Origin of the sequence: Zobellia roscoffensis (assembly GCF_015330165.1) — a bacterium.
Lineage (GTDB): Bacteria > Bacteroidota > Bacteroidia > Flavobacteriales > Flavobacteriaceae > Zobellia > Zobellia roscoffensis.
The window spans coordinates 1,557,133-1,672,475 of the sequence record NZ_JADDXT010000002.1 but is presented as its reverse complement, the minus strand read 5'-3'; the positions used below and the strand labels follow the sequence as shown (position 1 = coordinate 1,672,475).

Genomic DNA, 115,343 nt, shown 5'->3' with positions numbered 1-115,343 from the left:
TACGGCAAATACAAAAAGGGTTAACGGAAAGCCCCACACACGAATAGAATAATACGAAACACAATACTGGAGAATCTTTCCCGTGGCATTGAGCAATTGAAAAATGTCCTCAACTATAAAAATTGTAGACAGCAGTACTAGAATACTCAGCCCGATATTCAGGAATATAGCTTGTGCTGGCAAGGTTTTCACTTCCTCTATGCGACCTGCACCCAAATATTGTGAGATTATAGCTGATATAGCGCTGCGCGTCTGACCTAATATCCATATCAACATGGATAGAAAAGAACCGACGATTCCCGCTGCAGCCAGAGATTCCAATCCGTCTACGGTAATATTACCCACAATAGCGGTATCCGTAATGGACAATAACGGTTCCGCAATACCCGCAACTGTTGCTGGTATAGCTAACTTATTAATGGACTTAAAATTGATTTCCGCCTTCAAGAGGGCGAAATTACAACACTAATTCATAACAATGAAAGGGATGTTCACTCTGTTTTGGAAAGAAAATATCTCCCAAACGCTGAAAGCCTCTGGCTTCATAAAACCTTTGGTTGCGTTTGTTTTGACTGAAGGTATCCAAACGAATAGACTCAAACCTGTTTTCTCGGGCATAATTCTCTGCAAAAGCCATCATTTTTTGGGCGTAGCCTTTACCTTGATAATCCGGATGAACCGCCACACGATGTATATAAATGTTCTTACCTGTGGGCGTTAACCATTTTATGGGCACATATTCTTCATCCATTAAAGTAGAGAGTACTATACTGCCAATAATTTGATTATCTTCCTGCAAAATGTATAACTCCCCTCGTTCAATATCAGTTTCAAACGCTTGTTTTGACGGGTAATTTTCATTCCATTGGTAAATACCCTGCTGTATCATTGCCGTAGCACAAACCTTGGTAACCGTGAGTATTTGAGGGATATCAGTTAATTTTGCCGGCCTGATCATTTTGATTAGTTTAATTTAATTGTAAATTTAAAAGATAAATTCAAAGATATATGAAACATATATTAGTACCTATTGGGACATCTCCCGATGCACACCAAACTTTACAATATGCGGTAGATTTCGCCTCTCAGTTTTCTTCCAAAATCTATGTTATGGAAGTTTATAATGTTTCCGCAGGAGCAGGAACTACATTAGCCAATGTACCACAAAAGCTTGCCGAGAGTGGTAAAGAGCGCTTAAAGGAAGTCATAGAAAAGATAGATACTAAATCTATTGATATAAAAATAGCCACTTATAATGGTGCCATTGTAGATGGATTGAAAGATATTGATAAGGAGTTGGGTATTGATCTGATTATTATGGCCCCAAGAAGTAACGATGTTACAGAAGAGGTTTATTTGGGTAATACTTCAGGGAAAATTATCAAACAGACTGATATACCCACTTTAGTTGTACCTAAAGGAAGCATATTTGCACCTCCAAAAGTAATTTTGACCGCTTTTAAATCTGGTATCTTAAAAAGAAACCGCATTCTTAATCCGCTGATACAGATTAAAAACAAGTTTCGTTCCACAGTAAATTTACTAATGGTAAAAACACCCGGTTACACTGATGCCGATTTACGCATTAACACAGCACTAATGGACATTAGTTCTCAAGTCATCATGGCTGAAGCCCCAACCACATATTTAGGTGTTTTAGAACGTTTTCAATCTCAACATCCAGACTTACTGTGTGTTTTCAGACATAAAAGAGGTTTTTTTAAGAAGCTTTGGGAAAAGAACACCATATTAAAATCTGAATTTTCGTCACGTATTCCCGTGCTTGTTTTAAGCGTAAAAAAGGATTAAGTAAGCTACCTCATTTACTTGCCTAACTATTTTGTAACTAGGTTAAAATGTATTTTCTTTGCATCTAGCCAAAATGGGGGATTAGCTCAGCTGGCTAGAGCGCTTGCCTGGCAGGCAAGAGGTCACCGGTTCGACTCCGGTATTCTCCACAAACAATAAAAAGCTTTGAAAGTCATACTTTCAAAGCTTTTTTGTTTTTCACGTAAAACAGGTTTTAATAGAAGTTGGCCGAATCTAAAATGCTTTGGCAACTACAATCCTTCCCGTGTTTTTCTTCTCGCAGTAGTATTTTTTGCGCGGTCAATTTAAGCTAGTCCCATGCAGAAAGGCCAATAATTTCCCCGTTGGGTCCTACGAAAAAAGTGTATTTGTCACGAGCGTAATTTTCATTTTCCAATTCGTAACCTTCTTTTTTTAACTTATCTCCAATTGGGACAATATCGTTTACCTTTAGCATAAAGTGGTTATGGTTAGTATTTCCTATAGGACCTATTGTATCTATAAATTCGGGAGCCGTGAGCGATAAACCAATGGTTAAGTCATCGGCTTTTAATTTCATTACCAACATTCCTTCAAGTCCGGGTCCGTGTAGTACTTCGGCATCCGCCATTTTAAAACCCAATATTTCACGATATAATTTTAAGGTTTTCTCAAGCTCCAAAACGTGAACACTAATGTATTTTAAACCCGTAACCCTTGCCTCTTCCGTACTCACTTTGTCAATTTCACTAGGAGATGAATCAGATGTTTGTGCAAAACTATAATTTGTACCTGCTAATATAAAAGCTACAAGGAAGCAGGTTTTCCAAATTAAACTTGGTAAGCTGTGGTTTTTTTTTGTTCTGTGGCTAGTATTAGCCTTCATAATAACTTTCATAATAAATATCGTTTTGTTAAAACTATGATATTATAAGGTAACACTAAGCTTAAAATGACTTAACAAAAACTGAACATTTAGAATATTAAAAATGAAGGGCCACCAACCTTTCATTGGTCTCTTCAATAAAAACTGAACAATTAAGTTTTGGTCATTCAATCACAACTTTTGGTGGATATTTCTTTGTAAAATTACAATGCTCACATGCTTTGAGTAGTCCAAAAAATCCGGTTTTCCAATCGTAATCTGTCTTCTAAATCGATTAGTAATCTGCAGGACTAACAGCTATAACCAACAATACGTAATATGAAACATTGTAAATTTTATGTACCACTTTTCTTTCTTGTAATTTCCTGTTCTCAGGTAAAAAAAGAAGAGCAAAAAAATCTTAAAGAAACCTATGTATGGGAAGAATTAATAGATAAAGATTTAACTCAGTGGGACACTTATTTAAGTTACCAACATCAACCCGGTTACGATGGTTCCGTACCATTAGATGAAAACGGAGAAGAAATTGCGCCCATTGGTTTAAATAATAGTGAGTATACCGTTTTTTCGACGATACAAGATGGTGAAGAAACAATTATTAAGAATACCGGAGAATATTATGGTTGTCTTATAACCAAAAACGATTATAAAAATTACCACTTTCAGTTAAAGTACAAGTGGGGAGACAAAACGTACGCCTACCGAAAAGAATTGCTAAAAGATTCTGGTATACTATACCACTCTGTGGGGCCAATGGCTGTTGAATACTGGCGTTCATGGATGCTTTCTCAAGAATTTCAGATTATGGAAGGGCATACAGGAGATTTTTGGAGCCAGGCCAACTCTGCAATAGATATCAGGGCATATAAACCAGAGTCTGTTTTGGACCCACTTGCCCATGAGTCTCAGGAGTATTTGCCTATTGGCATGGGTAGTCCTTATAACAATTATTGTTTGCGAAGTGGAAATTATGAAAAGCCCCGTGACGAGTGGAATACGCTTGATTTGATTTGCTATGAAGGCAAAAGCTTGCATATAGTGAACGGAGAGGTGGTGATGATTTTAAAGGATTCAAGATATATAGATGAAAACGGTAAGGAAGTGCCACTTATCCAAGGTAAAATTCAATTGCAGAGTGAAGCTGCAGAGGTGTTTTTTAAGGACATCAAAATAAGACAGATTGATTCGCTTACGCAGCAGCAAAAGTCACTTTTTTAATTGAGGTTAAACTATAAAGGTAGTATCATATGAAAATTAACGTATTTCTAATTTTGAGTATTATACATGCATTCGTTGCGTGTTCGTCAAATTCCGATGACGTTTCGGAAATGGACAAAGATTCAGAAAATCCGGTGCAAGTAGACGATAAGGAGGATGACAAGGAAGATGAGATCGAACCTTTTGAACTTTCTGATTTAGACCCTAATCTACCTTCGTTTGTGTCTGTAGTTGATGAAACCCCGGAAGGAATGGAGTGGGTAAAGTTCGAGGCCATGTCTGATGAGTTTGATGAATGGGATGACGAAAAGTGGTTTAATTCTTTTTGGAATTATGGGAACACCCCTGTTTCTATGCGAAGTGAAAATTCTAGCGTTGTAGATGGCAAATTAAACATACAGGCCACATTGGACGAGGACAGCTCCCAATGGTTTCAAACGGCAAGGGTGCATTCCAAAACGCAAATAAGTTACCCCATGTATACAGAGTGCAGTATGAAAACTTCAAGTATTTCTGCGTTCAATACGTTTTGGCTGAACAATGGCGATATTGATGATAGAGACGAGATAGATATTGTTGAAAATAATGCCAATCCAACTCCGGAGTGTAGTGACCAGTCTACCAAACCAAGTAATTTTCCGTGGACCCCATGGGACTTCCCTACTCAGATGAACTCTCAGTATTTTATAGCCGAAGGTGGAGTAACGGAAAGACATGAAGATAATTTTGATACCAGAATGCTATCGGATGCAAATCCTAACAAAGGAAAGGCATGGGATGAAACCTACCATATTGTTGGCGCTTGGTGGAAAGATGCCAGAACGGTTCAATTTTACTTAAATGGTGAACCAGCTGGTACCGTCACAACTAATCAAGATTTTACAAGAGAGTTAGAGTTAATATTTGATTTATGGACGTCCGAAGAGTGTTATTTAGGAGGTTTACCACAAAAGGAGGAACTAACTGATGATACTAAAAATACAATGCGTGTAGATTGGGTACGTACCTGGAAACTAGAAGCAAAATAACAATGCTTAACCTATTATGGTATAAAATTACAGTTTGTTTAATTTGAGTTTTTTTCAGTTTGTTTAGTATGGGTTAGGGGCATGGTTAACACCAATGCCCCTTATTTTTTATTTATTTTTATAAAAGTTCAATTATTACCATATGCTTGAACCGACTGGGCTATATCCCGCCATATCTTATTATCCTTTTTTCAGTGGCACTGGATTAAAGACCGCCTTGAAAGATATTTATATTGGCTATAATAAGAGAGAAGAAATTAAGCCTTTTAGGGCCTTTCTAAACATCGTATATAATTATTGTACATACCTATGCGCACTAATTTATGAGAAATCAATAGAGTTTTAGCAACTGGAAAATAGCCAAATAATTAGTTGCAATCTATTTTGGGTTAATATTCAAACTAGAATCATAATCATACGCGTCATTATTCATATAGTCTTTTACCTTTTGGTATTCTTTGCGCACTTTATTACCTTTTTCTAACGATAAATCGCACTCAAAACGTACAAAATGATATGCGGGGTACAGTTGGTGGCTAATTCCCCATGTTATGCCTTTTCCAGGGCTTACGTCTACATCGGTAAAATTTCCTGTACGGAAGGCACCGCCACCTTTTGGAATGGTCAGTCCTTGGATTACCGGATGAAAATTTACTCCGTCCTCAGAAAATAGAACGCTGTTCCTTTCCGGTCCTTCCGGCAACGTAGCACATACACCGTTACGATACGGCCATACCATGCTGCCGTGTCCACCCATTAAAACGGGATTGTACTTGGATTTTATGTAAGGGCCTCCTGGTTTATTGGCTATTGCAACACCGGTAGCCAAGGGCATATCGGCATGTTCTTTGTTGAATTTTCCTGGAGATATATTGGGTGTCCATGGTAAACGGCCATGGCTTTTGTAGTACAAAAAGTACTGCCCTCCTTTAACAAAAAAGGTGGGCTCGTGTATTACCTCAGCATCCCAACTTTCTTCAGGACCGGGTTGTAAAATTGGTTCGTCCAATGCTTTCCATGGGCCTTCTGGAGTGTCGGCTACGGACATGCCAATAACGTTTGGAGTAAAATCTCCTGAAGTTGGAAATTGTTTTGACCAACGTGCATCCTCTAGACTCTTTGCTGCTTGATAACCCAAATAGTACTTACCGTCCGCAAACAATATATCCGGATTAAAAACACTACGATGGTCATATCGTCCAGCTGTGCCACGGGAAATTGCCCTTCCCTGTTCTTTCCATTTTAAGCCATCAGAAGAGGTAGCATACCAAATATCGCACAAATCCCAGTGAAAAGCTCTTAGGGAATCGTTGGCTTTATTGGGCCCCACTACTTCAGTATTAATTTGAAGCTTAGAGTACCACATGTAATATTCATTATCTACTTTTATTACACTAGATGGGTAATAGCGTTCAGCCCCGTCATCAAACCCTTCTATTTTTTCAAACTTAAATTGAGTATTAAACTCATTGTACTTTTCATAAGAAACATGGTTGTTACGAAAACGTTTGTAGGAAGCACTTTCATAAGTTTTAGGTGCCTTATTCTGGCATGAAGTTGAACTTATTACTACCAATGCTAAAACAACCTTTGTTACTGTAGTAATGATAGCCTTTGTTGTCATAAAAAAGTGGGTTTTGATAATTTTATATTCATTGGTTTTTTTATTGCAATGTTCTATAGTAGAATGTATTTTATTTCAATTGACTGTTAAATTCATATGAAAACTGAAGTTTATAGAATATTCAAATTATTAAAAAGGACAGCATCTACTTGTAGCGTACTGTCCTAGTCTAAACAAACTCAACTCGACTCAAATTTTATTCCCCTTTGGCCCTATGTTGGGTCTTTCTTTCTGAGGTAAAGCTCATAATGCTCTGGTAATCCCAGCTATTGTACATGTGAGATAGTCCCCAGCGTAATATTTCCGTTGGTTCTTTTTCATTGTCTGCACTTCTGTCTAAGCCTATAGCATGTGCGCTTACTCCGGGTATGACTGATTTTATCTCAAAATTAATACCATCAGGAGCCCATTGGATTGTATTTTTTTCAGGCCCGTCAGTAGTAATTAGTGCAGCAACTCCTCCGTTATATGGCCAAACACAAATTTCATGGCCGCTATTGCTAATAGGGTTATATGGTGTTTTTATGTACGGTCCTTCAGGTTTGTCGGCAATTGCAAGTCCGTGACGTATTTGTCTTCCGCCAAAGGTAATTTTCTCTCCCATTTGCTCCCCTTTATAGTACAAATGAAACTTGCCATTAACAGGAATAATACAAGGATCATGTACCTTGTGGCTGTCAAAGTCGCCTTTTCGCTCAACAGCAAATCTATCTTGTTCTTCACCTTTCCATATTCCGTTATCTGCAGGACTTAGTATAGGCTCTTTACTTTTTGTCCAAGGACCATCTGGTGAATTGGACCAAGCTAGGCCAATTTGGTTTTTTACACGCACGGTGTATGGCGATTTTACGGTTTGATAGCTCAAGTAATACTTGTCTTCATGCTTCATGATTTCAACGGTAAAGACAGATCTGTCATCATATGTACCAGCTTTACCTCTAGGCACCGCTAAACCTTCTTCTTTCCAGGTTTCTCCATCTTCTGAAGTTGCATACCAAATGTCGCAACGGTCCCACGGAAAGACCTTGTCGTTTTCTACATCACCTCCAAAACCTTGTGTTGGTCCGGTACTTTTAGAATACCATACGTAGTATTTGCCATTTTCTTTTATTAATGCACTAGGGTCTCTACGTACTACGCCTTCTTCATAGGCTAGATCTCCTTTTAATGGTTGTAAGTTTGAAAACTGAATAAACCATTCATTACCAAGGTCTGTAGGCCATTTTAAAGCTCTCTTAGAGGCGGCGCTTAAGTGATTTATATCCGTAATACCCAAATGGTCTATTTGTTCTTGAGTTATCCCTAATGAGTCTAATTTCTTCTGGTCATACGTCGTATCCTGAGCATAGCTGTAAAATGAAAACATAGCGAAAAAAAGAAATGGATATAAGATTGTTTTGGTTTTAGAAATCATTGTATTTGTTGTTATTTAATTTATATGAATTTTGTAATTACGTGCAAATTAGAGATGTATAATGACCGTATATTTTTCTTTGAAAAGAACTGCTTATTTATTGATAATAGTGGTTCTCTAATTTTTGGCATTGTTTTGTTTTGTAATACTCCTTTTTATCAAATGTTTTGAAATTAGCTTACGCTTTACCAGTTTGTCTATTAACTTTTTTAGCCTTTTTACAGACTTATTTCATCTCCACTCTTAAATTCAAGTGTTTTGGCTCAACTTTTTTTATTTGTGAGATTCGAACAGAAATTGACGTATCAATAATTTTTCATCGATTATTTTGACAAATATTGGTTAATAGCGGATAAAATCTTCTGTTTTCTAATGAATAAAAACTGAACATTCTTAAAAACCGACCCCATTTTCATGAATTACAACTAATCAAATACTATATTGAGTTTGACTAGCACAGAAGGGCACATGTTCAGTCTGGTTTTTCTAAGTGTTTAGTTGATTTTAAATTAAGGAGTAAGAATTATTTGATATGATAAAGCGTCCGAGATTGCTAAAAATGCTTAGTGTGGTTTTTCTTTTTATCTGTTTGTGTGCAAATGCCCAAGAGCCCTATGGTACAAACAAGTATATAGAGAAGGCAAACCAACTTACGGCAAAAAAATTGGATAGTGCTATTTATTACCTGAAGGCGGGTATTGACTATTATTCAAAACAAAAGGATACTATAAATTTAATTAATAACCTGTGCCAATTATCGGGGGTATATGACAATGTGTTGGATTACGGAAAATCTTATGATGGATATTGGGAAGCATTGATTTTAGCAGATCTATCTGATGACGATATTTCCAAATCTCGTATTTACCAAGAATTAGGTTGGCTATATACCGCTTATAGAAGGGAAGAAGAATCATTGCGTTATTTTAATATGTCCCTAAAACTCAAAAAGAAGCTTTTCAAGGAAAAAAAGATAAGTAGGGATTATTTGGTCAGTAACTACTTTGCCATTGTGAACTGTTATAGGGTAAACCACAATTATGTTATGGCAAAGACTTATCTGGATAGTTGTGAACTTTCCTTGAAAAAGATAGACCCCAATAAAAAATCATATTACGTAGAGACCGAGAAAGGCTATTTTGATGCTGTGGCGGGAAATTATGATAACGCATTGAGTACATTGAATGATACTAAGCTCTTTTTTGAACAGAAAAGTCCTTCATATCTTACTGTTGTCCATTTCTTAATGGGAGAGGTACATAAGCTTAAAGGGAATTTGGAAGAAGCTATAATGCATTACAAAGAATCGCTTAGATTTTCGGAAATGTACAATAAGCATTTAGGCTACAAGCTGTTCAACTATGAGGTTTTGTCTCAGATATATTATAATCAGAACAACTACAAAGAAGCATTTTTTTACAAGAATAAAGCGCAAGAACTAAACGAAAGCATCTTTGGAAGAAAAAGTAAAAATCACAAACATTTATTTGAAATAAAGGATAGATATAGACTTCAAAAAGAAAAAGAAAAAGCTCTGCTTAAAGAGGTCCGCATAGAGAAGCTGGAAGACCAAAAGAGGATAGGTTTTTTACAAAACATCTTAATGGGCGTAGTAGTAGTTTTTATGTTTTTGTACGGTTTTCTATTATTTAGAAACCTCAGAAGAAAACACAAACTGGAAAAACAAAAGACCAATGAGGTTATGATGTTAAAAAATCGGGAACTAACGGCCTCTGCCCTTCAACTCATCGAAAAAGAGGAATTTATTGCCAAATTAAAGCAGAACATCTCTAAAAGTGATGCCATAGATGCAAAAGCAATTCATAATATGCTGAAAGGTTTTCAGAATTCCCCCGGTGGCAATTGGAAAGAATTTGAAGCTAGGTTTACTTCTATAAACCAAAGTTTCTATGAAAAAATAAGATCAAAATATCCAGATTTAGGACAAACGGATTTAAAGCTTTGCGCCCTGGTTAAACTAGGATTTTCCAGTAAGGAAATGTCTTCTTTATTGGGTATTACAATTGAAAGTGTACATACCTCAAGATATAGGTTGCGAAAGAAATTGAAATTGGAAAAAGGAGAAAACCTTATAGATTTTATGTCTACCATTTAAACTCTTCTTGTCTGATCAGTGCAATAAAACCGCCCAAAAAAGAATCACTATAATTTGCAATGAAAAAGGGGCAGCCTTTAAATAGGCTGCCCCTTGTTATATAAAAAATGACGGTTAAGACTTAGGGGTAGTAAATTTATGGTCTAACAGGTACCTCTGCTAAATACATATCATCTATATAAAATTTAATGTCTTGTGGGTGAAATTCATTATACCCTCTAATGAACCAACTTATTTCACCTGTAAAACCTGCATCAAATTCTTGCTTTTGATATACCCATTCTCCAGTAGGCAAATCAGGAGTAAATACGGTAGGTATCAGTTCAAAAGCCCAGTTTGAAGGGTATACCCTAATATCCGAGGATTCAGTTCCTGAAGGAACTCCTGATAGATTACTTTCTACATAGATCCAATAACCAAACTCATATCTTTTACCTTCTTCAAGAGTTATTACAACTGGATTTCCGCCGGTATCCCTATGTTCAACGATCATTCCGCCATTAGGCCTAAAATTAATATCAAGACTTTTTGTTCCTGTACGTGTGTTGGCCACACCAATACTCAAATCATATTCGCCCCAATGTGCTCCCCAACCCAGGTATGCCCAATTTTCTGGTGTTGATGTTTCAAAACCGTAATCATATGCTGTAGATGGATAAAGGTTTTCTAGAGGGTCAAAATCTGTTAACGGAGCATCCATAAAAGCTTCTGATTCAACCTCATCAACAGTTCTTAAGTTTCCAGGAGTATAACTTACAAAAACTTGGTCATCATTATATAGCTGTTCGCCGTCCAATTCAAGAATAACAATAGTTGCTTCATTATTATCTACAGTGGCCGATGTTACAGTAGGGCTAAGTTCAATAGGGTTCATTTCATCTCTATTGTTTTCTATTCTAACGGAAAAATCTGCGGCATTAACCGTAGTGCCATCCATCTCCCTACTAAACTCTAAGGCAATTTTATCATTTCTTTCTGCCACCCGGTCTAAAGTAACTGGAGCGGTAGAAGGAATAACTTTTATTACTTTTTCAAAAGAAAGGGTATCTGCATCCGTTGGCCTAAATCTAGAGGCAATGTATTCAATATCCCAAGACCCTAACCTATTAAACCTCATATCCACTTCAGAATCATCGCTAATATTAATAGCGTTTGGTTTACCTCCCTCAGATTTCCATGATACCCCTTGAGGCTCACCTATTGCGGTGTAAGATAACCGAATGGCGTTACTGGCTTCAAGTTCATTTTCAGCACCGTCTGCTAGGTCAATTTCAGGTCCGGTAGAACCGTCCGGGTTTATTCTAAATGCCTTTAATACAGACTTTATAGAGTCTATAACTGTTACAACAATAGTTGTATCTAGCTCTCTACCATTAATGGGTTCTGTACTGTCATCATTAGGAAAAACGTTACCCTTAAATTTTTGACTCAATACAACATCATAAACACCTGCTTTATTAAAAATACCTTTGATAATGTCCTTAGATGATGTATTGCCCGGTTCTCCAACAACACGCGCATTGTCCGGCAAAGTCCATGTTCTTGACTCCACCCCTCTGGAAATATCACCAAAATCTATATGGCCACCTACAATGACTTTGTTTTCAAAATCTTGTTCGGAGGTTACCACAATACGGTGGTTGACATCATTTATATTTAGTTCTTCTTCCTTTTCGCAGCTTACAACAAGTAAGGCAAAAACCGATAGTATGGTTAAAAATTTATATGGTTTCATATCTAGCAATTTTAGTTATTTATATTAGGGTTGTTTAGCACTTCCCCAGTAGGAATTGGAAAATAATCATGCTGATCTGACTTATAATTTTGAGATGATAATACAAAGTCGGGCCTTACTCTTCCCGATATAAAAAGAGGAGCCTCACCTTGACCGGTAACATCTAAATTATCTTCACGCCAAATTTCATCGGCACGTAACTCATCAAAAACTTCTTTAACAATACCCCAACGCACTAAATCTTTATAACGGTGCCCTTCAAAACATAATTCAATGGTTCTTTCCACACGCTGAATATGGGTCAGTACGGTTTGTACACTTGGAGCAACTAAAGGTTGATCCCCATGCACTTGTTTACTTACGTGTAATTGAGGAAACATGCCGCCATTCATATCCATATACTGTTGTAAGGTGTAAACTCCTGCTCGGCTTCTTACCATGTCTACATATTGCATTGCAGTCATAAAATCTCCAGAATCATTTAGAACTGCTTCGGCATACATAAGTAAAACATCGGCATAGCGTATGTGTCTAAAGTTAATACCGCTTCTACCGCGAGGAGGCTCCTGGTCAAGATGGTACCAGTTTGAGTGTTTTTTTACATAGGCACTTTGCCCACCGCCCCAATTGGCTTTGGCTTCTGCAAAAGGTTCAAGGTACCAGTCTCCTTCACCGTTTCTTGGAGCAATAGTATAGTTCATTCTGCGAGACTCTAGGTTGCCGTCATTAATTGAGTTATCAGGGTCAACCTCATCATTCACTAACATTTCATGAAGATTATAAGAAGCTATTACCGTATTAAAAGCTCCATATTGTAAATGACCTACTTCTGTACTAAGTGTAGTAGATTCTGCTCCTGCTCCACCATTAGTGGTATCATCTTCGGCAAAACCACTATTACCAGGCTTAATGTCAAACGAGTAGTTTACTTCAAAAATAGACTCTTCGTTAAACTCGTTTTCATGTGTGAAATTATCTTCAATATTACGGGTTAATCTATATACACCAGAATCTATTACTTCTTTAAATAATTGAGCTGCTTGGCCCCATTGTTCATCGTATAGATATACTTTACCCAGTAGAGAAGTAGCAGCTCCCCAGGTAGCTTTACCTACTTCAGCACCATCCCAAGTTTCCGGTAAATTGTTCATGGCAAATTCCAAATCCGGAATAATGATGTGATTGTTTATCTCCTCAATACTGGATAAGGGCTTGCTTAATTCATCTATAGATTGCGCTGCCCCATCATGTATCATGCCTCCACCATACGTATGGGCAATTTGAAAATAAAAGAATGCTCTTAAAAATCGTGCCTGACCTTCTATTTGTGCCTTAACTTCATCATCCAGAATATCTTCCTCTACTATTTCTAGTTGTGAAATTATAGAGTTGGCCCTAAAAATACCCACATACAACTCTTCCCATTTGTTTGTTAAATGAACCTGCCCATTACTATAGGTCAAATTCCTAAACGGATAAGGTCTATACCAAGACTCGGTTCCGCCAATATCCCCTAAAACGAATTCTTGTACCAACTCTGCCCCACTTACCGATCGGTATTGAAGCGCTCCATAGGTTGAGGCCAGTGCAGAATTAAAATGTCCCTCGTTCTTCCAAAACTTTTCTTCGGTAAGAGCGTTTGGATTTGATTCGTCCAAAAATGTACTTTCATTGCAACCAGTAACAACCAGTGCTAGAATTGCAATGCTCTTTATAAATATTTTATGTATTGATCTCATAGCTTTTTTTTTAGAAACTTAATTGAACTCCCATCATAAATTGGCGTGCAATAGGATAGTTGCCATTATCTACTCCTCTATTAAACAAGCTGTCACCACCTACTTCTGGGTCATATCCTGTATAATTGGTAAAGGTTAAAGGGTTAACAGAATTTAAGTATAACCTTACTCTGTCTATTCCGTAATCTTTTGTGTTGGGTATAGTATATCCTATAGATATATTTCGTATTCGCAGGTAGGTACCGTCTTCTAAGAACCAATCTGAAAATCCTCTAACATTGGAATGTCCTTCATTTTGTCTAAAAGTTGGAATATCCGATGTGGGATTTTGAGGCGTCCATTGGAAAACTTGATCCTGGTGGCGTCCTCCTACATAGGCCAAGTTTTTATTACCGTTATATACTTCGGCTCCATAAGCAAAGTAACTTTGTATTGAAAGATCCCAGTTGTTATAATCCAAATTAAGATTTAATCCTGCTTCCCACTGCGGAATACCAGAGCCGGAGAATACACGGTCAGAATCATTAATGGCGCCATCCCCGTTAGCATCTTTAAAACGTAAATCTCCTAGTTGGGGCGAGCTAATAGCACTTAAATCTAATTGTTGGTATTCTGTTAATTGTTCTTCCGTTTTAATTACACCTTCGTTTTGCAATAAATAAAAAGAACCAGCAGGATCATTTAAAGCTAAGAACGTTGTATTATCACGATTAATAGTTCCTCCGGACTGCCCTAATCTCTTACCATTTAAATTGGTGATTTTATTATCATTTAGGGTCCATGTTCCAGAAACACCAAAGTTTAATTTTTCACCTATTTTCCCTTTGTAATTTGCGGCAAGTTCTACCCCTTTGTTCACCATGTTACCAGCATTAAGCGCTACGCTACCGTAGGTGCTTTGAGCACGTGGTTGCCACAAACCTGCTGATGGTGAGGTCTGTTCGTTAATTAACATGTCTTGTTTATCGTTCTGGTACACATCGGCAGTTATATTTAACTTGTTGTTAAAAAGACCCATCTCAAAACCAATATTTCTAGAAATGGTAGTTTCCCATGCCACATTAGGGTTGGCATACCTTCGTTGTACTTGGCCATTAACCAAATTTTCTTCTACTCCAAAAGGGTAATTGACCCCTGCTTCAATTACAGGAGTAAAGGCATAATCTGGTATGCCGTTAAAGCCTGTTTGAGCCCAGCTACCTCTTATTTTTAAGTTGTTAATAGCATCAACGTTAAACCATTTTTCATCGGTTACGTTCCACCCTGCAGAAAAACCGTAAAAATTACCATATCTCCTCTCCTCAGAAAACTTAGAAGAGCCGTCATTTCTAAAACTAGCTGTAATTAAATACTTGCCATCATAATTATATTGTAATCTCCCTAATTTACCAGCAAGGGTATAGCCTTCTTTAAATTCATTTGGCGATTTAGGATCTGCGCCTGCATTTAATACTTGTACATCATTTGATGCATCTTCGGCAAATACCGTTCCTACGTTTAGAGTTCTTTTTCGGTATTTTTCATAGGAAGCAACAGCTGTAAGATCTATATTATGTTTCCCAAATGATGTGTTATAATTTAAAATATGCTCAATGGTTTCTCTTATAGTAAACCAGTAGTTATAATCTAATTCTGCGTTCAGCCTAGAGGCAGCAGGGCTTAAATTTCCATTTCTATCCAATGCAATATATTGCGGTTGAAAAAACTTTCTAAAATACCGGCCTTCACTACGACCCATGTTTAACTTATAGGTCAGACCATTCAAGATTTCATATTCCAAATTAAGAGCTATACTATTACTCTTGTTTTCTCTTTCATCAATATTATCCAATTGACGAGAAAGAAAACCATAGAAAATTTCATTTGCAGCAGATATTAAAACTTCGTCATCATCATTTCTATTGATTTGGTCAAATGGTGCACTATGTGGCACATTTTGTATGGCATACCCAAATAAATTCCATGGTTCTTGTTTGCGATTTTCTGTTGTAAAACTAGCAGAAGCAAAAGCTTTGAATTTACCTTTATTAAATTGCCCTGTAATTCTATTTGTTAACCTATCAAAATCAGAACTTATAAGTACCCCTTCTTGTTTGTAGTAGGTAGTATTGAAATTGTAAGTTAAATTTTCTGATCCACCGGATAAGTTAAAAGAAACATTCTGAACTATGGCGTTATCGTTTTGAACTTCATCAACAAAATTCGTATCCCAATCCAGTGCGTTTGGATCTATTAAAAATGTCTGTGGTTCATCTCCTCCAACCTCGGCCGTTGTTTCTCTATTGTATAGAAAATCTGCAGTATTTGACAAAGGGGTTCCAGAAGTAATATTCTGGATACCGGTAAAGGTATTCAGGTCTATTTTCATTTTTCCTTTTTTACCTCTTTTGGTAGTAATTAAAATTACACCACCTGCAGCACGAACACCATATATTGAAGCCGAAGCTCCATCTTTTAAAATGTCAATAGATTCAATTTGTTCTGGTGCTATATTTGGGTTTTCTTCTTGAGGAATATTATCTACCACATAGAGTGGTTCACCCCCGTTTAATGATACCAAACCACGTATTTGTACATTGGCGGCCTCTCCTGGTCGCCCACTAACGGCTTGAATATTTACCCCAGATACCTTTCCTTGAATGGCCGCCCCTATATCCGATACAGGAACTTTTACTAATTCTTCAGATGCCACATTGGCAACTGCCCCTGTAACTTCTTTTTTCTTTTGTGTTCCATACCCCACAACAACAACCTCCTCTAGAAGTTGAGAATCTTCTTCCATAGATAGGCTTATAGTTTTGTTGTTGGCGGAAACCGAACGTTTCTCACTTTTAAAACCTAGGTAGGAGAATACTAATGTTTCACCGGTTTTGGCTGTAATTGAGTATTTACCATCAAAATCGGTTACTGCACCCTTGCTGGTGCCTTCTACAACAATGGAGACTCCTGGCAATGGTGTCTTTTCTTGGTCTGTTACCACACCTGAAATGGTTTCTTGTGCGTACGCCCATCCTATTCCTAACACGAGGTAGAGCAGGAAGGCGCTCATTTTCATAAATCTTGGTTTGTGTCCTTTCATAATAATGAATTAGGTAGTTGGCATTTTAATGACAGTAGTAATATGTCACTGAAATGGATTAAGTATTTAATTATTGAAAAAAATTCAAGGGTAAATTTATCAGATTATGAATTTGGGCGATAAAAAACAGGCTCAATAAAAACTGGACATAAGTCTTCCTTTTTTATGTCTGGATTGTTTTAAACTGAAGTAAGAGCTTGTTAAATGGGTTCTCGAAAGTATTTTGTTGAGGTAAGTAGTTTTATAGATTGATTTGAATTTCAATACTGGAAAAAAAATTCGCCTATAGGGTTTTCCCCTTTAAATAATAGGGATTCAAGGAAGGTGGTGGGTTTTGACCATAAGTTTGATCATATATTGGATTAGGCCATTTGTTCAGGTTTTGTTCAGCTGATTAATTTTTATGTACAGCCCACTTTTTACCCAGTTTATACTTTTCTGACACGTTGGTGTATGTTCAACTTTTATACAAGAAATGATGTTCTAGAATTTAAATTGAGGATATCTGTACTGGCAATTGAGGATAAGTTGAGCTGAAATTCACGGAATTTCTATGCTAAAAAGTCCGGCTCATCATGAAAAGACAGACAGAGATCTGTAATTTGAACTTACAAATAGATTGGTTAAAAACCTTTGTTGTATCGTTTTTGGGCACATGGGATATCGTAATACCGAAGTGTATTGAAAACGAACTTATTATTGCTTTAATACAAGCATATACCTTTCCTTTTAGTATTGTAACTTTCTTGCCCAACAGGCAATAGGTCGCCGGTTGAACTTTGGTATTCTTTACAAGAAAAAAGTTTTGAAAGTGTTACCTCCAAAGCTTTTCTGTTTTCTAGGACTATTTACTTGGCCAACGTAAATTTAAAATGCGTTCCGGAACAATGATCTGGTCTATTTTTTAATTCTATTGTTCCTCCAAGTTTTTCTATAATAGCTTTTATAGTGGCAAGACCTATTCCGGTATCTGTAGGGTTTAGCTTGCGCAAAGTTTCGAACATTATAAATACCTTTTCCCAGAACTGCTCAAGAATTCCCGGACCATTATCTTGGTACTCAAATGAATAAAAACCGTCTGTTTCGGAGAATGAAACATCAATAGAAGTAATTGGTTGTCTTGAAAATTTTATTGAATTGGTAATCAACTCAGAAATTATTTGATCAAAGCTTTTTACGGAATGGTTTACTACGTTATCGCAATTGGTTAGTTTCAATTCTATAACAGATGAAACATTTAACTTTTTCACAATATTATGGATTTCCCCTTCAATATTAAACTCAGAGAATTCAACCTCACTGTTCATTATATTGGTATAGTTAGTAATACCATTAATTAACGCTTCCATATAGCTAACCCTATCTTCAATGGTATCTAACCATTCCGGAACTTCAGTCTCCTTTAACAGATGCAGATAATCCATCTTAATAAAACTCACCAAAGAGCTAATACCTTGTAACGGGGTTTTCATATCATGCGCCAAGCGATACGTAAAATGCTTGAGTTGATTATTTTTTACGTTGAGTTCGTTGTTTATAATTTGCTGTAGATTATTCTGACGCCTAAGCTCTAACTGAGTCATAACCTGATTGGCCAATGACCTTAAACAAGCCTGCTGTTTAGTGGTAAAGTTGGTTCGTGGCAAAGTGTCTATAACACATAAAGTACCTATGGAAAACCCGTCTTTTGTGTTCAACGGTGCACCTGCATAAAATTGCACCTGTGGTCCTCCTGTAACCAATGGATTATCTGCAAAACGCTCATCCTTACTGGAGTCCTCAACAATAAATAATTCTTCTGGAGTATTTATAGCATGAGCACAAAATGCCAAATCGCGAGGAGTCTCGGTAGCATCAATACCATAATGTGATTTAAACCATTGTCTATCCGCATCTACTAGAGATACAAGTGCCATTGGCGTATTACATATGTCTGCGGCAATACGGGTAATGGCATCATACTCTTCTTCTTCCAAAGTATTTAGGATTTCAAAGCTTTCAAGTGCTTTAAGCCTATCGGATTCGTTTAATGGTATTTCAGGTTTTAACATAAGATCCTACGTATTGAGTATTACAAATTAAATGTAGGGGGATACTTTCATTATAAATAAAATTAAACTTACTTATAATAATTTAAAACGCATTTGTAGACTATGTTATTGCTTGACCCATTCACAATTATAATTCAATTGAAATCAACTAGCAAGTCGTAATAAAAATTACCAACTATTCACTTTAAAATGCAAGGAAAAGCTTAGATGAACTCATATATAAATAAAACCTCGGCAATCTATACATACGATCACCGAGGTTTTTTATAAAAACATGTTGATAAATTATACCTATTCTATTTCAATATCAAAACTGGCTTCAACGTCAGTTTCTCCACCGGCATCGTTCAAAGTATCGTCATTTGGTTTTTTAGGTTCGTGACGTAAAGTAAATGTAAGCGTACCTGTACTAGCTTCTCCTGTAGTAACGGTAAATTCAATTCCTAGTGGATTACCGTCCTCATCTAAATCAGCATACTCCGTGGTAAGATCAAGACCTGTTCCTACAGTATAGAAAAACTGGTGCTCATCACCTTCTTCTTCAACCTCTAGCGTAATATTCTCTGCTGGACTTTCCGTTTCGTTCAAAAGAACTATACTACCATCGTACACCGTGTTGGCCGCTAGGCTTCCTGATACCGTATACACCGGTTTATCTGAACCATCACCGTCTAAATCCTGTAATTGCAGTGTGATATCGGCCCCATCACCTTCTGGAGAAAGTGTTACCTTAACCGTAGTAATAAGCTCTTCTTCATTTACTATTGCTGGCGTACTGTCATCATCATCTGAACAAGAAATAAATAAGGATCCTGCTAACAACATTGCGCTTAATAATTTAATCTTTTTCATTTTTTTAGGTTTAAAAATTAGTAATTGAATTTAAGGTTTAATAAATAATTTCTACCTAACTCATCTGCATAGAAGCGCAAACGATTCAGGTAATTTCGATATGAATTATCCAGTAGGTTGGTGACTTTAAACCCTACTGTTAATTGCGATTTTGGGGAAATATTGAAATCCAAACTGGAATTAAAATTTAAAAGGTGATACGCATCTGGCGAGGTACTGACATCAACAATTTCATTTGTTTCCGTTTGCGGTATGTATACTTCAAAATTGTTGTTTGGAAATTCATTCTGGCGAAATACAAATTCACTCTGCAATGCCAATTGAAGGTTATTTACTTTAGGGTTTTGATATACCACACTATTTTTTGTGTTGACGGGCGGCATACTTATTAAAGGTTCTTCCCTACTCCGATCATAGCCTTTAACAAAAGAAAACTGATGATCCAAACGCAAGTTTTCAGTAAACGCGTAGGAGGCATCTAGATCAAACCCTAATAAAAGTGCATCGGTCTGGCGGTATTCCCAAACTTGAAAGTTACCTCGTATAGTCTGTTCTATAGATGTAGGCTCAATAACAATAAAATCATTGATGCTATTAATGAATGGACTGATAGAAAAACTGAAAATTTGATTCTTACGCTCAAATGTCATGGCCACCTTATGAGCCACCTCTGATTTAAAACCCAGATCTCCCATCTCAATTCGCGAAGCCGAGTGGTGCAGGCCCTCACTAAACAATTCCGAAGGGTTGGGTGCCCGTGAAGCCAATGAATAATTAAAGAAAAGCTTGTATTCATCATCAAATGAATACGTTGCCCCCGCGGTTGCAGATGCATTGTAAAAACTTAATTGTGGGTTGGTCAAAATCTGATTGCCCGTTTCCTCTACAATGATATCTGAGTAGAGTTCATCATAATTACGACTTTCCCAAGTTGAAGTCCTATAAAATTTAAATGCGTCCATATATGTGTAATCAAAACGCGCTCCGACTTCCAACAATAACCTTTCGCTCATGTCATAATCCGCAACGGCATATCCGCCCAAATCATATTTGTCATAGTCTGGTATCAACCTTCGTATACCAGTAGTTGGATCAGCAAAATTGGTTTGATACCTTGCCATTAAACCCGTCTTTAAATTGATTTCATCCGTAAGGTCACTATCTAAATCAAGTAAAACGGTATGTGTATCCAGTTCCAAATCTATAGAAGCCTTATCTGCATCATCCCCTACACGTATATCGTATTCCAACCTATTATTTCGTTGAAAATCATACTGTAGGCTTAGTTTTCCAAGACCGTCAAAACGTGAGAACATTTTAAGACGAGCCAAATGATGCGTAACATCTTGTCTGGGTTCTGCAATGTTATAAGTAAAATCTTCGATTACTAAAGGCCTATCGCTATTGATTGCCGCTAATTGGTCTGAAGCACCTCCTAAATGAGAGGCACGGAGTATTCCTATTTCGTTTTTAAAGAAGGAATAATACCCTTCTAATCCATATTTAAAACGGTTTAAACCAAAATGCAAAGACGCACTACGTTCAAAAATACCGGTATTGCTCAACACATAATCCGGAGTCTCAAAATCTCCGTAACGTTTTACCGTTCCTTGAGCGGTGGCATACCATCCATTTTGAAAGCTTTTGGTTAATTGTGATGTCACAGAAGAACCTCTTCCATTAGAAGCTAAATTCCATAATGTTTTACCATACAAGCTGTCCTTTACGGGTACTTTTAAGGCATCGGCAACAATAACTCCACCAACCGCATCACCACCATACTGTAGTGCTCCCGCACCTTTTATCAAAGTTAAGTTCCCAATAGAATTTACATCAATATTTGGTGCGTGTTCCGCTCCCCATTCTTGATCTTCCATTCTAACCCCATTATTAACAATAACTACACGACTACTATGTAAACCGTGAATCATAGGTTTAACCACAGCATTTCCCGTATTCAAGGAAGAAACCCCGCTAAGACTATTTAGGGCATCACCCAAAGAACCGTTACTGAAATCTTCTAATTTTTCTGTTGATATTTTATTCTTAAAAATGGTCTTAGCTTCACGCTGATAAGTTTCTCCTTTAATAGTTACCTCATTAAGTTCTTCTAAATGATGTTCCAACCGAAAAATCTTACTGGTGTTACCGGACACCTTTACGGTATACCCTTGAGTTAGACAGTAAGGATGCGAAACCTGTATGGAATAGGTGCCATCACAAAGCCCAGTAATAGTATAGTTACCATCAACATCTGTCTGTACGGCCTGTTCGGTTCCGGCTACAATTAACAAAGCACCAGATAATACAGAACTATCGTGCAAATCGATTACTGTTCCGGAAAGGGTGTTGTCACAATCTTGGGAAATAGGAGATATACTGCCAAATAGCAGCATAGATATAGCATATAAAAGCATATACATTCTTAAATTAAATAAAACGGAATCCGCGTTTGTTTAACTAAGAAAATATGGGGGTGCTCTTAATTGGGTATTGGTTATTTTAAATGAGTGAAATAGTAAGGAAGAAAATGAACTTTCTAACCGTTGCGGAACAGATGCAACGAAAAAATCCACATAATCAGGTACTTTATAGTCAAATGAGGCCAATTGAAAATGACAAATTTGACAATCGGCAACATCTGCATGAATGTGGGTAGTTTGTTCGTGACAAACCTCGTGTTCATGTGCCTTAAAAACATGAGAAAACTTCACCAACATAGGAAATAGTAGCGCCCCTGCTAGTAAGAATATGACAATGCTCCGTCCTATCTGTATTTCTCTCCTCATTGAAATCGTACGGCTCTTTAGATATAAGAGTCATTCTTAATTGAGGCCCAAAGGTATAAAACTATTTTCATAGTGAAAATTAATGCCAAACAACTAACACCAATAGCCCCATTTACTATACTATGAGTTTATTACATCATCACCTAATAGGCCTTTTCCTCTCCACGAACAGCATTCACCACAGTTAGATATATAATGCTTAAATCTAGACCTAGAGACCAACTTTCCGTATAAAATATATCAAACCGAATGCGATTAACGATATCTGCTTTTTTAATAATTTCTCCTCTATACCCTTTTATTTGAGCCAAACCGGTTATGCCTGGTTTCACAAAATGCCGAACCAAATATTTATCAATTGAGGTTTCATACATTTCTGTATGTGACTCCATATGAGGTCTAGGTCCTACAACACTCATATCACCAAGAAAGACATTTATAAATTGTGGCAGTTCATCAATACTAGTTTTTCGTAAAATTCTACCTATTCGGGTAACACGCATATCGTTCTTAGTGGCCATAACGGTATCTGCGGCCGCATTCTTAGCCATAGATCTAAACTTATAACACCAAAAAGCTTTTCTATTTACGCCATGCCTTTTTTGCTTGAAAAACAAGGGGCCTTTTGATTCAAATTTCATTAAAATGAACAACAATGGAGTCAACCATGACAACACCGTAAGAATGACCAAGGATGAAAACAGAATATCAAAAGTACGTTTAACTATAGGCGCATATTCTACCTCAAGAGGCGATTTTCTCATGGCAAGAACGGGAATCGTATCATACAGTTCAATGAACATGGAGCGGGTAAAAATTTCTTTATTATCCGGAATTATTTTTAGTTTCTTCAAGTTATTATCGGCAAAAGTCACCAAATACTCCAGTTCTTTTTTTGATAATTTAGAAGCGATGCAGTAGATATAATCAACATCATTCTCAAGAATGTATTTAAAACAATCGTTCATTTTACCCAAATAGGTTGGGCTTACAGAAGGCTTATCGTCAAAGAAACCCTTATAGCGATAACCGAGTTCCGGTTGATCAAAAACTTTTCTAATTTTTTTAAGGTTTTTATCTCTCCCTACAACTACCACATTTCTAAAATTTCCCCCATAAAGCCTGTATTTTCTCCTTAGCCAGTAAAATAATGAACGATAAACAGTACAGAAAAAACAAATAACAAGGTAGACCGATGCCCTATATTCAAAACTATAAACCCCATTATCTTTAAAACCGTAGAGAGCAAAATAAGAAAGCCCAAAAAGACCCAACAACTTAAAGTATTTTCCAAGATTGGTTTCAAAACGTTCCCTTCTTTCCGTAGGGTAATAGTTTAAACTAAATGTGATGATGAGCCATACCAAATTATAATATAATACGTTACTCCCTGTCATATATGTTACTGGTGTTAACAGGTAAAGAGCTGTATTAATTATACAAAGATGAACAAGGACCGATATAGGAATAACTAACAAAGACTTTTTCATAAGCATGAATTTTTCTAGTTGAAAAACAAATAGTTTGCACTATTCCCTATAAATACTATTACCCATACATGTAACTCCAAATTGACCGAAACTACAGCGCCAATATTGTTTTGCACATGAATAGACTATTGCAAAAAATCAATATGTAAAAAGTTCTAGTAAGAAATAATTGGGGAATAGAATAAATTATAGAATTGACTTTTTTATTTCAACTCATCATTTAATCCATAACAGAAGTAGGTATACTTATTATTTCTAAAGTAAATGCATCTTTTCTTGAGCTAAAAGAAAATACCGGAGTTATTTTCACCAATAGAGCTCCTATGGTAAGAATAATTCAAAATAAACAACCAATAACGGAGAATAAATAAATAATGAAAACCGTAATTAAAAATGAAATATTAAAAGGGTGTTGAAATCATGAATATCCAAATTAACATTTCATTAACAAATTTACAGGAACGCCCTAATTCATTGAAAACCGAATCCCGTTCATTAGTTTTCCATGCTTTTAGCCGCTTAAATTTTATTCTTCCTTAATTCCTTCCACTGCAAAAGGGTATAAATCAATCCTCCCAGCAGAAACGAATCAATAAAATAAGCATGGGTCAGTTGAAAAATTTCTAAATAGGTAAATACGGTTACTCCCGAGCTAATAACCCAACTGATCAATGCCTTTGGCTCCCATTCTGCAATTTCGCTCAACACATAATGTTGTCTTTTTACCCAATAAAAATGGATGATATAAATAGCAGAAATAGAAGGCGCCAAAACACCCAGAAAACTAAGAAAATCGAACAGATAATTTGAAAAACCGAGCAGCGCAAAAAGAATACCAAAAACACTTGATAACAAGGTCGTTTTCTGAAAAGACCAACCTGTTTTTACCGTAGAGAAAGTGAGTGCCGTAGAATAGAGATTACATGCGTTGCCCACCCATGTAGAAACCAACAATAACACAAATGCAGGTAATACAAGGTCAAATTCCTGCATTACCTTTATAATATCCACTTGTCCCGTTTGTATAGATGGAATGGCACTTAAAATTAATGCCACAGGAAAACCAATAGTAATGCCCAGCACGGCAATCATACTTTGCCTGTCATTGTATATAAACCTAGAAAAATCTGCCATTAATACAGGGAAAAGAATAGAGGAACCAACCAGTATTGACGTAGCTTCGAACAAAGTCATGGTAGGATTTTCCGGTACAAAATCTAACACCTCCTGAAAAGACATGCCTTGATCGAACGAAACATAAATAACATAAATTAAAAACAATGTAAGAACAGGTACAGCCATATTTGCCAATCGTTCCAAACTTCGTATACCGCGAAAAGTGGTTGCGGTGATTAACATCCCCATTACCAAGATTATAATCCACTGTGGCAATACTACAGAAAACGTAGCGAATGCAGTGTCTGCGACCGCTATAGCCAATAACTCCAAGGCTACGGAAAACCAGCCCAAAAGAGTGATACCAAAAATGGTGTTCATAATCTTGGCCCCTTGCCTACCGAAGCTAAAATGAAGTATCATATAGGTAGAAAGACGAGAACGATTACCAATTCTAGTGGTAGCCAGACACATTATCGTTAATACGGCTGTACTTATACCAAAAGCCCATAAAGCACCTTTAAGCCCAATACCCAACGCAACTTCAGACCCCAAATAAAGAATAGGGAGCGTTAACCCTGTGCCGGCAATAAGCAATGCAATAAGCCAACCAGAAGTAAAATCTTTAGATTGTACTTTAGTGTTTGTATATTGATTATTCTCGGCCATCGTTTATGGGGTTATTCCAATTCTTTAAGTAATTTGACCAAGAGTTTCCAGAATTTTTGAGTGGAACTTATCTGTAACCGTTCTTCAGGTGAATGAGCTCCTAAAATATTAGGACCAAAAGAAACCATCTGCATAGCAGGAAAGGTCCCTGATAAAATGCCACATTCCAGACCGGCATGTATTGATTTAACAATTGGCGTCTCACCATTCAACTTTTCATAACACTTCTTAGTAAGACTTAAAAGTTCACTATTGGGTCTAGGTTCCCAACCAGGGTAAGGGCCAACTTCTATGACCTCTGCAAATGAAAAACAATCTTTTATTTTTCCCGCCAATTCATCCCGTTCACTATCTACAGAACTACGGGTGTGACATGCCGCGTGAAAACGACCTTCGCCAATATGGAGTATAGCAATGTTATTAGAAGTCTGCACCAAGTCCGCAATACCTTCGGTCATTGAATACACCCCGTTTGGGGTGAGCAAAATAGCTTTCACTAATTGATTCTGTGTTTGTACATCTAAAACCGCTGTGGTGGTTTCTGTTTTTAAAAATGCTAGCTTTAGATCTGCATCCGTAGCATGATATTTTTTCTTAAGCTTCTCGGCGATAGCTATAAACGCTTGTGAAAACAAATCGCTTTTATCCTTTGCAACTGCCACTATTGCCCAACCATTTCTAGGTATTACATTGGTTAATGTACCCACATTCACGCTATGTAATCTACAACCTGTTTTAGATATCAAATCATCTAAACACTCGGCTAATACAATTATAGCATTTGCTTGGTTCAAATGTATCTCTACACCAGAGTGGCCCCCTGTTAATCCACTGAGCTTAATTTCAAATAAGCTATACTTCTTTGCATTTAAAAGTTCTGTCTTGTATGAACCATCTATCGTCACATCAACGCCACCGGCACATCCAATGGTAATCATATCATCTTCTTCAGAATCCAAATTCAATAGAATACTTCCCTTTAACTGGTCATTAGTCAATGCCATGGCACCGGTCATACCCATTTCTTCATCTATGGTAAACAAAGCCTCAATAGGAGGGTGCTCCAAATCATTAGAGGACAAAACCGCCATAATCGCCGCAACACCAATTCCGTTATCCGCTCCTAATGTGGTTTCTTTTGCCTTTACCCAATCTCCATCAACGAACATTTCTATGCCTTGGGTTGCAAAATCAAAATTTGAGGTCGCCTCCTTTTGATGTACCATATCTAAATGCCCCTGTAAAACAACGGTTCTAGCATCTAGCTTTCGTTTAGTGGCCGGTTTCTTGATGATAACGTTCCCAATTGCATCAACAGAAGTTTCTAAGCTTAACGACTTCCCAAAGGCAACCATAAACTCAATAATCTCTTGTTCTTTTGTAGAAGCTCGTGGTATAGTATTAATGGCTTCAAAATGATGCCAAATAGCATCTGGTTCTAATTTGGTTATTTGCATTATTTCCAGGTTTTTTTTAAGATAAGATATAAGATGAAGGCCACTAAAAAGGAATCAAAAAAAGAAATAGCTGTTAGTGTAATATGATCGTAAGAGCCTAAAAAAGCTACTACGCAGGCCACCAACCAACTAATAATTGCCGGTATACCAAATGCTGGTAATTTATTAAAATCTTTTAGATTATAATCTTGATTTCTAATGAAGAAAAAATCAGCTATAAAAATTGCAGAAATAGGAGGGATTAAAATACTTAATACGTTTAATAGGGATATAAAATGAGTAGCAATACCAATTACAGCTACTAAAGTTGCAACGCAACTACCAATAAGTCCTAAAACAGCATACTTCTGCTTCTTAAAAACAGTAGATAGGGTAAGTTGAGTGGAATATAGATTAGAGGTGTTTGTGGTCCATGTAGAAAAAATTAAAATAACAAATGCAGGTACCGTTAAACTTAGTCCTATCATTATCTTCATAATATCAATCTCACCGGTTGCCAAACTAGGAATTGCCCCTGCCAACAAAATCAAAGGAAAACCAAATGCTAATGCCAAAACAGATATTAAACTATCTTTATCAGTACGGGCAAAGCGAGTAAAATCAGGCATCAAAACCGGTGTTAAAATGGTCATACCTACAATCGCAGAAATGGCCTGAATAACGGACATGCTTCCATTACCCTCAATAGCCAACAGACTCTCAATACTATTCTCATTTGTACATACGTAAAGTACATACACCAGAAAAACAATCATTAAAGGTACTGCAATTGCTGAAAAACGTTCTACAACCGTAAAGCCATAAATAGAAGTTAGTGTCATTAAAATACTTCCTGAAATAATACTGACATATAATGGTACATCAATATCCAAAAGGTGTTTAAAAGCATCGGTAAGTGCTTCCCCAAATATTTCAACCGTTACTGCATACCATCCTAAAAGAGTTATTCCTATTAAAAAATTTATGAGCAAGGTTCCTTTTTTTCCGAAGGAAAAATGCAAAAGCATATAGGTTGACAATCTTGTTCTATTGCCTATAATAGCCGTAATGCCACAAAGCACACTTAAGACAATGTTTACCCCTAGAAAAACCCAAAAGGCATTTGAGAGCCCGATGGATTGTGCTACTTCTGCCCCTAAAAAAAAAGTGGGTAAGGTTACACCTATACCCACAATTATAGAAGCTATATGAATACCATGGACAGTTTTATCTTGAGGTACTTTTGTTTTTGAATAATCATCAACACCTACTTCTGCTGCATTTGACATTACGAGTTGTTTAGTAATTTTTCTGCTAATGGCTTTAATTCAGGATGGCAAACGACACCGTCATCCACGATTTGAATAGCGTCTAAAAAGATACTTACTTTTCCGACAACACCATCAAAATGAGATTTAGCCGGCTGGCCAAGAGGTGGCATATCCATTGGACTCGTATGACCGAAACCAAAATCTACGCCCCCCCAAATACGTTCATCTTCTACAATTTCTCCACATAATTTTCTAATATTTGGACCAAAGCCAAACATATTATGAGAAATCTTATACATATTTGGATCATCGAAAGAAGCTAAATAGGTCTTGTATTTTTCAGCTTCAGACCCACCTTTTACATCAGCAATCCTTCCGTCTTTCATTATAAATTCTAAATGATTGTCTGTGTTATACACATCTGCATGCTGTATCATATCAAAAACAATATTGCCATTCATGCTATCTGTTTTTGGAACAACGTTGACATAACCCGGCGCAGTACCAAATATGGGTTTCGAATAATCCCCACTATCAATATCGAACGAATAATCAGAATCCGTTTCATAAGTAAGTTTTGTGCCATTGGCACTGGTTATGGTAATGACTTTTGCTTTCATAGTCATTACTTTAATTTTATTCAAAAACTCTTCTAAAATATCAATCTCAAAACCTACAAACGTACGTATTAAAGAAGGAATAGAACTTTCGCCAATAATTAAATATCTCAATTTCTTGTTGTTCTCAAATGCTTTTTCCCAAATGGTTGAATAGAGAAAGACTTTAGAATTTAATTCAATCCAAACATCAACATGACTCAAAGCAGCTGTTAAGACTTCTGATGGCCAATCTTTCATACCGGCTTCTCCGTCTTGTTCTGCTTTTGGGGTCCATAAAATTAATGATTTACCTCCTGCAGCTTTCGTCTCCGCCGCCAAAGCATCAGCTAAATCTCTATTTGAACCATTATCTCCCGTTATAGCAACGGTCTCACCGGGTTGCACTTTAAACATCTCCACTATCATTATTTGAGAGAGTTTTGCTGTTTCTGAATTATATGTGTTATTCATAGTTTTGTTTTGTTTATTACCTATCAATCTCTTTTTAAAAGCTAAAAGTAAATGTAGTTCCAACTGTAGCAGGTGTTCCTAACCAACCAAATCCAGATTCAGAATATTCTAAATAATACTTTTTATCTAAAATATTACGTGCCCATAAAGACAACTTAATCTTGTTGATTGATAATGTTGCTTGCGCATCCAACAGTTGATAGGCATCTGATGTGTAATCTGCCGAATTGGAATCTTCCCAATATATTTTTCCGGTTCCGTTGTAGTTCACGCTAAGATCTAGCGTAGTTTTCTCATTGAACGGAATGTTTGACGCCAAGCCTAAATTGAAGTTGTTTTGAGGCACCAAGGAGGTGTTCTTATCATTAAATTGATTCAGGTCTCTTTCAGTTCCGCTTTCGCCTCCAGTAAATCCGCCTTCAGTTATTTTAGATTTCACGAATCCGTAATTGAACAAAATATCTAAATATTTAGACACTCTGGTTTTGGTGTCAAATTCAAATCCAACAATAGTACTCTTATCATAATTAAAATTACCGGGTGTAAAATCATCACCAGTAATAGCAAACTGTTGTCTGTTGGTAAAGTCAGAAAAGAATACTGAGCCATTCAAGATAAAACGATTGTTCCATGAAGACGTTTTAAAACCAACTTCATAATTATCGGAAAATTCTCCTTTAAAATCCCTATTGAATAGTGGGGTTACTTTTGGGTTAAACCCTCCGGCACGATATCCACGCCCATAATTTGCATAAAGCAATACGTTTTCTGTAGATTGATAAGACAGGGAGACTTTAGGTTGAAGTACATTCTCTTTTTTCTCATTGGTTTGGCCGTTTAACAAATCATCCAAATCAAATCTATCGCTATCAAAACGTAGCCCTGCCGAAGCAGTTAATTTATCTGTTAACTTATAATCAAAGAAACCAAAAACTGCCAACGTCTTAAAAGTGGCAACATAATCTGTAACGGCCCATTCATCGCTTAAAAAATAATCACTTTGAAAAAATGGACGCTCTATATTTTGATAAAAACCTCCTAAGCTCCAGTCAAATTTTGTGTCTGTTCCTCTATTTGTTAACCGTAGCTCTTGGTTAAAAGATTTGGTATCATTGGTTTCGCCCTGGTCAAGAAAAAATTCTTGCATAAAATCTAGGTCGCCCACTGTTTTTCTTTTCACGTTATTATAAGATGTAATACTTTGTAGTTTTACATTTTCTAAACTGTATTCCAAATTAAGATTGGTATAGAAATTCTGCATTTCAGAATCTCCAAAAGTATCTTGCGAAATAACGTTATCCCCTTTTTCTGGATTTGGGTTCAAATAATCTAAACCAACAGCAAAGAAATCATTGTCTGCAGAACTAGGGTTTGTAGAATAATATGTAGCTCCACCTTTAGAATCAATATATTGAGCCGTAACACTTGCTTTAAATTGTGATGAAAGTTTAAACATCATTTGCCCTCTAAGGGTAAACTCTTTTCTGAAATCTACTTTTTTATCTAAAAACTCGTTAGTCAACAGGCCGTCAAAATTTTTGTACTGTGTAGAAAGGCGGTAAAAAATCTTATCCTTTTTAACGGCTCCCGATGATACCAAACCTCCAGTTATTGCATTACCGTTACCATAACCTAAGGTTACTTTATTCTGCATGGTATTGGTAGGTTCCTTAGAGTAAATATTAATGGCACCTCCAATAGCGTTCTTTCCATAAAGAGCACCTTGTGGTCCTTTTACAACTTCTATCAAAGCCAAATCAAACAATTCTTGATTTAACAGACTAGGATCTGCTATTGTAACCCCATCTATTACAAATGCAACAGGAGCATCAGAATTTCGAATTTGAGGTATCCCTCTAATTACTAAAGAATTTACCCCGATAGCCTGACTTTCGCTCAACTTAAGGTTAGGCACTAAATTGGCAAAGTTGGCTACATTATTTATACCCGCTTTTTCAATCCCGTCAGAATTAAAGGCTGTAACGGATTCTGGAGTTGTCTGAATTGAAGCTGTACGCTTTCTAGATTTACCCATTACACCAGCAAAGCCCTGCACCACAACATTGTCTAATTGTTGTGCATCTTCTTCCATAACAATATTTATGGTAGCGTTCTCTCCTATCGTTACTTCTTGTTTTTTGAAGCCGATATACGAAATCTCCAATACTGCATTGGTAGTGGTGGTAATCTCATAGTTTCCATTGAAATCTGTTGTTACCCCGTTAGTTGTTCCTTTTTCAACAATGTTTACCCCCGGCAAAGGCTCTCCGTTAAAATTTACGGTGCCGCTTACCGTCTTTTCTTGTGCCAAAATTACGATTGGCATCAACATTAAAATAAATAGTAGTTTTTTCATAAGTGACTGGCTTATATATGCTTTGAATTAGTTTGATAAAAGTAGTTCGCACATATTCTTATCAATTATTTACGATTACTAAAAGTTTATTTAATAATTTTAAAACATAAATCGGAATTCATGAAAAAACAGGAATTTTTTAGTCTGCCCCTCACCGCTGCGTATTTTGAAATTTTGATAGTGCAATTAAAAGAAACCTTCAAAAAAAAGCATGGTATAAAAGAGATACCGAAATCCATGCAATTCTATGGGTATGGAAATTATGATTCCGAGAAGCCAAACCTTAAAGAAGACTTAGAACATATTGGAAGCGATTTTATCAATGGAAAGTATCTTTATGACAAAGTTAGGGACTTTAGAAAGGGAAAACCGGTCATAAAAATCAACCAATATTACAAATCCGTTCTACTTTTATACTTAGGTTATGATTCCGTTGATAGTTTTCTTGATGAAAACCGGCTAGAAGAATCAAAGGAAAAAAAACAGCTTGCCCTATTGTATGATGAACAGGCAAACAAAACTTTTTATTACATAAACTATTACTATGGGGAGGATGATGTTATCCTAAAAGGAGAAACCATTATATCCAACAACTGGAAAAAGATAAAGCATACCTATGTATACCCTCAAGAAGATGGAACGAATAAAGAGCATTACAATTTTGGAAATATAGTCCGGAGAGAAGACACCTTACACATTAATTCCAAAACCTTGTTAGACGGCAAATTGGTGGAGGGAGCCAGTGAAATCTATTACATAGGGCATACCGATCCCTCTAATGTAAGGTATTTAATAGGTACCTACTGTACTTTTGACATCTACACAAATACCGTGGCGGGGCAAACAATTCTTGAAAGATGCGACTCCAAGGAAGATATGGAGGAGCGGTCTAAAAATCCTAATATCCCCCCGTACATTGCCATGGAAATCAGGAGCAAAAGAATTGTAAACAAAAGCATAGTACCCAAGCACTTTCTTGAAATTTCCGAAGCTAGCCCGTATGCATCAATTTACGAAAGCCTTGCGGGCTCCTATATTTTGACTTTCTATTTTCCCAACGGATTTGAAGAAAAACTCTATTTTAAAATTTTACCTACCAACTATAAAATGATTGTTCAAACAGAGAATGTCTATTTTGAAAAGGATAACCTGGATTTACTCAACAAAGGTTCCGTAGTACATTTTAGTTTTAATTTTGCAGGTATAATAGCCTTTGACCATGTAGATGTTTACTTTAAAACGTATTTCTTAAAAGACGACAGCGAAAGACATGATGGTGTTTTTAGCGGGATTGATAATGAAAATAGATTGGTTAGTGGGTCAGTGGCTATCAACTTCAGCAGAGCGGAACACTAAACACTCTTATTCAAAGTCCATAAAAACCCAATTACCTACTCTCCCTTCACAATTAAATAATTGCTGCATAAGATTTTCTTAACGCCTAAAACTTTACAAATAGTGAAATTATAATGAATTTTACATTCTAATATTTACTATTTGTAAACTTATAGTGACTTTCAAGATTCAACATAAAAATATTAAGTTTATTACCTACGGTGCATTTGCATCGTTCGGTACATATTTCTGCATGTATGCTTTTCGAAAGCCATTCACTGTTGCCACCTATGAACATCTGGCGTTTATGGGTGTCGATTATAAAATCATTTTAATCATTACCCAAGTACTTGGGTATATGCTCTCCAAATTCATTGGAATAAAGCTCATATCAGAGCTAAAAGCTAAGAATCGTCTGCGTTATCTTTTAATTATGATCTCAATGGCAGAATTAAGCCTCATCCTTTTTGGTTTTGTGCCTACGCCCTATAATATTATATTCATGTTCTTAAATGGACTTTCATTAGGAATGATATGGGGCATTGTTTTTTCCTATTTAGAAGGAAGAAAGTTTACCGAAATTCTAGGCGTTACCCTCTGTTCTAGTTTCATTGTTTCTAGTGGTGCCGTAAAATCGTCCGGGTTACTGCTAATGCAAGCCACAGGCGTTAACGAAATATGGATGCCAGCACTTACAGGAGCCGTATTTCTTATTCCATTTTTAGGTTTCGCTCTATTATTAGACAAAATTCCGAAACCTACAAAAGAAGACAAGGCACTAAGAAAAGAACGGAAGCCTATGAGCCGTGCAGACCGAAAAAAAGTACTGTCCAACTTCTTCATCCCTATTGTAATTCTAGTCTTTTTTTACATTTGCCTTACTGCGATACGCGACTTTAGGGATAATTTTTCGCGTGAAATTTGGGATGCCGTTGGTTTTGAAGACAATGCTTCCATTTATACTTTGTCTGAGCTGCCTGTAGCCATAATTGTTCTAATATCCATAGGTCTTTTTGCCTTTGTTAAGGATAATTACCGGGCTTTTATAACCTACCATTACTTGTTAATTTTTGGGGCGATCCTTATTGGCGGTAGCACTTTCCTATTTCAAACACAAGTAATGGGGCCGGTACTATGGATGGTTTTAGTGGGTCTGGGACTGTACATCTGCTACGTACCTTTTAACTGTATATTTTTTGATAGGATGATAGCCACTTTCAAAATAGAGGGTAATGCCGGCTACCTCATCTATATTGCAGATGCCTTTGGGTACCTGGGAAGCATGGCCATCCTACTTTATAAAAATTTTGGACATCGCTCCGTCTCATGGCTACAATTCTTTAGCTATGGAACTTATGCCATTGCCTTTGTGGGCTTCGCGGCAACCACTTGCTCATTAATCTATTTCAAGAAAAAATATAAGATGGAACAACTAACGTTAAACAATGAACTGCATATTATATGACCATGGAGAATAAATATGACCTTATCGTAGTTGGTGGAGGCATTTTAGGTACTTTTCATGCTTATCACGCAATGAAAAACGGTCTAAAAGTTGCTTTGCTCGAAAAGGATGGAAAACCCCAAGGGGCTACCGTACGCAATTTTGGACAAGTGGTACCCTCGGGCATGGACTCTAAATGGCAAATATACGGACGGGAAAGTTTAAGAGTATATAAGGATATACAATCTAAATTTGATATTTCTGTACGGCAAGAAGGTAGTATCTATATTGCTTCCAATGAAGAGGAAGTTCAACTCTTGGTAGAATTAAACGCCATCAACCTCAAAAATTCCTACAAGTCTGAGTTAATGACCAAAGAGGAATGTCTTAAAAAGTATCCTGGTCTCCGTGAAGACTATGTAAAAATGGGGCTTTTCTTTCCTGAGGAAGTTATGGTAGAGCCGCGTCTAATGATCGGCAAACTACAAAGCTATCTAAAAGAAATAGGCCTGGATATTTATATGAACAAGACCGTGGTAGAATGCAATTCTCTTACCAATTGGGTACAAGTACACACCACGGATAATATGGCACTATCCGCCTCTAAGGTCATTATCTGTAACGGAAGCGATTTTAAAATGCTGTATCCGAATTTGTTTTCAGAAAGCAACCTCATCGTATCAAAATTACAGATGATGCAAACCAAGGTTCAGCCTAATTACAAACTACCAAGCTCTGTTCTAACAGGCCTATCCATAAGACGCTATGAAGCCTTCTCCGAGTGCCCATCCTATGCTTCGGTTAAAGCAAATGAAAAAAGTGAATCCCCAGAAAAAAAATGGGGTGTACACATTCTGTTCAAACAAGCTATGGATGGTTCGGTTATCATTGGTGATTCCCACGAATATGCCCCTGCTGCAGGTATAGATGATTTAGGTATGGATCTGAATATGGACATTGACAACTTCATTTTAAACGAAGCAAAGAAAATATTTGATTTGCCTACCTACCAAATACAGAACAGATGGTACGGCCTCTATTCGCAATGTGAAAATGCCGACCTATATCAGCATACCATAGATCGGAACATTCACATTGTAACCGGTATAGGTGGCAAAGGAATGACGGGCAGTGCAGGCTTTTCAAAAGAAAACATCAATTCAATATTCAATTTACAAAATGCATAACATAGAATTAGTAGTATTTGACATGGCCGGCACGGTCGTTAATGAAAACAACGTAGTTTACAAAACAGTTCAAAAGGCAATTAATAAAAAGGGATATCATTTTTCCCTAGACTTCGTACTCGTACATGGTGCCGGAAAAGAAAAACATCAAGCCATAAAAGATATTCTAAAGGCTAATAGTGATTCCATGTCCGAACCGTCCGAACCCATTTTTGAAGATTTTAAACGCTTATTAGATGAGTCCTATCACAATTTAAAAGTGACTTCTTTTAAAGGCGTGGAAGAGGTTTTAGCCCAACTGAAATCACAACATATTAAAATTGCTTTAAACACAGGTTACAATAGAGCAATAGCAGAACTTTTACTTCAAAAAATGAATTGGAAAAAGGGCGAGCAATATGATGCTTTGGTTACAGCAGATGACGTATTGGAAGGACGTCCTCACCCTGCCATGATTTCTAAAGCTATGGAAATTCTAGAAGTAAGCGATGCGAGTAAGGTGCTAAAGGCCGGAGATTCTATTATTGATATAGAAGAAGGCAAAAACGCACATTGTGGTGTTACCATTGGTGTAACCACCGGCGCCCACTCAGCAGCACAATTAAAATCCGCTGAACCTACTTATGTATTAAACTCACTTGTAGGACTCACCAATTATATAAAAGGCTGAGTTGCTACCGTAGCGGTATAGGGCTACAACAAACGATCCGTTACCAAACTGGTAACGGATCGTTTTGTTTTATACGCATCATTAAAACTCTATATAAAAAAATAGATAACCAACATCTTAGTTGACGCATCACTTCGGTTAACCGGAACGTGCGGAATACGGCCATCAAAGAAAATAGAGTCCCCTTCTTTCAAAAGCACTTCTTCCTCTCCAATTATATAATAACATTCACCGGTAAGCATATACTTAAACTCGTAAGCATCTGTAGTGACTTTATCACGTTCCGAGTTGGGTTGAACCTCTAATAAAACCGTCTCAAAACCTAAGGAAGAAAGCTGTTTTCCAAAAATGTAAGTATAATTGAAACCAACTGCGGTGTCCTCTTTTTCAATTATAGAATTGTCCTCTTTTCTCGAAACTATATAGCTAGCCCCGTTTACCTGTGGCATACCATTGAAAAACTCGGTCACTTCAATTTCCAATGAACTTATTATTTTCAATAATACGGGTAAAGATGGTATGGTTCTTCCATTTTCAATCCTTGAAATCAGTCCACCGGTTACCTCTGCACCACGCGCAATATCACTTATGGTTTTGTTGCTTTCCTTTCGGATTTCTTTTATCCGTTTTCCAATACCTATCAGGTAATCATCCATAGTTAAAACTTAAAGTACAAACATACTATTTAATTGAAATATGTAACTGAAATCTCACAGGTAACATGACATTTTACACGACCTATATTTCAATTTAGACGTCATAAGTACAAAATCTTTAATTGAGTATTTGTAAATAACATTAAGATAACCTTTTCATAATAAAACTCCTTTAAACCTTGCAATAACTTAATATTTAATGACATTTTGCTTAACCTATTCATTAGATATTTGTTGCCTAATAATTAACCAAAGTTTACAAATACGAAAAAAATGAAAAGAACACTTCTTTTAACCTTATTCGCATTAATGGTCAGTTTGGCCGCCCGTGCACAGACTACTTTTACGGGAACGGTGCTAGACGAAAACCAAGTACCATTACCGGGAGCATCCTTAGTTATTAAAGGAAGTGCAACTGGTGTAGCAACGGATTTTGACGGTAATTTCAGTATAGAACTACCTGAAGGAAATGAAATTTTAGTAGTATCCTACCTAGGATACATCCCTTCTGAATTTGACACCTCGGGAAAAACTACAGCAACCATCGTTTTGCAACCTAACTCAGAGCAATTGGGAGAGGTTGTTGTAACCGCTTTGGGCATTAAAAGAGAAGCTAAAAAATTAGCTTATGCTGTTCAGAAAGTATCAGGAGACGAAATTTCTAAGGCTAAAGAAACTAATGTTGTGAACTCCTTAGCAGGTAAACTTGCAGGGGTACAGGTTACCGGTGGTAATTCCGGTGTAGGTTCATCTTCTCAAATTATAATCCGTGGTGAAAGCTCCTTAAACCCAAGCCCAAATGCCAATTCACCACTTTTTGTAGTTGATGGAATTCCTATCAATAATAGTGTAAGCAGCCGCTCTAGCGAAGGAAACATGGAAGTAGATTACGGAAACGGCGCCCAAGACATTAACCCTGATGACGTTGAGACCATGAACGTTTTAAAAGGCCCAAGCGCAACAGCCCTTTACGGCTCAAGAGGAGCGAACGGAGTTATATTAATTACTACAAAATCAGGGAAAAACAATAAAGGGATAGGCGTTTCATATACGAACAACACTACTTTTGAGTCTATTCTAACATTTCCTGAGTACCAATATGAATACGGTCAAGGTTCAAACGGTCAGTTTGCTTTTGCAGATGGTGGTCAAAACCGCTCCATAACGGGAGGCGTAAACGATCATGTTGACGAAAGTTGGGGTCCTGCTTTAAACGGCCAATTAATTGCACAACACGACAGTCCTACAACAAGCGGTTTGCGTGCTGGTGATGTTCATGTACGACCTAGGAATGCAGACGGTACTTTTGCCGATGAAATTATCGCTACTCCTTTTTTATCAAGACCGGGTAATATCAAAAGTTTTTTTGAAACAGGTCACACCATTAGTAACAATATCGCTCTAACAGGAGGAAACGATAAAGGTAATTTTAGAATATCATTTACCGATTTGGAGAGCGAAGGTATAGTTCCCAATACCGATTACAACAGACGTTCTTATGCATTAAACGGTTCATATCAACTTACAGATTGGCTTAAGGTTTCGGGTTCTATGAATTATATAAACAGTAACTCTGGCAACCGTCCTGTAAACTCTTACGGTACAGAAAATATCATGTATTTATGGATTTGGTTCGGACAGCATTTAGATATGAACTCGCTTCGCGACTACTGGCAACCGGGTCTGGAAGGCGTACAACAGTACAATTACAATTACAACTATCATGACAACCCTTTCTTTAACGTTTATGAAAACACAAATAGTCTTGATAAAGACCGTGTGATTACCAATATGCGCGCAGATATTAAATTGGCAAAGGGTCTCGATTTTATGTTCAGAACCGGTTTTGATTATGCCAATGAACTGAACATGCGCAAAAGAGCTTATTCTACACAGCGGTTTCCAAAAGGCCAGTATAGAGAAGATAACATCTATGCCTTTGAGCAGAACACAGACTTTCTACTTGGCTACAATACTTCACTTAATGAAGATATTGACTTAGGACTTTCGGTTGGCGGTAACAGCCGTATTGTTAAGAATAGATATCAGAGAATAAGTGCCAACTCGCTATCCATACCGGGCATCTATAACTTTGGGAACACTGCGGAACCTTTAACTTCTAGTGATTATGATGACAAAAAGGAAATTAACAGCTTGTACGCCTTCGCTAATTTTGGGTTTAAAGACTATCTATTTTTAGATGTAACCGGAAGAAACGACTGGTCTTCTACACTTCCCCTAGAGAACAGTAGTTATTTTTATCCTTCAGCTGGGCTTAGCCTTATCCTATCGGATATGTTCACCTTTCCTGAAACTATAACTTTTGCAAAATTAAGAGCTGGTTGGGCAAGTGTAGGTAACGATACCGATCCTTACAACTTACTATCTACATATGGCTTTGGAACAACCTTTAATGGTTTTTCAAGAGTAAATTCTCCTTCAGAACTGAAATTACCGGATTTAAAGCCAGAAAGAACCAATTCCTTTGAAGTTGGGGCCGATTTAAGATTCTTCAGCAATCGCTTGGGCTTAGATTTAGCATTATATAGGTCGGAAACAAAAAACCAGATAATTTCACTACCTGTTTCTAATACTTCGGGTTACAATCAAACAGTGATCAACGCTGGTAAAGTTAGAAATGAAGGTCTTGAAATTACTTTAAACGCAACACCCGTAAAATCCGAGAATTTCACTTGGAATACAAACATCAACTTTACCACGAATAGAGGTGAAATCTTAGAGCTTGCAGAGGGACTCGACTTTTATCAGATAAAAGAAAATTATCTTATCGTAGGTGCCGAAGTAGGTGAAAGAATGGGAGACTTATACGGCACAGGTTTCGTAGAAGTAACCGATACCAGCAGTCCTCATTTTGGAAAATGGATTATTAACCAAGATACCGGTCTACCTTCAAGAGACAGTGAACTTAGAAATTTGGGCAACTATAATCCTGATTTTATGGTCGGTCTTCAAAACAGTTTCCGTTATAAAAACCTTAACCTAGGTGTTCTTTTTGATTGGCGGCAAGGTGGTGTTTACCACTCTAGAACAGTATCCATTGGTGGAACTACAGGTCTTTTGGATTTTACCACTGAGGGTCGTGAAACAGGAATTGTGGCAGAAGGTGTTATTAATACGGGAACCGAAGAAAATCCTGTGTATGAAGAAAACACCATCAATGTTCCTGCATCAGGGTACTATTCTACGGTATATAACCGGAGTAACGAAGAAACTACCATGTACGATGCTAGCTATGTTAAGCTGAGAGAAGTGAAATTTGGTTACAACTTCCCTAAAAAGATGTTCGCTCAAACTCCAATTGCTTCCGCAAGCATTTCTCTTGTTGGACGTAACCTAGCCTTGTGGACAGAGAATCCTCATGTAGACCCTGAAACCATTTCTTTCTCAGGCGGAACGGTAGTTCCCGGTGTAGAAGATATGGCCTTACCAAGCACAAGAAGCTATGGTATTAATATAAACATAGAGTTCTAAATAGAATTAATCAATACAATATTTATTCAAGATGAAAACATCAAAAATATTCACCATAATTCTTCTTACGGGCTTAAGCTTAACAGGCTGTACAGCAGATTTTGAAGAAACAAACTCAAACCCCAATGCCCCCGAAATGGTAAGTGCCGATTTACTTACCGCTACGGCTACTTCCGATATTGTCCGTACTTTAACTTCCGAAGGGTATTCAGACGGAAATACCCTTACACAGTTAATGGCAAAGAACAACTTCCCCGGTTTTGGCCAATTTGAATGGGGAGATCAAGGTCTATGGAATTTTTTCTATCAGATTTTGCCCGAAGTAACGGACATTTTAGAAATCTCTAGAGCTGAGGAAACCAAGAACAGTACGTATGAAGGTATAGCCTTAACCTTAAGAGCACTTTGTTACGCCAACTTAACCGATTTGTATGCGAACGTTCCTTACACGGAAGCCATTACCGGAAAAACAGATGCAGTTTTTACTCCAAAATATGATGACCAAGAAACGGTTTACAACGGTGTTCTCCAAGATTTAGTGGATGCCGATGCTGCTTTGGCCTTGGGTGAAGCCATAACAGGTTCAACAGGAGATGTTATTTTTGATGGCGATGCCTCAAAATGGAGAAAACTAGCAAATTCACTTCGCTTACGCTACTTGTTGAGAATCTCAAAACAAAGAGATGTTTCCGCCGAAATGCAAGCCATTGTTAGTGCCGGCAATTATATCATGACCAACGATGATAATGCTACCCTAACTTTCAGCGGCACTTCAAATACCGATTCTTGGCCAGAAAGTACAGGTCGAATCGGTGGTTTTGACGAGAAAAGTTTGTGTACCACCGGACTGGAATACCTTACCCGTTTTAACGACCCTAGATTGGATATTTGGTTTGATCGTAACAGTGATGGAGAATATGTGGGCATACCTATTGGCTTGAATCAGGATAACGCTAGAGCGTATGACGATGCTAATAGTCCTAGCCGTTTAGATGTTGAATTGTTTTACTTTTCCAGAACTGAAGCTGAGGCTTATATTATTAAAAGTTCTGAGGTAAACTTTATATTGGCCGAAGCGGCAGAAAGAGGATTTATTTCCGGTGATGCCGAAACTTTTTACAATGAAGGTATTCGCCAAAGCATGAAGTATTGGGGTGTAACGGACGACACGGTTATTGACGCCTATTTGGCTCAGCCTTCCGTGGCATACGATGGAAGTATAGAATTGTTGATGACCCAAAAAACACTTGCTCTTTGGAATGTAGATTACCAAGGTTGGTTTGATTACAGAAGAACCGGTTTACCTGAACTTGAAGCTGGGCCAGACAATGAAAACCAAGGTCTTTACCCAGTAAGATTCCTATATCCTTCTTCTGAGCAAACATTGAACGAAATAAACTATAAAGCTGCAGTAGAAGCTATTGGTGGTGACAACATTAACGCTAAGGGTTGGTGGGAAACTGGAACCAGGTATTAAGAAAATCCCTTCTAAACAAGAATAACTATTGTCTCGGTTTGTAATCGAGACAATAGTATTTTTAAAACGTAACATAGATGAAACTACTTAAATTACTCATACCAGTATTAGCATTCTGCGGAATATGCTCCACAAGGGTTGTGAGTCAAGAGTTACAGAACTCAGGAATAGAACACGTAGTGGTCATAGGTTTTGATGGGCTAAGCCCAGACGGTTTGCAAAATGCAGCTACACCAACCTTTGACCGACTGATACAAGAAGGTGCTTACTCAATGCATGCCAGGGCCGTTCTCCCTACCAGTTCAAGTACCAATTGGGCCAGTATGATTATGGGTGCTGGACCAGAGCAGCACGGCATCACCTCCAACGCCTGGGAACGTGATAATTTTACGCTTCCCGCGGTTACACAAAGTGAAGAGTTTATATTCCCTACCATTTTTCAATTGACCAATGACCAAATTGCTTCCTCAGAAATAGGAGCTATTTATCATTGGGGCGGTTTTGGAAGATTGTTCGAAAAAAGTGCCGTTGATTATGATGTGAGCCCGGAAACGGAGGACGAAACAGCAGTTTTGGCAAGTGATTATATCAAAGGAAAAAAACCAAAACTCACTTTTATACATTTTGACCATGTAGATCATGCGGGCCACGAGTACGGCCATGGCACCCCACATTATTACGAATCCGTTGAAAAATCGGATAAACTTCTTAAAGAAGTTATGGACGCAATTAAAACAGCCGGTATTGGGGACAAAACCTTGGTTATCGTTAGTGCCGATCATGGTGGTTTAGGAAAAGGGCATGGCGGCGAGTCTCTTCAAGAAATTGAAATTCCCTTTATCGTTTGGGGAAAGGGAGTCAAGAAAAACCATAAAATTACCCACCCTGTCTACCAGTATGATAACGCAGCGACGGTAGCCTTTGCATTGGGAATTAAGACGCCACATGCGTGGATCGGCAAACCTGTTGCATCTGCTTTTGAAGGTTATGAAATAGAGGACCAATACACCGTTCTAGAACAGCTAAAAGAACCCGTTATCTTTCCTAAATCGGAAGGATATAAAAAAGCAGGCGGACTTTTCACAGAATCTACTTCCGTTGAAATCAAAAATATGAACGAAGAGGGAACCATTAGGTATACCTTGGATGGTTCATTGCCTACCAAAGCTTCGGCCATTTACAATAAACCTTTCCGCTTAACGAATAACACCGTAGTTAAAAGTGCCTTATTTACAAATAATAAAATCAGTAGCCCTGTTGCCGAAGGATATTTCAGGATACAACCTAAAAAAGCAGTAAAACCAGTAAACTACGAGATTTTTTATATGGATAATCTCACTTTTATTCCAGCCTTAAGCACTAAAAAACCAGATTTGAAAGGCACTACTTCTGAAATTGCCTCAGATGAAATAAAAGAAAAGATCAAGAGCAACACAACGGTGAGGTTCACTTCTAGAATAGAGATAGAAAAAGAAAAAAATTACAGGTTCTATCTTCGTTCGGATGACGGTAGCAAACTCTTTATTGATGACGAACTCGTAGTTGACAATGATGGTGATCATGGCGTAAAGACCAAAGATGGCACCATCACTTTACAACCAGGCATACACCCCATAAAAGTACTATGGTTCAATGGTGGTGGCGATGGATGGTTAGACGTTTTTGTAGAAGAAGGCGATGCTGCCAAACAGATATTATCTCAACCGTTATTGATGACCGATTAAATGAATTTTTTCAATTTTAGTTTCGTTTTACTCTCTTTTTTGCTGGGCACTACAGTTTGTGCCCAGCAATTTTTTTCCGAACTGCCCCCTTGGCAAGAAGGTATGTTAGACATACACCACATCAACACCGGAAGAGGCAATGCTGCCTATTTTATACTTCCGGACGGAACAACGCTTTTAGTAGACGCTGGTGACATGTCCGAAACGCATGAACGAACCCTTTCCGCTAGAAATGCCAAATTGATGCCTAACAATTCTAAATCGGCGCCTGAATGGATTGTAGATTACATTCATCAATTTACACCCAAAAACAAAACTCCGCAGTTAGATTATGCGCTTCTCACCCATTATCATGACGACCATTTTGGTGAAATGGATGTGAATCGAAAAAAGGCTGAAAACGGAAATTACTACTTAACAGGAATTACAGAAGTAGGCCACCACCTACCAATAAAAACCATGCTTGATCGCGGCGATTCTTATCCTGTTGACCTAAAAAACGTAGAAATTCAATCAAAAATAGATAAGAACGATGCTTATGGAACGATAGCTACGCTTAAAAACTATTGGAACTTTATTAATTTCCAAGCAAAAACTAATGGGCTACAATATGAAGTCTTTGAAGCTGGTCAGCTGAATCAAATAGCCCTTAAAACAAAACAAAAAGATTTTCCTGATTTCAATATTCAGAATATAGCGGTGAACGGTGAGATTTGGACCGGAGAAAAGAACCGTACATTTTCCATTTTTAAAGAAGGTGAATATCCTGGAGAGAACCCATTAAGCACTTGCCTTAAGATTAGCTATGGTAATTTTGATTATTTCACAGGAGGTGATATCAGCGGGATTAACGCTTTTGGAGGCATCAATATTCACTCGGTAGAATCCAACATAGCGCCTATTGTTGGTTCGGTAGATGTCGCAACTTTAAATCATCATGGCAACCGCGATTCACAAAACACATTTTACGTGCGCACCCTACGTCCACGCGTCTGGATTCAGCAAAACTGGTCTAGCGACCACCCGGGCGAAGAGGTCTTAAGACGTATAACTTCAAAAGAACTTTATCCGGGTGAACGAGACATTTTCAGCACTGTTCTTTTACAAGCCAACAAAGATGTGATTGGCGGCAGACTCGACCAGTATAAAAGCCATAACGGACATATTGTTCTACGGGTTGAAAAAGGAGGCGCATCCTATAAAATATTTATCTTGAACGATACTTCCGAAAAGCGTGAAGTACTATCAGAACACGGTCCTTATGAGTCAAAATGAAAAACGGGAAATAAAACAGAATAAAAGAACCGAGGGCGACATCAACTACACGCCAGCAAGACAAGAATGGTTATCCAATGAAGTTGATGAAACCACAAAGGAGCTACTCGAAAAAGACGCTCGGTATTTCTTTCACCAAGCTTTATCGTCACCATGTTTAGATGTTCTAAAAAACTGTGACGGTCCATATATCGAAAACCTATCCGGGAAAAAGTATCTCGATTTTCATGGTAATAATGTGCACCAATTGGGCTTTTCGCATCCAAAATTGGTACAACGCCTAACCAAGCAATTGCAATCTCTGACTTTTTCCACCAGAAGATACACCAATGAAAACGCTATCGATTTTGCAGAAAAACTAGCCTCTCTTTTACCTTCTGACCTGAACCGTACGCTAATGACACCCAACGGTAGTGCCGCAATTGGTATTGCTCTAAAACTGGCCCGTGCGGTTACCGGAAAGTTTAAAGTAGTCTCCTTTTGGGATTCTTTTCACGGGGCTTCTTTAGATGCGATAAGTGTGGGCGGCGAATCGGTTTTTAGAGAACTCATGGGCCCTTTAATGCCAGGTGTAGAACGCATTCCGCCACCGGTGACGTACAGAGGTATTTATGAAAATAATGAATCTAAATGTCTGGAATATCTGGAGTATGTTTTTGCAAAAGAGGGTGATATTGGTGCTTTTTTAGCAGAAACCGTTCGCAACACAGATGTTCAAATTCCATCAAAAGCTTTTTGGAAAGAAGCCAGACGCCTCTGTGATCAATATGGGGTACTATTAATCTTAGATGAAATTCCCATAGCGATGGGCCGAACGGGAAAAATGTTCGCTTTTGAAAATTATGATATTGAACCGGATATTCTCTGTTTGGGTAAAGGACTTGGAGGCGGGATTTTTCCGCAGGCAGCCATTGTTGCTCGGGATGCCTACAATAAATTCAGCGATATTTCTTTAGGTCATTACACCCATGAAAAGAGTCCGCTTGGTGCTGTTGCGGCCTTGACTACCCTAGAAATTATTGAAGAGGAACTCCACTCCGGTACGATTAAAAATCTGGGGGGTATGATGCAGCAAGAAATGAATCGCCTAAAACAAACACATTCTATCATTGGTGATATTCGTGGATTAGGACTTTTGTGGGGCGTTGAACTGGTGACAGACCAAAAAACCAAAAAGAAAGCCATAAACGAGGCCGAAAAAGTAATGTACGAATGCCTTAAAAATGGACTTAGTTTTAAAGTCTCATCAGGGAATGTGCTTCAACTGGCTCCAGCGCTCACAATTTCAACCGAAGAACTTAAAAATGCCATCAATATTCTTGATAATGCACTTTCTACCTTAAACCATCAATCTTACTAAAATGAAAAACAAATTTGTATTACTTATCATCAATCTTCTATTAGGCGCATCGGTTTTTGCCCAAAAAGAAAAACCAGAACTGCTGGTAAATCCGTTTTTGCAGGATGCCATGCCCAACTCCATTAAGGTGGTTTGGCAGACTTCCAGCGGAGAAGAAAGTATCGTAGAATGGGGTACGACCCAAAAACTTGGCAAAAAAGCTAATGGCTCTGCTCATGACATCAACTTTACAGAATCGCGCGTTCATGAAGTTCAAATTAACGGCCTAAAACGCTTCACTACCTATTTTTATCGGGTACGCACAGGAAAGGTTGTTTCGGACATTTTTCAGTTTAAAACACCTCCTTTTGGCAGCGACGACCAATCTTTCAATATGCTTGCCATGAGCGATATGCAAATGGACCATCAAAATCCGGATAAGTTTTCAGAGATTGTAAACGAGGGTATCATTCCTTATCTTAAAACCGAGTATGGTGAAGCACTTCCCGAGAATTTAGCTTTGGTAATGGTGCCTGGGGATTTAGTAGAAAACGGCACCAAATATGACCAATGGAAAAGCGATTTTTTTGACCCAGCTCAAAACTTGTTCGCTGAGGTTCCTGTTTATCCTGTGCTTGGGAACCATGAGATAAACTCATCTTTTTACTTTAAATACTTCAGTCTTCCTAAAAACGGAACTCCCGCTTACGCCGAACATTGGTGGTACAAAGATTACGGTAATACCCGTATCATTGGTTTAAATAGCAACAAAGGTTTTAGGGATATTGATGAACAATACACTTGGCTGGAAGAAGTACTGGCAGAAGCAGCTAAAAATGAAGATATCGACTTTGTTTTTGCACAATTGCACCATCCGCATAAATCAGAATTATGGATACCTGGCGAAGAAGCATCTTCTGGAAAAGTTGTTAAGCTTCTTGAAGATTTTAGCACAAAAACAGGCAAACCTAGCCTACACTTTTTTGGACACACACATGGCTACTCCAGAGGTCAGTCCAAGGACCACAAACACCTTTGGGTAAATGTCGCTTCTGCAGGTGGCGCCATTGATAATTGGGGCGAATTTGAAGGTCGTGATTATGATGAATTTACGGTTACCCAAGATGAATACGGTTTTGTAATGGTAGAGGTAGACGCCAACAAAGACAATCCCAAGTTCACTTTAAAAAGAATCAGTAGAGGCAATGCAAATAAGTTCAGGGCTAACGAAAAGACGGACGAGATTACCATTTATGCCAAAAATCATAAACCTGAAGCCCCAAAAGCCATTTCCCCAAAGGGAGAAAATATCCCTTTTAAAGGAACGACACTTAAAGCGGAAAATTTTAGCAGTACTTTTAACGATGCTTACCACGCTGCTGCTAACTGGCAAATTTCTACAAAACCAGATTTTTCCGAATTAATTTTGGACAGCTGGAAGCAATCTGAAAACTGGTACTATCTTGAAAACAGGCAAAAAGACGACGACCTTACCGATGAACCTTCAAAACGATTAAAACCTGGTACAACCTACTACTGGCGTGTTCGCTATCGGGACCAGCACTTGAATTGGAGCGAATGGTCCAATACACTAAATTTTACAACGGACAAGCCATAAAAAACATTGAAAAATTACTTTTTACAAAGTATAAACAAAACATGATTTTCATAATGATAGCTTGATATTAAGTTAACTCATCTCCGGCCACTTTAACCGAATTTTGCGGTGTGATTATTTGAGTTAATCTAGTTTGAGTTAGTTTAGTAAAACCGATGTAAGTCTCGTACATCGGTTTTTTCTTTTTAAGATTTAGCGCATTCCACTTTTGGATTCTTAAAAAAGTAAAGATTAACTAACAAATTGTTAATCTAATGTTTACGACCGCGTAAACTAAAAAAACAATCTTTACCCAAACTCATTTTCTACCTATGAAAATAGTTCTTTTATACTTATCGACCCTTGTGGCAGACCTTCTAATCTCTCGGCTTAGAAGCTATTTTTCGCCCCTAAAATTCAAGAAAATCAGAAAGCATAGTCGCCCCTCCATACAATGAAAAAAAGACCTATTGACATTGTCGTCATATCAGACATACACCTTGGCACATACGGATGCCACGCTAAGGAGCTGATCAAATATCTAAAATCCATAAACCCAAAACAAGTAGTCCTTAACGGGGATATTGTTGATATATGGCAGTTCAATAAACGGTACTGGCCCAAATCTCACATGAAGGTGGTAAAACTGCTCATGGAGTGGATTACAAAGGGAGTGAAAGTACATTACATTACAGGTAACCATGATGAAATGATGCGCAAGTTCTCCGGGTTTAAATTGGGGTCTTTCAGCATTGTTAATAAATTGGTTCTAACCATACATGGTAAAAAAGCCTGGATTTTTCATGGTGATGTTTTTGATGTTACCATGCAACATTCCAAATGGTTGGCCAAACTAGGGGCTATTGGTTATGATACCCTTATACTTATAAACAGTGCGGTAAACTTTTGCTACAAAAAACTTGGAAGAGGACCGGTTTCCATGTCAAAGAAAATAAAGAACAGTGTAAAATCTGCCGTAAAGTTCATAAACAACTTTGAACAGACCGCTGCGGATATCGCTATTGAAAATGAATTTGATTATGTGATCTGTGGTCATATTCATCAACCAGAGATTAAATCTGTTCAAAACGATAACGGTTCCGTTATGTACCTAAACTCAGGAGATTGGATAGAAAACCTTACATCTTTAGAATATGTAAAAGGGGAGTGGAAACTCTACAGATACGAAGATGACATGTACATTCAGGCCTACAACTCGGACAGTAACGACCATGTTGAAATGCTAGAGAAAAAAGAGCTTTTTCAAAGCTTAATGGCGGAGTTCAATGACATGGTCGCCTCAAAAGTAAGTAAATGACCCACCCAAAAAGAAACAGTAGATGAAAGTTCTCTACGCCATACAAGGTACGGGAAATGGGCATTTAAGTAGAGCTCGAGATATTATTCCCTCCCTACAGAAAAACAATATTGATCTGGATATTCTGGTCAGTGGTACGCAAGCCGATATTAAACTACCCTACCCCATTACCTACCAACTGAGCGGATGGAGTTTTATTTTTGGAAAAAAGGGTGGTGTTGATATGTGGCGCACGTACGAAAAAACCAATTCTGCCAGAATAAAAAAAGAAATAAAGAGTATCCCTATTGAAAAATACGATTTGGTAATTAATGACTTTGAACCTATCTCCGCATGGGCTTGCAAGTCAAAAAAATTGCCCTGTGTGGCACTTAGTCATCAGGCTGCGGTTATATCTCCCAACTCACCCAAACCCAAGAAAAAAGACCCTCTAGGAAAGCTAATATTAGAGAAATACGCGCCGTCTACAACCCAATATGGTTTTCACTTTAAAACCTATGGAGAAAATATGTTCAAACCCATTATCCGTCAAGATATAAGGTCTACAACGAGAACACTAGGGGAACATTACACGGTTTATCTTCCTTCTTACAGTGATGAGAAATTGTTAAAAATGCTCTCGCAAATTAAAGATGTAAAGTGGCAAGTTTTCTCTAAGCACAACCAAAAAGAAATTTTCTCGAACAACATAACCATTAGCCCCATCACTAATGAGGCCTTTGTAAGCAGTATGGCAAGCAGCAAAGGTGTACTTTGCGGCGCAGGGTTTGAAACGCCTGCGGAAGCACTCCACATGCAAAAGAAACTTCTGGTCATACCTATGAAAGGCCAATATGAGCAACAGTGTAATGCAGCCGCTTTAAAAGAAATGGGGGTGCCCGTAATAAAATCCCTAAAAATGAAACATCTTGACAAAATTAAAACTTGGATAGATACGGACACCAAGTTAGACGTGCACTACCCTGACATTACCGATGAGATAATCAAGTCCGTTTTAGAAAAATCGCTATCCTTATATAAAGGCAAATAATTTTAAATGACGCATACGAGTGAGCAATCAAATTTTGACTTGCAACCTGATGATTTTGGACAAGATTTTATTTGGGGTGTATCTACCGCCGCCTACCAGATTGAAGGCGCCCACAATATTCACGGAAAGGGTACGTCTATTTGGGATGATTTTGTATCCAAAAAAGGGAACATTTTTGAGGACCAACACGGGCAAATAGCCTGTGATTTCTACAATAGATATAGGGACGATATTCTTTTAATGAAGTCGATGAATATTAAACATTATCGGTTTTCATTATCATGGTCTAGAATTCTACCTGACGGAACGGGTAGGGTAAATCAAAAAGGCATAGAGTTCTATAATGATGTTATTAATTTTTGCCTTAAGTGCGGCATTACCCCATGGGTAACCCTTTACCACTGGGACCTACCCCAAAATCTAGAGGATATAGGAGGTTGGACCAATAGGAAAATATTAGATTGGTTTGAAGATTACGTGAAAATCTGTGCCAAAAACTTTGGTGACCGCGTGAAGCATTGGATGGTCCTTAACGAACCTATGGTTTTCACCGGCGCAGGATATTTTTTAGGCGTACATGCCCCGGGCAAGAAAGGGCTCAAAAATTTTCTACCTGCTATACACCATGCCGTGCTATGCCAAGCTTTAGGAGGAAGATTGCTTCGTAAAATGGTCTCCGATGCCATAATTGGGACTACTTTCTCTTGTTCGCAAATTACACCTCAATCGGATAGTAAAAGAGATATGAAAGCAGCGGATAAAGCAGATGCTCTTTTAAACCGACTTTTCCTTGAACCCAGCTTGGGTCTAGGTTACCCTGACGAGAGTATAGCCGTTCTTAAAAAGATTAAAAAATACGAACAACCGGAAGATGCCCAAAACAGCATTTTTGAGTTTGATTTTATCGGTATTCAAAACTATACCCGAGAGGTGGTTAGGCATAGCTATACCGTTCCCTATTTAAGAGCAAAGATTGTAAAAGCACCGGAACGCAATGTACAAACTACGCTTATGGATTGGGAAGTTCATCCTCCCAGTATTTATGAAATGCTGAAAAAATTCAACACCTACAGAGGCGTGAAAAAAATATTGATTACCGAAAATGGCGCCGCTTTTGAAGATACCATGGAAGCGGGAGAAGTGAATGATATAGAACGCACTAACTATTTAAAAAGCTATTTAAAACAGGTGCATAAAGCGAGTTCGGAAGACCTAAAAATTTCAGGTTACTTTGTGTGGACATTTACCGATAATTTTGAGTGGGCTGAGGGATATTACCCTAGATTCGGTTTGGTACATATCGATTTTGATACGTTGGAACGTACCATTAAAGCTTCGGGAAAATGGTACAGTACTTTCTTGGGAAGGAAAAAGAGCTAAGAAACGTACGGAAACAAAAAAAACCGATGTCCCCATCGGTTGAATTCTATTCAAGCTAATTCAAATAAGAACGTATGCCGGATAATGCGCTGCAAAGATGCCCCTTATTAGAGCACCTTTAGTAACCATAAGTTTAGGGGTTCATTACGCTTGTGTTAAGGAGTTATAATCTCACTCTTATCCATTTAAATCCAACAAAAAACTAACACTTATAGATGTAATCCCTTATCATCTATAAGTGTTAGTTTCTGAAAATCAAATTACTTCCTACAAATCAAACAAGCTGGGTAACCATAAACTAAGCTGAGGAATATACGTTACTAGGAACAGTGCTATTATCATAGCTATAAAAAGTGGAAATAGTGGTTTTATCACTTTTTCTATGGTGGTGTTTGCTATACCCACCCCAACAAAGAGCACCGAGCCCACAGGAGGCGTACAAAGACCAATACAAAGGTTCAGTACCATAATGATTCCAAAATGCACTGGATCTAATCCTAATTTAGTTACCACAGGTAAAAATATCGGCGTAAATATCAAGACCGCTGGAGTCATATCCATAAAAATACCAACGAACAACAATAACAAGTTAATGATTAGTAGAATTACAATCTTATTATCGCTAATACCTAAAAGTCCTGAACTAATTTCTTGAGGTATGTTCTCATAGGACAATGCCCATGACATACTCATGGAGGCACCTATTAACAACATTACAATTGCAGTAGTAGAAGTAGAGTCCAACAGGATTTTAGGCAGCCTATCAAATGATATTTCCTTATAGAAAAAACCCAATAGCAAGCTATACAGTACGGCAATCGCGGAAGCTTCTGTAGCGGTAAATACGCCTACTACAATACCTCCAATAACCACAACTAGCATAAACAAACTAGGCAATGCATCTACAAACGTTTTAAAAATCTCTTTTAAAGAACTACGTTTTCCCACTTTGTAGCCTTTTTTCTTTGCCCAAAAAGAAGCAACGATCATTAGAAAAAGACCTGTGAGTATCCCAGGAATATATCCTGCCAAGAACAATGCGGCAATAGAAGCACCACCACTTGCCAAGGAATACACAATAAGTACATTACTGGGCGGTATAACCAGACCCGTTGTAGCAGCCGTTATATTCACCGCTGCACCAAATTCACGGGAATACCCTTCCCTTTCCATTTCAGGCCCCAAAATACTGCCCATAGCGGATGCTGCTGCCATAGACGAACCTGCAATAGCCCCCATAAGCATAGCCGAAACAATATTGATCAATGCCAAACCACCAGGTAGTGCCCCCACCATGGTCTTCGCAAAGGCTATCAACCGGTGTGCAATACCACCTTTGTTCATTAATTCTCCCGAGAGTATGAATAAGGGAATAGCTAACAGCGCGAAACTATCAAGTCCGGTTCCTATTCGCTGCGAAACAGTTGTGAATGCCGGTAACACGGGAATACTTACCAACATGGTAAGAACAGATGATATGGCTATACTCCATGCCACGGGAGTTCCTATGCCCAATAGAACAACAAAACTCAGCACCAAGACTAAAATTGGTAAATACTCCATAATATTTAATCGTTAAGAAGGTCAGATATTTTATAATAGATTATAAGAATGCCACTTATTGGAATTACAAGGTACACCACGGATAATGGCACTTGCAAAGCAGGTGAATGCTGGTCTAGCACATGGGTAATATAAACTAGACGAGAACCACCTATGACCAAAGCTCCAAGGCTGAACAAAATCACCAACCAATGCACTACCAATTGTAACTTTTTTTGAGTGCGTTCACTAAATCTTTTGGGTAATACATCTATAGCTACATGAAGGTTTTTTCCGGAGACGTATGCCGCTCCCAGAATACCGATCCAAATCATAAGATATCTTGCCAACTCATCTGTAAAAGAGCTTGGTGAGCCCAATAAAAACCTACTGAACACCTGCCATAGTACGTTTAAGACCATAATCCCCATTATTGTAACGAGAAAATAGGCCAGGACCTTATCAATGTTTTTCCTTAATTCCATATTATTTGGTTGCTTGTATTTCTTGAATCAATTTGTAGATGACCTCGTCTTCCTTATACTTATCAAACGAATCTTTTATTTTGTCAGAAAAGAGGGTTTTATCCGGTCTAATGATTTCCACTCCTGCCTTTTCAACTTCGGCCAGAGCTTCATCTTCGGATTCTGCCCATAATTTACGCTGGTAACCTATGGAGCCATCTACAGCTTTCTTTAACCAACTCTGTTCTTCTTGGGATAAACTTTCCCATAAATGGGTTCCGGCCAATAATACATCTGGCAAAACCGTGTGCTCATCTAGCGTATAGAATTTGCAAACCTCGTAATGTCTGGAAAGATAGAAGCTAGGCGGGTTATTCTCAGCACCATCAACCACACCTTGCTGTAAGGCAGTATACAGTTCCCCCCAAGAAATTGGTGTTGGAGAACCTCCTAAATCCTTAACCATATCCATGGCGGTTACACTTTCCATAACCCGGATTTTCAGTCCTGCTAAATCATCAGGATTGTTAATGGGACGGTCTTTAGTATAGAAACTACGGCTTCCCGCATCATAATACCCTAAACCTTTAAGCCAATATTGCTCACCATCGTTCAACAGTTCTTGCCCAATTGGGCCATCTAAAACATCAAAAGAATGTTGTCTATCCCTGAAGAGAAACGGCAGGCCCAGCACCTTCATTTTCGGTGCAAAGTTTTCAAGGGTTCCTACGGACACTTTGGTCATATCTAAGCTTCCGATTTGGAGCAATTCCAAACACTGACGTTCCGTTCCTAATTGTTGGTTGGGATAGATTTCCAATACCATTTTTCCACCGGAAAGCTCTTTTAGGTCTTCCCCCATTTTCACCATGGCCTTATGAACCGAGTGGTTTACATCTAGCCCATGAGCCAAACGAATAGTACGATTACCGCCTAACTCACCACAGCCGGAGAACAAAAGTATCCCCATGGCGAAAAAAACAAATTTTAGATTCAATTTCATATGATAATCAAATTAGAGGTCAAAGTACTCTTTAGCGTTATTGTAGCAGATATTTTGGACCATTTTACCTATCCATTCCATATCATTAGGCAATTCTCCTTTAGCCATCTCGTTACCGAAAAGATTACATAAAATACGACGGAAATACTCGTGTCTCGGGAAGGACAGAAAACTTCTTGAATCTGTGAGCATTCCCACAAAACAACTTATCAATCCCATATTGGAAAGCGTATTGATCTGATCGATCATACCATCTTTTTGATCTAAGAACCACCAACCGGAACCCCACTGTACTTTTCCCTTTACACTACCGTCATTAAAATTACCCGCCATAGTTGCCATTAAGGCATTGTCACGAGGGTTTAAATTATAAAGTATTGTTTTGGTAAGTTTATCCTTGCTATCCAGTGTATCAAGAAATTTCGATAAACTTTCCGCTTGCGTATAATCGCCTATGGAATCCCAACCCGTATCAGGGCCAAGTTCGGATAACATCCTTGTATTGTTATTTCTAAGGGCTCCCAAATGAAACTGCTGAACCCAACCGAACTCATGATAAGTTTCTGAAAGATACAGCAAAATAGCACTTTGAAACTTTGCAGCTTCCTTTGCACTAACCTGCTCTCCCTCCCTTCTTTTCTTAAAAATTGATTTTACTTCTGTCTCCGTAAAGTCCTCAGCGTAAAGATGAGACAATCCGTGGTCGCACACGAAACAACCATTAGAATTAAAATACTCAATACGTTTCCGTAAAGCATCGCAAAGTCTATCATACGTAGTAATTTCCGTATCCGACACTTTTTCAAGACTGTCTATATAATCATTATAGGTCTCACTACCAATTAGAATAGCTTTGTCCGGTCTAAAAGCCGTACTAACTTTAGTTTTAAAGTCGCTTTTGGCCAGCTGCTGATGGTATTCTAATGTATCTGTTGGGTCTTCTGTTGTGCAGAGTACATCTACATTCATTTTACGAATAAGCCCTCTAGAAGTAAACTCTTGGGATTGTAGCATTTCCGTAGTAGCATCATAAACTGAAGACGCATTTTTACTACTAAGTGTATCCGTAATACCAAAGTATCTAGAAAGCTCCAAATGCGTCCAATGATACAATGGGTTTCGCATGGTGTGAGGCACCGTTTCGCCCCATTTAGCAAATTTCTCCCTATCGGAAGCATTACCGGTAAGGTACTTTTCATTGACCCCGAGAGTTCTCATTGCCCTCCATTTGTAATGATCACCATCTATCCAAGCATTGGTGATATTGCCAAAAACCTTATTCTCCGCTAAGTCTTTTGGTGGCAGGTGATTGTGATAATCAATTATTGGCATTTTAACGGCATAGTCGTGATAGAGCGATTGTGCCTGCTTACTTTCCAGTAAGAAATTGTCGTCTAAAAATTTAGTCACTTTGTATCGTTTTTGAATTGGTCATTTATTTGAAAGGACAACTTTCTCTAATTTTGTTGGATGACCTTAAACCTCTAAAATAGGTTTCTATTCTGGCATAGACAAGAAAAAATACAGAATCAACACTCAGGCATTAGCATCAATGCAAATATTAACAATTTAGCCTGTTAAAATTGCATAAATAGTATCATCAGCATGATTTTATCCACATTTTAAAACGGACCACTTTCTTATTTAAGAAAAGAATAACGCTCTCAACTTTCTTTCCGCTTTAAAGACATTTATTTTTATAAAAAAATGAACATTATGGATTTAAAAAATAAGGTAGTCTATATAACAGGAGGCTCAAAAGGTATAGGGTATGGTGTAGCCGTAACATTATTGGAAGCAGGGGCTAGAGTAGCCGTAAGCGGAAGAACACTCTCTACCGTTGAAGAAGCCGCCAAACAACTAGGTTCGGAGGATCGCGTTCTTGCATTGGCATCGGATGTTTCAAAACATGGTGACGAAAAAGCAGCTGTTCAAAAGATTTTGGATAAATGGGGGCAATTGGATGTGGTTTTAGCGAATGCGGGAGTGGGCTATTTTGCTCCTGTAGACGAGCTAGAAGATGATGCTTGGCACAAGATGATAGATACAAACCTAAATGGTGTGTTTCATACTCTAAAAGCATCGGTAGAAGCACTTAAGAAGTCTAAGGGATACTACATAACCTTAGCTAGTTTGGCGGGCACTAACTTTTTTGCTTCCGGAGCGGGATACAATGCCACTAAATTTGGTGTCGTAGGTTTTACACAGGCGGCCATGCTAGATTTACGCAAGTATGATATAAAAGTATCAACCATTATGCCTGGTTCTGTTGCCACGCATTTTGCCGGTAATGAGCCGGACGAAAAAGATGCTTGGAAAATTCAGCCGGAAGATATTGGCGAACTTGTTTTGGATTTATTAAAAATGAATCCGCGTACATTGCCCAGCAAAATTGAGGTGCGCCCCACAAGACCGGATAAAAAATAAGTTTAAACACGAATTGTATTACACTTCCTTTTCTTCAAAAGGCGTGTTTAAATCACATATTTCGGAAATGAGGGCACTGAGCTCAGTATAGAATAGGGAAAGGGTTTCTTTCCCTATTTTTGTTTCTTTTTTGGCTCCATTGCCCGCTTTGTCCTTTGTAGCGAATTTTAACACTCCAGAACTTAATTTTTTAAAACATATGATACCCGCTTCCATAATATCTTCCGGATGCTCGGAAGCATACATAGTAGCATAGCAAAGGAGCTGGAAAGCTTTGCTGAATTTGTAATCCGAGGTAATGGATACACCGTCTACAATCTCCAACTGGTTTCGCTCTACGCTTCCGGTTTTGTAATCTATTATTCGTAACGTGCCATCTACTTCATCAATTCTATCTAGCTTTCCTTTTAAATTAACAGGAAAATCAACAGACGGGACATTTAAGGACACTTTTAAGTTCGCTTCTAGACCAATTATTCTTATTTGGTGTTTCTTGACATCGACTATTTCTAAGTTGATGAAATTTTCAATATAACGAAGCACAACATTAAAGGCAATCAGGTTTTTCCCCCTAGATATATCACCATCCAAATACGTTTTAGCAAAGTGTTTTTGCACCAGTCCGGCAACCTGAGATTTTGCTTCTACAAGTTTCTCCTCCGTTAAAATATGTCCCACAAAAGGCTCGTATAAATCTTCCAGGGTATCATGCACAATAGTTCCAAAAGTATTGGCCGCTATGGTTTCCTCAACTTCTAGAACTTCATCAATGCCTAATAGGTTTCTTTTGTAAAAATCTATAGGGTTACGCACGTAATTACTGAGGGATGTTGGTGAAAAACCCCGTAATGCATGGGCTTTGATGAGCTCTAATAAACTATCATCTTTTTCTATGGATTCTAAAATATAGCGTTTTGGATCTATAGATGGCGATGCTACACTTTCTGTAATACTAGAATTCCTATTCTCATCCGTTAGCAGCTGGTTTATAAGCCTACTACGTTCCCCTCCTTCCAATACATCCGGTTCTGTATTGTAAAGAATATATACATTTTTAGCGCGCTGCAGCAACCTGTAAAAGTGATAGGTATAGACCGCATCTTTTTCCTTAAAAGTAGGAAGCCCCAATTGTATTTTTAAATCGAACGGAATAAAAGAATTGTTCGATTTTCCAGATGGTAGGATTCCTTCATTTACGGAAGTAATAATAACCGTTTCAAAGTCCAGATTACGACTTTCTAGCATCCCCATAACCTGTAAACCTTCCAAAGGTTCCCCTTGAAAATCTAAGGTTTCCGAAGATAGCAACTCACGATAAAGGCCCAATAACGATTTAAGGTCTGTTATAAAATCATATTTCTCGACTAAATCCAATAACTGGTTGAATAAATTGAAGTACCGATAGAGGTATTCAAAAGACAAAGCATCCTTGGCGTCATCAAGTTTGCTCCTTAAGGCAGTGATAATATGTAAACAGTGCTGTAAAATTTCCTTCGGTGAAGGTGTTTTTTTATGAAATAGCAATGAAGAAGCTAATGCTTCTCCCTTTTCTACCTGTTTGATTTGCTCTGCAGTAATATATACCCAATTCTTATTTTTTATAACCTCATCAATAGCCTCCGTATCTTCACTGTCATTCCCTAAAAGAATATGAATGTACGGGTGTGCTAAAAACGATAGTATATTTTGATGAAACCATCCTTGTTCATTTCTGTTGATATACAAATTCAAGAACTGGTCGAACAAACTGGCCAAGGGAATTTTATTTAAAGGATATCCCATGGTTATGTTAACTCTTTCTATACACTCCGGAATAGAATTTAAAATAGGATTTAATAAAGACTCATCTCCCAAAACAACGGCTGTACGTTTTAAATCGGAAGCCTTCTCTCCATGAATACGCTCTAATAAATGAGCCGTATACTTTGCTTGGGACACGTTTTTGGGTAACCCTACAACGTTTATTTTCTTATCTCCTAAATAATGAGAGCTGACACCTTTAAGCGCATTCTCCCTTAAATAGGACCAAGATTTAAGATGTTGCCTTAGAAAAAAACCTGCGTCATGAATCTTATCCTCTAAGAAATAGGAATCTATATCCCAATAAATATCAGAATCAGCATGATCAAGAATATGTTGTATAATTTTTGTTTCGGCTGTATTCAGTGCATTAAAGCCTATAAAAACAAAGAGTTTATCTGGGTTGTCCTGCAAGTAATTTTCTAGCTGGGTGTGTGCCGTTCTATATACTAGCCCCTGATGTCCAAGACCTACATTTAACAACGCGGAATTAAAATTGTTATATAATGACTCCAGGTTATTCCAAAAACGAAGGTAATCTTCCATCATTTTCGTCTTCTCCTTCTGAAGGGACCAATGGGTCAATTCCTGAATAGCCGCAAGATTAGAAAATAGCTTTTTGGCGTCCACCAAGTACCTATCTATCTCATTAAAATCTTGTAAAAGCGTTTGCGCCCAATTGGAAAAGCTATAAAAGTTGTCTTTCTCTTGAGAAGTCTCTTTTAGATAAGTATTGTAGAGAACAAAGAGTTGCTGCGTATTACTTGCGTACGATAGACCTGAAATCTGTTCAATGAAAGTTTCTATACTATATATCTCAGGAGCAAAAAAAGTATTGTCAGCAGATTTTGCTATAGCATTTTTCAGGAAAGTTCCTGCCCGCTTACTGGGAAGCACAAAAACAATATGCTCATGGGAACTATGTTTTTCCCAAACTTCTTTGACTACTTCTTCTAGAAAACTCTGCATAGTCAAAAATAAAAAAAGCCCTGACAAATGTCAGGGCTTTTAAACTTATTTAGTGGAGAGAATTACTTTACCAAGTTAATCTCAACTCTTCTGTTTTCTTTTCTACCGCTTCTTGTGTTGTTAGATGCGATTGGCTTGTCTTCACCGTAACCGATAGCAGACAATCTGAATTCTTCAATACCTTTTTCTACTAAGAACTCTTTTACAGAAAGTGCTCTTGACTCAGAAAGGCTTTGGTTCAATTTCTGGCTACCAACGCTATCTGTGTGACCTTCTACTGTAAATTTAGCATTAGGATATTCTTTTAAGATAGTGATGATGTCAACCATTACAGAAGTAGACTCAGCTTTGATAGAAGACTTACCTGTATCAAACAAGATAGTTCTAGCGTAGTCGTTCAATTGTTTTTGAACTTCTTCAGTTACTTCAGGACAACCAGCGTTAGCTACAGTACCTGCAACCTCTGGACATTTATCATCTTTGTCCAATACACCGTCACCATCAGTATCAGGCCATGGGCATCCTTTGTTCTCAGCAGGACCTGCTTCATTAGGACACTCATCGTCACCATCAGCAACTCCGTCACCGTCAGCATCAGGACAACCTGCTAGGTTAGCCAATCCAGCTTCGTTAGGACATTTATCATCTTTATCAGCAACTCCGTCACCGTCAGCATCAGGACAACCGTTCATTTCTTTAGAACCAGCTTCGTTAGGACAAGCATCTTTGCTGTCTTCGATTCCGTCACCGTCAGCATCAGGACAACCGTTGAAAGCTTCTAAACCAGCAACTTCTGGACAAGCATCATCTTTGTCATATACACCATCACCGTCAGTATCAGTACCACCAAACTTAACAGAGATACCTGCTAAATGTTGCCAGTGCTTACGACCGTAATCTTCAAAAGCGTGCTTGTAAGTAGTCTGTACAGTAAGACCAATGTTTTCTGTAAACCAGAAGTTTACACCAACACCACCATTTACAGTACCAGCACCAATTTCATCAACCCAAGTGTAACCACCACCTACTTCAACGAAGGGGTCAACTACTTTTTGGTCAAGGAAGTTATATTTAATTGTACCATCTAAAGCGTAGTGCGAAAGATCATCTACACCTATATCTCCTAATTTGCTGATTTTGTTCAAAGATCCTCTAACGCCAACAGAAAGACCGTCACCTACAGATCTAGACACACCAACATAAGAGATAGAAGGAAGAATATTCCAGTGGTCAGATGCGTTGAAAAGCTCATTACCGAAAGAACTAGTCTGAGTCGGGAAATTGTCATCGCTTGTCGGGTACACATCTATGGCATTAACTCCGAATTGCACTTGCCATGGATTATTCTCGTCTTGCGCTTGTACGTTATTGATGCCTACAATAAGGACAACAACAACCAATAATTTGCTAAGATGTTTCATGTTCAAAATTTTAAGTTTAAGTGTTTATTAGCTGCAAATGTAAGTTGTTAAATATTATTAACAAAATCAATTTCTTATTTTTTTTAACGCACTTAATGCCGTAAATAATGCATTTAAACGATTTTTAAGTCCTTTCCAACTTCGATGAAAGCATTGATTGCTCGGTCTAAATGCTTGATTTCATGGGCAGCAGATAACTGAACCCGTATTCTTGCCTTACCTTTTGGTACCACTGGAAAGAAAAATCCTATAACATAAATTCCTTTTTTCAATAATTTACTTGCCATTTCTTGCGCCAATTTAGCGTCATACAGCATTACGGGCACAATAGCCGAGTCTCCATCAATAATATCAAACCCGGCTTTCTTCATTTCGGCTTTAAAATAGGTTGCGTTTTCTTGTACTTTATCACGCAATGATGTATCATTTGCCAACAGCTCAAAAACCTTTATAGACGCCCCTACAATAGCCGGAGCCAAAGAATTGGAAAACAAATAAGGTCTAGAACGTTGACGCAAAATTTCTATGATTTCTTTTTTTCCGGTGGTATAGCCACCCATAGCACCTCCCAGCGCTTTGCCCAAAGTGCCGGTTATAATGTCTATACGGCCCATTACGTCTTTTTCCTCAAGCGTACCTATTCCTGTAGGACCTATAAAACCTGTGGCATGACATTCATCTATCATAACCATAGCATCATATTTATCTGCCAAGTCGCAAATTTTATCTAAAGGTGCCACAAGACCATCCATAGAGAAAACGCCATCGGTAACAATTATCTTAAAACGGGCTTGGTCTTCATTGGCTTGTTTCAATTGCTTTTCTAAGTCGGCCATATCGCTATTTGCATATCTATAGCGCTTCGCCTTACACAATCTAACCCCATCAATAATAGATGCATGATTGAGCGAATCCGATATTATTGCATCCTCCGAAGTTAGCAATGGTTCAAAAACTCCACCATTGGCATCAAAGGCGGCAGCATATAATATGGTATCTTCAGTTCCGTAGAAATTCGCAATTTTCTTTTCGAGTTCCTTGTGAATGTCTTGCGTACCGCAAATAAAACGTACCGATGACATACCAAAACCATGGCTATCTAAAGTATCTTTTGCTGCTTGTATAACTTCTGGGTGTGACGAAAGACCCAAATAGTTATTAGCACAGAAGTTGATTACCTCTTCTCCTGTGGAAATTTTAATTTCTGCCCCTTGCGGTGATGTTATAATTCGTTCACTTTTATAGAGGCCGTCCTCTTTTATGCTTGCAAGTTCTTTTTCTAAGTGCTCTTTTATTTTTCCGTACATATAGTTATATGAATTCTGGTGTTACTTCTTCGTTAATGTAAACAATGATTTTATTCTCTACAACATACCCCATATCTGCTAATGCATCTGCATAGGAATAGAGTTGCTCCTTATATTTAGGGTTGGTCTTGCCTGTTTTATAATCGATAAGGGTTGCATTCTTTTCTTTAAACACTATTCTGTCCGGACGCAATATCTTCCCATCTGCGGTAATAATATCCTTTTCGTTCTTAATGACATCGCTATCCTTATAATAGATTTGGAGTGTAGGGTGATTTACAATCCGCAGCAACTTATCCCTCACCTCATCTATTTCCTGGCTTTCTATCTCCCCTTGCTGTATAGCTTTTTGCAAAGCAGGCTCAATATCTTCTTGTGTTTCTATATAACCTAATATATAATGTATAAGGTTTCCTTTAGAAATTGCTGCTTCACGTTCCGTATCCCACAACATGCCTGATCGGGTTAGGATTTTAAAGCTTGACCTGTCTTTATGCGTAAAACTATAATCTATATCCTGTTGCTCTTTTGTTTGATGAGGGGCAGGTGCTTTTTCCAGTTCTCCAAAACTATAGACCAAATCATCATCGGACCATAGACTCTTTCCTTTTAGGTACTCAATGAACAGGCCCGAATAATAATCGGTTTTATGTTGCCCTCTGGCCAGGTCTTTTTCCGATATAATATAAAGCGCCTTCTCCGCCCTTGTTAAGGCTACATATAATAGGTTAAGCGCATCCAATTCCATTTTATGCTCCTCTTCAGAATAAACTTGAGCCGCTTCCCCCCCATAATTCTCTACTTCCTTTTTTTCTGTAATTAGAATTTCTTCAAATCCGTTAAACGCATCGGCATTTAGAGGAAGCCACATTTTTTTATCCATCCTTTTATAGATATGTTCATTGGCAAAAGGAAAAATGACAATTGAAAATTCAAGGCCTTTAGACTTATGAACGGTCATAATTCGTACGGCATCTATATTATCAGGAGCGGAAATACTCAGTTTGCCCTTTTTCTTATCCCAGAGGTTCAAGAACGCCTGAATTCCCGTACCTTCTTTCTGTTCCGTTTCAAGCACAAAATCCATAAAAAAAGTAACATAGGCATCTGAACCTTCAACCAAATTACATTGACGAATAGCTCTTTCCATACCATCGTAAACGGATAGTTGTTTTAGCTCCTCAACGTCTAGTTGATATTCCTTTAATAAAAGATGTTCTACATTTTTTAAGTTCTCAAATATATATTGATGTCTATTCTCCCCGTCCTTAGAAAGATAAGTTAGCAACTCATAGGCTATCTGTAAATTAGTAGGATTACCAATGTATGCCATAAGATTTGCCAGAAACCGAACCTTATCACTACTGTTCAACAATAAACTTTCAGATGAAATGGTTGGAATTTCCTGTTGTGTAAGAAAATCAGCTAATAAAACTCCCTGCCTATTTCCCCTAACCAAAATACAAATGTCTTCATAGCCGTAATCCTTTTCAATTACAGTTTGTATAGTGTTCAATACTTCCGTACAGTACTGCTCATCCCTACTTTTTTCTTCATCTTTTTCAATAAAGTTGAGCTGTACGGTTCCTCCTTGTTTTGAATTATATCCTTGCCTATTGCCCTCTACAAACATATTATTATACATAGCATTGTTCAAAAAAGGACTAGTAGCAGTAAAGAAGTCATTATTGAACTTAATGACCTCATCATAGCTACGCCAGTTGGTTGGCAAAGATTCAGTTTGAGCAGGAATTGCAAACGGACTCTCAGATTCATTTACCAAATCTAAAAATTGCTCCGCACGACCACCTCGCCAACGATAAATAGCTTGTTTGGCATCGCCCACTAAAAAAAGAGACCCTCTATTACCTTGCAAATCTTCCCCCTCCAAAGCATGCCCAATAAGCGGTATTAAGTTATTCCACTGTAGTGTAGATGTATCCTGAAACTCATCCACAAAATAATGGCGATACTTTTCACCTAAACGCTCATATATAAAAGGTGCTGGCTGGTTTTTTATTTCTTTAGATATGATGGTATTGAACTCTGCAATAGAAAGCTGATCACGTTCATTCTGCAGATTTTTGACCTCCTTTTGTATTGCGTTCAGAACGGTTAGCGGAACTAAATTTGAATATGCATTCTTTAAAAAGGAAAGCTCGTAAAATGCATGTTTTATCTTATTGAAGATTTCAGAAAATTGTGGATGCAACTCGTCTAAAGTTGTCTTTGTAGCATCTGCAGTAGATTTATTATATAAGACGGCTTCGTCAAAGTTCTGTTTCCAAGCCGCATTAAAATCTATTTTTAGATTTTCTGCCGCAATATTTTCCATGAATTTTGGAAAGTACTTTCCTTTAAAATCAGAAAATTCCAATCCATTTTGGTCCATTACTTGCAGTGCCAAACTTGCGAATCCAACAAGGCTTTCCTGAGTAGCCTTTATTCGAGAACGCACGGTTTTCTTTAACTCTACAAAATCCTCTATATTCTTATCCTTTAGATTTTGCAAGTGATCTGCGTGGTTTTCCCTAAAAAGCAGCTTGCCTATATTACCTAGATCATAGGCAATATCCCAGCTTTTATCATCATCAATTTTCTCAAGGGCAAACTCTAACAATACTTGAGTAAGTTGTTTGTCTGTGCCCGCTTTGTGCACCAATTTAGCAACCGCCTCATCTAATAACAAATCAGTATCTAAAACCACTTCAAAATTTTGTGGCAATTTCAGGTCCTTTGCAAAAGTCCTGATAAGTCTATGGGTAAACTTATCAATTGTAGAAATATCAAAAAAAGCATAGTTATGCAGAATCTCCTTTAAAGTCTGTTTAGAGCGCTGACGCAATGTGGTGGCATCTACTCCAAGCTCTTTCTTTAAATCTAAAAAAAGTGGAGGTGCAGTGGCTTCGTCATCAACTTTACCAAACTTAGCAAGGCTTTCTAGGATACGGTGCTTCATTTCGTTTACCGCTTTATTGGTGAACGTAATAGCCAAAATTTTACTGAAACGATTGCTTGATGAAAGAACTATTTTAAGGTATTCTTTCGTTAAAGTGTGTGTCTTTCCAGAGCCCGCAGAAGCGTTATATATTTTAAAAGTGCTGTGTTGCAAGTGCTTTTTTACGCAAAATACTAATTCTAAAAAGGTTCTTAACAAATTATTTAGTGAATTTGTATGTTAAAAACTGTAAATTTGACTTCACTAAGTTTTAATCTAAAAACACACAGAAAATGGCTTTTGAACTACCAAAATTACCATATGCATACGATGCATTGGAACCACATATTGATGCCAGAACAATGGAAATTCACCACACAAAACACCATAATGGTTATACAACCAAATTAAATGGTGCTATTGAAGGTACTTCTTTGGAAGGCAAATCTATTGAAGATATATTAGAGAACTTAGACATGTCTAACGGTGCTGTTAGAAACAATGGAGGCGGTTTTTACAACCACTCTCTTTTTTGGGAAGTTATGTCTCCTAATGGAGGAGGAACCCCATCTGGCGAACTTGCTACTGCAATAGACAGTGCCTTTGGTTCTTTTGAAGCATTTAAAGAGAAATTTAGCGGTGCTGCCGGTACTCGTTTTGGTTCTGGTTGGGCGTGGCTTTGCGTTCACAAAGGAGGCAAAGTAGAAGTTTGTTCTACACCTAACCAAGATAACCCTTTAATGCCAGAAACAGGTTGCGAAGGTTTTCCTATTTTAGGTCTTGATGTTTGGGAACATGCATACTACCTAAACTATCAAAACAAGAGACCTGATTATATTAATGCATTTTTTAATGTAATTAACTGGGATAAAGTATCTGAACTATATGCTGCCAATAAATAAGGCTCTTTATAGTTCTAAATAAATTAAAAAAGCCCGCTCAGAAAATGCTTCTGAGCGGGCTTTTTTTATGTCTTTTTAAAATAGAAAAGGGCGGAGAAATCTCCACCCTTTTCGTCCCAAATCTTACCATAAACTTAACCTACTTATGCTATGGCGACACTAAAATACTGGTATTGTGGGAAATAAAAAAGAAATATTTGGGGTTTTTTTTTAATTGAATTGCTGATAAAAACAGTGAAACATGCCCTAAACCCTCATGTTTACGAGGATTTTGCCAATAAAAAAGGCGGAGCATAGCTCCACCTTTTTTCCCCAAATCTTACCATGAACTTAACCTACTTATGCTATGGTCCTCCAAAAGTAGAGTAACATGGCTCTTTAAAAAAAGGTTTTGGACAAACGAACAAAACTCTAGTTGAAATACAATTTAGACCCGTATAGCGTCTTTCTTAAATTATGAAATGAATATTGAAAATATTTAGAGCTATAGGTCCTGAAGAAACGGATTGGAGGAGAAATTATGACAAATAAAAAGGCGGAGTTAAACTCCGCCTTTTTCCCCAAATCTTACCATGAACTTAACCTACTTATGCTATGGTCCTCCAAATATACAGCGGCTTTAAACCTTACTAAAACATCTTTGCCAAACCGTACAAAAATCGGTTAAAGGGTTCTAGTTTAGAGAATACATATGAAAACAGGGGGAACATCAAAAAATCACAATAGAAAGAAACCTATATTTTATGGAACGTGATAAAAAGGAAAGAATACTTCTAAAAGTATTTAAAAATAAAAAGGTGGAGTAAACTCCACCTTTTTGCCCCAAATCTTACCATGAACTTAACCTACTTATGCTATGGCAAGACCAAATTTAATCTCACCTTCGCCCAAGCGATTAAAAAAACGCTCAATAGCGGATATTATCGATGAAATACCTTTTTTATGCATTTCATCGATAATCTTAATTAATACGCGCGTTCATTCTTGCCTTCATAAAAATTGATAAAGGCCTTATTTACCACTCGGTTACCACCCGGAGTTGGGTAATGTCCTGTAAAATACCAATCTCCTAAATTCTTAGGGCAAGCTTCATGAAGTGCCTCTACGCTTTGGTAAATAATCTCTACCTCTGCCTTAATTTCTTCCGGACTAAGCAATTCGCCTATTTTAGCTGAAATCTCTTCAGGAGTAAAAGGCGCATAGAATTCCCTTACGTAGTTGATTACATCTTTATCCTTATTATTTACCTGCTCTAAACACTTGTCATAAATATCATCGACAACATTCATTGTTAAACGTTCTTCATGCAAAGCCAAGGCTGCTCTAAAAGCAATAAAGTCTTCCAATTTGGCCATATCTATACCATAACAATCAGGGTATCTAATTTGTGGTGCAGATGATACAACTATTATTTTTTTCGGGGATAAACGGTCTAAAATTCGAAGTATACTTTTCTTCAATGTAGTACCCCTAACAATACTGTCATCAATAATAACTAGGTTATCTCCCTTCTTTACAGAACCATAGGAAATATCGTAAACGTGAGCTACCAAATCATCTCGGCTACTATCTTGCGTAATAAAAGTACGTAGCTTGGCATCTTTTATGGCCACTTTCTCAATTCGTGGTCTAACCTCTAAAATTTCATGAAGCTCTTCACTGGTGATTTTTGAACCAATTGAAAGTATTTGCTCTTCTTTTCTTTTGTTCAAATAATTTTGTGCCTCCTTCACCATTCCAAAGAAAGATGTTTCTGCCGTATTTGGGATATAGGAGAAGACGGTGTTCTTTATGTCATGATCTATAGACTTAAGTATCTGCGGAAAAAGAAGTCTACCCAGCATCTTTCGTTCTTGATAAATTTCCTTATCACTTCCCCTAGAAAAATAAATACGTTCAAAAGAGCATGCTTTTCGCTCTACGGGCTCTAAAATTTGATTTATAGAAGACGTTCCATCTTTTTTAATAATGATGGCGCTACCTGGATTTAATTCTTTTACCTCTTCGTAAGGCACATTAAAAACAGTTTGTATAGCTGGTCTTTCAGAAGCTACTACAACGACCTCATCATCTTGATAGTAATACGTAGGTCTAATACCTGCAGGATCCCTAAGAACAAAGGCATCTCCGTGACCTAAAAGACCTGCCATAGCGTAACCGCCATCCCAGTTTTTAGCAGCTCTTCTTAATATTTTATGCACTTTAAGACGATCAGCTATAATAGGCGACGCTTCTTGTTTAGTATACCCTTCTTTCTTAATCTGCTTATACAGTTTAGCAACGGCGTCATCTAAAAAATGACCTATTTTCTCCATTACGGTTACCGTATCCGCCATTTCTTTGGGATGCTGCCCTATTTGAATTAAATTATCGAAAAGCTCATGAACATTAGTCATGTTAAAGTTACCTGCTACAATAATGTTACGGTGCATCCAGTTGTTCTGCCTTAAAAAAGGATGAACACTCTCAATACTATTCTTACCAAAAGTACCGTACCGCACGTGACCTAAAAGTACTTCCCCTATATAAGGAATGTTCTTTTTCTGTGCAGCAACATCATCTACATACTCCGGGTGTTGTTGTAACGTGGTGTTGATGCGATCATTAATCTGAGCAAAAATATCCTGTATAGGCTGTTGGGCAATTGACCGCACCCTACTCATATAACGCTCTCCGGGAGCCACATCTAGTTTAATACTTGCAAAGCCCGCACCGTCTTGACCGCGATTGTGCTGCTTTTCCATCATTAAGTACATTTTGTTTACCCCGTAAAAGGCTGTACCGTACTTCTCTTTGTAATACTCCAACGGTTTCAACAACCGTATTACCGAAATACCACATTCATGTTTGATCGCGTCACTCATTATAAATCTAGGTATTAAAAAAGCCCCTAATATAGGGGCGTGTCATTATTGTAATTCTATGTCAAACTGGGTCAAGGCTTTAAATTGATGCAATCTCTTGGTGACCTCTTCCTTTTTTAAGTTTTGCATACGCTCGGTTCCAAACCGTTCTACACAGAACGATGCTAAATTAGAACCATGTATAACTGCGTTCTTCATGTTGTTGAACGAAAGGTCATTAGTAGCCGCTAAATAACCTGAAAATCCCCCTGCAAATGTATCCCCAGCTCCTGTTGGATCAAAAACCTCTTCTAACGGTAAAGCAGGTGCGAAAAAGATTTTCTCTCCATGAAATAAAAGCGCTCCATGCTCACCTTTCTTTATCACCAAATACTTAGGGCCCATTTCCTGAATAGCTTTCGCCGCCTTTACCAATGAATACTCATTGGTTAACTGTCTAGCTTCTTCATCATTAATAGTAAGAACATCAATATGTTTTATAACCTCCGTTAACTCAGGCAAAGCATTATCCATCCAAAAATTCATAGTATCTAATACTATTAGCTTTGGTCGTTTTTTCATCTGATTAATAACACTCAACTGTGTACTTGGGTGCAGATTACCTAGCATTACCACATCTGCATCTTTAAAACCTTCGGATACTTGAGGATTGAAATCTGCAAGTGTATTGAGTTCTGTTACTAAGGTGTCTCTTGAATTAAGGTCATTATGATACTTTCCTTTCCAATAGAAAGTTTTTCCTCCTTTTACAACCTCCAAAGAACTAAGGTCAATATTCTTATCTTCTAGAATATCTAAATACGCTTGTGGAAGGTCTTCGCCAACAATAGAAACGATTCCTGATTCTACATTATATTGAGAGGCCGCTAAACCAATAAAAGTAGCTGCACCACCCAAAATCTTATCGGTTTTACCGAAAGGAGTTTCAATTTCGTCAAAGGCAACAGTGCCTACGATTAGAAGTTTACCCATGCAATTTTAAGTTTAAGCTGCAAATATACGCTTTTGTAACGCTATTACATGCAAATATACCCCTACAAAAAAGGCCTAGGAATATTACCTTTCTAAAATTTTTAGACTCTTATAAAACAGTTTTCTGAAAAGCAATGTGTTATACCCAAAGGGATATGGGCTGAAAATAATTATAAGAAAACGCGCTGGGCCTGTTTAACATTACTTACGACCAAAATCTGCTGGAATTTCTCCCCACACCTTTGTTTCCCATTTAACAATAGGAGTACTATAAGAATTGTTCTTTAACCAGGCCAAAGCCCTTCTGATCAAATCAAAAACTTCTTTATTCTTAGCGGTCTCCTGAAGTTTAGTATTACAGTTTTTTTTACGAACCCAACTCATTGCTGTACGGGAATCCGTATAGATTACTCTGTCACTTTTATTATTTTTCAAAAAGGCAAGCCCATGTACAATAGCCAAAAACTCACCAATATTATTGGTTCCTTGAGCAAATGGCCCTTGTCTAAAAAGTTTTTTACCTGTTTTTGTATCCACACCTTGGTATTCCATAATTCCAGGATTACCACTAGAAGCGGCATCTACAGAAATAGAATTGTAGTTTGGCGTACCAAACCTTTGTATTTGTTCAGCCGTTAATACCGGCTTTCCTTTTTTCTTTCCTTTAAAATCATCATAATTACCATTAAAGGCCTTTTTAGCCAGATCAAAAGTCTCAAAAGATTTATATTGAGCACCTTTATACCCGGTAATAGCAGCTTTACAAGCTGACCAAGAATCATAAATACCGGGTCTCTTGCCTTTCCAAACCGTATAAAACTTTCCTTTTTTAGCCATTATTCTACCCCTAATAATTGTGCAATTACCTTTGGATAGTATTCGTATTCAAGTGCATGCACCTTATTTGCTATATCATCTGAAGTGTCTTCTGCAGAAATTGCCGTTTTTACCTGCCGAATTACTGCACCTTCGTCATAATTCTCATTAATATAATGAATAGTGATACCCGTTTCGGTCTCATTATTAGCTCTTACGGCCTCGTGAACATTATTACCATACATACCCTTGCCTCCATATTTTGGCAATAATGCTGGGTGAATATTTACAATTTTATCAGGAAAATTCGCAACTAAATTCTCAGGTACTTTCCAAAGAAAACCTGCCAACACTATAAGGTCCGGTTTTAAAGATTTTAGAATATCCAACACGCAATCTGTCTCGTAGAAAGCATTTTTATTAAAGTATAATCCATTAATTTTCAATCTATTACACCTATCCAAAACTTTAGCTTGGGTTTTATTAGATAATACCGCAGAAATATTAACCTGAGGATTTTCTTGAAAGTACTGAACAATATTTTCAACATTAGATCCTGAACCGGAAGCGAATAATACAATGTTTTTCATGTGGCATTTAACGTTACTGACAGCAAAATATTTAGGTCAAAAATACCGCTCTTATCCTGAAATTTTATAAATTACAAGACATTTTAACGACAAATAGTGGATTTAGTCCAAAGTTTTTTATTTTTGCAACCAATTTAATTTTTTAAAAACAATATTATTATGTCAGACATTGCATCAAGAGTAAAAGCTATCATCGTTGATAAATTAGGTGTGGATGAGAACGAAGTAGTAACGGAAGCTAGCTTTACTAACGACCTAGGCGCAGATTCATTGGATACCGTGGAGTTGATCATGGAATTCGAGAAGGAATTTGATATTCAGATTCCAGACGATCAAGCTGAGAACATCGCAACAGTTGGCCAAGCCATTAGCTATATAGAAGAAGCGAAGTAATCTTTATGATTTCTTGAACGAGATTCAAAATTATCCATGTGGTAACCATTATCGCATGGATAATTTTTTTAATTTACGCTTGACTTACTAAGTAAACCAAAAATTTAGGTTCAATGCAATTAAAGCGAGTTGTAGTTACGGGGTTGGGTGCGTTGACACCCATAGGTAACAATATTGATGAATATTGGGAAGGTCTTAAAAACGGAAAGAGCGGTTCTGCGCCCGTGACCTATTACGATACTGAAAAATTTAAGGTGAAATTTGCTTGCGAGCTGAAAAATTTCGACCCTCTAGAGCATTTTGACCGCAAAGAGGCAAGAAAATTAGATAGGTTTGCGCAATACGCCCTAGTCTCTTCCGATGAGGCTATTATAGATTCCGGTCTTAACTTGGACGTAGTAGACAAATTTCGTGTTGGAGTTATCTGGGGAGCCGGTATTGGTGGTCTAGAAACTTTTCAAAACGAAGTTATGAACTTCGCCGAAGGAGACGGAACACCAAGATTCAACCCCTTCTTTATTCCTAAAATGATTGCTGATATTGCCCCTGGACATATCTCTATCAAACATGGTTTTATGGGTCCTAATTATACCACGGTTTCGGCCTGTGCATCTTCTGCAAATGCTATGATCGATGCTTTAAACTATATTCGTTTAGGCCATTGTGATGTAGTAGTAACCGGAGGTAGTGAAGCTGCTGTAACCATTGCTGGTATGGGTGGATTTGGCGCTATGCATGCCTTGTCCACTAGAAACGATAGTCCAGAAACAGCATCAAGACCTTTTGATGCAACCCGTGACGGATTTGTTTTAGGTGAAGGAGCTGGAGCTTTAATATTGGAAGAATACGAACACGCCAAAGCGCGTGGTGCAAAAATATATGCCGAAGTTGCCGGTGGCGGACTTTCGAGCGATGCTTACCATATGACCGCTCCCCATCCTGATGGAATTGGAGTAGTTCAAGTAATGAAGAACTGTTTAAGGGATGCCGGACTAAAACCGGAAGATGTAGACACCATAAATACACATGGTACTTCTACCCCCCTTGGAGATGTGGCAGAACTAAAGGCTATTAGTGAAGTCTTTGGAGACCATGCCCCTAACATCAATATCAACTCTACAAAGTCAATGACCGGTCACTTATTGGGTGCCGCCGGAGCTATTGAGGCAATTGCCTCAATTTTAGCTATGCAACATAGTTTGGTTCCGCCAACTATAAACCATACGACTGTAGATGAAAATATAGATTCTAAACTAAACCTTACCTTAAACAAAGCTCAAAAACGTGACGTAAATGTTGCATTGAGCAACACTTTTGGGTTTGGTGGTCACAATGCCTGCGTAATTTTCAAAAAATTTAGCGAGTAATACAATATGGGATTTCCTTCCAATATATTCAATTCCCATCCTAAAGAGGATGGGGATTTTTTTGGAGGAATGACTTCTATTTTAGGTTTTAAACCCAAAAACCTAGCCATTTACAAAAAGGCTTTCGTACACCGCTCAGCTAATGAAAAGGATGAAGATGGAAACCCTTTAAATTATGAGCGCCTTGAGTTTTTAGGAGACTCTATGTTAGGAACCATAATCTCTAAACACTTATATGACGAGGTTCCTGAAGGTGATGAAGGTTATCTCACCAAGATGCGTTCTAAGATTGTAAGTAGAAAGCACCTCAATCAACTTGGTAAGGACTTAGGTCTTATTAATTACGTTAAAAGTCGTATTCCAAAATCGCACTTTGGCGAAAACATACATGGGAATGTTTTTGAAGCATTGGTAGGCGCAATTTATCTAGACCGCGGCTATAAATATTGCGAAAAATTCATCAGCCAAAAAGTTATAGAACCTTATGTTGATATAGAACAATTAGAAGGAAAGGTCATTAGCTACAAAAGTCTTGTAATTGAATGGTGCCAAAAGCAGAAAAAAACATTTGATTATGACGTTTATGATGACACTGGTAATGATGCACTAAAACATTTTGCGGTAAAGCTAACTATTGCGGATACGGTTGTAGCAAAAGCTAGGGCTACATCTAAAAAGAAAGCAGAAGAACGAGCTTCTAAAAGAGCATATTATGCGCTCCAAGACAAGATGGATAAGTCTTGAATCATAATTTTATGTAACCAAAATGTTATAGTTTGTTCAAAAATAGTTTTAGCCTTATCTAATCTAGGCGTTGTACGGTATTAATATTATCTTTACCACTTTGTGCCCCTATGGTAGCAGTACATAAAATTACGAACGACTTTTACGAAGATTCATTCGATTTAGTTGCATTGCATAGTAGCCTTGAAGATTATGCCATAGCCTATGCTCTCAATCTTCATTTAAAATCGAACTTTAAAAGGTCTGAAATAGACCTTGACCTTACCGGTCATATTACAGTTCCAATTTTTGAATGGAAAGATGATATTAATGATAGGTATTGGACCTTATTTACCAATAACGGTTTAGTAGAGGACACTGTGAGCCGAAAAGGGCTATTTAAGGATGAGCCGTCATTCACAACATTTCACATGGTGCCCGAACACCGAGATGTGGACTATTTTTTAAAAATAGAACAAGATGGCTTCATAAATATGGAAAACCTTGTAAAAACACTACAAAACATACCCAAAATTATAACGGCTTACGCCATAGAAACTGACAAACTCAAATCTAAGAACAATTTAATTTTTTGATCAATGCCAAGTAATAAAAAGACAAAAATTGTAGCCACCCTAGGGCCGGCCACAAGCAAAAAGGAAGTGCTGAGAGATATGATGGAAGCTGGTGTAGATGTCTTTCGCATCAACTTTTCACATGCTGATTATAAAGACGTTACAGAACGTGTAGAAATGATACGGGAACTCAACGAAGAAACCGGTCGCAACACCTCTATTCTTGCAGATTTGCAAGGTCCTAAATTAAGGGTAGGTGTTATGGCTAGTGAAGTAGTCGTTGCCCCTGGTGATGAAATCACCTTTGTTACCGGTGAGCCTTTTGAAGGTACCGCCGAAAGGGTATATATGAATTATGCCGCATTTCCTCAAGATGTTAAGCCTGGTGAGCGTATCTTGTTAGATGATGGAAAATTGATGTTCGAAGTAGTTGAAACTAACGGTAAAACCGAAGTTAAGACCAAAGTAATACAAGGTGGGCCGCTACGTTCTAAAAAAGGAGTTAACCTTCCAAACACCAATATCTCTTTACCTGCTTTAACAGAAAAAGATGTAAAAGATGCCATTTTTGCAATTTCCTTAAAGGTAGATTGGATCGCTCTTTCATTTGTTCGTTTTAGCCAAGATCTTATTGATCTTCAAGCTATTATTAAGGAACACGCAGATGAAAAAATTCCGATTATCGCTAAAATAGAAAAACCGGAAGCTGTTGAAAACATAGATAAGATTGTTGCTTATTGTGATGGACTTATGGTTGCCCGTGGTGATTTAGGTGTTGAAGTACCAGCGCAAGAAGTTCCTTTGATTCAAAAGCAATTAGTTCTTAGGGCTAAGAAAGCTCGTATACCAGTAATTATCGCTACCCAAATGATGGAAACAATGATTACGAGCCTTACACCAACACGTGCAGAGGTGAATGACGTTGCCAACTCTGTTATGGATGGTGCAGATGCTGTTATGCTCTCAGGAGAAACATCTGTAGGTAACTACCCTGTTCAGGTTATTGAAAAAATGACAAGTATTCTACAAAGTGTAGAAGGTTCAGAACTTATTCAAGTACCTCACGATCCACCGCATATTCGCACAAAAAGATATATTACAAAATCTATTTGTTACCATGCGGCTATTATGGCGAATGAAATTAAAGCAAAAGCTATTTCTACTTTAACGAATAGTGGTTATACTGCATTTCAAATTTCTGCATGGAGACCAAGTTCACATATTCTAGTTTTCACCTCTAACAAGCGTATACTTACACAACTGAACCTTTTATGGGGTGTTCGTGCTTTTTATTATGACAAAGATGTTTCTACTGACGAAACTATAGAAGACGTTAATAAAATGGCTTGTGACAAAGGTCTTTTAGAAACAGGAGATATGTTAATTAGTTTAGCCGCAATGCCTATGAAAGAAAAAGGTATGGTAAACACTTTACGTGTAACCGAAATTGAAAACAAGTAATATTGTAGACAAATATTAAAAAGAAGTGGTCTTAAGCCACTTCTTTTTCAAATGCAATAAAGTTGACGAGTTGTCCTCGATTGTTGAATACAGGCTCTGCCTTTATTTCACAATTATAAGTACTTCCGTCCTTTTTATAGTTTATAACAACGGCCTCAAAAGGAATTTTTCTTTCGATGGCCGTTTTTATTTTTACTAGTGTTTCTGGGCTCGTTTCTTTTCCTTGGAATATTTTAGGAGACTTTCCTATCACTTCTTCCGATTTATATCCTGTCATTGAAAGAATATTACCCGTAGCGTGAACGATAGTCAATTTTATATCGGTAATAACAACAACATCTGTACCTATCGTAGATAAACTTTCTAGTTTATCATAAACCCATCTATTACGTTCGGCAATATTCTGTATAGAAATTACATCTTTGCTATTCATGCAAAGTTCCTGAAAATTAAGACTATGTATGTCCCAGGAAACCAGCGGTACCGGACTTATATCTATTTTACCATAAAACTTATCTGCCGCCTCATCGTACGCCTTCATACCATTATAGTTAAGTTAACTAACTCTTCTGATTTCCTTCCTCAATAGTACAAAAAGACTTCTTGCCCAACAAACAGTTAGAATCGTTTAACATTAAAGTTTTATCTTACTTAAATAGATATAAGGTAAGGTTATTTCTAGGAAAGAGACTAATTCAATCAAACAATCTAACCAGTTGCAGATGAAATTTGAGTTCAATGATGCCAAGTTAGGCTCTCACTTAGGGTTTACAGATGATATTAAAAAGTATGAGAATCAATTTTCAGTAAGCTCTGGAAACATTTACATGCTTTGGAACAGAAATTCACAACCTCTTGAATTATATATTGATGGTATGCCCATAACACTGTTACCAGACCAATTGGTTACAACTACATACCTGCAGCACGTTTCATACGAGAAGACAACTTTGCCATTAACTGCATTTCACTTTAATAGAGAATTTTACTGTATAAACGATCATGATCACGAAGTATCATGTAATGGCATCTTATTTTTTGGCACTCAAGACCTTCCTATCATATCTATTCCTACAGAGCAAAAGCGTAAATTTGAAACGCTTTATGAGGTCTTCCAAGATGAGTTTTCTACTCCAGATGGTATTCAAGGAGATATGCTTCAAATGTTATTAAAACGATTAATTATCATTTGTACACGTTTGGCCAAAGAGCAACTTATCGTTAAAAAACTGGATAATGATCAAGTTGAAATTATAAGAAAGTTCAATGTTCTAGTAGATACACACTACAAAACAAAAAGGAAGGTGAGTGATTATGCAGAACTCTTATTTAAAAGTCCAAAAACGCTCTCTAATCTTTTTTCCATATACAACCAAAAATCTCCACAGCAGATTATTTTAGATCGTTTGGCCCTTGAAGCAAAACGATTAATAAACTTTACGGACAAGCAAAATCAAGAAATTGCGTATGATTTAGGTTTTAACGACCCAGCGCATTTCAGTCGGTTTTTCAAGAAAATGACCGGTACTTCTCCCTCTCAATACCGCGAAATAGCCCCAATTTCTTCGTAACGGGAAATTTCTACAAGCGGTCGGGCAATCGCGCCTAACAAACAAGCTTACTTCATTCGCATCTTTGCATTGTAATTAAAATACAACGCAAGATGAACTTAAAACATATATCTCTTTTTAACCTTATAGAGATTTTCTCTCGCCCAACTAGGCAATTACAAACTGTAGATGCCGAAACCCATTGTGAGCAAAAACATCATCATGATTTTTATTGTGATGCTGAAAAACCTCACGTAGAATTTTAAAAAATAACAAATTAGAAATAGTCATAAAACCGAAGCGATTTGCATCGTAAAAATGACATAATACCTAGAAATTATGAGCAAATTTAATGTACCAACAAGAGAAGAAGTAAGCACAAGCAATCAAGCAATTTTTGACAACTTAGAAAAAGCAGTAGGTTTTGTCCCTAACCTTTACGCAACATATGCCTATTCTGAAAACGCCTTAGCGAACTATTTAGCTTTGAGCAGTGCAAAAACATCTTTGACCGCCAAACAAAAAGAAGTAGTGAACCTAGCAGTTAGTCAGGTAAACGAATGTACTTATTGTCTTTCTGCCCATACAGCTATTGGCAAAATGAATGGTTTTAGCGACTCAGAAATTCTTGAGCTTAGAGCCGGAAAAGCCTCATTTGACCCAAAATTAGATGCACTTGCCGCTCTTGCAAAAAACATTACAGAAAACCGTGGTGCAACAGACGATGCAGTAGTTGAGAAATTCTTAAACGCAGGATGGACCAAGGAAAACCTAATTGATACCATTGTGCTAGTGGGAGACAAAACAATCTCTAACTACATTCACAAAACTACAGATGTTCCTGTAGATTTTCCAGTTGCAGCTCCATTACAAAGCGTAGAAGCATAAAACTTGCCCTGTATAATCTCAAGTTGTACAGGGTTATTAATCTAATTTTAATAGTAAATCTTTCAAATAATCCGTCTTTTCAAAATAAACAAAAGACAAAAACTAAAAATTATGAAAAATATATTAGCAGCAGTAGTATTGGTATTTACAGTAGCATTTTCAGCAAATGCTCAGGATGAAATGGTAAAGAAAGAAGTAAAAACAATTGCACTAGAACAAACTCCCGGTGAGTTTACTCAAAAATCATTAACTGTTTCTCCGGGCACTTATGTTTTTAATATAGCAAATAAAGGAGTTGGTCATGATGTTGGTTTTGTTCTTGTCAAAAAAGGCGAAGATATTAGTAAACCTGAAAACCATATTCAGACTGCCTATGTGACAGAAGTTGTTGCTACAGGTAAAATACAATCGTCCAAACCAACCGTATTAGAGGCTGGGGAGTATGTATATTTTTGTCCTATGAACCCAACAGCTACAGACAATACCATTCTAGTACAGTAATAAGCTTATACAGTTTATAAATTGTACCTCATAAAAAAAGGGAACCTTAAAAGGTTCCCTTTCTGTATTTATAAGACTTCGAACTACTTGTTGTCCTCTAATTTAATGACTTCAGTTCGTGCGTCATTGTTATTTTCTTCCTCTAGTTCATCAGCAATATCTTCCAATTCAGATTTTACGCTACATGAAAAAGCAGTCATTGAAACAAAAGCTAATAAAAATAATTTTGCAAATAAAGGTTTCATAGGTCAAAAAGGTTTGGTTAATAAATATATATACTCTAAAACTCAGACAGATAGATAATATTGTACCACTCATCGAAAAGTTAAAAAATGTTAAAACGAACTACATACTTTTGAGCGGCACAATTTTTGGAATTATTTATGAGTTCACATGGTGCTCAAACCCCATGGATTAGTAGTTTAGCGCTTCAAAAAAAATACTGTGATTATAGATTTTATTATTGCCATTTTGTGGAGCCTTTCTCCTTTCGGAGAAGCTAAGGTGGGTATACCCTATGGGTTGCTAAATGGTCTTAATATTTATTTGGTGTTTGTTCTATGTTTTGCAGCAAACGTATTGGTATTTCCTTTGATGATTTTCTTTCTGGAGAAAGTTAATCGTTATTTCCTAAAGTGGGGTTTTTATAAGAAATCTGCGATATTTGTTGCCCGTAGGGCCAAAACGGGCTCAGGAGATAAAATAAAGCGCTATGGCTTTTGGGGTCTTATATTTTTTGTAATGTTACCTGTACCGGGCACAGGCGTTTATGCCGGTAGTATTGCTTCTTATCTCTTTAAAATTGAAAAAACAAAAGCCTTTTGGGCCAATACCATTGGTATTTTTCTTTCGTCTTTAATCGTATGGTCTGCCACTTTGGCATCGATGAAAGGTATGGGCTAGAGGTTTTCTTCTATTCTATTTTATCTTATTTCAACAACTTGTATTTCTTGGCTATTAAAGCTAACCGTATCTCCTACCTCCTTAGCAAATAATAATTTGGCAATGGGCGTAGCTGCCGATATGCAATAGACACTTTTTCCTATCGCCTTGAATTCACCTGCAGAAATAGCTAAAAAATATTCGGCTTTTGAAGTAATCACCCAACTACCAAGACCAACTATCTTATTAGAGCCCTCTTTAGGTACTTTAGATAGTGTTTGCTTCATCTTTTCAGCTTCGGCTAACTGTTGTCCTAATTTTTCCCGTTCAAGCTGTAACATAGCCCTACCTGTTTCATGCTTATCACCTGCACTACTTTTGGTTTCTGAAGATAATGAAGTTTGAATATCTTCAATGTTTTTATAAATTCTGGAAATTCGCTCGGTAACGAATGTCAAACAGAACTTATGTAGTTCTTCTTTTTCTATCATACTCCTAATGCAAATCTCGATCTACCTTAGACCCGGAACCTCCAACCAAAAAGTCTAAATCTGCTCCTTTATGGGCTTGTTCCACATGGTCTATGTACATTTTTACGTACCCTCTATCTGCCAAAGGTTTGGGCGCTGTCCATGCCGTTTTTCGTTTTGTAAGTTCCTCTTCCGAAACCTCTAAATGAAGTCTTCTGTTCTCAACGTCCAATGTAATTAAATCATCGTTTTGAACTAAAGCTAAAGTTCCGCCTACCGTAGATTCTGGGGAAACATGTAAAATTACAGTACCTGCCGCCGTACCGCTCATACGGCCATCAGAAATACGAACCATGTCCGTAATACCTTCCAGTAACAATTTCTTAGGAAGGTCTACATTACCAACCTCTGGCATACCCGGATAACCTTTTGGACCCACTCCTTTTAAAACAATAACACTATTCTTGTCTATATCTAATCCTGGATCATCAATTCGTGCATGGTAATCTTCCATACTCTCAAAAACAACCGCCTTACCCGTGTGCTTCATTAGTTCTTTTGATGCTGCCGACGGTTTTATAACCGCACCGTTTTCACAGAGATTTCCCTTGAGTACAGCAATACCGGCATTCTGTTGAATAGGATTTTCTATAGGCGCTATAACATCGTCATCATAACAAACGGCACCAGTGTAATTTTCTGTAATATATTTTCCGTTTACCGTGAGAGCATCAGCATGAAGTTTAGATTTCAATTCTTTCATAACAACGGGAAGTCCACCTGCATAGAAAAAGTCTTCCATTAAATGTTTTCCAGAAGGTTTAAGATTCACCAACAGTGGCACTTTGCTTCCCAGGGTATCAAAATCCTCTAGGTTCAAGTCTACTCCTATTCTTCCCGCAATAGCAGTCAAATGAATAATAAGATTGGTAGAACCTCCAACAGCTGCATTGGTAACAATGGCATTCTCAAAGGCCTGGCGCGTTAATACTTTTGATAGTTTTAAATCTTCTTTTACCATTTCCACAATACGTCTTCCCGAAAGTTGTGCGAACAATTTTTTACGGGAATCTACCGCAGGAATAGATGAAAAACCTGGCAAAGTCAACCCTAAAGCCTCTACCATTGTTGCCATTGTAGATGCCGTACCCATGGTGTTACAATGTCCAATACTACGCGCCACACAAACTTCTGCCTCGGTAATATCCGCATCTGAAAAACCCTCCACACTTTGTTTTTCTTTTATCATCCAATTCATAGAACCAGAGCCTATTTTTTCTCCTCTAAACCTCCCACTCAGCATGGGACCACCAGGAACAACAATAGTTGGTAAATCTACGCTACAAGCGCCCATTACCGTACTAGGTGTAGTCTTGTCGCAACCTGTCAACAACACAATCCCGTCTAGTGGATTAGCACGTATGGACTCTTCCGTATCCATACTCGCCAAATTGCGAAAAAGCATCGATGTGGGCCTCATAATAGTTTCGCCCAAAGACATCACCGGAAACTCCATAGGAAAACCACCGGCTTCCAAAATACCCCGTTTTACAACTTCGGCAAAATCCCGTAAATGACCATTACAGGGTGTTAGCTCAGACCAAGTATTACAGATACCAATAACCGGTTTGCCCGTAAAATAATCATCTGGATATCCTTGATTTCTTAGCCATGAACGGTGCACAAAACCCATTTTGTCTTTACCACCAAACCATTCACTACTACGCAGGTGTTTCTTGTCTTTCATAAATTGAGGAGAAATTTATTCGAAGTAGTTAAAGTAGCGAATATAGCTCAATTAGCAAAAACTGAAGAGTTGAATTCTAAGTCGATTTTCTGAACAAACAAAGACTATGTTAAGTCTGCTAAATTTTCACCTACGGCGCTCCCAATAGCGATACCCATACCCCCTAAACGAACACCACAATAGACATGATTGGAGATTTGTTTAAGAACAGGGGTTTTCTGCTCACCAGTTCCCATAATGCCACTCCACTTACGAGCTATTTTATGAGGCGTTCTAGGTAAGATTACCTCTTTTAGTAATTTCTCCAAATGTTTTTGAATGTGATGAGAACACCCAAATTCGCTAGTTTCTTCGCCTTTAAAATCAAGATTTCTACCTCCTCCGAACAATACGCGGTTATCTATATTTCTAAAATAGTAATAGCCTTCATCAAAATGAAAAGTTCCTTTTATGGATAAATTTTCAATTGGTTCGGTAATCAGAACTTGCGCTCTGGCCGGTTTAACCTTTTCATTAATTAAAGCTGTGGCAAAACCATTGGTAGCAATCAGTAATTTTTTAGTTTTAAATTCAAATTGATTTGTTTTTACTTCTACCTGTGTCCCAATTTCAGTAAAACTTTCAACTGTAATATAATTAAGTAAAGTGATACCCGCTCGCTGCACCAATTGCAATAATGAATTCATCATTTTACCGGTATCCAATTGTCCTTCAAAAACATTGGTAATGTAATTTTCCTTCACTCCATCAAAACCAAAAGTATTAGGGCTCGTGCTAAATGCATCCCCACTATAAACAGATTGCAATAGCTTATTAACTTCAGGGAGCTGATCTAAACATTTCTCATATAGTTTTTGGGCGGAACCTAGAAACAATTCGTGTCCGCCATTTTCTTGAAAATCGATGTTTGCATCACCTACTTTCTGCCGGAGCAATTTTATTCCCTGCCGACGCTGAGCTATCAAATCCAACACCTCCTGCTCAGTATGGCGCTCTAAATCTGCCAAAACCTCTGAAATGCTACCAAAACAGGCAAAACCGGCATTTTTGGTACTAGCTCCTTGAGGTAAAAATCCTTTTTCTAGAATAAGGATTTTAGCTTTTGGAAAGCGCTCATGTAACCGCAAGGCACAGTTAAGTCCTACGATGCCACTGCCAACAATAGTGAAGTCAACATTCGTTAACCATGTTTTATATTCCCAATAACTTAAGTTCATTTTCTTCCATAAAAAAGCCCCAATACAAATTGGGGCTTTATTCTTATTCCGCTGGCGGAGGATCCATTTTAAAGTCTTCCATAAACTTGGTGGTATAGTTACCCGCCAAATAATCTGGATGATCCATTAATTGCCTGTGAAACGGAATCGTAGTTTTAATACCTTCGATTACGAATTCATCTAGCGCTCTTTTCATTTTATTAATAGCCTCTTCTCGTGTTTGCGCAGTAGTAATCAACTTAGCAATCATAGAATCGTAATTAGGCGGAATACTGTATCCACTATATACGTGAGTGTCCATACGAACTCCGTGACCACCTGGTGTATGCAAAGTAGTAATTCTACCTGGTGAAGGTCTAAAGTTATTGTAAGGGTCTTCGGCGTTTATTCTACATTCAATAGAGTGTAGTTTTGGCAAATAGTTCTTTCCTGAAATGGGAACACCACCTGCTACCAAGATTTGCTCACGAATTAAATCATAATCAATTACCTGTTCTGTAATTGGGTGCTCTACCTGAATACGGGTATTCATTTCCATAAAGTAGAAATTTCGGTGTTTATCTACCAAAAACTCTATGGTACCGGCTCCTTCATATTTTATGTACTCAGCAGCTTTTACCGCGGCCGCACCCATTTCCTCACGAAGCTTATCTGTCATGAACGGAGATGGCGTTTCTTCCGTAAGTTTTTGATGTCTACGTTGAACGGAACAATCTCTTTCTGAAAGGTGACATGCCTTACCATATTGGTCACCAACAACTTGGATTTCAATATGTCTTGGCTCTTCAATCAATTTTTCCATATACATACCACCGTTGCCAAAGGCTGCAGTAGCTTCTTGTACGGCACTTTCGAAAAGGTCTTCCATTTCCTCTTCTTTCCAAACAGCGCGCATACCTTTACCACCACCACCGGCAGTTGCTTTTATCATAACGGGATAGCCCATTTTTTTAGCAGTCTTGATAGCATCGGCCACATCTTTCAACAAACCATCTGAACCAGGAACGGTAGGAACACCGGCCTCTTTCATTGTTTTCTTGGCCGAAGCTTTATCTCCCATACGGTCTATATGCTCGCCAGAAGCACCAATAAATTTAATATCATGCTCCGCGCAGATTTTTGAGAATTTAGAATTCTCTGAAAGAAATCCATAACCTGGGTGAATAGCATCTGCATTTGTAATCTCTGCGGCAGCAATGATATTGGGTATTTTTAGGTACGACTCGCTACTGGGTGCCGGACCAATACATACAGCTTCATCAGCAAAACGAACATGCAAACTTTCTTCATCTGCTTTAGAATAGACCGCAACGGTTTTTATACCCATTTCCTTACAGGTACGTATAACACGAAGCGCAATCTCTCCCCTATTTGCAATTAATATTTTCTTGAACATACTTTTTCAATTTAAATTCTAAAATCCAAGTACCAAAAGTTATTCCCTTTACAGGAAATTTATTTGAGATTCAGAATTTACATTTATGATGGATCTACCAAAAATAAAGGCTGATCAAATTCTACAGGAGAAGAATCCTCAACTAAAATCTTAACGATTTTACCAGAAACCTCAGACTCAATATCATTAAAAAGTTTCATAGCCTCAATAACACAAAGCACATCTCCTTTTCCGATAGAAGTACCAACTTCTACAAACGAGCTCTTATCAGGAGACGGTTTTCTGTAGAAAGTACCAATAATAGGTGACTTAATGGTAATATATTTAGAGTCATCTTCTTTCTTTTCTGCTTTTGCAGCGTCACCGGAAGCTGCCTCAACAGTTTGAGCGGGTGCCTGAGAAGGCATCATCTGAGCTTGCGGCATTGGGATTTGCTGCACGTAGGTTGTTTCGTTTCCAGAATCTGAAGTACCTGTTTTGATGGTGATTTTTAAATCCTCCATTTCCAACTTTACTTCACTGGCACCTGATTTTGCTACAAACTTAATCAGGGTTTGAATTTCTTTAATATCCATGGAATGTTATTTATTTAAGTGATCGGTATTTTATTAATACGCCCATTTTAGGTAAATGGAACCCCAGGTAAAACCTCCGCCAAAAGCGGCAAAAACAAGGTTATCTCCTTTATTCAATTGGCCTTCAAAATCAGCCAATAACAACGGTAAGGTTGCCGATGTGGTGTTACCGTATCTTTCTATGTTCATTAAAACCTTAGAGTTGTCCAGACCCATTCTATTGGCCGTAGCATCTATGATTCTTTTATTAGCTTGGTGTGGAACCAACCACGAAACATCAGTATCCTTAAGATTGTTTCGTTGCATAATTTTTTCGGCCACATCTGCCATGTTCGAAACAGCAAACTTAAACACAGTTCTACCGTCTTGATATATAAAGTGTTTTCTATTTTTTACCGTTTCTTCTGTTGCAGGCATTAAAGAGCCACCTGCATCCATACCCAAAAATTGTCTTCCTGAACCATCTGCTCTTAAGTATTCATCTTGCAAACCTAGACCTTCTTCATTAGGTTCGAACAATGCTGCCCCGGCTCCATCACCAAAAATAATACATGTGGTCCTATCTGTATAATCTATTATTGAGGACATTTTATCTGCCCCTATCAATAACACTTTTTTATACCTGCCAGATTCTATATAACTGGCAGCGGTAGACATTCCGAATAAAAAACTGGAACATGCCGCCAAAAGATCATAGGCAAATGCATTAACGGCTCCAATTTCGGATGCTACAAAAGCCGCTGTTGAGGCCACCATACTGTCTGGTGTAGCCGTAGCGATCATTATAAGATCTATTTCTTTTGGGTCTATGTTTTTCTTTTGGATAAGGTCTTGTGCCGCCTTGATTGCCAAGTACGAAGTACCTTCTCCTTCTTCAGGTTTCAACACCCGTCTTTCTTTAATTCCCGTTCTAGAGACAATCCATTCATCATTGGTCTCTACCATGTCTTCCAACATATTGTTGGTTAGTACAAATTTAGGAACATATCCTCCTACAGCTGTAATTGCTGCCGTTGTTTTACTCATCTTAAAGTCGATTTGATATCAGAAACCTTCAAAAATGCCTCAAAATTGGTGAAAATTAATCAATTTTTATCAATTTTTCCTGTAAAACTATGCGTTTTTGAGATTTGAGTACTAGAAATAAAAAACTCCCGTCATTAAATACGGGAGTCGTGAATTCATTATAAGATAACCAATACGTTTATGCTTCGGCTTCTTCAGTCTTGTCGATCAAAATTTGACCTTTGTAGTAAAGTTTACCTTCATGCCAGTGCGCTCTGTGGAACAAGTGCATTTCACCAGTAGTTGGGTCAGTAGCCAAAGTTGGTGCTACCGCTTTGTAATGTGTTCTTCTTTTATCCCTTCTGGTTTTCGATATTTTTCTCTTAGGATGTGCCATTTAAACTTATTTATCCGTTAACAGTTTCTTTAATTCGTCCCATCTGGGATCACTTTCTTTTTTCTCTTTCTTGGGTTGCAATTCTTCAAGCTTTTTTAATGCTTCCGATTGCAACGTACCGTCTAATACCCCTGGGTGAATTCTTTTCTGCGGTACGGCCAACACTAACATTTCGTATACGTATTGCGCAATATTGACCTGATGTTCTCCATGAGGAATAATCAGAATCTCATCATCTTCATCATTAAACTCTTCCCCAAACTTGACCACTAACTCCAAATCTGCCTCAATAGGCAAATCAAAAGGTTCGCTGGTCAGGTCGCAATTTACGTTAACCGTGCCTTGGGCTTTCATCTCTAACTCGAGCATTGTGCTCATTTTATTCAAAACTACATGCAACTTAACGTCTGCAGCATTGAACTCGTCATACCCAAAAGATTCAAAGAACGGGTTATTAATCGTATACTCAAATTCGTGTTTTCCTTGTCCTAATCCAGAGAAAGGAATGTTAAACTCCTTTTGCTTCATCATTTCAACACTATTTTAATACACCGCCCGATTAAAGGCGGGTGCAAAGATACTATTATTTAATAAACTTACAACCCTTTTTTAATTGGAATTCAATAAGTTCGCCTATCTTTCAGACCAATTCTCAAAAATAACACGTTTCAGCACCACAAAAACGCCCCTCTAACGCCTTACACGCTGCTTCTGTAAAGGGTTTTCTGTAAGTTCTTGGTATTCTTTTCTGTTCTTAAAAATATGCAATGCCGTAAAGACCGCTTCTTTAAAAGAACTATGATCTGCCTTGCCTTTTCCTGCTATTTCATAAGCTGTTCCATGGTCTGGGGATGTTCTCACTTTAGATAACCCTGCGGTATAGTTAACACCTTTACCAAATGAAAGGGTCTTAAAAGGTATAAGCCCTTGATCGTGATAAGCGGCTAAAATAGCATCGAAATTTTTATAGGCATCAGAACCAAAAAAGCTATCTGCGGAATAAGGCCCAAAAACCAAATGCCCGGCCTCTGACATTTCTTTGATAACAGGTTTTAAAACCTCATCATCTTCCTTGCCGATAATACCATTATCACCGCTATGCGGATTAATACCCAACAACGCTACTTTGGGGGCACGTATACCAAAATCCATTTGTAAGGATTTTTCTATGGTCCGTACTTTGTTTCTGATCAATATTGCATTTATGGCTGCCGGAGCATCTTTTACCGCAACATGGTCAGTTAACAAGCCCACTTTAAGCTCATCCGTTACCATGAACATTAAACTTTCGCCTTCTAGTTCTTGAGCTAAAAAATCTGTATGGCCCGGAAATTTAAAATCTTCAGCCTGAATGTTATTTTTATTGATAGGTGCCGTTACCAAAGCATCTATGGTATCATTTTTAAGAGCATCAACGGCAGCTCTTAGCGATTTTATCGCATATTTTCCGCCTTCTTCAGTAGCTTCTCCAAACTTGGTCTTGGGAATTTCTTTCCAAACATTAACCACGTTTATTTTACCGTCTACCGCTTTTGAAGCATCTGTAATACCATGGTAATTGATATCTAGACCCAATTCCTTTTTTTGAAAAGAAATAGTTTTGTTGGATGCAAATATAATCGGCGTACAAAAATCTAGCATGCGAGCATCTTCAAAGGTTTTGAGAACAACCTCGCAACCTATTCCGTTTAAATCGCCTATTGAAATACCTAGTTTAATTTTTCCTTCTTCCTGCATCTTATTCTTTACCTTTGCCCTAGAGATATTGTCAAAACAATCTCTATCAATCTAAGGTACAAAACTACTTAAATTTAACGGAACATGTTTACGGGCATTATCGAAACTTTGGGCGAAATAAAGCAATTAGAACAAGATGGTAGCAACCTTCATATTACAGTGAAATCCTCGCTAACGCCAGAATTAAAAATCGATCAGAGCGTATCGCACAATGGTGTTTGCCTTACCGTGGTTTCATTAGATGAAGACACCTATACGGTAACGGCCATTGACGAAACTTTACAGAAAACCAATCTAGATGAACTAAAAGAAGGTGAAAGCGTAAACTTGGAGCGCGCCATGATTCTTGGTTCCCGCTTAGATGGGCATATTGTTCAAGGCCACGTGGACCAAACAGGAGTTTGCAAAGCTATTGAGGAAAAAGACGGCAGCTGGTTTTTCACCTTTGAATATGATGCGGGCACCGGAAATCCTACTATTGAAAAAGGTTCTATAACTATAGATGGTACAAGCCTAACCGTAATAAATTCAGAAAAGAATAGCTTCAGCGTTGCCATTATTCCATACACCTACGAACACACACGTTTTAAATCATACCAAATTGGTACAACGGTAAACCTTGAGTTTGATGTTATTGGCAAATATGTAGCAAAGTTAATGTCTTACCAGAATAAGGCATAAATCACTTTTTGCCTGAAAAGCTAACTTTAGTTTCTTTTTTCTTTTTCTTAAAACCGATTAGCTGTTGCTTAGCATCTAGCGCTGCCTTTACATACGCTTTAAAACCGTTGTAATCTTCTGCGGCGATACGTTCTTTTGAAGTTTTCGCTACAATTTTAATATGCAACTCATTTTCTTTTGCCAACTCATAATCAATCTTAAAAGAATGTTTATTGAAGCTGTAATCGGCACTTTCAGGAATTTCAACAAAACGCTCTCCTTCTTTTAATTTGATAACATAGCTAGACTTATAGACATCTGCATTTTCGTATAACAAATAATCAATTGGGTAGGCACGTTCATCATCTTGAATGATTGATGTGTTATATGCATTGTTTACCGCTGGAATACGGAATACCCGCATGCTTCCAATCTCGTCTAACTTTTCGTTTACGGTTAAATCTGATGTGTATTTTAGGACGGGCGAACGAAGTTCGTATTCAATATTGCGAATACTGTCAAAAGTAAAATCCTCAGAAATTCTACTTTTAAAATCGTCCGTAATGCTCTTTTTTACCACCTCATAATTGTTCTCCTTAAAAATAGCTGCGTAATGAGAATTGATACTTCCGCTTAAAACAGACTCTATTTGTAACTGATGCGAACCTTCTCCAATAACATACTCCATATTGCTTTCCAAGACGGTGGCGGTATGATCTATATCCTTTAATTTATAAATACCTTTTTGTACGTCTTTCAACCATTTGTTAGGGATATCTAGAGCGGTAGCACTTTCCAAACTTGTAGGTATGGACTTGTATGGCATATTATTATCCGTTAATTCCAAATACTGGGGTTTGCCATCTATGAATACTTTGGCAATACAATGATTAAAATCTTGACTAGGAAGTACCATTGTACTTTCGCCATAGTCTGAAGTAAGCACTAAAACCAAATGCGATTTTAAACCGGCCATTTGAGCCAAGGTTACATACAAGGTTGAAAAATCTTTACAATCGCCCAATTTGGATTTTATGGTTTTTGATGGTCTTTGCGGAACAAAACCACTTTGCCTAAAGCCTACATGGCTATAACTAAAGTTTTCCATGATGTAGTAATAGATTTTGGATGCTTTCTCGTCTTCTGAAAATGCATCGCTCCCCAAAGGAAAAATTGATTTGAACGCTTCCTGAACATCCGAATTAATGACAATCTGCGGGCGTACCAAATCTGAATACCAATTGGCAATATCATCCCAAGAACCTATGGTGCTCACATGCACATAACTGGCCACATCACTAAGGCTTGGCATATAGTTTTCTTCTGGGGTCATTTCTTTTTGGTCAATGCTTTCCCACTGGTGATATACATAATCATCTATGTTTCGCTTTTGATACTTCACCTCACCGTTGAGCGTTTTAGTGGTGAATTCCTTACCCTTGGGCACTAAAATTTTTAATGTGTTTTTATGAATAGGGTGAAAAGAATCAAACTGAAAATAGTCTACATGGTCTTTATAGAACCGTCCGCTGCTAGAATAACTGCTTTCATAATCCACATAAATAATATCACCTATTTCTAAATTATTGAAAACGATGCTAGAACCACTTTTTGATGCCGGAACTATCTTTTTATTCGGCTTTACAATTTCAGATTTTGTAATGTGATAGTTACCACTAAGACCCAGATTCACTTCCTTTAAAGATTCTATACCACTGTCGCTAGTAATTTCAACCACATAACGTGTCTGAGATTTTCCGCCACCTTCCGGATACAGTTGAAGCAAACTTTCATCTAACAAATAATTATACCCATAGTTGCCCTTCACCCCTTTATTACGAGTTTTGGCCATAAACTCATATATATCGGGTGTTGCCAAATCTTCTAGATAATCCTTACCGTTGGATAAATCGTCTATTTTTTTTCGCAAAGCGGAATTAGCCCCATTGTGCTTCAATGATTTTTCATACCAAACCAAGGCCTCTTTTTTACGTCCGGATTGCTCAAGAGCAGTACCTTTTAATTCCATAGCCACAAATGAATAGGGGAAGTTCTTAAGCATCTCATCTATATATGGCAGAGACTCTTCATACTTTTTATATTCATGTTGGTACGCTATATAATCTGATAGGTAGATGTTATCATGGTCCACTAAATTGTAGCGCTTTTCAAAAAGCGCCAGAGCTTCTTCCTTCCTATCCTGTTTGTTATAGAAACTAGCAAGCGACTTTAACGCACTGTAATCAAAATAGTTTTTATCTATATCCTCTAGGATTGCAATTGCCTTATCATCCTCATTTAAATAGGCCGAATAAATATTGAGGTATACTTTGAGAATACTCAGTTGGTCCTTGTACTCTTCTGTAATTATGCGCAACGTTTCCTTTACAGCGGACTTGTCTTCCTGTCTTATATGAAGTAGTAATTTTGCCGATTGTTTTAGAATATCCATATCCGTCGAAGCTGAAAATTCTTCTACAAAAGCTTCAAACTCCGGTAATGGCAGTTTAAAAAGTTCTCTTGAATCTTCAAACCGATAGATGTATGACAAATAGTATTTTTCATCATCACTTTCAATATTCTTTTGTAACTCTTTTGCAGAAGCAAAGTCTTTTTCTTTAGTATAACAATCAATGAGGTACTTTCTCAAAAATGAACTTTCAGGATAAGCATCCACCCAAGGCTGCAACGTTGCTTTAGCTTCATTGAATTTTGAATTTCTGAGGTAAGCACTTATCAAACAAACCGTATTAAAGAAGTTATTTGGGTCTTTCTTTAATTTGTTCTGAAAGAATATTTCAACAGCATGCGGAAGCGCTTTAGGAGCAATGTCCGTTAATGAACTTTTTTGATATGTACTTGGTACAGCGTTATATTTTAAGTCGTTAAAGGCATTACCCTTTTCATCTGTAACCCTAACAATGAAATAGGCAATTCCACTTTGATCGGCACTTTTAACTAACAGTCGGTTATTACCTGCAGGAAGATTTATAAGTACATTATAGGCATCTAAATCTGTTATACCATCATTTGTATTTTCATATATCAAAACATCATTCAACCAAACTTTTGCAAAAGATGAACTCCCCAAACGAACTACAGCTTTCTTTGCCGTTGGGTTACTAATAAAAGTCTGTGCATAATTTACACCACCTCCATATTCAGAATGATTGGAATAATATTGATATGCTTCTTTCTCTCTTCCTTTTTGTTCGTACCAATTAATGAATCCATTACTATTGGCATTAAAATCCGTTGAGGAAATAGCTTTCGTTTCAGGAACATATTCCGTAGCCAGACCACTACCATTTAAATTCTCAAAACTACCGCAGAATTGCCATGATTTAATAGCAGGAATAGCATCGTTAAGTTGATTATAGGTTTCCCAATCATCAGAATGTTGCGCCACTGCAGATTTCAAATACCGAAGTGCTTCTTTTACCGTTGTATTCTTAATTGATGCAAGTGGTATATTATTTATGTTGGCTATATTTTTCCTATTGAAACCAGAACCTAGATAAGAATCAAAAAAGAAACTATTATTCCACAGCGCATACAGATAGTACTCAAAATCTGGTTGAGCAACTACATCGTTAATAAAACCTTTTGGAGAGGTAAACATGCCATTTTCATTGGCAATTATTTCAGCTGTTAGCATGCCTGACAAACCTCCTTTATTCTTTTTCTGAAATTTGGTCTGCGCTTCTTGCCTCTGGTTTTTTAAAAGAAGCTGCCAATACGGCTCAATTTTCTTGATTTCTTGTGCTTGGGAACAAGATACCGAAAAGACAAAAGCCACTAATAGAAGACGATAAGATCTCATGTGTAGGTTGGTTTGGTTAAGGTTTGGATAATTTATAACGTACGTTTTCCTTAATTGGTATGCTCCCCTTTGTAGAACCTTTCCCTTTCTTAATATTGATTACCAAACAACGATTTAATACAATAACCCGATCTAACAGACGTTGATTCATAAGGTGTTAGCAAATAGCACCGTCCCAAATCAGGAGACCCCAAATCCTCCTAAAAAAATAGAGTTATGAAAAAACGCATTGTATACCTACTTTGCAGTGTAGCCCTGATAATTTCAGTGAGCTGTTCAAAAGATGAAGAAGAGACAGCTCTTGTGAGCGGAGAAGCAAAAATTTCTACCGATACAGGAATTTCTTTTGCAAACTCAACTGAATTTTCAGCAGACTATGTAACCTTTAAATTAAGACATGGTACAGGTTCAGAAAAGGAATATGGCCAGAGTCTTAACGGCTATAGCCTAACCGAATTAGAACAAGGACCTCGTACTATCTATCAAATAGCAGTATTTGAGGATGGAGAACCCGTTTTGTTCAAATCCTACACTTATGATGCTGATGGTAACAAAAGAGAAGTTAAATCAACTTCAATAGTTGAAATCAACGATAATGAAGTTCTACAGATTGTTTTAGAAAATGCAGAATAATTCAACTTCTCCTTTTACTAATGGTATTTATAGAATATTTTCCTTCATTTTATTCCAAGCTCGTATAAGTAAGAAACCTGCGACTACGGCAATTCCCGTAAGCAATAATGCAGCTTCGGTTCTACCGTAAATCCAATATCCCGTAGCGAACATAATGGTATAAATAAGCACACAACCCAGAAGCATTGCGCTAATACCTTGCGGTACACTCCACTTTTCATTGTCTTTCTTTATTTTTTCTCCATCTGCTTTGGCGTCATCAACCACTTTAGACCAACCTGGGCCACCAGGTTGAATACGTTTATAAAAAGAACGAAGAGTCTCTTTAGATTCCGGTTGTGTCATGAATGTTGCTGTCAACCAAATTGCGGAGGTAAGTACAACCACAAAAGGATACTCGTACCAATCAGGAAATACTCCTGTTGTTTCAGCAAAAAGAAAAGAACCTAAAGCCGTTGTTTTTAATAAGATGGATATAACCCCTGAAGCGAACATAGCCGTAATTTCACTCCAAGCGTTAATTCGCCACCAAAACCATCTCAATATAAAAATGAGCCCCGTACCGGCACCGAACGTCAATAATATATCAAATATCTGAAGCGCATTTTCCAGTGCCAACGCCAAACCTGCACTTAAAATCATTAGTACTACCGTAGAAATTCTACCCACAGCAACCATTTGTTTTTCCGTTGCATTAGGGTTTACCTGTTGCTTGTAAAAATCAAAAACTATATAGGACGAACCCCAGTTTAATTGCGTAGAAATTGTACTCATGTAAGCCGCAATTAAAGAAGCCAAAACAACACCTAGAAGTCCGCTGGGCAATTTGGTCAACATGGCGGAATATGCCAAATCATGCCCTAATTTATCTTCTGCAATATTTGGGAAAGCCTCTTGAATACTGGCAATATCCGGGTATACCACCAATGATGCCAAGGCTACTAAAATCCATGGCCATGGTCTAAGTGCATAATGCATTATATTAAAGAAAAATGTTGCGCCAATAGCATGGTTCTCATCTTTTGCAGCCAACATACGTTGTGCAATATAACCACCACCTCCTGGCTCAGCACCAGGGTACCATGAGCTCCACCATTGAACGGCCAGCGGTATAATAAAAAGTGTAATCAAAGCTTTTCTATTGCTAAAATCAGGAACAATATCAAGTTTGTTCATCACATTTTCATGTGCCATTAACGACTTAATACCGCCTACTTCCGGAATATTCACCAAGTAATATGCAGCGCCTATTGCACCTGCCATAGCTACAAAGAACAGGAGAAAATCTGTATAAACTACCCCTTTAAACCCTCCTAAAGCACTAAAAGTAACCGTAATCAATCCTGCACCCACAACGGTTTCCCAAGGTTCCAGACCCAACATGATACCGCCAATTTTAATTGCCGCCAAGGTTACGGAAGCCATGGTTATAATATTAAAAAGCGCTCCTAGATAAATTGCTCGAAACTTCCTCAAAAAACTTGCTGGTGCACCACCATAACGCATTTCATAAAATTCTAAATCTGTATTTACGTTAGATTTTCGCCAAAGTTTAGCGTAGACAAAAACGGTTAAAAGACCTGTTATTAAAAATGCCCACCAAACCCAGTTACCAGAAACACCATTGGTTCTAACAATATCTGTTACCAAATTAGGCGTATCTGTAGAAAAAGTTGTGGCTACCATTGAGAGTCCCAACAACCACCAAGGCATAGTTCTTCCCGAAAGAAAAAACTCTGAAGAGTTCTTTCCCGACTTTTTAGAAACATAAAAACCTATACCTAGGACAATAGAGAAAAAAACTGTGATAAAACTGTAATCTAGAGTAGATAATTCCATTAAGAGCCGTTGGTTTTGGGATTAGCCTTTAAAGATATTATTTTTTAGGATACTTTTGCTGTTTGACAACCAAACCTCTTTCTGTGTTTTTATCTACTTCTTTTGACATTACGCTTACCGCTTGGGCCCTTGCGTTTACGGCCGCTACAGTTATTGGACTCTCAAAGGCTGGTATTAAAGGAATTGCAATTGTTAACGTAACTCTTATGGCCCTTGCATTTACAGCAAAAGCCTCTACAGGTATTGTGGTACCTCTTTTAGTGGTTGGTGATATCTTTGCTGTAATCTATTACAACCGCCATGCTAATTGGGCACATATCATAAAATTCTTGCCTTGGATATTAGTAGGTATTACGTGCGGTGTACTAATCGGAAACGATTTAGACGAAGGTGTGTTCAAAATTGCCATGGCCATTATTATTTTAAGCAGTGTGGTAATGATGTATTGGTGGGACAGGCGAAAATCACAAGCAGTGCCCACACATTGGCTGTTTGCGGGTCTTGTTGGCACCATTGCCGGCATCACTACTATGATAGGAAATTTAGGAGGTGCCTTTAGTAATATTTACTTTTTGGCCATGCGCGTTCCAAAGAACGAATTTATAGGTACTGCTGCTTGGTTGTTTCTAATTATTAATGTGTTGAAATTACCCTTACATATTTTTGTTTGGGAAACCATAACGGTTGAAACTCTTCTTTTTGATTTAAAGTTGATTCCCGGGATTATTCTTGGTGTTTTCCTGGGTATTCGCCTAGTAAAAATTATTAAAGAGGATTTTTACCGAAAAATGATTCTGGTGTTAACCGCACTCGGTGCTATTATGATTTTAATTAGATAATAAAATTACCGCTTTTCCGTAGGTTATTCTTACAAAGGATTTTGGTTTTCCTATTTTTTTCTTAATTGGTTGAATTAGAAACATCAGAATTGTATCTTAAACTCGTCTTTTTTGCTTAAACTGCCGTATATATCTATAATTACAGACGTAAGCCACTAATGGTCAGTACATTTTTTTTGTTAAAAACAAAGAAGACCCAGCCAAAACCATACTAAAGTAAGAACTGAGGCGTTCGCTAATTATACAAAGACCCATCACGGGCACATTTTAAGGGGCGAACACCGATAATCACCTGTAATCCCAAATTATAGGATCGGTAAATTTTATATCAATGAAACAACTTTTAACATATATAGGGTTGCTATTGTTGGCTGCGTCATGCAGTACAATTGGCATAGCCCGAAAATCGAACAAAAATGGTAAGGTAGAAAGTCTAGCATCAACCAGTGCAAAAGCGTATGACCGATTAATTACAAGCGAAGCCGTATCCAATAGCGGTCTTTTTGATGTTCATAAAATAGGCGATAAGTACTATTTTGAAATACCCGATAGCCTTTTCAATCGTGAGATGCTGGTAGTAACACGTTTTATAAAAACCCCTTCCGGTGCTGGTAATTACGGTGGTGAAAAAATTTCGGAAAACACTATAACTTTTGAAAAAGGTCCCTCCAATAACATTTTTCTTCGCATTGCTACATTAGTGAGTTCCGCAAGTGAAGAAGACGCTATATCCAAAGCGGTCAACAATTCTAATATTACCCCTATTCTTGAAGCTTTTACTATAAAAGCAACTAACGAGAACAAACAATCCCATGTGATTGAAGTAACCGATTTTATAAATGGTGAGAACCCGCTATTAGCACTTAGTGGCGATCAAAAAGACGATTATAAACTCACCTCTCTTGAAAAAGATAAATCCTATATAAAGGAAATAAATTCGTTTCCTGTAAATACAGAAATCAAAACGGTTAAGACTTATAAAGCCCGCTCTGGCTCAGACAAAAGAAAAGAACTGCCTGCAGCTATTTTAGCTGGTGTAGTCACACTAGAACTTAACAACTCTTTTATCCTTCTTCCTAAAGAACCTATGAGAAAAAGGCTTTATGATGCCCGTGTAGGATATTTTGCAAGCTCCTATTTAGAATATGGCGATGACCAACAACAGGTTGATCGTAATACTTATATTCACAGATGGCGATTAGAACCTAAAGACGAAGACCTTTTAAAGTGGAAACAAGGCGAGTTGGTAGAACCAAAAAAACCTATTGTTTACTACATTGACCCGGCCACTCCAAAAAAATGGAGACCTTTTCTAATTCAAGGTATTAACGATTGGCAAGTAGCTTTTGAACAGGCCGGATTCAAGAATGCCATAGTAGGTAAACCTTGGCCTGAAAATGATAAAACAATGAGTCTTGAAGATTCTCGTTTTTCAGTTTTACGCTATTTTGCTTCACCTTCTAAAAACGCATACGGACCCAATATTGTAGACCCAAGAAGTGGGGAGATACTAGAAAGCCATATTGGTTGGTACCATAATCTTATGAGCCTGTTACACAGTTGGTACATGATTCAAGCAGGTGCGGTTGATGAGCGTGCAAGAAAGATGGAATATGACACTGAACTTATGGGAAACCTTATTCGCTTTGTGGCTTCTCATGAAGTTGGTCATACGTTAGGACTAAGACACAACATGGGTGCCAGTTCTGCAACTCCAGTTGAAAAACTACGGGATGCTGAATTTCTAGAAAAGAATGGCCATACCAGTTCTATTATGGATTATGCCCGATTTAATTACGTAGCGCAACCTGAGGACAGTATTCCTGCCGAGGATTTAATGCCGCGCATTGGCGATTATGACAAATGGGCCATTCAATGGGGCTATGCTCGTTACACAGATGAACTATCTATTAGCGATGAAAAAGAACTTTTAAGCCAGATGGTGGTCGACAGCGTTTCGTCTAACCCAAGATTATGGTTTGGTGGTGAAGGGCGTGATTTTGACCCTAGGTCCCAGACCGAAGACTTAGGTGATGATGCTATGCAAGCCAGCATGTACGGCATTCTTAACTTACAACGAATAGCCCCGTATCTAAAAAAATGGACACAAGAAAAAAGTAGCGATGACTATGCTAATCTTGACCAGATTTACAAAGATTTGGTTGGGCAGTATAGCGACTATATTTTTCACGTTGCTAAAAATGTAGGCGGAATTTATGTAACCCCCAAAACCATGGGCGAAGAGGGCGAAGTGTATCGACCTGTAGACAAGCAAAAACAAAAGCAGGCATTGGTATTTTTGAACGACTATATTTTTAAAGAACCAAAATGGTTGTTACGAAATGATATTTTGAACGCCATACAATCTCCACAATCAAAAGAGTCGGTTACCAAGACTATGGAAAGCGTTATGATGAACCTTTTGGGAGGTAGCCGTTTAAGCCGTATGACCTTTATAGCTGAGCGTTATGAAAATGAAGACCCTTATCTTCCTGAAGATTATATGGATGATTTGAATCAGTTGGTCTGGGGAGATATGAACGTATTTTATCAAACAAATGCGTATCGAAGAAAATTACAAAAATCATACGTGTCAAACCTAATAACGCTATACAAACCAGATGAAGCCGAAGGTTTGGTAGAAGGTATATTGGCAAAACTTTCTAAGGGGTACACCTCAAATACGGATGTTCGTTCCTTGGCACTGGACAACCTTATCAACCTGCAGGGAAAAATTAAAAGAACTATTCCCGTAATGACGGATAGGTTGACCATTGCTCATTTAAATTACTTGAAAAGAGAGATTGAATCTGTAGTCGGTGAGACCAAGGAGGTTGACCCACTCTTCATACCTTTCCGAAGAGAAGTATCGATCAAGAACAATGATGACCAGTAATTCTAAAAGTTTATTTTTCCCAATCCAGGAGCATCTGATGGGTATAAAATTCCTTTTTCTAGTTTGAATAAATCTTTAAACGGGTCTTTCATTACCTCTAGATGCCCATCTAAATCTGCATAATTGATATTGGGTCTTGAGAGCGCAAAGTGAAGCCCAGCAGAAATTCCTAAGGCACATTCATCGTTGCAACCTACCATGGTTTCAATATTAGCGGACTTTGCCACGGAATTGATTCGCGTGCCTTCAAAAATACCGCCTACTTTCATCAGTTTAATATTAACCATATCAACCCTTTCGTTTTGTGCCAATCTAAAAACGTCCGTCAAAGTTTTTAAGCTCTCGTCTGCCATTAACGGAATATCGATCTGATCTATGACCTCGCCTAATCGTTCTTCCTTTTCCTGCTTTGTTGGTTGTTCAAAAATCTCGATTCCAATTTGACTGGTAGCCTTAACGAAAGCTACAGAATCTACTACCGAATATCCTTGGTTACCATCAAAACGAAAGGTAACCTCCGGAAATTTTTCATGTAGCAAGGTCATTTTTTCAATGTCCTCTGCAAGGTTATGTCCGCCTTTAATTTTAAGAATTGTAAATCCTTGATCAACAAAGTCACGAGCCTGTTTTAGGGTTTCTTCCAATGGCAAAATCCCGATGGTGATGCTCGTTGGTATGCTTAATCTATATCCTCCTAAAAATCGATACAGAGGTACATCCGCTTTCTTTGAAATTAGGTCATGCAATGCCATATCTACCATCGCCAAGGATGCTGATTTTTTAGGTAATGCCGCTTTAATTTCCATCAATACCCGTGCATAGGTAAAGGGGTCTTTTCCCTTTAAATGGGGAATAATAATATCTTTTAGTGCACTTTCCACTTCGGCGGGGTGCTCTCCGGTCACCAGTTTATCCGGTGCTGCACATCCGTAGCCAACTAGGGCGCTATCAGTTTCTATTTTTAAAATAAAATTTACCGTACTATCTATAGTTTCGTACGCTATGGTATACGGTGATGAGAGTTTTAGGTCCAGCCTCTCGTAGGATACATTGGTTATTTTCATTAAATTTTTTCCTTTAACAACGCTATCAAATCTTTGGTGCCATATTTTAAAACATCAAATGCAGGCAACTTGGTTTCCAATGTAATTTGTTTACAAGCCTCTAGTATTTCATCTTCTTTCATTTCTTCATGGTTCACGGTAATAGCGATTACTTTTTTACCCGAAATAACTTCAATAGCATTTATCTGCTCTGCTAAAGAATGCATTTTATATCCTGGGAAGCCATCATATTCCAATCTTTTTGGAGCATGTTGCAGTATTACATAATCTGGTCTTCCAGCAGCCAAAATCTCAAACCCACCAGGGTAGGCAGGATTCATTAAACTACCTTGACCTTCAATTACAATAACGTCTGGGCTTTCGTTTTTATAAGCACTTACCACAGCATGTTCAATTTCTCCTGAAACAAAATCGTTTATACAACTGTCCATGACCATGCTATACTTCGCGCCTTGCATCCAAGCGGTCTGGCCAGTACCGATCATCTCTGCCCTTTGCCCAGCATCTCTAAAACCATGTACTAAAAGCCATGCTGTGGTGCGTTTTCCCAAAGCAGAATCGGTTCCTAAAACAGCAAGTTTCAGGCAATCTACTTTTTCTATTTCCCCAGTGAAAAAATGAAGCTTGTCTCTATCCGGTGTTTTACGAACATCACGCACGCGGCAATTATTCGTATTGGCTACTGCCATCAATGCAGCATCGTTGGTCAAAAAGTCATGTAGTCCACTATCTACATTCCAACCCATTTCCAAAGCTTTGGCAATAGTAGCTTTGGCCTCTTGCGGTAATCTTCCTCCATCTGGCGCCAACCCGATTACAAGGGACTTAGGCGTATTACCTGATGCATTTAATGTCTCAACGGCCTGGTCCATATTTGCAAAAACGGGAATTCCATTGGGCTTTCCGTCTAGCACCTCTCCAGCATCCCTTCCTGCATAATTTTCATCTATAACACCCACAACATCATACCGTTCTGTAAAACGAACTAAACCATGTGCCGTTTTGCCATTGGGTGTATTAAAAGCCCCGTCACAATAAACAAGGGCATTACCATCAATTGATTTTTTCATTTTCTTAAAAGTTAATTCTTTGCTGTCAGTACCGCTACAAAACGGTCTGGTTCAAAATTCATTTTTTCGTCTAATTCAAGAAGCGCTATAAGGCCAGCGGTAGAAGCTGGTAAAATGCGAAACCCTTCTTTTTTAGCTAATAGAGCAGTCATATCTTTCAGCTTTCTATCGCTTATATTGTAGGCTTCCCCACCCGACTCCTTTAATGCATACAGAGCTTCTTCTCCGTCAAAACTATGCCAGTTAATGAGTGGCTCGTTATACTTTGTTTCTTTAATGATTTCAGGATTTAAATCTTTACAATAGTCCAGCCCCTGTATAAAAGATTGGATAATAGGATTCTTTTTGGAGGAAGATGCCGCTATCATTTTCGGTATTCGCGATGTTTTTCCTCTTTTGTACAGATTAACAAATCCACGGTAAATACCCGCGAAAAGGGTACCGTTGGAAACCGGAACTGCACAATATTTAGGAGCATCGCCTAAATCTTCAAAAATCTCGGTGGCTATCTGTGAATACGCGCTGATTTGTAAAGCCGTATTAGCCCCACCGGGGTTGGCGTCATACCAATCATTATTTTTTGCGAGTTCACTACTTTCTTTGACCACATCTTCATAACTGCCCGGCTTACGAATTATTTCGGCACCCAATAACTCCATCTCAACTATGCGGTCTGTATGAAAACTCTCTGGAATGTATATCTTACAAGCAATACCTGCCAAATTAGCTGCTAGGGCAACCGCTACTCCATAATTACCGCAGGTAGCCAAAGACACCACTTGAAACTCCCTTCTTAACGCATCGTATATTTGGGCAAAAGCTATACGGTCTTTTTGGGTCCCAGTAGGGTTATCACCTTCATATTTGATGTAGAGCTGGCGAATATCAAACTCACGTTCCATGCTTTTAGCACGGTGCAAGCCTGTATCTCCTACCTCTAGATTTATAATATCTTCGTACGACTCTAACCGATCTACTAAAGATTTACTTTGGTCTCTAACAAATTCACTCAGTTTTTTTGTCTCCGAAGACACCTTGTTTTCTGCGGTCTTGACACCGTCTCTTAAATCCATTTATACAGTTTGATGTTGGGGTATTATCCTATCAAATGTACATTGTTTTTAAGTTCGTTGGTAAGGTAGAAGAAAATAATTTTAACCCTTAAAAATCAATCTTCTACACCAAATTTTTCCATTGAAGTTAGCTCAGGTGAACCTCCTCTATTTCCACACCCCGAAGCAATGTATAAATCATCTTTAAAATATACCAATCCACTGCCATGCCTACCTTCTATCATAGCTGGAAGTGAATGCCATTTATGAGTGTTCAAATCCAAAACCTCAACTTCGGAATGTGCCTTCTCTTGGGTGGTAGATTCACCTCCTACAACAATTAACTCATCATTAAATAGAGCTGCGGCATTACCAGCACGTTTTGTCGGAATATTATTTGGCAATGTTTGCCAAGTATCATTTTTTATATCATACACATCAACCTCTGCGATAGTGCCTCCAAAAACAGAATTAGGATCAATACCAGAATTGCGGCCCGCAGGAGCATAAATTTTACCATCTGCCAAAACCGCTTGAAAATGGTCTCTTGCACGTGGGGCGTCTGCCAGAACTTCCCACTCGCCCGTACTTGGGTCATAACGATCTAGCCACTTTTTATAATCTCCTATATGTCCGTTTTTAATTCCGCATGCAATATACACCTTGCCCTCATGAAGAATATTCCCCGTGGACCCACGTCTTCTTTCCGCCGGGATTTCGTCTCCCTTTGACCATTCATCACTAGCAGGGTCATAAATATAGATGTGTTCCGTAGGGGTTTCGGCAGGATATTTCCCCGTTAAGGCCGCAATAAGATAGATTTTCTTCTCAAAAACTATGGGTTGAAAATGGTGCATTTCAATTGGTGGTTTTTCACCTTCCGTCCATTTTTGTGTCTTCGTATCATAAATGCTTACTGGCCGTATGCCTCTTCCGCCCAGCAAATAGAATTTATCATCTACTCTAACGAATGCTGCTTCATGGCGCGCTACAGGCGTACTGCGATCTGCAGATGCAACGGACTCCCATTTCATTGTTCGTTTTTGAATGGTTATCTGGTCTACAGGATTATCTGCTTGCGCCTTTTTTTCTGAATTATCTTTGCAAGCCGTAAATAGTAGAATACCACTTAATAGGCCCATATACTTTTTGTTCATTTGGAAGGTATTTTGGTACTATCCAAATGTAACAAAAATCAGCTCGAAAAATTCAGTTCCGCTTTTTTAAACTGCGACTTAGGGGCTTCACATACTGCACAAACATAAGTGTCCGGCACATCTTCAAAAGCAGTACCTTTAGAAATATTGGCCGTTAAGTCGCCATACGAGGGATCATATACCGTAAAGCAAGATTGACATTGATGAATGGTTTTTGTCTCTTGTTCTACTATTTTTTTGGGAGCTTCACTTTTTTCGACCTCTCTGCCCAACTGATCAAAATACTTTTTACTGAGCTCCATTAATAGACCTGGTAACTCAATTTTATCTACATCTTGAGCATAAGCCAAATATTTCTGGGTATTCGGGTCAAAATTTTCAAAATGAAGCACATTGTACGTTGGTCGCACTTCAAAATCTTTAACAATTGTAGGAGAACTGTTCTTCTCGATAATCACGGAAGCAAAATGAGATCGTTTACCCACATCATTGCTTATACCAAATGTGAGTCCGTAAGTACTAATATCGTTTTGGTCGAAACTACGGACCAAGAATTTTTTAAGTTCAAGTGCTTCGTTATCGTCTACGGGCAAGTGCCAATTCATTTCTAGTTGGGAATGTCTAACATTGATACCCCATTGCCCTAAAAAGCGTTCCAGCGCAGGCCTGCTCTTTTTCTGTATTCCTTTTACAATAAAAGACTTCCAAGGGGTAATACAGATTTTACCAATACTGTTATCCAAACAAAATCCGCAGAATTCCTTTAAAAAAGAAAGGTCATACCTATTGTTCCGCCAATACAGACCTAACCAATATTGGTCAAGCCCCATACGGTTCATACCTTCATAATATGGAAAAGTAAGGTAGGGTACTTTTAACTCTTTCTCTATGGTCTTGTTGTTCGTATCCAAGTTTTTATTCAAAACAAAAAACAGTTCTTCTACATCTTGAATGTCTTCATAAATATCTTCAATTGCTTTGTAAATAGTACTAATATCCCAGCTATAGATTAAAACAGGGTAATATGCTGCGCTTTTCCAATGTGGTAGTTTAATGTTCAGGTACCAGTAATCTTCATTTTCAGAAGCTATAAAATTCAAATTTCCACTAAAAAGAGGCACTAACCTTTGCTTAGGGTCAGTAATATTGACTTTTAGCTTTGGAAGGAAACCAAAACCTTCAAGAATATAGAGATAGGTAGAGCCTTTAAGCCAATAGGTCATATCAAAAATATCTGCAGTAACATACGAACTTACTATATTCTGATACGTCCTATCCGTAATGACATTGGTGTTAAATTTTGATATTTTCTCAAGGTGAGCTTCTTCAACCCCCTTTAATGGAAAAAGCAAATCTTGCCTTGAACCAAAATAAACCTCGTTCAATCCTGCAGCTTCCAACAAGCCTATAACATCTTTGAGTTCTCCCGGTGAAGTAACTCCTCCTTTTATCAATATACGGTGCAGATCATCATTCATAATACCGATTTTTAATTTACTAATTGTAATTGCTTGCTTAGTATGGCCTTTACCTCAGGCTTACAGCTACCACATCCTAATCCTGCTCCGGTTTCAGAACACAATGCGTTAAAATCCGAACATCCGCCGGCAATAGCATCCATAACGTTACCTTCTCCTACTTGACTGCAAGAACACACCAACTTACCCTTTAAAGGAACCGTATTGGTTGCTCCCCTGAGTAACTCATTTCGTTTTTCCGAAAGTTCTATTTCTTCCTCAATGAGACGTTTAAACTCCGCAAATTCATTCTTATCACCCATCAAAATTGCACCTTTTAAAGTATCGTCCTTAACGATACATTTCTTGTAAAAGCGCTTGCTAACGTCCATTAAAATAATCTCTTCATAACTGCTATCCCCAGAAGGTGCATTCACCATACCAATACTGCACAAATCCAGATTTTCAAACTTGAGAATATTCATAAGAACAGAGCCACTATATATACTACTATAATCTCCTAAAATAAAATTGGCAGCTATATCCGCTTGCTGCTCTGCCGCAGATGTAATCCCAAAAAGGGCATTATTAAATTCTGCTATTTCGCCCAAAGCGAAAACAGATGGGTCGTTGGTCTGTAAATACGAATTGACCCGTACACCTCTTCTCGTAACCAGATTGGCTTTTTTAGCCAACTCTATATTAGGCCGCGTGCCTATGGCATAAACAATAGCATTACATTGTATGGTACGCCCCGTCTTTAAGTTCACTAAAAGCTGAAACGGATTCTCCTTTTCTTCAAAAACCGTACTTACTTCATTATCAAAATAGAGATTGATATTTCTTTCCGTAACATCTTCGGCCAACAAACGGCTGGCAACCCTATCTAGTTGGCGCTCCATAAGTCTAGGAGCCCTTTGCACAATACTTATGTTTATATTTATTTTTTTTAGTGCCGCTGCCAACTCCAACCCTAAGAGACCACCCCCTACAATTACTACATGCTGTTCCGTAGCTGGAAGACCGGTTTCCCCAAGGTATTTTTTAAGCTTATCTGCATCTCCGCGCTCACGCATGGTAAAACGACCCGGCAAATTGATTTGAACCTCGCTCGGAACAAAAGCACGGCTACCCGTTGCCATGATAAGCAGGTCATAGGAATGAATCAATCCGTCACTATCTGTAACTTGTTTTTGCGAAGTGTTGATATCATTAACTCCTATTCCAGAATGTAGGGTAACATTTAGTTTTTTTAGCTCTCCAGCTTTTAGTTTTTCTAAAGCTTCCCACGAAAGTTCATCACTTACATATTCCGGTAAAAGCACCCGATTGTAGAAAGGGTCTTTTTCTTTGGAAAATACATGTAGTTCGTCTTTTTTATTCTTTTCACGATACGATTGTATAAAACGATATGCCGCTGCGCCAGCTCCAACAACAACCACTTTTTGCGCTGGTTTCACATACTTTTCTACCTGTACGGCACAATACTTAAAGTCTGGCTCTTTAGAAACGGGATCCACCAAATCATTGGTAAGGTTATTGGCCCTCCCGAAATCATTATTCAAGATTTTACCCCAGTGCATGGGAAGAAAAACAACCCGTTCACGAATATCAAAATTGATTTTTACCTTCACCTGAACCTCTCCTCTTCGGCTTTTAATAACCGCAATATCACCTTCTTTTAATTTGCGTAGATAAGCATCTACTTTGTTCATTTCTAAATACGGCTGCGGAATATGGGTCAATAAACGCTTTACTTTTCCTGTTTTGGTTCTGGTATGCCACTGGTCCCTAACACGTCCTGTGTTTAAGACCAAAGGAAAATCTATATTGGTTTCTTCTGATTTATTATAAAGACTCTGTGGGGCGTTGAAATGTGCCTTTTTATCATTCGTATGAAAATTGAAATCTGTAAACAACCGTGGTGTTCCTGGATGTGTTTTATGTGGAACCGGCCATTGAAAACTTCCTTCGTTTTTTAGACGTTCGTACGATAGTCCCGTAATATCAATATTTGTTCCTTTTGTTAATAAACAATGTTCGTCATATACTTCACTCGCATTATTATAATCAAAACCCTCATAGCCCATGGACTGGGCAAAACGCCACAGAATTTCTGCATCTGGCAAAGCTTCTCCCGGAGCATCAATAACTTTGGGTAAATAACTGATTCTTCTTTCAGAATTAGTCATCGTACCTTCCTTCTCTAACCACCCTGCTGCAGGCAATAAGAGATCGGCAAATTTTGTGGTTTCTGAGTTATGGCTAATATCTTGAACCACAACAAAAGCAGCATTCTTCAAGGCTTTTTCAACCTTTTTTACATTTGGCATACTTACCGCAGGATTGGTACAGATAATCCAAATGGCTTTTAATTTTCCGCTTTCCAAGGCATCAAACATTTCTGTTGCCGTATAGCCCGGTTCAGAATTTATTTCTTTTCCTCCCCAAAAATCAGCTACTTCCTTTCTATGCTGCGGGTTGCCTAAATCTTTATGCGCTGCTAAAAGACTTGCCATACCACCTACTTCACGACCACCCATGGCATTGGGTTGGCCCGTTAATGAGAACGGACCACAACCAGGTTTTCCTATTTGGCCCGTCAACAAAGAAAGGTTTAACAACGAAACATTTTTAGAGACACCAATTACACTTTGGTTTAGACCCATCGTCCACATGCTTATGAACTTATTGGCATCACCAATGTACTGCGCGGCCTTACGAATATCAGAAACAGAAACATCACATTTTTCTGCGGCTTGGCGTATGGAAAGTGTAAAAGCACTCTCTTTGCAAGCCTCAAAATTTGAAGTATGTTTTTTGATGAAATTTTTGTCTATCTTTTTCTTTTCAATGAGCAATCTTGCTATTGCATTAAAGAGAATTACATCTGTACCTGGTAGTATTTGCAAATGTAAATCGGCAGATGCGCAAGTTTGCGTTACCCTTGGATCTACAACTATTATTTTTACGTTAGGGTTATCTTCCTTATGCTGTTCAAGACGCCTGTATAAAATAGGATGACACCATGCTGGGTTAGCTCCCGCAATTAAAAAGCAATCTGCCAACTCAATGTCTTCATAAGAAATAGGAACCGAATCCTCACCTACTGTTTTCTTGTAACCTACCACAGCAGAGCTCATACACAACCGGCTATTGGTATCTACATTATTTGTTCCTATAAAACCTTTAGTGATTTTATTTACCAAATAATATTCTTCAGTAAGGCATTGGCCGGATACATAAAAACCAACACTATCAGGGCCATGTTTAGCAATAATACTTTTAAAAACTGCTGCGGCACGCTCAAAAGCGGTATCCCAACTTACTTTTTGTAACGGGTGATTTCTACTCCACCGCATTTCCGGATGCATGATCCGATCGCTGGTATCTTGCGCCACATAATTAAGATTTCTTCCCTTGGAGCACAACATGCCCTTATTGGAAGGGTACTCCGGATCACCGTCTACCTCAATCTTACCTTTATTATCTATATCTACCAGTATTCCGCAACCTACACCACAGTAGGAACAAACGGTTTTATGTGTTTTCTTTTTCAACATTGCATTTCCTTTTTGATGGAAGACACCAAAATTAGATACAGCAAGTTATAAAATTACGTATATATACGTAGTGTTTTTTCCGTAATAGTTCCGTGTTTTTCTAGTACATCAATAAAAAAATAGCCTTTTCACTAGTTTTCGATCAATGACATAAGATACGACCCCAGCATGGAGGCACCTCAACAGAAAGACCTGTTTTACTGGGTATTAGACTATCTCCTTCGTTTAGAATATCTATGTAAGTTCCTGAAAACATTCCGTTTAGAGGGATTTTAAGGGTAATCGGTTTGTTTGATGAGTTTATAATAACAATCATTGTTTTGTCCTTATCTTTCCGTGAAAATGCGTATTGTTCTTTTTTAACCAACACCGTTTCATAGGCTCCATAGACCAGATTCTTACAATTTTTCCTAACAGATATGAATTGTTTTATGGCATCCAGCAATTTTGGATGCTTTGCCTGTTCTTGAACATCATCAAGTTGAACGCATGGTCGTAATGCCTCGTCACTATGAGCGGTTCTTTTTCCTTCAAAACCCCATTCGCTACCATAATAGATGGCTGGAATCCCCGGAAGGGTAAACAAAAGAAGGTATAGCGGGAATAGATGTTCCGGTTTGTTTAGCATGCTAGCAGCACGGTTTACATCATGATTATCTACAAAACTATAGAGAGACAAATTGTTATACACTCCTTTTGGCCCAAACTGGCGTTTTAAAATGACTGCAATCTTGCTGAAATCACTCAAATTAAAGCTTTCATAAATAGGCGTGTGGTAGTCATAATTAGTAACGGAGTCCAGATGCGCATCGGTAATCCAACGGTTATAGTTGCCATGAACGACTTCACCCATCAACCAAAAGTTAGGATTACGACTTTTACAGAAGGAAGAGAGTTCTTTCATAAAACCAAAATCAAGAACATCTGCAGTATCTAAACGCAGACCATCTATTTTATAAGTGTCTATCCACTTTTTAACCGCACCAAAAAGATAATCACGGACTTCCTTATTTTTAAGGTTGAGTTTTACCAGTTGATAATAGCCACTCCAGGTATCATAATCAAAAGAATCTTTAAGAAGACTTCTTTTTTTAAAATCCACATTCACGAACCATTCAATATATTTTGAATTCCTCCCGTGTTTCTGTAAATCTTTAAAAGCGAAGAAATCCCTGCCCACATGGTTAAATACACCATCCAGAACCACTTTTACACCCATTCTGTGAGCTTTATTAACTAAAGCGATTAACGAAGTATCGTCACCCAATCTGCGGTCTATTTTATAATAGTCTGCAGTATCGTACCCGTGGGTTGATGATTCAAACACCGGACCTATATAAAGTGCGTTGCACCCTAAGTCTACCATGTGCTCTAACCAACCATTAAGCTCTGATAATCTATCAACTGGAGCAGAAACAAAATCATTGGTTTTATCCGCACCCAAAAGGCCTAATGGGTAGATATGATAAAAAATAGCGTGTTTCATGTACAGAAATAGTACCGACTTAATTAATCATAAAGTAAAGATGAAGTACTAAACCAAATTAAACTGCTGCGCCTTTTTTGAAAGGTCTATTAAATTCTTGACTTCCATTTTACGCATAAGGTTGAATCTATGTGTTTCTACGGTACGCTTGCTATTCTGGAGTTTTTCAGAAATCTGTTTGTTCGTCAAACCAGATAAAACCAATTCCAAGACCTGTAGTTCTTTGTTGGTCAAATCAAAAGGGTTACTGGTAGGGGCAGATTTTTTTGGGGCTTCAACGGTTTTAGCACCGTTAGAATTGAGTAAATTATTCACTAATACGTTAGAGATATCGCCACTATAATACTTACCTCCCTCACGAACCGCATGAATGGCTTTAATAAACTCCGTTTTTCCGGTATCCTTCAACAAGTAGCCTCGTGCACCTGCACTTACCGATTGTAAGATATACTCTTCCGAATCATGCATGGATAGAATGATGCATTTTACAGGCGAGTTTTGAGCACTTAGCTTTTCAACCGCTTCAATACCGGTCATTCTTGGCATTCTGATATCAATAATCAATAGATCTGGTGTATTTTTATTCACCATTTCAATTGCCTCCACACCGTCTGAAGCTTCTCCAATAACTTTTAAATCAGATTCACTTTCTAGTAAAGCCCTAATGCCGTCGCGAACTAAAGAATGATCGTCCGCTAAAATGATACTTGTTGTTTGGTCCAAAATATGCGTAATTATACGTACAAATATAATCGATTTTTATAAAAGCTCCTTTACAACGACCCACGTTCATACTAGCCTATGTTGAAACCTAGATTATTTACCTCCTGAATTTCTCTAGAACCATACATTTTAGTTAAACATGCATTGCACTTAATTGGTAAAAAAAAGAACCGCCACAACAAAAAAGTTGTAACGGCCCTATCGAAGCATCTTAAAATTAGTTATTGCTTGGCCGTATTTAAAAATTTAGGCTTCATAGTTAACTGCACCCAAGCCCAGTTCTGACTGCTTGCCGCAGCGTCTTCCGTTACTCCTTTTAATTCGTACATACCATCACTGGCAAACATTTGGGAATACCCTATGGCCAACCCATAACCTTTGAAGCTTTTGGCAAATACCAAATCTACTTCCGTTCCCAAGGATTTTTCTCCACTCGCCAATGCTTGCTCACCGCTAAAGTTTAATACTTTTACCAGTAGGCTAGAAGTTTCGCCCAAAGCGAACTTAGCACTTGCATGTATATCCGTTAGACCAACAGAATTAGCATGGTTACCTACGTAGAAATAATCCATAAAACCATTGAATTTGTGGTTGGTACCGTAAAGCGGGAAGAAAGCCTCGGTCTTGTCAGCTGTACCAGTATCGTTTCCGCTAATGATTTCTGCTCCAAGTCCTAAAGTAACCCCTTTGGATGCTTTGTAGCTAAGGTCTAAACCTAAAAGGTATGCGCCGCTAACATCTACACTGTTCTGGCGTTCTCCAGTTTGTAAATATCCATTAAACGCAGCTCCAAAACTTCCTTTTTTATAGTTTAAATGTGTTCCAATTGTAATTAAATTACTAACACCATCTGCAACAAGTGCATCTGCGTCTCCTGTAAAGTTTTGGAAACCGTTGTTCATTACCAATCCGCTTGCGGAAAATGCCTCCCCTTTATGTCTCAAATAGAGGTATTGCATGCTTTTGTACGAAAAGAACCCTGTAGTGTTATAGGCTGTACCTACGGATTGAAACCCTCCTGGATTTGCGGTGGTTGCCGTAAAATCCTGATTAAAGGCCAGACCTAGATCCATCATAAATTTCCCCTTTTTGTATTGCAGTAAGGCAGCATCATGGTTACGTGCCTGCATGGCCCAATCAACTCCTCCGAGGATACGCTGGTCATCGTATACCAGCATCTGGCGACCTATTTTTGTGGAGAAACCCTCAGCTAATTTAATGTCCGCCCATGCTTGAAATACAGAAAATGAATTGTTACTGTCCTCTGGTTTTAATTGCCTGTTTTCTCCCCATACCATAACATCTTGTAGGCTCATATAAAACTTAAAGGCTTCAGTTTGGTAGCCCGCATTTAAACGTAAACGGGTAGAAATACCAAATCCTGGATCCGCAGCATCTGGAATAATACTTCCGAAACCATTTCGGTATTCGGTACGTGGCTTAAATTCTCCATCTAGCACAAATTGCGCGGTTGCATATTGAACCGATAGGACAAGTAGGAATATTAGTGTGTACTTTCTTTTCATAATCTAGGTCTTAAAATGGTTTGTTTTCTGGTTAATGTTCTAAAAAGTCAATTAAATGTTTTCTGTACGTGTAGTAATCATCATGTTCTAAAACGGATTTACGGGTACGCGGCCTTTCAAAATCGATGTTTAAAACATCTCCTATTTTGGCCCTAGGACCACTGGTCATCATAACCACACGATCAGCCAAGAAAATAGCCTCATCAACATCATGGGTTATCATCACCGCAGTTATTTTTTCTTTATTCCAAATCTCAATAAGAATATCCTGCAGCTCTCCTCGAGTAAGTGAATCTAGCATTCCAAATGGTTCATCTAACAACAATACTTTTGGCTTGATGGCAAATGCCCTAGCAATACCTACTCTTTGCTGCATTCCTTGAGAAAGCTCAGATGCCTTTTTATAAAAAGCGCCGTCAAGACCCACTTTGTTTAAATAGTATTTGGCAATATCCTGTCTTTGGGTTTTCGTTGCGTGCGGAAAAACTTGATTCACCCCCAATAGAACATTTTCCAAGGCGGTCATCCAAGGCATTAAACTTGGGGACTGAAAGATGACACCCCTGTCCGGACCAGGTCCTTTTACAGGATTTCCTAAAACGGAAATATTACCCCCGGAAATTGGGTTTAGCCCTGCAATCATGGAGAGCATGGTTGTTTTTCCACAACCGGAATGGCCAATAATGGTTACGAACTCTTCCTTCATAATCTGAAGGTTTAGATGTTCAAGAACAACATAATCGCCTTTTGGCGTTGGGTACACCTTTTTAAGATCATGCAAATCCAACATGACGGGAGAAGGATAAAGTATACCATTCTCCATGGTTCCCAATTCGTTTTTTTCTTTTATCTCTGGCATAATGTTCGTTTTAGGCTACAAAACTTTTAGGTGCTATTTCAGGCAAAACATATTCTGTCTCAGAAACTGATTTTCGTTGGTCTCCGATGTCCATTAAATATTCAATAATCGCATTTCTGGTTTTTTTGAAATTTGGATTATCGTTTAGAGCCGTTTTATCCCTTGGGCGGTCAATTTCTATTTTAAACTCCGGTCCTAATGTGGCATTGGGGCCAGGCTTTAAAGGAATAATCCTATCTGCCATGTAAATTCCCTCATCAACATCATTGGTAATCAATAGGGCGGTACGTTTGTCCTTGCTCCAAATATTCAATATTTCATCCTGTAAATTTCCTCGTGTTAACGCATCTAAGGCACCTAACGGCTCATCCATAATTATCATTTCCGGATTCATGGCCAGTGCCCTTGCAACCGATACCCGCTGGCGCATACCCCCTGACAGCTCCTTAGGTCTTTTGTGAATTGCAGGGCTAAGACTAACCATTTCAACATAGTCTTTTACCCTTTGTTTTAGGACTGCTTTGCTCTCTTTTGGAAAAGCCTCCTTCACAGCCATATACACATTTTGTTCTACTGTTAACCATGGCAACAAAGAATAGTTTTGAAAAATCACGCCCCGTTCATGACTGGTGTCCACAACTGGTTCGCCCTTAAACAAAACCTCGCCACTTGTGGGTTTTAAAAGTCCGTTTATAAGGTTTACCAAAGTGGTTTTTCCGCTTCCGGTAAAACCAACTATAGCAACGAATTCACCTTCTTCAATTTTTAAATTTATGTCCGATAGTACGTTGGTAACATTCTCACCCTTACCATAACTTTTGTATACATTATTTAATTCTAAATATGCCATTTGTTCGTTTTTAAGGGTTAAGCCATTTCATTTTTATTAAACGAAACCAAGTTCTGTACGGACAACATTATTCTATCTAAAAGGAATCCGATAATCCCAATAACGAACATCGCTACTATAATCTTAGCATTAGAATCGTTTGCTCCGTTTTGAAATTCTTCCCATACAAATAAGCCCAAGCCTTGGCTCTGTGCCAAAAGTTCTATGGCGATCAATACCATCCAAGCAACGGAAAGCGTAATTCGTAACCCTGTGAATATAAGTGGCAAAGAGGAAGGTAATATCACTTTAAAAACCTTTTGAAAGGTTCCCAATTTTAGAACTTTAGCTACGTTTATATAGTCCTTATCTACAGAAGCAACTCCCATTGCCGTATTCACCAAAGTTGCCCACATGGCACACAGACCAACACTAATAAAAGAGATTACAAAAGCATTGTCCGAACTGTCTCCGATATACAATGTTTTTACGATCATAAAAACCAACAAATACCAAACCACGGGAGATACAGGTTTAAAAATTTGAATGAACCAGTTAAAAGCGCTTCGTAACGACGGACTCAAACCAATAATTATACCGATAGGTACTGCAATTAAAAGTGCTAATAGAAATCCGGCGAAAACGGTTTTAATACTGGTTAGAACAATATCCACGAAAGATGCTCTACCCGTATAAACAATAGCTTTTTTACCTTGAGCAGTTAGCTTGGCATTGGTTTTTGCCATCTTTTCAACAAAAGCCGCTTTGTCTCCCGTAATCACTTTATGGTCTGCAATCAATGATTGCAAGGAACCCCACACCTGCGCAGGAGAAGGAAGGGTATTTGGCTGGCAACTACTATCTCCAGATTCAATACAAGCGCGTTCTGCATCCGCAGCCTCTTGACCGCGTTCCGTAAGTGCTTTTTCAATTTTATAATCTGCTTCCTTGTTATAAAGTGCTTTTGAACCAAGCTGCCATAATCCTAAAAACAATAGAATGGAAACTAAAGTAATTCCAGCTTTTTTTAATGACGATAGTATATCTCCTTTCTGAAATTTAGGAGTAAGCCTGTCTACTAAGGGCTTTAAAAATGCAAGCCCCTGTCCTTCTTTCTTTAATGTGATATCTTGTTCCATAATCCTATAATTTTGCTTCGATTTTCACTAAAACTTAATCTTTGTTTCCTATGGAGAAACTATTGATATACCCAATTGGGTCTTTCGCATCGTATGATGTACCGTCTATAAAATCCGTAGTTGCCGGCTTATATCCATCCGTTTCGGGAACATCGGCAGCAGGAATTTGACCTTCAGC

The 115,343-nt window shown here is 37.9% G+C and carries 91 protein-coding genes and 1 tRNA gene (2 of these 92 only partly in view); 35 read left to right on the top strand and 57 right to left on the bottom strand.

Features of this window, described 5'->3' with window-relative positions; translation table 11 throughout:
* Positions 1-447, bottom strand: partial view of an MATE family efflux transporter gene (locus IWC72_RS07075; RefSeq protein ID WP_194529303.1) — the 5' end (the start) only. It extends 888 nt beyond the left edge of the window; only the first 447 of its 1,335 coding nucleotides appear in the window; its start codon is at positions 445-447; its stop codon lies off the left edge, out of view.
* A 10-nt stretch (positions 448-457) separates the two neighbouring features.
* Positions 458-958 (bottom strand): GNAT family N-acetyltransferase, encoded by a 501-nt coding sequence (locus IWC72_RS07070; protein ID WP_194529302.1) that lies wholly within the window; start codon positions 956-958, stop codon positions 458-460.
* Between the two features lie 50 nt (positions 959-1,008).
* Between IWC72_RS07070 and IWC72_RS07065 the strand changes: the two genes are divergently transcribed.
* A complete protein-coding gene (locus IWC72_RS07065) occupies positions 1,009-1,809 on the top strand; it encodes a universal stress protein (RefSeq protein ID WP_194529301.1) in 801 nt (266 codons plus the stop codon).
* Positions 1,810-1,884: 75 nt separating this feature from the next.
* Positions 1,885-1,958: transfer RNA gene (locus tag IWC72_RS07060), tRNA-Ala, on the top strand.
* Between the two features lie 161 nt (positions 1,959-2,119).
* On the opposite strand, the gene IWC72_RS07055 is transcribed toward IWC72_RS07060, so the two are convergent.
* Positions 2,120-2,686 (bottom strand): VOC family protein, encoded by a 567-nt coding sequence (locus tag IWC72_RS07055; protein ID WP_226979514.1) that lies wholly within the window; start codon positions 2,684-2,686, stop codon positions 2,120-2,122.
* Between the two features lie 306 nt (positions 2,687-2,992).
* Here IWC72_RS07055 and IWC72_RS07050 point away from each other — a divergent pair, with 306 nt between their 5' ends.
* Both IWC72_RS07050 and IWC72_RS07045 read left to right on the top strand, forming a co-directional pair.
* The gene (locus IWC72_RS07050) at positions 2,993-3,892 is read left to right on the top strand and encodes a 3-keto-disaccharide hydrolase (protein ID WP_194529300.1); all 900 of its coding nucleotides are present in this window, start codon (positions 2,993-2,995) and stop codon (positions 3,890-3,892) included.
* A 29-nt stretch (positions 3,893-3,921) separates the two neighbouring features.
* Positions 3,922-4,920, top strand: a complete 999-nt coding sequence (locus IWC72_RS07045; protein ID WP_194529299.1) for a LamG domain-containing protein — start codon at positions 3,922-3,924, stop codon at positions 4,918-4,920.
* A gap of 379 nt (positions 4,921-5,299) precedes the next feature.
* Here IWC72_RS07045 and IWC72_RS07040 read toward each other — a convergent pair whose 3' ends face one another.
* On the bottom strand, positions 5,300-6,544 hold the full coding sequence (locus IWC72_RS07040) for a glycoside hydrolase family 117 protein (protein ID WP_194529298.1): 1,245 nt from the start codon (positions 6,542-6,544) through the stop codon (positions 5,300-5,302).
* 196 nt (positions 6,545-6,740) lie between these two features.
* Positions 6,741-7,958: a glycoside hydrolase family 117 protein gene (locus IWC72_RS07035; RefSeq protein ID WP_194529297.1), complete on the bottom strand. Its 1,218-nt coding sequence runs from the start codon at positions 7,956-7,958 to the stop codon at positions 6,741-6,743.
* 532 nt (positions 7,959-8,490) lie between these two features.
* On the opposite strand from IWC72_RS07035, the gene IWC72_RS07030 reads away from it, so the two are divergent.
* Positions 8,491-10,074, top strand: coding sequence for a tetratricopeptide repeat protein (locus IWC72_RS07030; RefSeq protein ID WP_194529296.1), 1,584 nt, complete (start codon positions 8,491-8,493; stop codon positions 10,072-10,074).
* A 136-nt stretch (positions 10,075-10,210) separates the two neighbouring features.
* On the opposite strand, the gene IWC72_RS07025 is transcribed toward IWC72_RS07030, so the two are convergent.
* From IWC72_RS07025 to IWC72_RS07015, 3 genes are read right to left on the bottom strand one after another with little or no spacing between them, the layout of a single operon-like run.
* A complete protein-coding gene (locus tag IWC72_RS07025; RefSeq protein ID WP_194529295.1) occupies positions 10,211-11,809 on the bottom strand; it encodes a hypothetical protein in 1,599 nt (532 codons plus the stop codon).
* An 11-nt stretch (positions 11,810-11,820) separates the two neighbouring features.
* A complete protein-coding gene (locus tag IWC72_RS07020; RefSeq protein ID WP_194529294.1) occupies positions 11,821-13,548 on the bottom strand; it encodes a RagB/SusD family nutrient uptake outer membrane protein in 1,728 nt (575 codons plus the stop codon).
* Between the two features lie 10 nt (positions 13,549-13,558).
* Complete coding sequence (locus IWC72_RS07015) at positions 13,559-16,627, bottom strand: SusC/RagA family TonB-linked outer membrane protein (protein ID WP_194529293.1); 3,069 nt, start codon at positions 16,625-16,627, stop codon at positions 13,559-13,561.
* A 575-nt stretch (positions 16,628-17,202) separates the two neighbouring features.
* Between IWC72_RS07015 and IWC72_RS07010 the strand changes: the two genes are divergently transcribed.
* A complete protein-coding gene (locus IWC72_RS07010; RefSeq protein WP_194529292.1) occupies positions 17,203-17,391 on the top strand; it encodes a hypothetical protein in 189 nt (62 codons plus the stop codon).
* Positions 17,392-17,475: 84 nt separating this feature from the next.
* Here the strand turns inward: IWC72_RS07010 and IWC72_RS07005 are convergent, their stop codons facing one another.
* The 10 genes from IWC72_RS07005 to IWC72_RS06960 all read right to left on the bottom strand — a co-directional run bounded on the left by IWC72_RS07005 (position 17,476) and on the right by IWC72_RS06960 (position 31,727).
* Positions 17,476-18,678 carry a sensor histidine kinase gene (locus IWC72_RS07005; RefSeq protein ID WP_194529291.1) on the bottom strand — a complete coding sequence of 401 codons (1,203 nt, stop codon included), beginning with the start codon at positions 18,676-18,678 and terminating at the stop codon, positions 17,476-17,478.
* 291 nt (positions 18,679-18,969) lie between these two features.
* Positions 18,970-19,530, bottom strand: coding sequence for a type 1 periplasmic binding fold superfamily protein (locus tag IWC72_RS07000; RefSeq protein ID WP_194529290.1), 561 nt, complete (start codon positions 19,528-19,530; stop codon positions 18,970-18,972).
* 17 nt (positions 19,531-19,547) lie between these two features.
* The gene (locus tag IWC72_RS06995; protein WP_394370095.1) at positions 19,548-21,953 is read right to left on the bottom strand and encodes a TonB-dependent receptor; all 2,406 of its coding nucleotides are present in this window, start codon (positions 21,951-21,953) and stop codon (positions 19,548-19,550) included.
* Positions 21,954-21,986: 33 nt separating this feature from the next.
* The gene (locus IWC72_RS06990) at positions 21,987-22,319 is read right to left on the bottom strand and encodes a hypothetical protein (protein ID WP_194525465.1); all 333 of its coding nucleotides are present in this window, start codon (positions 22,317-22,319) and stop codon (positions 21,987-21,989) included.
* A 143-nt stretch (positions 22,320-22,462) separates the two neighbouring features.
* Entirely contained in the window at positions 22,463-23,809 is a 1,347-nt protein-coding gene (locus IWC72_RS06985; RefSeq protein WP_194529289.1) for an exopolysaccharide biosynthesis polyprenyl glycosylphosphotransferase, read from the bottom strand.
* A gap of 519 nt (positions 23,810-24,328) precedes the next feature.
* On the bottom strand, positions 24,329-25,594 hold the full coding sequence (locus tag IWC72_RS06980) for a purine-cytosine permease family protein (RefSeq protein WP_194529288.1): 1,266 nt from the start codon (positions 25,592-25,594) through the stop codon (positions 24,329-24,331).
* 11 nt (positions 25,595-25,605) lie between these two features.
* On the bottom strand, positions 25,606-27,051 hold the full coding sequence (locus IWC72_RS06975) for an aminoacyl-histidine dipeptidase (RefSeq protein WP_194529287.1): 1,446 nt from the start codon (positions 27,049-27,051) through the stop codon (positions 25,606-25,608).
* Positions 27,051-28,319, bottom strand: a complete 1,269-nt coding sequence (locus tag IWC72_RS06970; protein WP_194529286.1) for a cytosine permease — start codon at positions 28,317-28,319, stop codon at positions 27,051-27,053. Before IWC72_RS06970 ends, IWC72_RS06975 begins: the two co-directional genes overlap by 1 nt.
* Positions 28,319-29,371 (bottom strand): M29 family metallopeptidase, encoded by a 1,053-nt coding sequence (locus IWC72_RS06965; RefSeq protein ID WP_194529285.1) that lies wholly within the window; start codon positions 29,369-29,371, stop codon positions 28,319-28,321. The genes IWC72_RS06970 and IWC72_RS06965 overlap by 1 nt, the downstream gene beginning before the upstream one ends.
* A gap of 34 nt (positions 29,372-29,405) precedes the next feature.
* On the bottom strand, positions 29,406-31,727 hold the full coding sequence (locus IWC72_RS06960) for a TonB-dependent receptor (RefSeq protein WP_194529284.1): 2,322 nt from the start codon (positions 31,725-31,727) through the stop codon (positions 29,406-29,408).
* Between the two features lie 120 nt (positions 31,728-31,847).
* Between IWC72_RS06960 and IWC72_RS06955 the strand changes: the two genes are divergently transcribed.
* From IWC72_RS06955 to IWC72_RS06940, 4 genes are all read left to right on the top strand, one after another.
* A complete protein-coding gene (locus IWC72_RS06955) occupies positions 31,848-33,083 on the top strand; it encodes a hypothetical protein (protein WP_194525458.1) in 1,236 nt (411 codons plus the stop codon).
* Positions 33,084-33,315: 232 nt separating this feature from the next.
* On the top strand, positions 33,316-34,527 hold the full coding sequence (locus IWC72_RS06950) for a DUF5690 family protein (protein WP_226979513.1): 1,212 nt from the start codon (positions 33,316-33,318) through the stop codon (positions 34,525-34,527).
* 2 nt (positions 34,528-34,529) lie between these two features.
* Positions 34,530-35,693, top strand: a complete 1,164-nt coding sequence (locus IWC72_RS06945; RefSeq protein ID WP_194531100.1) for a TIGR03364 family FAD-dependent oxidoreductase — start codon at positions 34,530-34,532, stop codon at positions 35,691-35,693.
* The gene (locus IWC72_RS06940; RefSeq protein ID WP_194529283.1) at positions 35,686-36,363 is read left to right on the top strand and encodes a phosphonatase-like hydrolase; all 678 of its coding nucleotides are present in this window, start codon (positions 35,686-35,688) and stop codon (positions 36,361-36,363) included. Before IWC72_RS06945 ends, IWC72_RS06940 begins: the two co-directional genes overlap by 8 nt.
* Before the next feature lie 89 nt (positions 36,364-36,452).
* Here IWC72_RS06940 and IWC72_RS06935 read toward each other — a convergent pair whose 3' ends face one another.
* Entirely contained in the window at positions 36,453-37,019 is a 567-nt protein-coding gene (locus IWC72_RS06935; protein ID WP_194529282.1) for a helix-turn-helix domain-containing protein, read from the bottom strand.
* A 273-nt stretch (positions 37,020-37,292) separates the two neighbouring features.
* Between IWC72_RS06935 and IWC72_RS06930 the strand changes: the two genes are divergently transcribed.
* The 9 genes from IWC72_RS06930 to IWC72_RS06890 all read left to right on the top strand — a co-directional run bounded on the left by IWC72_RS06930 (position 37,293) and on the right by IWC72_RS06890 (position 51,651).
* Positions 37,293-40,511 (top strand): SusC/RagA family TonB-linked outer membrane protein, encoded by a 3,219-nt coding sequence (locus tag IWC72_RS06930; RefSeq protein WP_194529281.1) that lies wholly within the window; start codon positions 37,293-37,295, stop codon positions 40,509-40,511.
* A 31-nt stretch (positions 40,512-40,542) separates the two neighbouring features.
* On the top strand, positions 40,543-41,988 hold the full coding sequence (locus IWC72_RS06925; protein WP_194529280.1) for a SusD/RagB family nutrient-binding outer membrane lipoprotein: 1,446 nt from the start codon (positions 40,543-40,545) through the stop codon (positions 41,986-41,988).
* 77 nt (positions 41,989-42,065) lie between these two features.
* Complete coding sequence (locus IWC72_RS06920) at positions 42,066-43,712, top strand: alkaline phosphatase family protein (protein ID WP_194529279.1); 1,647 nt, start codon at positions 42,066-42,068, stop codon at positions 43,710-43,712.
* Entirely contained in the window at positions 43,713-44,987 is a 1,275-nt protein-coding gene (locus IWC72_RS06915) for a ComEC/Rec2 family competence protein (RefSeq protein WP_194529278.1), read from the top strand. It abuts the gene before it with no gap.
* Positions 44,974-46,347: a (R)-1-hydroxy-2-aminoethylphosphonate ammonia-lyase gene (gene pbfA, locus IWC72_RS06910; RefSeq protein ID WP_194529277.1), complete on the top strand. Its 1,374-nt coding sequence runs from the start codon at positions 44,974-44,976 to the stop codon at positions 46,345-46,347. The genes IWC72_RS06915 and pbfA overlap by 14 nt, the downstream gene beginning before the upstream one ends.
* A 1-nt stretch (position 46,348) precedes the next feature.
* Positions 46,349-47,944: a fibronectin type III domain-containing protein gene (locus tag IWC72_RS06905; protein WP_194529276.1), complete on the top strand. Its 1,596-nt coding sequence runs from the start codon at positions 46,349-46,351 to the stop codon at positions 47,942-47,944.
* Positions 47,945-48,377: 433 nt separating this feature from the next.
* Positions 48,378-49,241 (top strand): UDP-2,3-diacylglucosamine diphosphatase, encoded by an 864-nt coding sequence (locus IWC72_RS06900; RefSeq protein WP_194529275.1) that lies wholly within the window; start codon positions 48,378-48,380, stop codon positions 49,239-49,241.
* A 22-nt stretch (positions 49,242-49,263) separates the two neighbouring features.
* Positions 49,264-50,271: a glycosyltransferase family protein gene (locus IWC72_RS06895; RefSeq protein WP_194529274.1), complete on the top strand. Its 1,008-nt coding sequence runs from the start codon at positions 49,264-49,266 to the stop codon at positions 50,269-50,271.
* Between the two features lie 6 nt (positions 50,272-50,277).
* Entirely contained in the window at positions 50,278-51,651 is a 1,374-nt protein-coding gene (locus tag IWC72_RS06890; RefSeq protein ID WP_194529273.1) for a GH1 family beta-glucosidase, read from the top strand.
* A gap of 267 nt (positions 51,652-51,918) precedes the next feature.
* On the opposite strand, the gene IWC72_RS06885 is transcribed toward IWC72_RS06890, so the two are convergent.
* Genes IWC72_RS06885 through uxaC form a run of 4 tightly spaced genes read right to left on the bottom strand, consistent with a single transcriptional unit; the run spans position 51,919 to position 56,070 of the window.
* On the bottom strand, positions 51,919-53,214 hold the full coding sequence (locus IWC72_RS06885) for a TRAP transporter large permease (RefSeq protein ID WP_194525444.1): 1,296 nt from the start codon (positions 53,212-53,214) through the stop codon (positions 51,919-51,921).
* A gap of 5 nt (positions 53,215-53,219) precedes the next feature.
* The gene (locus IWC72_RS06880) at positions 53,220-53,678 is read right to left on the bottom strand and encodes a TRAP transporter small permease (protein WP_194525443.1); all 459 of its coding nucleotides are present in this window, start codon (positions 53,676-53,678) and stop codon (positions 53,220-53,222) included.
* Position 53,679: 1 nt separating this feature from the next.
* On the bottom strand, positions 53,680-54,660 hold the full coding sequence (locus tag IWC72_RS06875) for a TRAP transporter substrate-binding protein (protein ID WP_194529272.1): 981 nt from the start codon (positions 54,658-54,660) through the stop codon (positions 53,680-53,682).
* A gap of 12 nt (positions 54,661-54,672) precedes the next feature.
* Entirely contained in the window at positions 54,673-56,070 is a 1,398-nt protein-coding gene (gene uxaC / locus IWC72_RS06870) for a glucuronate isomerase (protein WP_194529271.1), read from the bottom strand.
* Positions 56,071-56,376: 306 nt separating this feature from the next.
* Here uxaC and IWC72_RS06865 point away from each other — a divergent pair, with 306 nt between their 5' ends.
* The gene (locus IWC72_RS06865) at positions 56,377-57,087 is read left to right on the top strand and encodes an SDR family oxidoreductase (RefSeq protein ID WP_194525440.1); all 711 of its coding nucleotides are present in this window, start codon (positions 56,377-56,379) and stop codon (positions 57,085-57,087) included.
* An 18-nt stretch (positions 57,088-57,105) separates the two neighbouring features.
* Here IWC72_RS06865 and IWC72_RS06860 read toward each other — a convergent pair whose 3' ends face one another.
* The 4 genes from IWC72_RS06860 to IWC72_RS06845 form a co-directional block, all read right to left on the bottom strand.
* Positions 57,106-59,856: a PD-(D/E)XK nuclease family protein gene (locus tag IWC72_RS06860; protein WP_194529270.1), complete on the bottom strand. Its 2,751-nt coding sequence runs from the start codon at positions 59,854-59,856 to the stop codon at positions 57,106-57,108.
* Positions 59,857-59,918: 62 nt separating this feature from the next.
* Positions 59,919-61,277: an OmpA family protein gene (locus IWC72_RS06855; protein ID WP_194525438.1), complete on the bottom strand. Its 1,359-nt coding sequence runs from the start codon at positions 61,275-61,277 to the stop codon at positions 59,919-59,921.
* Positions 61,278-61,390: 113 nt separating this feature from the next.
* Complete coding sequence (kbl, locus tag IWC72_RS06850; protein ID WP_194529269.1) at positions 61,391-62,584, bottom strand: glycine C-acetyltransferase; 1,194 nt, start codon at positions 62,582-62,584, stop codon at positions 61,391-61,393.
* Between the two features lie 4 nt (positions 62,585-62,588).
* A complete protein-coding gene (locus IWC72_RS06845) occupies positions 62,589-65,696 on the bottom strand; it encodes a UvrD-helicase domain-containing protein (RefSeq protein ID WP_194529268.1) in 3,108 nt (1,035 codons plus the stop codon).
* Positions 65,697-65,815: 119 nt separating this feature from the next.
* Between IWC72_RS06845 and IWC72_RS06840 the strand changes: the two genes are divergently transcribed.
* Positions 65,816-66,424 (top strand): superoxide dismutase, encoded by a 609-nt coding sequence (locus IWC72_RS06840; RefSeq protein WP_194525435.1) that lies wholly within the window; start codon positions 65,816-65,818, stop codon positions 66,422-66,424.
* 965 nt (positions 66,425-67,389) lie between these two features.
* Here the strand turns inward: IWC72_RS06840 and IWC72_RS06835 are convergent.
* The 4 genes from IWC72_RS06835 to purN all read right to left on the bottom strand — a co-directional run bounded on the left by IWC72_RS06835 (position 67,390) and on the right by purN (position 71,666).
* Entirely contained in the window at positions 67,390-69,288 is a 1,899-nt protein-coding gene (locus tag IWC72_RS06835; protein ID WP_194525434.1) for an amidophosphoribosyltransferase, read from the bottom strand.
* A gap of 45 nt (positions 69,289-69,333) precedes the next feature.
* Positions 69,334-70,260 carry a PfkB family carbohydrate kinase gene (locus IWC72_RS06830; RefSeq protein ID WP_194525433.1) on the bottom strand — a complete coding sequence of 309 codons (927 nt, stop codon included), beginning with the start codon at positions 70,258-70,260 and terminating at the stop codon, positions 69,334-69,336.
* Between the two features lie 201 nt (positions 70,261-70,461).
* On the bottom strand, positions 70,462-71,097 hold the full coding sequence (locus tag IWC72_RS06825; protein WP_194525432.1) for a ribonuclease H1 domain-containing protein: 636 nt from the start codon (positions 71,095-71,097) through the stop codon (positions 70,462-70,464).
* Positions 71,097-71,666: a phosphoribosylglycinamide formyltransferase gene (gene purN, locus IWC72_RS06820; RefSeq protein WP_194525431.1), complete on the bottom strand. Its 570-nt coding sequence runs from the start codon at positions 71,664-71,666 to the stop codon at positions 71,097-71,099. The genes IWC72_RS06825 and purN overlap by 1 nt, the downstream gene beginning before the upstream one ends.
* A 159-nt stretch (positions 71,667-71,825) precedes the next feature.
* Between purN and IWC72_RS06815 the strand changes: the two genes are divergently transcribed.
* The 5 genes from IWC72_RS06815 (at position 71,826) to pyk (ending at position 76,185) form a co-directional block, all read left to right on the top strand.
* Entirely contained in the window at positions 71,826-72,059 is a 234-nt protein-coding gene (locus IWC72_RS06815) for an acyl carrier protein (protein ID WP_008269813.1), read from the top strand.
* A 113-nt stretch (positions 72,060-72,172) separates the two neighbouring features.
* Positions 72,173-73,426, top strand: a complete 1,254-nt coding sequence (fabF, locus tag IWC72_RS06810) for a beta-ketoacyl-ACP synthase II (protein ID WP_194525430.1) — start codon at positions 72,173-72,175, stop codon at positions 73,424-73,426.
* 6 nt (positions 73,427-73,432) lie between these two features.
* Positions 73,433-74,170: a ribonuclease III gene (gene rnc / locus IWC72_RS06805; protein WP_194525429.1), complete on the top strand. Its 738-nt coding sequence runs from the start codon at positions 73,433-73,435 to the stop codon at positions 74,168-74,170.
* A gap of 110 nt (positions 74,171-74,280) precedes the next feature.
* The gene (locus IWC72_RS06800) at positions 74,281-74,745 is read left to right on the top strand and encodes an IPExxxVDY family protein (RefSeq protein WP_194525428.1); all 465 of its coding nucleotides are present in this window, start codon (positions 74,281-74,283) and stop codon (positions 74,743-74,745) included.
* 3 nt (positions 74,746-74,748) lie between these two features.
* A complete protein-coding gene (pyk, locus tag IWC72_RS06795) occupies positions 74,749-76,185 on the top strand; it encodes a pyruvate kinase (RefSeq protein ID WP_194525427.1) in 1,437 nt (478 codons plus the stop codon).
* Positions 76,186-76,216: 31 nt separating this feature from the next.
* On the opposite strand, the gene IWC72_RS06790 is transcribed toward pyk, so the two are convergent.
* Entirely contained in the window at positions 76,217-76,726 is a 510-nt protein-coding gene (locus IWC72_RS06790) for a PAS domain-containing protein (RefSeq protein WP_194525426.1), read from the bottom strand.
* A 181-nt stretch (positions 76,727-76,907) separates the two neighbouring features.
* Between IWC72_RS06790 and IWC72_RS06785 the strand changes: the two genes are divergently transcribed.
* The 4 genes from IWC72_RS06785 (at position 76,908) to IWC72_RS06770 (ending at position 79,124) form a co-directional block, all read left to right on the top strand.
* A complete protein-coding gene (locus IWC72_RS06785; RefSeq protein ID WP_194529267.1) occupies positions 76,908-77,756 on the top strand; it encodes a helix-turn-helix domain-containing protein in 849 nt (282 codons plus the stop codon).
* A gap of 92 nt (positions 77,757-77,848) precedes the next feature.
* Positions 77,849-78,001 carry a hypothetical protein gene (locus IWC72_RS06780; RefSeq protein ID WP_194525424.1) on the top strand — a complete coding sequence of 51 codons (153 nt, stop codon included), beginning with the start codon at positions 77,849-77,851 and terminating at the stop codon, positions 77,999-78,001.
* Between the two features lie 73 nt (positions 78,002-78,074).
* The gene (locus tag IWC72_RS06775; protein ID WP_194525423.1) at positions 78,075-78,623 is read left to right on the top strand and encodes a carboxymuconolactone decarboxylase family protein; all 549 of its coding nucleotides are present in this window, start codon (positions 78,075-78,077) and stop codon (positions 78,621-78,623) included.
* Positions 78,624-78,734: 111 nt separating this feature from the next.
* A complete protein-coding gene (locus IWC72_RS06770; protein ID WP_194525422.1) occupies positions 78,735-79,124 on the top strand; it encodes a plastocyanin/azurin family copper-binding protein in 390 nt (129 codons plus the stop codon).
* An 83-nt stretch (positions 79,125-79,207) separates the two neighbouring features.
* On the opposite strand, the gene IWC72_RS06765 is transcribed toward IWC72_RS06770, so the two are convergent.
* Positions 79,208-79,369 (bottom strand): hypothetical protein, encoded by a 162-nt coding sequence (locus IWC72_RS06765; protein WP_194529266.1) that lies wholly within the window; start codon positions 79,367-79,369, stop codon positions 79,208-79,210.
* Between the two features lie 199 nt (positions 79,370-79,568).
* Between IWC72_RS06765 and IWC72_RS06760 the strand changes: the two genes are divergently transcribed.
* Entirely contained in the window at positions 79,569-80,027 is a 459-nt protein-coding gene (locus IWC72_RS06760) for a COG2426 family protein (RefSeq protein WP_194525420.1), read from the top strand.
* Between the two features lie 20 nt (positions 80,028-80,047).
* On the opposite strand, the gene IWC72_RS06755 is transcribed toward IWC72_RS06760, so the two are convergent.
* The 9 genes from IWC72_RS06755 to pdxA form a co-directional block, all read right to left on the bottom strand.
* The gene (locus tag IWC72_RS06755; protein WP_194529265.1) at positions 80,048-80,497 is read right to left on the bottom strand and encodes a 3-oxoacyl-ACP synthase; all 450 of its coding nucleotides are present in this window, start codon (positions 80,495-80,497) and stop codon (positions 80,048-80,050) included.
* Positions 80,498-80,501: 4 nt separating this feature from the next.
* Complete coding sequence (locus tag IWC72_RS06750) at positions 80,502-82,223, bottom strand: IlvD/Edd family dehydratase (protein ID WP_194529264.1); 1,722 nt, start codon at positions 82,221-82,223, stop codon at positions 80,502-80,504.
* Between the two features lie 104 nt (positions 82,224-82,327).
* A complete protein-coding gene (locus IWC72_RS06745; RefSeq protein WP_194529263.1) occupies positions 82,328-83,440 on the bottom strand; it encodes an NAD(P)/FAD-dependent oxidoreductase in 1,113 nt (370 codons plus the stop codon).
* A gap of 43 nt (positions 83,441-83,483) precedes the next feature.
* Positions 83,484-84,836, bottom strand: coding sequence for an acetyl-CoA carboxylase biotin carboxylase subunit (accC, locus tag IWC72_RS06740; RefSeq protein ID WP_194525416.1), 1,353 nt, complete (start codon positions 84,834-84,836; stop codon positions 83,484-83,486).
* A gap of 83 nt (positions 84,837-84,919) precedes the next feature.
* The gene (gene accB, locus IWC72_RS06735; RefSeq protein ID WP_194525415.1) at positions 84,920-85,411 is read right to left on the bottom strand and encodes an acetyl-CoA carboxylase biotin carboxyl carrier protein; all 492 of its coding nucleotides are present in this window, start codon (positions 85,409-85,411) and stop codon (positions 84,920-84,922) included.
* A 33-nt stretch (positions 85,412-85,444) separates the two neighbouring features.
* Entirely contained in the window at positions 85,445-86,437 is a 993-nt protein-coding gene (locus IWC72_RS06730) for a beta-ketoacyl-ACP synthase III (protein ID WP_194529262.1), read from the bottom strand.
* A gap of 178 nt (positions 86,438-86,615) precedes the next feature.
* The gene (gene rpmF, locus IWC72_RS06725) at positions 86,616-86,813 is read right to left on the bottom strand and encodes a 50S ribosomal protein L32 (protein WP_194525413.1); all 198 of its coding nucleotides are present in this window, start codon (positions 86,811-86,813) and stop codon (positions 86,616-86,618) included.
* 6 nt (positions 86,814-86,819) lie between these two features.
* On the bottom strand, positions 86,820-87,344 hold the full coding sequence (locus tag IWC72_RS06720; RefSeq protein WP_194525412.1) for a YceD family protein: 525 nt from the start codon (positions 87,342-87,344) through the stop codon (positions 86,820-86,822).
* A gap of 159 nt (positions 87,345-87,503) precedes the next feature.
* Complete coding sequence (pdxA, locus tag IWC72_RS06715; protein WP_194525411.1) at positions 87,504-88,550, bottom strand: 4-hydroxythreonine-4-phosphate dehydrogenase PdxA; 1,047 nt, start codon at positions 88,548-88,550, stop codon at positions 87,504-87,506.
* Positions 88,551-88,634: 84 nt separating this feature from the next.
* Here pdxA and IWC72_RS06710 point away from each other — a divergent pair, with 84 nt between their 5' ends.
* Positions 88,635-89,231 (top strand): riboflavin synthase, encoded by a 597-nt coding sequence (locus tag IWC72_RS06710; protein ID WP_194529261.1) that lies wholly within the window; start codon positions 88,635-88,637, stop codon positions 89,229-89,231.
* 1 nt (position 89,232) lies between these two features.
* On the opposite strand, the gene IWC72_RS06705 is transcribed toward IWC72_RS06710, so the two are convergent.
* Complete coding sequence (locus IWC72_RS06705; protein ID WP_194529260.1) at positions 89,233-93,033, bottom strand: transglutaminase domain-containing protein; 3,801 nt, start codon at positions 93,031-93,033, stop codon at positions 89,233-89,235.
* A gap of 216 nt (positions 93,034-93,249) precedes the next feature.
* On the opposite strand from IWC72_RS06705, the gene IWC72_RS06700 reads away from it, so the two are divergent.
* On the top strand, positions 93,250-93,666 hold the full coding sequence (locus tag IWC72_RS06700; RefSeq protein WP_194529259.1) for a hypothetical protein: 417 nt from the start codon (positions 93,250-93,252) through the stop codon (positions 93,664-93,666).
* A 27-nt stretch (positions 93,667-93,693) separates the two neighbouring features.
* On the opposite strand, the gene IWC72_RS06695 is transcribed toward IWC72_RS06700, so the two are convergent.
* The gene (locus IWC72_RS06695) at positions 93,694-95,505 is read right to left on the bottom strand and encodes a sodium:solute symporter family protein (RefSeq protein ID WP_194529258.1); all 1,812 of its coding nucleotides are present in this window, start codon (positions 95,503-95,505) and stop codon (positions 93,694-93,696) included.
* A gap of 83 nt (positions 95,506-95,588) precedes the next feature.
* On the opposite strand from IWC72_RS06695, the gene IWC72_RS06690 reads away from it, so the two are divergent.
* Complete coding sequence (locus tag IWC72_RS06690; RefSeq protein WP_194529257.1) at positions 95,589-96,344, top strand: sulfite exporter TauE/SafE family protein; 756 nt, start codon at positions 95,589-95,591, stop codon at positions 96,342-96,344.
* 331 nt (positions 96,345-96,675) lie between these two features.
* On the top strand, positions 96,676-99,240 hold the full coding sequence (locus IWC72_RS06685) for a zinc-dependent metalloprotease (RefSeq protein WP_194529256.1): 2,565 nt from the start codon (positions 96,676-96,678) through the stop codon (positions 99,238-99,240).
* Positions 99,241-99,242: 2 nt separating this feature from the next.
* Here the strand turns inward: IWC72_RS06685 and IWC72_RS06680 are convergent, their stop codons facing one another.
* The 13 genes from IWC72_RS06680 to IWC72_RS06620 all read right to left on the bottom strand — a co-directional run.
* The gene (locus tag IWC72_RS06680) at positions 99,243-100,304 is read right to left on the bottom strand and encodes a mandelate racemase/muconate lactonizing enzyme family protein (protein WP_194529255.1); all 1,062 of its coding nucleotides are present in this window, start codon (positions 100,302-100,304) and stop codon (positions 99,243-99,245) included.
* Positions 100,304-101,374 (bottom strand): DUF1611 domain-containing protein, encoded by a 1,071-nt coding sequence (locus tag IWC72_RS06675; protein ID WP_194529254.1) that lies wholly within the window; start codon positions 101,372-101,374, stop codon positions 100,304-100,306. The genes IWC72_RS06680 and IWC72_RS06675 overlap by 1 nt, the downstream gene beginning before the upstream one ends.
* 11 nt (positions 101,375-101,385) lie before the next feature.
* Entirely contained in the window at positions 101,386-102,447 is a 1,062-nt protein-coding gene (locus tag IWC72_RS06670; protein WP_194529253.1) for a pyridoxal-phosphate dependent enzyme, read from the bottom strand.
* 95 nt (positions 102,448-102,542) lie between these two features.
* Positions 102,543-103,583, bottom strand: coding sequence for a Kelch repeat-containing protein (locus tag IWC72_RS06665; RefSeq protein WP_194529252.1), 1,041 nt, complete (start codon positions 103,581-103,583; stop codon positions 102,543-102,545).
* A 38-nt stretch (positions 103,584-103,621) separates the two neighbouring features.
* The gene (locus IWC72_RS06660; RefSeq protein ID WP_194525400.1) at positions 103,622-105,061 is read right to left on the bottom strand and encodes a rubredoxin; all 1,440 of its coding nucleotides are present in this window, start codon (positions 105,059-105,061) and stop codon (positions 103,622-103,624) included.
* A gap of 11 nt (positions 105,062-105,072) precedes the next feature.
* Positions 105,073-108,603 (bottom strand): nitrate reductase, encoded by a 3,531-nt coding sequence (locus IWC72_RS06655; RefSeq protein WP_194525399.1) that lies wholly within the window; start codon positions 108,601-108,603, stop codon positions 105,073-105,075.
* Positions 108,604-108,745: 142 nt separating this feature from the next.
* Entirely contained in the window at positions 108,746-110,089 is a 1,344-nt protein-coding gene (locus tag IWC72_RS06650) for an alpha-amylase family glycosyl hydrolase (protein WP_194529251.1), read from the bottom strand.
* 48 nt (positions 110,090-110,137) lie between these two features.
* Positions 110,138-110,812 (bottom strand): response regulator transcription factor, encoded by a 675-nt coding sequence (locus IWC72_RS06645; protein ID WP_194525397.1) that lies wholly within the window; start codon positions 110,810-110,812, stop codon positions 110,138-110,140.
* A gap of 221 nt (positions 110,813-111,033) precedes the next feature.
* Positions 111,034-112,338 (bottom strand): alginate export family protein, encoded by a 1,305-nt coding sequence (locus tag IWC72_RS06640; protein ID WP_194529250.1) that lies wholly within the window; start codon positions 112,336-112,338, stop codon positions 111,034-111,036.
* 31 nt (positions 112,339-112,369) lie between these two features.
* Positions 112,370-113,197: an ABC transporter ATP-binding protein gene (locus IWC72_RS06635; RefSeq protein ID WP_226967970.1), complete on the bottom strand. Its 828-nt coding sequence runs from the start codon at positions 113,195-113,197 to the stop codon at positions 112,370-112,372.
* Between the two features lie 10 nt (positions 113,198-113,207).
* The gene (locus tag IWC72_RS06630; RefSeq protein WP_194529249.1) at positions 113,208-114,047 is read right to left on the bottom strand and encodes an ABC transporter ATP-binding protein; all 840 of its coding nucleotides are present in this window, start codon (positions 114,045-114,047) and stop codon (positions 113,208-113,210) included.
* 17 nt (positions 114,048-114,064) lie between these two features.
* Positions 114,065-115,165: an ABC transporter permease gene (locus IWC72_RS06625; protein WP_194529248.1), complete on the bottom strand. Its 1,101-nt coding sequence runs from the start codon at positions 115,163-115,165 to the stop codon at positions 114,065-114,067.
* Between the two features lie 34 nt (positions 115,166-115,199).
* Positions 115,200-115,343: the final stretch of a CmpA/NrtA family ABC transporter substrate-binding protein gene (locus tag IWC72_RS06620; protein WP_194529247.1), read on the bottom strand. The gene runs 1,242 nt beyond the window's last position; only the last 144 of its 1,386 coding nucleotides appear in the window; its start codon lies off the right edge, out of view; the stop codon is at positions 115,200-115,202.

Coding starts and splice junctions, on each gene's coding strand:
- IWC72_RS07070 (WP_194529302.1), bottom strand. CDS start 958: ATGATCAGGCCGGCAAAATTAACTGATATCCCTCAAATACTCACGGTT.
- IWC72_RS07065 (WP_194529301.1), top strand. CDS start 1,009: ATGAAACATATATTAGTACCTATTGGGACATCTCCCGATGCACACCAA.
- IWC72_RS07055 (WP_226979514.1), bottom strand. CDS start 2,686: ATGAAAGTTATTATGAAGGCTAATACTAGCCACAGAACAAAAAAAAAC.
- IWC72_RS07050 (WP_194529300.1), top strand. CDS start 2,993: ATGAAACATTGTAAATTTTATGTACCACTTTTCTTTCTTGTAATTTCC.
- IWC72_RS07045 (WP_194529299.1), top strand. CDS start 3,922: ATGAAAATTAACGTATTTCTAATTTTGAGTATTATACATGCATTCGTT.
- IWC72_RS07040 (WP_194529298.1), bottom strand. CDS start 6,544: ATGACAACAAAGGCTATCATTACTACAGTAACAAAGGTTGTTTTAGCA.
- IWC72_RS07035 (WP_194529297.1), bottom strand. CDS start 7,958: ATGATTTCTAAAACCAAAACAATCTTATATCCATTTCTTTTTTTCGCT.
- IWC72_RS07030 (WP_194529296.1), top strand. CDS start 8,491: ATGATAAAGCGTCCGAGATTGCTAAAAATGCTTAGTGTGGTTTTTCTT.
- IWC72_RS07025 (WP_194529295.1), bottom strand. CDS start 11,809: ATGAAACCATATAAATTTTTAACCATACTATCGGTTTTTGCCTTACTT.
- IWC72_RS07020 (WP_194529294.1), bottom strand. CDS start 13,548: ATGAGATCAATACATAAAATATTTATAAAGAGCATTGCAATTCTAGCA.
- IWC72_RS07015 (WP_194529293.1), bottom strand. CDS start 16,627: ATGAAAGGACACAAACCAAGATTTATGAAAATGAGCGCCTTCCTGCTC.
- IWC72_RS07010 (WP_194529292.1), top strand. CDS start 17,203: ATGAAAAGACAGACAGAGATCTGTAATTTGAACTTACAAATAGATTGG.
- IWC72_RS07005 (WP_194529291.1), bottom strand. CDS start 18,678: ATGTTAAAACCTGAAATACCATTAAACGAATCCGATAGGCTTAAAGCA.
- IWC72_RS07000 (WP_194529290.1), bottom strand. CDS start 19,530: ATGAAAAAGATTAAATTATTAAGCGCAATGTTGTTAGCAGGATCCTTA.
- IWC72_RS06995 (WP_394370095.1), bottom strand. CDS start 21,953: ATGTATATGCTTTTATATGCTATATCTATGCTGCTATTTGGCAGTATA.
- IWC72_RS06990 (WP_194525465.1), bottom strand. CDS start 22,319: ATGAGGAGAGAAATACAGATAGGACGGAGCATTGTCATATTCTTACTA.
- IWC72_RS06985 (WP_194529289.1), bottom strand. CDS start 23,809: ATGAAAAAGTCTTTGTTAGTTATTCCTATATCGGTCCTTGTTCATCTT.
- IWC72_RS06980 (WP_194529288.1), bottom strand. CDS start 25,594: ATGGCCGAGAATAATCAATATACAAACACTAAAGTACAATCTAAAGAT.
- IWC72_RS06975 (WP_194529287.1), bottom strand. CDS start 27,051: ATGCAAATAACCAAATTAGAACCAGATGCTATTTGGCATCATTTTGAA.
- IWC72_RS06970 (WP_194529286.1), bottom strand. CDS start 28,319: ATGTCAAATGCAGCAGAAGTAGGTGTTGATGATTATTCAAAAACAAAA.
- IWC72_RS06965 (WP_194529285.1), bottom strand. CDS start 29,371: ATGAATAACACATATAATTCAGAAACAGCAAAACTCTCTCAAATAATG.
- IWC72_RS06960 (WP_194529284.1), bottom strand. CDS start 31,727: ATGAAAAAACTACTATTTATTTTAATGTTGATGCCAATCGTAATTTTG.
- IWC72_RS06955 (WP_194525458.1), top strand. CDS start 31,848: ATGAAAAAACAGGAATTTTTTAGTCTGCCCCTCACCGCTGCGTATTTT.
- IWC72_RS06950 (WP_226979513.1), top strand. CDS start 33,316: ATGTATGCTTTTCGAAAGCCATTCACTGTTGCCACCTATGAACATCTG.
- IWC72_RS06945 (WP_194531100.1), top strand. CDS start 34,530: ATGGAGAATAAATATGACCTTATCGTAGTTGGTGGAGGCATTTTAGGT.
- IWC72_RS06940 (WP_194529283.1), top strand. CDS start 35,686: ATGCATAACATAGAATTAGTAGTATTTGACATGGCCGGCACGGTCGTT.
- IWC72_RS06935 (WP_194529282.1), bottom strand. CDS start 37,019: ATGGATGATTACCTGATAGGTATTGGAAAACGGATAAAAGAAATCCGA.
- IWC72_RS06930 (WP_194529281.1), top strand. CDS start 37,293: ATGAAAAGAACACTTCTTTTAACCTTATTCGCATTAATGGTCAGTTTG.
- IWC72_RS06925 (WP_194529280.1), top strand. CDS start 40,543: ATGAAAACATCAAAAATATTCACCATAATTCTTCTTACGGGCTTAAGC.
- IWC72_RS06920 (WP_194529279.1), top strand. CDS start 42,066: ATGAAACTACTTAAATTACTCATACCAGTATTAGCATTCTGCGGAATA.
- IWC72_RS06915 (WP_194529278.1), top strand. CDS start 43,713: ATGAATTTTTTCAATTTTAGTTTCGTTTTACTCTCTTTTTTGCTGGGC.
- pbfA (WP_194529277.1), top strand. CDS start 44,974: ATGAGTCAAAATGAAAAACGGGAAATAAAACAGAATAAAAGAACCGAG.
- IWC72_RS06905 (WP_194529276.1), top strand. CDS start 46,349: ATGAAAAACAAATTTGTATTACTTATCATCAATCTTCTATTAGGCGCA.
- IWC72_RS06900 (WP_194529275.1), top strand. CDS start 48,378: ATGAAAAAAAGACCTATTGACATTGTCGTCATATCAGACATACACCTT.
- IWC72_RS06895 (WP_194529274.1), top strand. CDS start 49,264: ATGAAAGTTCTCTACGCCATACAAGGTACGGGAAATGGGCATTTAAGT.
- IWC72_RS06890 (WP_194529273.1), top strand. CDS start 50,278: ATGACGCATACGAGTGAGCAATCAAATTTTGACTTGCAACCTGATGAT.
- IWC72_RS06885 (WP_194525444.1), bottom strand. CDS start 53,214: ATGGAGTATTTACCAATTTTAGTCTTGGTGCTGAGTTTTGTTGTTCTA.
- IWC72_RS06880 (WP_194525443.1), bottom strand. CDS start 53,678: ATGGAATTAAGGAAAAACATTGATAAGGTCCTGGCCTATTTTCTCGTT.
- IWC72_RS06875 (WP_194529272.1), bottom strand. CDS start 54,660: ATGAAATTGAATCTAAAATTTGTTTTTTTCGCCATGGGGATACTTTTG.
- IWC72_RS06865 (WP_194525440.1), top strand. CDS start 56,377: ATGGATTTAAAAAATAAGGTAGTCTATATAACAGGAGGCTCAAAAGGT.
- IWC72_RS06860 (WP_194529270.1), bottom strand. CDS start 59,856: ATGCAGAGTTTTCTAGAAGAAGTAGTCAAAGAAGTTTGGGAAAAACAT.
- IWC72_RS06855 (WP_194525438.1), bottom strand. CDS start 61,277: ATGAAACATCTTAGCAAATTATTGGTTGTTGTTGTCCTTATTGTAGGC.
- kbl (WP_194529269.1), bottom strand. CDS start 62,584: ATGTACGGAAAAATAAAAGAGCACTTAGAAAAAGAACTTGCAAGCATA.
- IWC72_RS06840 (WP_194525435.1), top strand. CDS start 65,816: ATGGCTTTTGAACTACCAAAATTACCATATGCATACGATGCATTGGAA.
- IWC72_RS06835 (WP_194525434.1), bottom strand. CDS start 69,288: ATGAGTGACGCGATCAAACATGAATGTGGTATTTCGGTAATACGGTTG.
- IWC72_RS06830 (WP_194525433.1), bottom strand. CDS start 70,260: ATGGGTAAACTTCTAATCGTAGGCACTGTTGCCTTTGACGAAATTGAA.
- IWC72_RS06825 (WP_194525432.1), bottom strand. CDS start 71,097: ATGGCTAAAAAAGGAAAGTTTTATACGGTTTGGAAAGGCAAGAGACCC.
- purN (WP_194525431.1), bottom strand. CDS start 71,666: ATGAAAAACATTGTATTATTCGCTTCCGGTTCAGGATCTAATGTTGAA.
- IWC72_RS06815 (WP_008269813.1), top strand. CDS start 71,826: ATGTCAGACATTGCATCAAGAGTAAAAGCTATCATCGTTGATAAATTA.
- fabF (WP_194525430.1), top strand. CDS start 72,173: ATGCAATTAAAGCGAGTTGTAGTTACGGGGTTGGGTGCGTTGACACCC.
- rnc (WP_194525429.1), top strand. CDS start 73,433: ATGGGATTTCCTTCCAATATATTCAATTCCCATCCTAAAGAGGATGGG.
- IWC72_RS06800 (WP_194525428.1), top strand. CDS start 74,281: ATGGTAGCAGTACATAAAATTACGAACGACTTTTACGAAGATTCATTC.
- pyk (WP_194525427.1), top strand. CDS start 74,749: ATGCCAAGTAATAAAAAGACAAAAATTGTAGCCACCCTAGGGCCGGCC.
- IWC72_RS06790 (WP_194525426.1), bottom strand. CDS start 76,726: ATGAAGGCGTACGATGAGGCGGCAGATAAGTTTTATGGTAAAATAGAT.
- IWC72_RS06785 (WP_194529267.1), top strand. CDS start 76,908: ATGAAATTTGAGTTCAATGATGCCAAGTTAGGCTCTCACTTAGGGTTT.
- IWC72_RS06780 (WP_194525424.1), top strand. CDS start 77,849: ATGAACTTAAAACATATATCTCTTTTTAACCTTATAGAGATTTTCTCT.
- IWC72_RS06775 (WP_194525423.1), top strand. CDS start 78,075: ATGAGCAAATTTAATGTACCAACAAGAGAAGAAGTAAGCACAAGCAAT.
- IWC72_RS06770 (WP_194525422.1), top strand. CDS start 78,735: ATGAAAAATATATTAGCAGCAGTAGTATTGGTATTTACAGTAGCATTT.
- IWC72_RS06765 (WP_194529266.1), bottom strand. CDS start 79,369: ATGAAACCTTTATTTGCAAAATTATTTTTATTAGCTTTTGTTTCAATG.
- IWC72_RS06755 (WP_194529265.1), bottom strand. CDS start 80,497: ATGATAGAAAAAGAAGAACTACATAAGTTCTGTTTGACATTCGTTACC.
- IWC72_RS06750 (WP_194529264.1), bottom strand. CDS start 82,223: ATGAAAGACAAGAAACACCTGCGTAGTAGTGAATGGTTTGGTGGTAAA.
- IWC72_RS06745 (WP_194529263.1), bottom strand. CDS start 83,440: ATGAACTTAAGTTATTGGGAATATAAAACATGGTTAACGAATGTTGAC.
- accC (WP_194525416.1), bottom strand. CDS start 84,836: ATGTTCAAGAAAATATTAATTGCAAATAGGGGAGAGATTGCGCTTCGT.
- accB (WP_194525415.1), bottom strand. CDS start 85,411: ATGGATATTAAAGAAATTCAAACCCTGATTAAGTTTGTAGCAAAATCA.
- IWC72_RS06730 (WP_194529262.1), bottom strand. CDS start 86,437: ATGAGTAAAACAACGGCAGCAATTACAGCTGTAGGAGGATATGTTCCT.
- rpmF (WP_194525413.1), bottom strand. CDS start 86,813: ATGGCACATCCTAAGAGAAAAATATCGAAAACCAGAAGGGATAAAAGA.
- IWC72_RS06720 (WP_194525412.1), bottom strand. CDS start 87,344: ATGATGAAGCAAAAGGAGTTTAACATTCCTTTCTCTGGATTAGGACAA.
- pdxA (WP_194525411.1), bottom strand. CDS start 88,550: ATGCAGGAAGAAGGAAAAATTAAACTAGGTATTTCAATAGGCGATTTA.
- IWC72_RS06710 (WP_194529261.1), top strand. CDS start 88,635: ATGTTTACGGGCATTATCGAAACTTTGGGCGAAATAAAGCAATTAGAA.
- IWC72_RS06705 (WP_194529260.1), bottom strand. CDS start 93,033: ATGAGATCTTATCGTCTTCTATTAGTGGCTTTTGTCTTTTCGGTATCT.
- IWC72_RS06700 (WP_194529259.1), top strand. CDS start 93,250: ATGAAAAAACGCATTGTATACCTACTTTGCAGTGTAGCCCTGATAATT.
- IWC72_RS06695 (WP_194529258.1), bottom strand. CDS start 95,505: ATGGAATTATCTACTCTAGATTACAGTTTTATCACAGTTTTTTTCTCT.
- IWC72_RS06685 (WP_194529256.1), top strand. CDS start 96,676: ATGAAACAACTTTTAACATATATAGGGTTGCTATTGTTGGCTGCGTCA.
- IWC72_RS06680 (WP_194529255.1), bottom strand. CDS start 100,304: ATGAAAATAACCAATGTATCCTACGAGAGGCTGGACCTAAAACTCTCA.
- IWC72_RS06675 (WP_194529254.1), bottom strand. CDS start 101,374: ATGAAAAAATCAATTGATGGTAATGCCCTTGTTTATTGTGACGGGGCT.
- IWC72_RS06670 (WP_194529253.1), bottom strand. CDS start 102,447: ATGGATTTAAGAGACGGTGTCAAGACCGCAGAAAACAAGGTGTCTTCG.
- IWC72_RS06665 (WP_194529252.1), bottom strand. CDS start 103,583: ATGAACAAAAAGTATATGGGCCTATTAAGTGGTATTCTACTATTTACG.
- IWC72_RS06660 (WP_194525400.1), bottom strand. CDS start 105,061: ATGAATGATGATCTGCACCGTATATTGATAAAAGGAGGAGTTACTTCA.
- IWC72_RS06655 (WP_194525399.1), bottom strand. CDS start 108,603: ATGTTGAAAAAGAAAACACATAAAACCGTTTGTTCCTACTGTGGTGTA.
- IWC72_RS06650 (WP_194529251.1), bottom strand. CDS start 110,089: ATGAAACACGCTATTTTTTATCATATCTACCCATTAGGCCTTTTGGGT.
- IWC72_RS06640 (WP_194529250.1), bottom strand. CDS start 112,338: ATGAAAAGAAAGTACACACTAATATTCCTACTTGTCCTATCGGTTCAA.
- IWC72_RS06635 (WP_226967970.1), bottom strand. CDS start 113,197: ATGCCAGAGATAAAAGAAAAAAACGAATTGGGAACCATGGAGAATGGT.
- IWC72_RS06630 (WP_194529249.1), bottom strand. CDS start 114,047: ATGGCATATTTAGAATTAAATAATGTATACAAAAGTTATGGTAAGGGT.
- IWC72_RS06625 (WP_194529248.1), bottom strand. CDS start 115,165: ATGGAACAAGATATCACATTAAAGAAAGAAGGACAGGGGCTTGCATTT.